Source organism: Kitasatospora sp. NPDC001664, assembly GCF_053596675.1.
Genome location: NZ_JBSFGS010000031.1, coordinates 1 through 91,637 on the forward strand (window position 1 = coordinate 1; position 91,637 = coordinate 91,637).

Sequence of the window (91,637 nt, forward strand, 5' to 3'; positions counted from 1 at the left end):
CTCGAAGCCGGTCCGGGTGGCCTCCAGCACCAGGTCGACGCCCGGGCGGGCGTTGACGTAGGTGGCCTTGCTGCCGGACAGCTTGGGCTTGGGCAGCTTGCCCAGCCAGCCGAGCTCGACCTGCCGGGCGCCGTTGCCGACCTTCACCAGGCCGCGCTCGGCGGGCTGCTCGCCCTTGCCGCGTCCGTCGGCCGGGGCACCTGCGGCCTGGGCCGACTCCGACGGGGCCGCGGCGGCGGCACCGGGCAGCGCGTCGCCGCTCTTCACGGCGGCGTCGCCACCGGCGAACTCCAGGCTCTCCGGGTGCGCCTTGGGCGCGACCTTGCCGTCCGGGCGCTCCACCAGCGTGGTGTCGACCGGGACCCAGGCCCCGCCGGACTTCATCCGGACCGGGCCGCTGGCGATGTCCTGGGTGAGGGTCCCCTCGGGGTTGGCCCACAGGGTGGTGTTGGCGGTGCGGGCGCCGGTCACCTCGATGCGGCGCTTGTTCAGCCGGGCCGCCAGCAGCGCTGACGCCTCGTCAGGAGCCTCGTTCACCGAGGCACTTGGCTGCTCGGCGGGCTTCGCGGTGGGCTTGGCGCTCGGCTTCGGAGCGGCCAGGGCGGCCGGCGCGAGCGCGCCCGCCATACCGATTTCCAGCAGAAGGGCGAGTGCGGCCGCGGCGGCGGTGCGCCGTAGCCGGGGTGGTGCGGATATCCGGCCCGGGAAAACGGGATGCGTACTGGATTTCCTTGACAAGACCTCTCCCCGTTGGAGTCGTCAATGATGATCATCAGCTCGTCAGAGCCGGGACAACCTCTCACGGTGGCGGAGGGGGTTCGGGGGATCACGGTCTCGATCCGGCAACGATCAACGGCTCGGGAGCCGCCGGGCGGGCCGTTCGTTCCCATTGGTGGCGCCATGATCATTTAGCGCCCTAGGTCCGATCAGAACCGATTGCCCGGTATGCCCGACGAGTGGTGACAGAAAAGGGAACTGACGGAGAATCAGATGATTCTCCGTCAGTTCCCTTGCGATCGAACCTGGTTGTGTTAGTGATCTGCCGCTTCCGACGGGGGGCGGAATGCGGCCATGATCCGGTCGGCGGCGGTGGTGGCGGTGAGCGTTCCGTCCCGCACCCGCTGCTCCAGCCCGGGGGTGAGCGCGCGCACCGCCGGGTGGTCGTGCAGCTGGGCCAGCAGCTGGTCGTGGACCATCGACCAGGTCCAGGCGACCTGCTGGTCCCGTCGGCGGGCGGCCAGCGCGCCGACCGCGTCCAGGGTGGTCCGGTGCTGCTCGATCCGCTCCCAGAGCACGTCCAGCCCGGTGCCGTCGCGCCCGCTGCAGGTCAGCACCGGCGGGTTCCAGACCGCGTCCGGTGCCTGCAACAGCCGCAGGGCGCCCGCGAGTTCACGGGCGGCGGCCTTGGCGTCGACCTCGTGCGGGCCGTCCGCCTTGTTCACCGCGACCAGGTCGGCCAGCTCCAGCACGCCCTTCTTGATGCCCTGGAGCTGGTCCCCGGTGCGGGCCAGGGTGAGCAGCAGGAAGGTGTCCACCATGCTGGCCACCGTGGTCTCGGACTGGCCGACGCCCACCGTCTCCACCAGCACCACGTCGTACCCGGCGGCCTCCATCACCACCATGCTCTCCCGGGTGGCCTTGGCCACCCCGCCGAGCGTGCCGGAGGTGGGGGAGGGGCGGACGAAGGCGTTCGGGTCGACCGCCAGGCGCTCCATCCGGGTCTTGTCCCCGAGCACCGAGCCGCCGGTGCGGCTGGAGGTCGGGTCGACCGCGAGCACCGCGACCCGGTGCCCGCGGCCGGTGAGCATGGTGCCCAGCGCCTCGATGAAGGTGGACTTGCCGACGCCCGGCACGCCGGTGATGCCGATCCGCACCGCCTTGCCGCTCGACGGGAGCAGCTCGGCGAGCAACTGCTGGGCCAGCACCCGGTGGTCGGGCCGGATGGACTCCACCAGGGTGATGGCCCGCGCGATGAAGGCGCGCGAGCCGTCACGGACCCCGGCGGCGTACTGCTCGATGTCGATCGTCCGGGCCATCGGGTCAGGCTCCTCCGACCGCCCCGCGAGCGGTCACAGTTCGAGCCCGAGCTCGTCGGCCAGCTTGGTCAGCAGGTCGTACGCGGCCTCCGGGATCACCGTGCCGGGCGGGAAGACCGCGGCGGCACCCGCCTCGTACAGCGCCTCGAAGTCCTGCGGCGGGATGACGCCGCCGACCACGATGGTGATGTCCTCCCGCCCCGCCTCGGCCAGTTCGGCCTTCAGCGCGGGCACCAGGGTGAGGTGACCGGCCGCCAGCGAGGAGACGCCGACGATGTGCACGTCCGCCTCCACCGCCTGCCGGGCCACCTCGGCCGGGGTCTGGAAGAGCGGGCCGACGTCCACCGTGAAGCCCAGGTCGGCGAAGGCGGTCGCGATCACCTTCTGGCCGCGGTCGTGGCCGTCCTGGCCCATCTTGGCGACCAGGATGCGCGGCCGCCGCCCCTCCGCCGCCTCGAACCGCTCCACCAGCTCGCGGGTGCGGTCCACGGAGCCCGACTGTCCTGCCTCGTCCCGGTACACACCGGAGATGGTACGGATCTGGCCCGAGTGGCGCCCGTACACCGCCTCCAGGGCGTCCGAGATCTCGCCGACCGTGGCCATCGCCCGGGCCGCGTCCACCGCCAGGGCGAGCAGGTTCCCCTCCAACCCGCCGCCCGCGCGGGCGCCTTCGCGCGCCGAGGCGGTCAGCGCGGCCAGCGCGGCTTGGCAGGCCGCCTCGTCCCGCTCGGCCCGCAGCCGGCGCAGCTTCTCGATCTGCTGGGCCCGTACCGCCGAGTTGTCGACCTTGAGCACCTCGATCTGCTCGTCCGCCGCGACCCGGTACTTGTTGACCCCGATCACTGGCTGGCGGCCGGAGTCGATCCGCGCCTGGGTGCGGGCGGCGGCCTCCTCCACCCGGAGCTTGGGGATGCCCGCGTCGATCGCCTTCGCCATCCCGCCGGCCGCCTCCACCTCCTGGATGTGCTGCCAGGCGCGCGCGGCCAGGTCGTGGGTCAGCCGCTCGACGTACGCGCTGCCGCCCCAGGGGTCGATCACCCGGGTGGTGCCGGACTCCTGCTGGAGCATCAGCTGGGTGTTGCGGGCGATCCGGGCCGAGAAGTCGGTCGGCAGCGCCAGCGCCTCGTCCAGGGCGTTGGTGTGCAGCGACTGGGTGTGCCCCTGGGTCGCCGCCATCGCCTCCACGCAGGTGCGGGTCACGTTGTTGAACACGTCCTGGGCGGTCAGCGACCAGCCCGAGGTCTGCGAATGGGTGCGCAGCGAGAGGGACTTGGGGTTCTTCGGGTCGAACTGCTTCACCAGCTTGGCCCAGAGCAGCCGGGCCGCGCGCAGCTTGGCGACCTCCATGAAGAAGTTCATCCCGATCGCCCAGAAGAACGACAGGCGCGGCGCGAAGGCGTCCACGTCCAGCCCCGCCTCCAGCCCGGCGCGCAGGTACTCCACGCCGTCGGCCAGGGTGTACGCCAGCTCCAGGTCGGCCGTGGCCCCGGCCTCCTGGATGTGGTAGCCCGAGATGGAGATCGAGTTGTACCGGGGCATCTTCTGCGAGGTGTACGCGAAGATGTCCGAGATGATCCGCATCGAGGGCTGCGGCGGGTAGATGTAGGTGTTGCGGACCATGAACTCCTTGAGGATGTCGTTCTGGATGGTCCCCGCCAGCTTCTCGGGCGGCACCCCCTGCTCCTCGGCCGCCACGATGTACAGCGCCAGCACGGGCAGCACCGCGCCGTTCATCGTCATCGACACCGACATCCTGTCCAGCGGGATGCCGTCGAACAGCTGGCGCATGTCGTAGATGGAGTCGATGGCCACGCCCGCCATGCCGACGTCACCGGTCACCCGGGGGTGGTCGCTGTCGTAGCCGCGGTGGGTCGGCAGGTCGAAGGCGACCGACAGGCCCTTCTGACCCGCCGCCAGGTTCCGCCGGTAGAAGGCGTTGGACTCCTCGGCGGTGGAGAACCCGGCGTACTGGCGCACCGTCCACGGCTGGTTCACGTACATCGTCGGGTACGGGCCGCGCAGGTACGGGGCCGCGCCCGGGTAGGTGCCCAGGAAGTCCAGGCCCTCCAGGTCGGCGGCGGTGTAGAGCGGCTTGACGCCGATGCCCTCCGGGGTCTCCCAGAGCTGCTCCTCGACGTCCTTGCCGGTCGCCTCCCGCCAGGCCTCCCGCCACTGGGCGTCGGTCGGGGCCGCCGGGGCCGCCTCCTGGTCGAGGCCGATCTCCGTGAAGTCAGGGATCACCGGTCCGCTCCGTTCTCTTCCTCGGACCCGCCGATGAGGTCGTCCAGCAGCGAGGTCAGCAGGGCGACGGCGTCGCCGCCCGCGTACACGAACTCGTCCACCCCGGCCGCCCGCAGGGCCTCGCCCAGCTCGCCGGGACGGCCGGCCAGCAGCACCCGCCGGGCCCCGGCCGCCTTCAGCGCGCCGGCCACCTCGACGGCCCGCTCCGCGTACACCTTGTCGCTGGAGCAGAGGCAGACCACCTCCGCGCCCGCGACGTCGTCACCCGTCACGGTCACCGTCTCGATGCCGCCGGCCTGGAACAGGTTGGCCGCGAAGGTCAGCCGCGCGGTGTGCGCAGCGGCCGGGCCGAGCGCGGCCAGCGCCAGCCGGGGCCGGGCCCCGGTCGCCGCCAGGTGGGCATCCGAACGGGCCCGCAGCGCCTCGAAGGCACCCGCCAGCCGGACCCGGGGAAGGCCCCCGCCGGCGGGGGCCGGCAGCGGCTCGCGCACCAGCGGCTGCTCCCCGAGGTTGGGGAACTCGCTGACGCCGGTGACCGGTTGCCGCCGCTTGGCCAGCGCCACCTGACGTTCCGCCCAGGTCGCGGCGATCCGCCCGCCGACGGTGCCGTCGGCCAGCGCGGCCCGCAGGCCGCCGGCCCGCTCGATCTCCTGGAACCACGCCCAGGCGCTGCGCGCCAGCTCCTCCGTCAACTGCTCCACGTACCAGGAGCCGCCGGCCGGGTCGATCACCCGGGCCAGGTGGGACTCCTCCAGCAGCACCGACTGGGTGTTGCGGGCGATCCGCCGCGCGAACGCGTCCGGGCGGCCCACCGCGCTGTCGAACGGCAGCACGCTGACCGCGTCCGCGCCGCCGACCCCGGCGGCCAGGCAGGCCACGGTGGTGCGCAGCATGTTCACCCACGGGTCCCGCTCGGTCATCATCACGGCCGAGGTCACGGCGTGCTGGCGCTGCGCGGTGTGCGCGGCCGCGCCGGAGACCTCGGTGACGCGGGACCAGAGACGGCGCGCGGCGCGGAACTTGGCGATGGACAGGAACTGGTCCGCGTCCGCCGCGTAGCGGAACTCCAGCTGCCCGCAGGCGGCGTCGACGTCGAGGCCGGCCTCGGTGAGCGCCCGCAGGTAGGCGACACCGGTCGCCAGCGAACAGCCCAGCTCCTGGGCGGGGGAGGCCCCGGCCTCGTGGTACGGCAGGGCGTCCACCACCAGGGCGCGCAGCCCGGGGTACTCCGCCTCGCAGCGGGCCGCCAGCGCGGCGGCCTCCGCGAGCTGCGCGTCGGTGTCGACGTCCCGGCCGGTGCGGGCCAGCAGGCCCAGCGGGTCCGCCCCGAGGTTGCCGGTGGCGGCCGCGGCCGGGACGCCGCGTTCCTGGAGGACGCGGAGGAACTGCTCGGCCGCCGCGCCGAATTCGGCTCCGGCGTCCAGGGCCACTCCGGCCAGGTCGAGGTACACGCCGTCCAGGGCCCGCGCCAGCCCCTCCACCGGCAGCCCGGTGGCACCCAGCTCCAGCCAGAGCGAGGTCACCCCGTTCTCCAGGTCGGCGAGCACCGCCTCGTTGGCCTTGGCGGGGTCGGGCTCGGCGTGCCGCTGGCGCACGTCCCAGCCGGACACCGCCGTACCCTGCGGCCGTCCGGCCCGGACGAACGGGGCGAAGCCCGGATGGCCGGCGGCCTCGGCGGCAGCCGCGCCGTCCTCGGCGGTGTACAGCGGACGGACTCGGAGTCCGTCCTGAAGCTCGGTGGAGAGCGCCTCCTCCGCCTGTGCTCCGGAGACGTCCGCGCCGGACTTGCGCAGGACGCCTTCGACCAGGTGTTGCCACCGCTCGCGGGAAGTCTCCGGGAACTCGGCGGCCAGAGGGAGCCCTTGGGGCAGGACCGTCATAGCCGAAGGTTAATGCCCGTTAGCCGACGATCATCAGATGGCGGGGGTGTGACCTTGACCTCGCTGCACTCCACGCGCCCCCCAGTGCCTCGGAGGCCCTCCCGGGGCGCCCCGAAGGCCCGTCACGCCCGGGGTCACCGCTCGAAGACCACGGCGTCCCCGAAGACGGTCCAGAGCGACGCGGGCGTCAGGGCACCGTAGACCTCGAGGTCGAGGTACCCGCGGGTGCCGGCGCTGGTGCCGACGCCGAGGTGGAGCCGCTGGTTGCCACTGCCCTGGTGGAACGTCAGCTCCCACCTGCCGGTCAGGGAGGCCGGATCGCCCGGCTTCGGGTCCTGCAAGGTTTCGGTGAACGTGCCGTCGGCCCGCACCTCCAGGAGCTCGCCCCGGCTGCCGTGCCACTCCCCGAGCACGGCGGAGGGCGAGGGATCGGAGCGCCGCCAGGGCAGCTCGGCGCCCACGGCGAGGGCGCCCCAGGGCGTGCCGGCGAGCAGCAGCACCGCGCCGCCGAGCGCGACGGCGGTGCGGCGCCGCCCGTCGTACCGCCGCAGGTGGAGCCCCGCCATCAGCCCGGCCTGCAGCGGCCAGAGCACCGCCAGCGGCACCGCCACCACCGTCCAGGCCAGCCGCTGGACCGACCCGCGCTCCAGTGCCGCGTCGTCGATCCCGGCCCACACCAGCCAGAAGACCCAGGGCAGGCTCGCGCACACGTAGGGGTAGAGACCCCAGGTGTCCCGCAGTCCGTACGGGCCGAGGAACTCGATGACGCTCCAGAGTCCGAAGGCCAGCACGTACAGCATGATCTCGAGGTAGAGGACCCCCGTCAGCAGCCCGACCCGGAACCGCCCGGGAGCCCCGCCCGCCCGCACCTCGTCGCCCACCCGTTCCACTGTGCCCCCTCGGCATCGCGTTCGGGAAGGACGGACGCCCAGACCCCCTCCGGGGTTCCGTCGCGGGCCGGTTCACGCCCGGGGGCAGTGCTGGAGGTGGTCGGCGATGGCGTGGGCGATCGAGTCGGTGACCGCATCGGGTTGCCACGCCCACTGTCCGTTGGGGTTGCACTCGAGGAAGTACCAGTCACCAGCGGTCGTGACGGCGAAGTCGAAGGCTCCGTACACGAGCTGACAGGTTGCGAGGTAGGCGAGGACCGAGTGCGCGACCTGTTCGGGGACCTCGACCGGAATGCACTCCATCCGGGACTGGCGCTGCCGCCAGTCGAGGTCGGGGCTGTCGATCCGGACCGCGAACAGCCGGCTGCCGACAGCCGTCAGTCGCACGTCGAATTCCTTCTCCACCTTGGCTTGGAAAAGGTGGGGGCAGGCGGAAACGGCGGCCGTGATCTCGTTCGCACGGACCTCCCGCACCCATACCTGCTGCGGTTTCTCGTCAACTAGGTACGGGGTGTTCCACAACGGCTTGTAGACCGCTCCACCGGCCTGCTCGGCGATGAAGTCCCGCGCTCGAAAAGGGTCATTGGTGATCAGGGTGTCGGGCACCGGGAAGCCGCTGCGCTGTGCGGTGGCGAGTTGGAACGGCTTGTACTCCGCTGCCCGGTTGCTCCACGGGTGATTCACGTAGTGGGCCCCGGGGAGCGAGGCCAGAATGCCGCCGACGCCCCATGAGGACTGCGATCCGGCGAACCTGCGGTCCTGGTCGTTCAGTTCGCCCGGGCCGTCGAACGGAGAGGGGCGGCGGGTCCAGACCGAGCGGACCCCGGTGAGGTCGAGTTCCCTGCTCGGCGTCCGCAAGGTGCCGAGCTGACCGCCCGTGCGGTACGTGGCGGTCAGCGCGGCACCGGTGTGCAGGTCGGCGCCGGGGTCCAGACGGACCACCGGCACCTGACGTTCCGCCAGGATGCGCAGGACGAGGTCCGCAGTCACGTCATGGCGATTGGTCAGCACCAGCGTCGCGCCGAGTGGGCCTGTTGTCACCGGCCGTGGCTGTGGTCGTGGTCCGAGTCGTAGTCCGAGTCGGAGCTGCTGTCGGAGTCGGAGCTGTCCGGACCACTCGTGCTGGTGGAGTCCGTCGTGCTGCTGCTGACGTTGGTGCTGGTGGAGTTCGAGGGACTGTCGGCGGCCAGGTGGCGACCGAGCTCGACCGTGCGGCCGGCTTCGTCGATGATCACGGCGATCTGGGTCTCGGGGTCGATCACCGGGGTGAGCACGCGGATGGTGCTGGTCTCGGCGTACGGCGCCATGCGGGTGGTGCCCCAGGGGGCGTCGTGGTCTCGCGTTTCCATGGTTCGACTCCCATTCTTCCGACTGTTCGTACGGAATTCCCCCCTCCGATCGGAAGGGGAAACAGGCGGATGGCGACGGCGCATTGGTGCGTGCCACGGCACCGTCGGCCACCACAACTGTGGTACCACGCTTTGAAAGGTATGCACAAGATGCTTTTATGGAAAGGGAGTTGATGACGATCAGCGGGTCATGGCGGCCAGGACGGTGCGCCAGTCCTCGCCCGGTTCGGGGTGGAGGAGGTCGGTGAGGGCTTCGGCGCCGTAGTGCCAGGGGCGGAGGAGTTCCGGGTCGGGGGTGTCGGTGAGGGTGACGGTGGAGGAGGAGTCGAGGAGGCGGATCAGTTCGGCGCCGAAGTCGGCCCAGGAGACGTGGCCGGTCACGGCGTTGACGATCCGTCCGGGGGCGGTGCCGGACGCGCAGGCGACCACGGCGCGGGCCAGGGCGGCGGAGTGCACCCAGGAGGCGCCGTGCCAGGCGTGGCCGCCGGTGCCGGGGGCGGGGAGCACCAGGGGGCGGCCGGCCAGGGCGGCCTGGTAGAGCTCGCCGGTGGAGCCCCAGCGGAGCTGGTCGCGCAGGCGCCGCTGCGGCCCCCAGACGATCGGCGGCCGGACCACGGTGCCGGTGCGGCTGCCCGAGGAACGGTCCAACAGCAGCTGCTCGCAGGTGAGTTTGGCCCGCCCGTACGGGGTGACCGGCTCGGTGGCGGGGGCGCCCTCGGGGACCTCGGTGGAGGCGGGGCGGCCGTACGCGTCGGTGCTGCTGACGAAGACGAAGCCGCCGTCGGTCCAGCCGTCCAGCAGGGCCCGCATGGCGGCGAGGTCGGTCTCGTGGTCGGTGAAGGTGCAGGCGGCGTGGATCACCGCGTCCACCCCCTCGACCGCGCGGCGCAGGCTGTCCGGGTCGGTGAGGTCGCCCTCGGCGACCTGGACGCCGTCCAGGGCGACCAGGTGGGCGGACTCCGGCCGGGCCAGGGCGCGCACCGGCCGCCCCTGGGCCAGCAGTTCCTGGAGGACCGCGGCGCCGACGCCCCCGGTGGCGCCGGTGAGCAGGACCGTCCCCGTGCGGGTGGCCGTGGTCCGCGGTCCGGTGGTCCGAGCCGCGAGGGTGCGGCGCTCCTGCTCGCGCTCGGCGAGCAGGGCGCTGAGCGCGAGCGGGGTGCGCCGTTCGAGGATGTCCAGGCCGGTGAGCGGAAGGCCGGTGCGGCCGCGCAGGCGTTCGGCGAGCTGGACGGCCAGGAGGGAGTGGCCGCCGAGCACGAAGAAGTCCGCGTCGGGGTCGGGGCGGCTGCCGAGCAGCTCACCGAAGGCGGTGCGGACCGCGTCCAGCGGCCCGGCCACCGGGGCCGGGGCGGCCGGAGGGGTGAGGTGGGCCTCCGTGCCCGGGAGGCGGGCGAGGTCCGGCGCGCCGTCGGCGGTGCGGGGCAGGGCGTCCACCACCGTGACGGTGGCCGGGGTCTGGGCGGGCGTCAGGCGTCGGCGCCGCCGCATTTCGAGGCGCAGCGCGCCGCCGCTCGGGGCCAGCGGGCCGCGCACGGTGACGTACGCGAGGGTGGGCAGGCCCTCGGCGGTGACCACGGCGGCGTCGGTGATCCAGGGATCGGCCAACAGCACTGCCACCGCTGGATGTTGAGCCGGTGCGGGAGGCGGAGTGGGGGGCGGCGTGGTGAGCGGCCCGCCGGGGAGCGCGCCGAGCCGGCGGGCGGGGTCGGCGGCCACCGCTTCCAGCACCGCCGCGAAGGCGGTGAGCAGCCGCTCGCCGGTGGCCCGGTCCAGGGCGTCGGTGTCGTGCTGGACCAGGCAGCGCGGCTCGGGCCCGTCCTCGACCAGCAGTCCGAGGCCGAACTTGGCCAGACCGAGCTCGACGTGGACGGCCTCGGCGGTGAGCCCCGGCAGCCGCAGCGGGGCGACCGGCTGGACCAGGTCGCAGGTGACGTTGAGCAGGGCGCCGCCGTCCGCGCCGCGGGCCTCGGGGCCCAGCCGCTCCACCACCAGGTCGAAGGGCAGGTCGTGGTGGTGCTGCGCGTCGAGCAGTGCGGTGCGGACCCGGTCGAGCGCCTCGGTGAACTCCGGGTCGCCGCCCAGATCGGTGCGGACGGCCAGGGTGTTGACGCCGAGGCCGACCAGGCGGCGCAGTTCGGGGCGGGCGCGGTGGCCGCTGGCGAGGCCGACGGTGAGGTCCCGCTCGCCGGTGGCGCGGTGCAGGGTGGCCAGCGCGGCGGCGAGCACCACCGTGTAGAGGGTGGCGCCGTGTCCGGTGGCCAGGCGGCGCAGCCCGTCGAGGGTCCCCGGGCCGAGCGGCGCGCTGTGCAGCGCGGCGGTGCCGGCGCGCGGACCGCCGGGCACCGGCCGCAGCAGCGGCAGCGGACGGGCCCCGGCCAGCCGTGCCGCGAGGGTCGCGGCCACGGCGGCGAACTCCGGGTCGCGGGCCCGCTCCCAGCGGGCGAAGTCGGCGTACCGGAGCGGGAGTTCGGGCAGATCGGCGGGGGTGCCGGTGCGTGCGGCGGTGTACAGGGCGGCCAGGTCGGCGGTGAGCAGCGGCAGGCTGGAGCCGTCGACGGCGATGTGGTGCACCGTCAGGAGGAGGGTGTGGTCCTCGGGCCCGTGCCGCAGGACCAGGGCGCGCAGCACCGGGCCGGTCGCGAGGTCGAAGGGGCGGGAGGCTTCGGCCCTCAGGAGCGCGGGCGAGGCCTCGGCCGCGCGGACCTCGACGGGGACGGGCGCGGTCGGCAGCACCTCCTGGTAGGGCTCCGTCTCCCCGTCGCCGGGCGGCTGGACGTAGCGGGTGCGCAGGACGGCGTGCCGTTCGGTGAGGGCGGTCAGCGCGGCGCCCAGTGCCTCGGTGTCGAGCGGGCCGCGCAGCCGGGCCGCCACCGGCACGTGGTACCGGGCGCCGCCCTGCCCGAGACGGTCCATCAGCCACATGCGGTGCTGGGCGTGCGAGAGCGGTGCGGGGCCGTCCGGCCCCGGGCGCAGGTCCGGGCCGGAGGTGGTGCGGCGGGCGGTGCGGCTGCCGCCCGATCGGGCGCGCCGGAGCAGTTCGGCCTGACGGGTGCTCAGGTCGGTGTCGGTCATCGGCCCTCCTCGGTGGGAGCGGTGGGAGCGGCGGAGGTGGCTGGGGTGGCGGGGGCGGTCGCGGCGAGCAGGGCCCGTTCTACCAGGGCGGCCTGACGGCCCACGGTGGGATGGGCGAAGAACTCCGCCAGGGTGAGCTCGACGCCCAGGTCCTCGCGCAGGTCGTCGACCACCCAGAGGGCGAGCAGGGAGTGGCCGCCCTCGGCCAGGAAGTCGGCGGCCGGGTCGGTGACCGGGCGGTCGAGCGCCCGCGACCAGGCCTCGGCCACGGCCTGTTCGATGGGGGTGAGCGTGCGGCCGGAAGGTGCCTGCGCGGTCGCCGCCGGAGCGGCGTCCTCGGCCAGCGCCCGGCGGTCGACCTTGCCGCTGCCGGTCAGCGGCAGCCGGTCGAGCACCGTCCAGGCGGTCGGCACCAGGTGGGCCGGCAGCCGTTCGGCCAGCCGGGCGCGCAGCGCCTCGCCAGCCGGCCGGTGGCCCTCGGCGGGGACCACGTACGCGGTGAGGGCGGCGTCCTCGCGCCCCGCGCCCCGGACCACGACGGCGGCCTCGGCCACCTCGGGGAGCTGGACGAGGGCGTGCTCGGTCTCACCGGGCTCGATCCGGAAGCCGCGCACCTTGACCTGCTGGTCGGCCCGCCCGTGGAAGTCCAGGGCGCCGTCCGGGCGTTGGCTGACCAGGTCGCCGCTGCGGTACGCCCGACCGAGGCCCGGCAGCTCGCGGAAGCGGTCGGCGGTGAGCTCGGCCTGCCCTAGGTAGCCGAGCGCGGCGCGGGCGCCGCCGATCCACAACTCGCCCTGCCCGCCCGGCGGGACGGGCTGCCGGTGGTCGTCCAGCACGGCGACGGTGGCGCCGCCGAAGGGGCGGCCGATCGGGACGGGGCCGGAGCAGTCGGCGGGCGAGACGCGGTGCAGGGTGGTGAAGGTGGTGGCCTCGGTGGGCCCGTAGGCGTTCACCAACTCCAGCCAGGGGAAGGCCTGAAGGACGGATCCGGCGTGCTCGGGGGAGAGCGTCTCGCCGCCGGTGACCAGGGTGCGCAGGACGCCGAAGAGCCGGGACCGGCGGGCGGCCAGGTGGTGGAAGAGCGCGGTGGTGAGGAAGGCGTGGGTGACGCCGAACCGCTCGACGTCCCGGGCGAGTTCCTCCCCCGTGGGCCGGTCGGCGGGGGAGACCGCGACGGCCGCGCCCCGGGTCAGCGGGGCCCAGAGCTCGAAGGTGGAGGCGTCGAAGGTGAGCGGGGAGTGGAACAGCACGCGGTGCCCGGGGCCGAGCGGGATGCCGTCGGCGGCGGTCACCAGGTCGGTGACGGCACGGTGCGGCACCAGGACGCCCTTGGGGCGGCCGGTGGAGCCGGAGGTGTAGAACACCATCGCGACCTCGTCCGGGCCGGTGGCGGCCGGAGGAGTGGCCGGACCCTCGGCGAGGAGACCCTCCTCGGACAGCTCCAGCGCCTGGGCGGCGGTCAGCCGGGCCTCGGCGAGCAGCGCCTTGTCGCCGAGCACCAGGGAGACCCCGGCGTCCGCGATCATCTCGGCGGTGCGCGGGCGCGGGTACGCCGGGTCCAGCGGCACGCTGTGGGCGCCGGCCCACCAGACGGCCAGCTGGGCCACCACCAGCCGGGTGGAGCGGGCCGCGAGCAGGCCGACGGCGCTGCCGGGGCCGATCCCGTGGCGGGTCAGCTCGGCGGCCAACCGGCCTGCGGAGGTGACGAGTTGGCCGTACGTCAGGGCGACGGACCCGTCGGTCACGGCCAGTGCCTGCGGTGAGGCCTCGGCACGGGCGGCGATCAGGGCCGGTACGGAGCGGGGGTTCGGCGCGGAGTCGGTGGACGGCACCGAGCGGGGCGACTGTGCGGAGCCGGTGGGCGGTGCGGAGGCGTCAGGAGTGGGAGCGGACAAGGAAGTTCCCTTCCGGGCGCCCCGGCTGATGGGCCGGGGCGCCCTGGTGCGGCGGCGCGGGCGCGCGGCACGCGGCCTGGTGAGTGCGGCGCTCTGCGTGCGGAGCGCCGCGCGCGGGGTACGGGGGGCGGTCAGGCCCGGGCGGCGGCGGCCGCCGGGCGGCGTTCGTCGACGAGGCGGGCGACCTCCCGCAGGTCCGGGCAGCGCAGCAGCTGCGCGGCGCGCAGCCGCACGCCGTACTCCTGCTCCACGGCGGCGAGCAGCCGGGCGGCGGCCAGCGAGGTGCCGCCGGCGTCCTTGAAGTCGTCCTGCGGGCCGAGTCCGTCCCGGCCCAGCAGCTCCCGGAAGGTCCGGACCACGAACCGCTCGGTGTCGGTGTCACCCGCCGCGCCGTCGCCGACGGGTCGGCCGGCCTGCTCGGCGGCCAGCAGCGCGGCCCGGTCGACCTTGCCGTTGGCGTCCAGCGGGAAGGCGTCCACCAGCCGGACCACCGCCGGGACGGCCTGCTCGGGCAGCCAGGCCCGGGCCTCGGCGAGCAGGTCGGCGACGGGCGGCGTGCCCTCCGGCGCGGGCTGGACGAAGGCCAGCAGCTGGACCCCCGCGGGCCCCGGCCGGGCGGCCACGGCCGCGCGGCGGACCCGGGGGTCACGCTCGAACGCGGCCTCCACCTCGGCCGGTTCGATCCGCACCCCGCTGACCTTCACCTGGTCGTCCAGCCGGCCGTGGAACTCCAACACGCCGTCAGGACGCATCAGCACCCGGTCCCCGGTCCGGTACACCCGGTCCCCGGCGCCCACGCCGTCCGGGGCGGGCACGAAGCGGCGGGCGGTGAGCTCCGCGTCCAGGTAGCCGAGGGCCAGGCCGTGTCCGCCGATCCGCAGCTCGCCGGTGGCGCCGCGCCCGACCGGGCGCCCCTCCGGGTCGGTGACCAGGACGACGGCGCCGGGCACCGGCAGGCCGATCGGCGGCGCCCCGGCGCCGTGGTCCGCGCCCGGGGCCATGGTGTGCACGGTGGTCGCCACCGTGGCCTCGGCCGGTCCGTAGGCGTTGTGGACGGTGGCGGTGACGTCCGGGCCGGGGGTCCGGCGCAGCCGGTCGCCGCCGATCATCAGGTGACGCAGGGTCAGGCCGGCGGGCCAGGGGCGGTCCAGCAGGGGCTCGGCCAGCGGCGTGGGCAGCACGGAGACCGTGATGCCGGCCTCCCGCCACCAGTCGGTGAGCGCGGCGGTGTCCCAGCGCACCGCCTCGGGGGCGACGCAGAGCGCGGCGCCCGAGGTGAGCGTGCCCCAGAGCTCCATCAGGTGCGGGTCGAAGGCGACGCCGATCAGCAGGCTGTGCCGCTCGCCCGGGCCGAGGCCGGTGAGGCCGCGGTACCAGTGCAGCAGCGAGCCGAGCGAGGGCACGCCGACCGCGACGGCCTTCGGGGTGCCGGTGGAGCCGGAGGTGAGCACCGCGTAGAAGCTGCCCTCCGGGGCGCCCGCCGCGCCCTCGGCCGACGGCGCGAAGGCCGCCACCACGGCCGGGGCCGGGACGGACGGGGAGGCCGGTCCCGTACCACCGCCGGCCACGGGCAGGGGAAGGACGAGGTGCTCCCCGTTGCGGTGGGCCGGCGGCAGTACGGAGGTCTCGCCGATCAGGCAGGCGAGCCGGAGGTTCTCCGTGACGGCCTGGAGCCGCCGCTCGCCGGGCCGCGGGCCGAGTGGCAGCGAGACGGCGCCGAGCCGGGCCACCGCGACGGCCGCGGCGGCCAGCGCGGCCGAGTGGTCGAGGCAGAGGCCGACCAGCTCGCCGGGACGTACCCGGTCGCGCAGCGCGGTGGCCAACTCGTCCGCCAGCCGGTCGAGTTCGCCGTAGCTGACGGTGGTGCAGCCGTCGACGAGGGCGGGCGCGTCCGGGGTCCGGCGGGCCCAGTCGGTGAACAGGTCGAGCACCGGTGCGTCCTGGTGCGGAGCGCCGTGCGCGGTGCTGGGGATGGGGGCAGTGGTCATCGTGAGCTCTCCGAGAAGGGGGGAGGGGCGGTCAACTCAGGCCCATGGCCTGGGCGATGATCACCTTCTGGACCTCGGAGGTCCCCTCGATGATCGTCATCATCCGGACGTAGCGGTACAGCTGCTCCAGCGGATGGCCGCGCACCCAGCCGGTGGCGCCGTGCACCTGGAGCGCGCGGTCCACCGCGCGGACGGCGGTCTCGGAGGAGGTCAGCTTGGCGAGCGCGGCGTTCTCCGGCGCCTCGGTGCCCTCGTCCACCAGCCGGGCGCAGGCCAGCGTGAGCAGCTTCGCGGCCTCCACCTCGGCGCGGGTGGTCACCAGGTGCTCCTGGACGTGCTGGTAGGCACCGATCCGGGCGCCGAAGGCCTCCCGCTCACGGGCGTACTCCACCCCCAGCCGCAGCGCGTACTCGGCGATGCCGTCGCACATCGCGGCCACCACCAGCCGGCCGCGGGAGAGGCTGTCCATGGCCAGCGCGGCCGCCGCGCCGATCCCCTCCTCGCCGCCGATCACGGCCTCCTCGGGGGCCAGGACGCCGTCCAGCAGCAGCTCGAACAGCGGCTCGCCGGACATCCCCTCGTAGCGCTGGCCGATCCGCAGGCCGGGGGTGTCCATCGGCAGCACGAAGGCGGTGGCACCGGCCGTCGGGCCGTGGCCAGTGCCGAGGTCGGTGGCGGTGACCACCAGGACGACGTCGGCCCGGTCGGCGTTGGAGACGAAGGTCTTGCGCCCGTCGATCCGCCATCCCCCCTCGGTGCGCACGGCGGTGGTGGTCAGCCGGAACGCGTCCGACCCGGCGTGCGGCTCGGTCAGCGCCAGGCAGCGCGCGGACTCGCCGCGCACCAGCGGGACCAGGTAGCGCTCGATCTGCTCGGGCGTGCCGTGCCGCAGCAGCGGACTCGGCCCGTCCGAACCGGCCAGCGCGTACGGGGCGAGCGGGCAGCCGCTGCGCCCGGCCGCGTGGTGCAGCAGCACCACGGCGGTGAACGGCATCCCGGCGCCGCCGAGCTCCTCCGGCTGGTCGCCGGCGTAGAAGCCGAGCGCGGCGGAGCGGCGCCGCACGTAGGCCCGCAGATCGGCCGGCACCTGGTCGGCGGTCTCCGGCAACTCGGCTGCGAGCGGCACGAGTTCGCGGCGGATGAAGCTCTCGAAGGACTCGACCAGCTCACGGTGGCCGTCGGCCAGCACGGCGGAGGGGGAGAGGGTGCGCGGGGCGGCCGGCGGCGCGGCGGTCATGCGGCACCCCCGGTCAGGACGCGGGCCTGGTCCGCCAGCACCGGGTGCCGGAAGAGGGTGCGCAGCGCGGGCCGGCTGCCGAGCAGCGGCTCCAGCTGCGCGGCGAGCTGCGCCGCCAGCAGCGAGTGGCCGCCGGCTTCGAAGAAGTGCGAGTCGGCGGTGAAGGAGTCGTGGCCGAGCACGGCGCGCCAGGCCTGCGCGACCAGCTCCTGGGCCGGGTCCTCGAAGGTGGCCGCAGGTGCTGACTCCCGTTCGGTGGAGGGGAGTTCGGACGCCATACGGGCCAGCGCGGCGCGGTCCGGCTTGCCGCCCGGCAGCAGTGGCATGGCGGCCAGGGCCGTCCACTGGGCCGGTACCAGCGCGGCGGGAAGCCGCTCGGAGAGCGCGGCGTGCAGGGCGGTCCGGTCGGGCTGCTCGGCGGCCTCCAGGAAGCCGAGCAGCAGCGGGGCGCCCGCCTCGTCCCGGTGGAGGACCACCGCGCAGGACCGGCCGCCGAGTTCGGCCGAGGCGGCGGCCTCGATCTCCTCCAGCTCGATCCGGAAGCCGCGCAGCTTCACCTGGTTGTCCTGGCGGCCGAGGAACCAGAGCCGGCCGGACAGGTCGCGGTAGCCGCGGTCCCCGGTGCGGTAGACCCGCTCGCCGTCCAGCGCGGGGACGTTCACGAAGCGCGCCGCCGTGACCTCGGGCAGGCCGAGGTAGCCCTCGGCCAGCGCCTCGCCCGCCACCACCAACTCGCCCACGGCACCGGCCGGGAGCGGTTGCAGGCCCTCGTCCAGTACGTGCACCCGCACCCCCGGCAGCTCGGTGCCGAGCGGGATCTCGGCGGCCTCCAGGTCGGCGGCCGAGACCTCGTGGGCGGTGGAGGTGACGGTGGCCTCGGTGACGCCGTAGGCGTTGACCACGGTGGCGGCGGTCGCCGCGGTGACCTCGCGCAGCGCGGCGGCCGGCAGCCGCTCGCCGCCCAGCACCAGCAGCCGGGGCGACCAGCGCCCGTCCGCCAGCGCCTCGCGCAGCTCCTCGCGGACGGCCAGGAAGTAACTGGTCGGCAGGTTGGCCACGGTGACGCCGCGGGCCGCCAGCACGGCGACCAGCTCCGTCCCGGTCGGCACCTCGCGCTGGGGCAGCACCAGGGCGGCCCCGGCCGCCAGCGAGGGCAGCACCTCCTCCAGCGCCACGTCGAAGGAGGGCCGGGCGAAGAGCAGCACCCGGTCGGCGGCGGTCAGCCCGTACCGCCGCACGACACCGGCGACGTAGCGGGCCAGCGCCCGGCGTCCGACCAGGACGGGCTTGGGCACCCCGGTGGAGCCGGAGGTGTGGATCACGTAGGCGGCGCCGTCCAGGACGGCGGCCGCAGCGGCCGGCGGGAACGCGGCGGGGCCGTCCAGCAGCGCGGGGGTGACGCCGGTGGCGGGCAGGGCCAGCGCGCTCTGACGGGTGGCCAGCACCAGGGCGGGAGCCAGCCGTTCGATCAGCAGGCCGAGGCGGGCGGCCGGGTCCTCGGCCGAGAGCGGCGCGTACACCGCGCCGAGGCGCAGGCAGGCCAGCAGGGCCACCACGCCGTCGGTGCCGCGCGGCAGCACGGTGGCGACCGGCTGCCCGGGCAGCACCCCGGCGGCGCGCAGCCGCTCGGCCAGGGCGCTGACCCGGCGGTCCAGCTCGCCGTAGCTGAGCCGCTCGGTGCCGGCCAGCAGGGCGAGCGCCCCGGGGTCGTGCGCGGCCACCGGGTCGAGCCCGTCGAATCCGTCGGGCTCCCCGGCCGTCTCCCCGGCCGTCTCCCCGGTCGTCTCCTCGGTCGTCTCCTCGGTGCTCGACTCCGGTGCGAAGACGGCGAGTTCGGCCAGCGGAGCCCCGGGGCGGTCCAGGTAGTCGCGGAGCAGGCCGACCATGCGCTCCGCCAGCAGTTCGGCGACGGCCTCGCCGAACAGGTCCACGTCGTAGTCCCAGATCAGCATCATGCCCGCCGCGCCGTGCTTCTCGCCGACCACCCGGCGGTCGTCCGGCAGCAGCACCACGTCCAGGTCGAAGCGGGTGGTCCCGGTGTTGAAGCCCTCGTAGAGCGAGACCTCCAGGCCGGGTGCCTGGACGTCGGGCAGCGAGGCGTCGTGCGCGCTGAACATCACGTCGAACAGCGGGTTGTCGGCGCCGGTGGTGTGCAGCCCGAGCGCACGGGTCAACTCCTGCACGGGGACGTCCTGGTGGGGCAGCGCCCGCAGCAGCACCTCGGTCACCTCGTCCACCGCCTCGGTGCCCGGCGCGGCCGGGTCCAGCCGCAGCCGCAGCGGCACGGTGTTCACGAACATGCCGACGGTGCCCTCGAAGCCGAGCGGCCGGTTGCCGACGGCGGTGCCGATCACCGTCTCGCGGTGGCCGCCGTGCCGGCGCAGCAGTTCGGCGAAGAGCGCGAGCAGGGTGCTGTAAGGGGTGTGGCCGTCGGCCCGGCTCCGCTCGTGCAGCCGCTCGGCCAGGTCGGCCCCGATGGTCTGGCGCAGCTGACCGCCCCGGTGGCGGCGCACGGCGCCGGGGCGGGCCAGCCCGGGCAGGGTGAGGTCCAGCGGCGCGTCCGCCAGCTCCTGGCGCCAGAACGCCAGACTGCGTGCGCGGGCCTCCGCCCGGGCCTCGGCGGTGGCGGGGTCGGAGCCCTTCCTGGCGTGCTCCTCGTAGGACGGGGCCGCCGGCAACTCGGCCTTCTCGCCCAGTACTTCGGCCCGGTAGACGGTGAAGAGGTCGCGCAGCAGGACCGCGAAGGAGTGCCCGTCGTGGATCAGGTGGTGCTCCACGTGGATCAGCCGGTGGTGGTCCTCCTCCAGCCTGACGAGGTGCCAGCGCAGCAGCGGGGCGCTCTCGGTGTCGAGCGGCTCCTCGGCCTCAGCGGTCAGCAGGGCGCGGAACGCGGCCTCGGGGTCGGCCTCGGCGGAGAGGTCGCTGGTGCGCAGCCGGGGCTCGGTGCGCCCGCCGACGCGCTGACCGGGCAGGCCCTCCGCGCGCGGGACCAGCTCCAGCCGCAGGCCGGGGTGGTGGGCCAGCACGGCGGTCAGCCCGGCGCGCAGGGCCCCGGTGTCGAGCGTGCCCCAGAGGTCCAGGGCCGCGGTGAAGTTGTAGGCGCGGCTGCCGGGGAGCATCTGCTCGTGCAACCAGACGATCTCCTGCGAGGAGGAGAGGTCGAACATGGTGGGTTCCCTTGCTGTGGCTGGTGCGTGTGGTCGGGGCGCGCCCGTGTGCGGGTGCGCGCCCGCGGACGGCGGCCGGGGTGGTGGCCGTCCGTCGGGGGAGCTGTGGGGGGCCGGACGCGGACGTCCGGTGGTCTCTCGGGGCCCGGGTCCGTCAGACCCCGGCGGGGAGCGGCGCGAGGTGGTGGCGCAGGGTCAGGAGCAGGGCCTCGAAGGCCGCTTCGGCGTCCCGGTCGTGACAGCGGGCGCGGTCCCAGACCAGCCGGACCAGCAGCTCCCGCTCCCCGTGCGAGGCGGCGACCGCGAACGGGGCGCCGATCGGCCGCCCGGAGGGGTGGGTCTCCCGCCCGGCCACGCCGTCGAGCACCAGGGGCGGCCGGCGCCGCAGGTCCTCGAAGGTGAGCAGCCCGTCCAGCGCGCCGGACCAGTGGGCGCCGCCCGAGCGGGCCGCGTGCACCACCTCGTCGAACGGGGTCCCGGCGTGCTCCAGGTCGTCCCACCAGGCGTCGGCCAGCCGGTCGAGCTCGGCGGGGCCCGCGGCGCCGGGGTGGACCAGGGTGTTGAGGAAGCATCCGACCACCTCCGCGGCCGGCCCCGGACGCCCGCCCCAGGGGTAGCCGACGGCCAGCGTCCGCCGAGTGTCGAGCAGCCGGTGCCCGGTGGCGCTCACCGCATCCAGCAGTGCCGGGAAGACCGAGCCGCGGGCGGCCCCGGTGACGGCGGGCAGCCGCTCGGCTAGCGCTCCGGTCGGCCGGGTGCCCTCCGGAGCCTGCGCCCCCTCGCCGAGCCGTCCGAGCCGGGCGGCCCAGTGCGCCCGCGCGGCGGGGGAGGCGGCCTCCTGCTCGGCGGCCAACTGGAGCTCCACCGCCTCCCGGTAGGCCGTCAGCCCGTCGTCCTCCCGGCCCCCGGTCCCGTCCAGCGCGTACGCCTCCGACAGGCCCGCCGTGACCAGGCCGAGCGACTGCTCGTCACAGGCGGCGTGGTCGAGCGCGACGGTGAGCAGCTCCTGCTCCGCGCCGGGGGCGGCGGCGACCAGCAGCCTCAGCACCGGCCCCTCGGCGGGCCAGGTGAGCAGCGCCTCGCGGGCGGCCTCCTCGGCGGAGCCACCGGGGGCGACGACCAGTTCGGCGACCTCCGCGGCGGGCTCGCCGAGCCGCAGCACCGGGGTGCCGCGCACGGTGGTGAACCGGCCGCGCAGGGCGGGGTGACGCGCCGTCAGGCGGAGCGCGGCGCGCCGCAGCCGGGCCGGGTCGACGGTGCCGCGCGGGAAGAGGAAGAACAGCGGCACGGTGTCCGGCCGGGCCAGCGGGCGCATCCGCCGGGCGAGCAGGAAGCGGCGCTGCGCGCCGGTGAGCGGGAGCGGTCCGTCCGGGGCGGCGGAGCCGGCGAGCGTCCGGTACCGGGCGAGGTAGGCGGCGGTGATGCTGGTGTGCACGGTCGTCTGCTTTCGGGTCGGGTGCCCTCGGGCGCACCGGGCGGGTTCAGCGGGCGGTCGCGGTCGCGCGGGGCTCGGCCCCGTCGGCGGGCAGGTCGCGCAGCCGACGCAGCGGCGACAGGAGCAGGGGGAGGGGGACGGCGAGGAAGCCGAGGGCGCAGACCCAGAGGGCGGTGCGCGGCCCGGCCGCGTCGGCGACGGCGCCGCCCAGCAGCGCGCCCAGCGGGAGCGTTCCCCAGACCAGGAAGCGCATGGTGGCGTTCATCCGGCCCAGCAGCTCCGGCGGGCAGAGCGCCTGACGCAGGCTCACCTGGGCGACGTTGTAGACCACGGCGCCGAACAGCACCACCGCCGAGCCCACGGCGAACAGCACCGGTGCCGCCGGACCGGCCGAGAGCGGCCAGAGCAGCGCGAACGGCGCGGCCAGCAGCGCGGACAGCCAGATCACCCGGGCCTGGCCGAAGCGCGCGGCCAGTCGGCCGGCACAGAGCGCGCCGGCCAGCCCGCCGAGCGCCGAGACCGACAGCAGGACGCCGATCGCACCCGGCGACAGCTCCAACTCCCGGACCCAGAACACGGTCTGCACGGCCATCAGGACCGCGGCGAAGAGGTTGGACAGCCCGGTCGCGGCCGCGATGGTGCGCAGCAGCGGGTGACCGAGCACGAACCGCAGGCCCTCGGCGACCTGGGCCCGCAGCGAGCCTCCGGTCGCGGGCCGCGGCTCCTCCTCCACGGCGCGGATCCGGCCCAGCAGCAGCGCCGAGGCCAGGTACCCGACGGCGTCGGCGACGATCGCCAGTGGCGCGCCGAGGAGTTGGACCAGCCCGCCGCCCAGGCCCGGGCCGACGATCTGCGCACTGGAGCGCACGGTCTCCAGCGCGCCGTTGCCGGCCACCAGCCGTTCGCGCGGCAGCAGGGAGGGCAGGTACGACTGGTGGGCCACGTCGAAGAAGACCGTCGCCACGCCGGTGACCAGCGCGACGGCGTAGAGCTGGGCCATCGTCAGCACGCCCGCCAGCGCGGCCGGTGGGATCGAGCCGACGGCGAGCAGGCGCACCAGGTCGGCCCGGACCAGCACCGGCAGCTTCCGCATCCGGTCCAGCCAGGCCCCGGCGGGCAGGCCCACCAGGACGAAGGCGGCGGTCTCGGCCGCGGTCAGCAGGCCGACCTGGAAGGCCGAGGCGTGCAGCTCCAGCACCGCCGCCAACGGCAGTGCGACCAGGGTGACCTGACTGCCGGCCTGACTGGTGGCGGCGCCGAGCAGCAGGTGCCGGAAGTCGCGGTGGGCTAGCAGGCGGTCCTGGGACGGACGGGGTTCTTCGTTCACCCGAGTGACTCTCGGTCACGGATTCGAAGCGGAGCAAGCACCTCGATCATTTCCGGCCCCGGGGTACCGACCGGTACCGGACACCCTGCGGCGGCCCTCCGGCCGTTCCCCTGGTGACCACCTCCGTCTCACCATCCGGACGCGTCCCGCAGGGGACCAGCGGCGATCCCCGGCGTCAGCCGCCCAGGCGCGCCGCCCACCGGCTCGTCCGATATCCGGGCCTTCATCTTCCGGTCACCGGACGGTCTCCCGGAACATGGCCGGATCACGGTGCCTGACCGTTCCCGGCCGTCGGCACAGAGTGACGGAAGACTGCCCGTTCGGGCAGCTCAGGCGTGGACGGAGGGGTCCGACGGGGCTGCCGCGCAGGGCCGTTCGGCCTGCGGTCGGGTCGTGGTGGGCGGAGAGTGGGGGGTATGGCTCTTCCGAACTACGGGGTCGCCATCGGAAGCCTGCACGACTTCTCCCGCGACCCGACCCACGACTTCGGCCAGTGGTACCACGGGCACCTCTTCCTCCAGACGCCCGTCGGCGTCTACCAGGCCGCCCTCGACGTGGACGCCCCCGGCAGCGTCGGCGTCAGCTACCGCGTGGTCGACGACCTGACCGGGGCGGACATCGCCGGCCTGCGCAACCGCCCCGACGGCTTCCACCACCTGGTCTCCTCGGCCACCTCCGGCGCCCTCGACTACGTCCGCAGCCCGCTGCTGCGCAACCGCCTCTGGTTCGAGTGGCTCACCGCCGCCTCCGCCCGCCTCCACCACACCCTCGCTCCGCACCCGCCCGGCAGCCCGATGTTCGGCCCGGACCTCTCGGACTCGCTGGCCACCTCGGTGACCAAGCTGCGCCGTCGCATCCTCGGCCTCGGCGGCCTCGACCACTTCCGCCCCTACCTCCGCTTCTTCCCCTGGATCGCCAGCAACGGCGACAACGCGCTCGACGTCCTGCTGCCGCACCTGGAGGCCGCCGCCCGCATCTACGTCTTCGGCCAGGCCTTCACCACCGGCCTCGGCGTCCACGACGTCCACCTCAACCAGGGCGACCCGGTGGGCAGTCAGTGGTACCCGAGCAACGGGCCCTGGCAGGACGGCGCCGTAGTGTGCGAGCGGCCCGGCGGCCAGGTGGTCGTCTGGCAGATCAAGTTCAACACCCAGTCCCTGCACACCGACGCCTCCGGCCACCCGGTCTGAGACCGCCCCGAGGCAGGCCCCGAACCGGCCGCCGCGCCGAAATTCCCAGCGGGGCGGCCGGCCTCCGTGTCAGAGTCCACGGATGGACGCGCGCTTCCTCGCCATCGAAGACCTGACCGGAGTCCCGCCCGTGGCCGTGGTGGTGGACGTCATGCGGGCCTTCACCACCGCCGCCTGGGCCCTGGGCCGCGGAGCCGAGCGGATCGTCCTGGCCGCCACCCTGGACGAGGCCCTGGAGCTGAAGGCCCGTCACCCCGACTGGCTCGCCCTCAAGGACGGCCCGGCCGCCCCCGGCTTCGACGCCGTCAACTCGCCCGGCCTGCTGCGCACGGCCGACCTCGGCGGGCGCACCGTCGTCCAGAAGACCACCGCCGGAACGGTCGGCGCCCTCGCCGTGCGCGACGCGCCGCTGGTGCTCTGCGCGAGCTTCGCGGTGGCCGGGGCCACGGCCGCCGTGCTGCGGGAGCACCGCGCCGAGCAGGTCACCTTCGTGGTCACGGGGGAGCGGGGGCGGGCGGAGGAGGACCTGGCCTGCGCCCAGTACGTCGCCGCGCTGGCCGACGGCCCCGCCGACGCCGAACCGTACCTGCTGCGCGCGGCCGGCTCACTGGCCGCCGCCGAGCTGGCGCAGGGCGTCCGGGAGGGCGTCCACCCCGACGACGTGGCGCTCTGCCTGGAGCTGGACCGCTTCCCGTTCGCGCTGGTGGCCCGCCGGGAGGGTGCCTCGACGGTGCTGCGGGCGCACCCGGTCGGGGCCTGAGGAAAACCACTTGCGTCCGCGGGCGGGCCCGCTGTTATGGTGATCGCGCTGTTGTGAGTCCGGAAGTTCCGAGGAGGTGTGTACGCATGGTCGCCGCCGTGTCGCGGCGCGCTTCTTCGTGCGCGCCATACGCCTACTTCCGTTCCCAGCCCACCGGCTGACGACGCGTCACACCCTTCGACGCACCCCGGTGGGCCGACTCCTCAGGAGCCCCCGCAGTGCGCGAGCGTTTCGCCGACAGTGATTCCTTCTCCCGTATCCGCCCCAAGGGCGGCGCCCGGCGCGGCCGCCGGAACGAGCGGTTCGACGACGTCGAGCCCGAGTACTTCTTCCCCGAGTTCCCCGTCGACTCCTTCGACGAGGACGCCGAACCCACCACCCCTCCCGCCGGTGACGGCCCGCCGGAGGGCGACCGCTGGTCCACCTGGGACCAGTCCACCCCGACCGAGAAGGGCCCCGAGCCCCGCCCGGACTGGGTGGTGACCGAGCTCGCCGCCGTCGACACCGAGCTCGGCATCGTCAAGACCGGCAAGGAGGCCGACGTCTTCCTGCTGGAGCGCGCCGTCCCCGGCACCGGCCGCCGCACCCTGATGGCGGCCAAGCGCTACCGCGACGCCCAGCACCGGATGTTCCACCGGGACTCCGGCTACCTGGAGGGCCGCCAGCACAAGGAGTCCCGGATCAGCCGGGCCATGGCCAAGCGGACCTCCTTCGGCAAGGAGGCCATCGCCGGGCAGTGGGCGGCGGCCGAGTTCACCGCCCTGTGCCGCCTCTGGGAGGCCGGGGTCGCGGTGCCGTACCCGGTGCAGATCACCGGCACCGAGATCCTGATGGAGTTCGTCGGCGACGAACACGGCGTGGCCGCCCGGCGGCTCGCCCAGTACGCCGCCGAGGAGGTGGACGTCCAGGACCTCTGGGACCAGCTCGGCCGCAGCCTCTCCGTGCTGGCCCGACAGGGGTACGCGCACGGCGACCTCTCGGCCTACAACACCCTGGTGCACGAGGGCCGGCTGGTGATCATCGACGTCCCGCAGATCGTGGACGTCATCGCCAACCCGCGCGGACGCTCCTTCCTGGAGCGCGACGTGCGCAACATCGGCGCCTGGTTCGTCTCCCGAGGCCTCCCCGAAGCCTCGGTCGACGCCCTGGTGGAGGTGCTGGCCTTCGACGCCCGGCTTGACTGAGCGGGGCGCACGCGCCGAGGGCGGCCGGGGATTCCCCGGCCGCCCTCGGCGTCGTGTGCGTGCTCGGTCACCTGGTGAAGGCGGCGGTGGCGCTCTGCGCGTCCGCGCCGCCGGCCGGCTCGGCCCAGCTGTTCATGGTGCCGGCGGCGAGGTCGATGTCCAGCTCCTTGAGCCGGCCGCCGCTGGTGGCGAAGAGGTGCTCGACGCCGTTCGCGGTGGCGCTGGTGACCCGGGTGATGCCGCTGCCGGGCATCTGGGCCCAGCCGCTCCAGTGCCCGGCGGCGAAGTCGCCGTCGGTCCTGACCAAGGTGCCGTTGGCCGTGACGGCGCTCAGGTGGACGGTGCGGCCGGAGGCGGAGGCGGCCACGTCCTGCGCGGTGACGACGCTCGGCCCGGAGGCGGTCCAGCCGTTCCACCGGCCCGCGCAGTAGTCGCCGTCCTTCTCCATCACCTGGTTGGTGGTGGCGTCGACGGCGAAGAGGTGGTTGACGCCGTCGGTGGTGGTGGCGCTGGTGACGCGCTTGAAGTTGCCGCCGTGGTCGGTCCAGCCGGTCCAGCGGCCGGCCTCGTAGTCCGCGTCGGCGTTGTAGAGGTGGCCGTCCTCGCCGATCACGACCAGGTGGAGCGCGTGGTTGAGCGCGGAGGCGGAGACCGCGACGGCCTTGCGGGGGAGGGCGTCGGCGAAGGAGGGCTCGAACCAGTTGGACCACCGGCCGGTGGCGTAGTCGCCGTCCTTCTCGAAGACCTTGCCGTCGCGGACCGCGAAGATCCGGTTCACCGAGAAGGTGGCGGCGCTGGTGACCTCGGTGACCCCGTCGGCGCCCATGTCGTTCCAGGAGCTCCACTGCCCGGCCGCGAAATCGCCCTCGGCGTTGCGCAGGCGGCCGTCCTTGAGGCCGACCAGGCGCACCGCGTCCGACGGGCGGGCGAGCTGGGTGGCGCTGCCGGTGAACCAGCGGGCGGAGTACGTCTGGTCGAGCAGGGTGGCGAAGCCCTGGGCGAAGACGGCGTAGCCGGCGTCGTTCGGGTGCAGGCCGTCGTTCATCTGAGCCGGGGTCAGGGTGGGGGCCTTGGCGAAGCGGAAGTGCCGGCCGGCCTGCTGCTGGACGGACTCCTCCTGCTGGAGGCGGGTGTTGAAGGCGTCCATGTTGGCGGACAGGTTGACCGGCATCGGGTTGTTCATGCCGGTGCTGGCGCCGATCAGGCCCTGCATGATCACGGTGACGCCCGGCTGCGCGGCGAAGATCTTGTTGACCAGGGCGACCGCCCTGGCCGCGGTGTCCGTGCCGTTGGCGCCCTGGTTGAGGTCGTTGATGCCGATGTGCAGCAGCACCACGTCCGGGCGGGCGGCGAGCCAGCCCTGGTCGACGCCCTGGCCGATCTGATCGACCGTGAAGCCGGGGTGGCCCTCGTTGGCGTAGTCGTCCATCACGCCGTTGCGGTTGGAGCCGACGAAGTCGAGAGCGTACCGGCCGCCGGCGGTGGCCAGGCCCTGGAGCGGTCCCCGGTAGCCGTTGCCGGTGCAGCTGGTGCGGCCGAAGGTGATCGAGTCGCCCAGCGGCAGCACCCGCACCACCGGCGCGTTCGCCGCGGCCGGGGCGACGGTGGCCGCGCTGCTCACGGTGGGCGCGACGGCGGTGCCCCCGACGGCCGCCAGCAGGGCGGTGGTGGCGGCGAGGGCGGTCAGGCGGGGCATGTCATCTCCAAGTGCGGCACGGCGGGCGCCGCGCGGTCGACGGGGGTCGGTGCGGAAGCCTATGGGGTGTATACGGATCACTTGTCACCGGCCCCCGGGCAGCGGGCCCGGAGGCCGAGGTCCGGAGACCGGGAGCCAACCGACGGTGCGTCAGCTGGTGAAGGCGGCGGTGGCGCTCAGCGAGTCGGCGCCACCGGCGGCGGGGGCCCAGGAGCTCCAGGTGCCGGTGTTGTAGTCGCCGTCGATCTCCAGCAGGCGGTTGCCGGTGTCGGTGGCGAAGACGTGGTTGACGTTGTTGGCGGTGGCGCTGGTGATCCGCTTGAGGTTGCCGCCGGGCATCTTGAACCAGCCGTTCCACTGGCCGGTGGCGAAGTTGCCGTCGGTGTTGGACCAGCTGCCGTCGGGCGCGACGGCGCTCAGGTGCACGGTCCGGCCGGAGGCGGAGGCGGCCACGTCCTGCGCGGTGAACGCGGTGGAGCCCGCGTTGGTCCAGGAGCTCCAGCTGGCGTTCGCGTAGTCGGCGTCCTTCTCGACCACCTGGTCGCTGCTGTTGATGGCGAAGATGTGGTTGACGTTGTCGCTGGTGGCCGCGCTGGTGACGCGCTTGAAGCCGCCGCCGTGGTCGGTCCAGCCGTTCCAGCCGCCGGTGTTGTAGTCGGCGTCGGTGTTGTAGAGGTGTCCGTCGGTGCCGACCACCACCAGGTGGACGGTGTTGCCGAAGGCGGAGGCCGAGAGGGCGGCGGCGTTGACCGGCAGCGCGCCGGTGGCGGGCTGGAACCAGCCGGACCACTGGCCGGTGGCGTAGTTGCCGTCCTTCTCGAAGACCTTGCCGCCCTGGATCGCGAAGATCCGGTTCACCGACCCGGTCGCGGCGCTGGTCACCTCGGTGATCCCGGTGGCACCCAGGTCGCTCCAGCCGGACCACCGGCCGGTGGAGAAGTTCCCCTCGGCGTTCTGCAGCGTGCCGCCGGGCTTGAGGTCCACCAGGCGCACCGTGTTGGCCGGCGCCGGGAACGGGTCCGCGCGGTCGGTGTCCAGACCGGTGCCGGGCCAGCAGCTCCACGCGCGGTAGCCCTGGTCGGCGAGGATCTTCTCGGCTATCAGGATCTGCTGCGTCTTGGTGGCCTGGTCGGGGCGGGCCGCGTACTGGGTCCCGCCGTAGTACTGCCAGTTGTGCAGGTTGATCTGCAGACCGCCGTAGTAGCCGGCGGGGTTGACGGCGCTCCAGTTGTCGGTGCTCTCGCAGTGGGCCACCTTGTCCCAGGTGGCGACCGAGGCGGCCGAGGCCGTCCCCTGGCCGCCGGCCGTCACCACGGCCGCCAGCACGGAGGTGGCCGCGAGGGCGGCGGTGCGGCGGATCGGACGACGTGCGGACATGGGGGTACCCCGTTCTGGGAGAGCTGGAGGCGCCGGAGCGGCGGGTGTTCCGGCGAGCGTCGCTCGGCCGGTGATCACCATCCTGGTGGCCCGGCGTCCCCGGCAGAAGGCCCTCTGGCTGGCCGGAACGGGCCCCGGACGCATCCGTCCTCCGAGCCCTGACGGGACGTCACCGCGTACTCCTTGCAGCGGAACGGGGTGCCCACCGCGTCAGAGGGGTGGGGGACGGAACCCCCGGACGGATCGAGGGGGCGCGGGGATGGGTGCGGGCAGCGGTGAGGCCGGATTCGAGGAGTTCGTGGCGGCGCGGTATCCGGCGTTGCGGCGGACGGCTTACCTGCTGTGCGGGGACTGGCACGCGGCGGAGGACCTGGTGCAGGGCGCACTGGTGAAGCTGTACGCGCGCTGGCGACGCCTGCGGGAGCCGGACAAGGCCGGAGCGTACGCGCGCACCGTGATGGTGCGCGACCACATCGACGGGCTGCGGCGCCGGTCCAGCACGGAGCTGAGCCTCCCCGAACCGCCCGAGACCCAGGCCGCCCGAGTGCCGGACAGCGACCGGCAGTTGGCGCTGCGCGCGGCGCTGGCCGAGCTGCGCCCGCAGTACCGCGCGGTGCTGGTGCTCCGCTACTGGGAGGACCAGACCGTGGCCGAGACCGCCCGGGTGCTCGGACTGGCCGAGGGCACCGTGCGCTCGGACGCGCACCGCGCGCTGGGCAAGCTGCGCGAGGTGCTGGGCGATTCGGTCCTCGACCTGGTCGCGGACTGATCCGCCGACCGGGCCGCCGGGCGGGGCCGTCGGGCCGGGCCCAGGGGCGCCGCACCACCACGACCATGACGACCAGTGAGGAGAAGGACGATGACCGCAGCTGACCCCGGGCCGGAGCAGGAGGGCCGGCTGGCCACCGCCGTGTTCGGCGCCGTGCTGGACCACGAGGAGCCGCCGCTGCCCGCGGTGCTGGCCCCCGTGCGCGAGCGCGGCCGGCGGCTGCGCCGGGCCCGGCGGGCCCGGGCCGGGCTGCTCGGCGCGGCGTTCACGGCCGCCGCCGTGCTGCTGGTGGTGAACGTGACCGCGGCGGGGGGCGGCCCCGCCGGCCTCGGGCCGGGCACCGTCACGCCGGAGACGGCCACGGCCTCGCCGTCGCCCAGTGCCTCGCCGACCGGCCCCGGCCGGGCGATGACCATGGAGGAGGGCTTCCAGCGGCTCAGGGAGGCGGTGCGGGAAGCCGCGCCGCAGCGGCTCTCGGTGCTGCACCTGAGCCCGTCCGGCTTCACGGAGTTCATGCTGACCGAGCCCGGGAGCCCCTCCCCGCGACCGGGGTCGACCGCGGAGGCGGTCCGGCTGGGCATCCGGGGAGGGCAGCCGGTCGCCCCCGGCCAGTCCCCGGAGTCGCCGTGCACCCGGACGGGGCCGCAGAAGGCCGCCACCTGCGTGCACCGGGTGCTGGGTGACGGCTCGACCGGCTGGATCTCCTCCTACGGCGGGGCCGACCCGCGCCTGGAGGCCACCTTCGCCTCGCCGGGCGGCACGGTCTTCGGGCTCTCCGTCATCAACCCGGCGGCGGCGGACCGGGCGGCGCTGAGCCTGGACGAGCTGGTGGACCTGGTCGGCCGCGCCCCCGTGTACACCGCGCTGCTCGCCACTCAGGAGACCTCCCCGGGCGGCCCGTCCCCCCAGCCCTCCGCCTTCCGCACCTCCACCCCGTCCTCGGGACGGCCGTCCTCCCCGTCCTCGGCGCCGGGCCCGGGTTCCGCTTCGCCCTCGGGTTCCGCTTCGCCCTCGGGCCTCGGGTGACGCGGAAGGGCCCCGCCGGACGGTGTCCGACGGGGCCCTGACGGGAGGTCAGCCGCGGTTGGCGGCCGGCTTGGTGGTGACCGAGACGTAGTCGACCCGCATCGGGTGGCCGGGCTCGGTGGCCGGGCCGACGGTGCCTCCGTACGCGGCGGGCAGGTTGCCGCCGACGGCCACGTTGAGGATCAGGAACAGCCCCTTGCCGACGGCCCTGTCCCAGCTGGCGCGGTCCATCCGGGAGGCCTCCACGCGGTGGAACTCGCGGCCGTCCAGGTACCAGCGGATCTGCTCCGCCCCGGCGGTCAGGTCGACCTCCACGGCGTAGGCGTGGAAGTCCGACCGGCAGCCGTCGCACGGGACCTCACCCGAACCGAGGCCCTTGGGCTCCTGGCAGGGGCCGCCGTCCAGGACGCCGCAGTGCATGGTGCCGAAGACCGCGTCCCGGCCGTTGACGTTCTCCATCACGTCCAGCTCGCCGATCGCGGGCCAGCCGGTGTAGCCGTTGCGCAGCTCGCCGCCGAGGGTCCAGAAGGCCGGCCAGTACCCGGCTGCGGCCGGGCCGGTGACGTCCGGCAGCGCGATCGAGGCCTCGATCCGCATCACCCCGCCGGGCTGGGGCTTGAGGTCGGCCCGGCGGGACTCGATCCGGCCCGAGGACCAGCTGCCGTCCGTCGCGCGGGTGGGGACGATCTCCAGGGCGCCCCTGCCGTCCAGGCGGACGTTGGCGGTGGAGTCGGTCATGGTCTCGACCTCGCCGGTGCCCCACTGCGGGGCCGGGCAGCCGGGGTAGCAGGTACCGAGGTCGTACTGCCAGTTGGCGGCCGAGGGGCGGCTCCCGGACGGCCCGTCGAAGTCGTCCCGCAGCAGCTGCGTCCAGCCGCCCGCCTGCGGGGTCCCGGCGGTGCCGCCGCGGGCGGGTACCAGCCCGGCCTCGGTGAGCAGCCGCTCCAGGCGCGGGGTGAGCACCACCGCCGCCACGTTGGTGATGTGCGCGTCGTCGCGGTAGAGCAGGATGCGCTCCAGCACCGCCGGGCAGGCCTTCCCGGTGCCGGGGCAGAGCACGGAGTTCACCGAGACGCTGTGCACCCCGGGCATCCGGCCCGCCGCGACGGCCTCGGCCAGCGGGTCCGGCCACTGGGCCTTGGCGCGGTCGAAGGCGCAGGCCGCCGGGTCCGCGGTGTGGCCCGAGACGCAGGCCGGCACGTCGGTGCCGGGGACGGGGGTGTCCTGGAGGTAGACCACCGGGACGCCGAGGGCGCGCAGCGGGGCGAGGGTCTTCTCCCAGCCCCGGAGCAGCAGTCCGGGGTCGTCGGTGTAGCGGTTGAGGGTGGAGACGGCGATCAGCCGGGGCTTGGGGCCCTTCGCGATGCGTTCGAGTGCTGCCGTCCGCCAGGTGTCGCACTCGTGGTAGGTGCGGCCCAACTGGGGGTTGACCACGGTGAGTTCGGGCAGCGGGCAGCCCTGCTTGACCAACTCCTCCAGCGCCCAGCCGCGTTCGGCGGCGATCGCCAGCATCGCGGAGAACCACTGCCCGGCGTGCGAGTCGCCCAGCAGCACCACCCGGTCGGGGCTGGTGGTGTTGCCGAACAGGCAGGCGGGGCTGCTGACCGCGGTCGGGGCCACCTCGCACTCGCCGTCCGGGGGGAAGTCCTGCCGGGCCTGCACCGGATCGGGCACCACCGGACCGCCCTTGGGGGCGCCGGCGGTCTGCACCAGCAGCGAGGTGCCGTCGGGGGCGCCCGGCGGCAGGCCGAGCAGGTCGACGGGCTTGGAGGGGCCGAGCAGGCGCAGCGTCCCGGTGCCGACCACCAGCGCCAGCACCACCGGGACGATGACCGCGGCCAGGCCCAGGGAGAGGCCGCGGCGCGGGAGTTCGGAGAGCGTGCGGTTGTGCCGCAGCGGCGTCTCGATCCAGCGCATGGCGGCCATCGCGGGCAGTGCGGCGGCGGCGGTGAGCGCCACCTTCACCGGCCAGGAGAGCGCGCCGAACTGCGCCTCCGCGAGGATCAGCACCGGCCAGTGCCAGAGGTAGAGGTTGTAGGAGAGCCGGCCGACGGCCCGGGGCGCACGGGTGCCCAGCAGGCGGTTGACGCCCTGGTCGGTGCCCGCGCCGGTCCGGTCGGGGGTGCCGGCCAGGATCACGGCGGCGGTGCCGAGGGTCGGCAGCAGGGCGGCGTAGCCGGGGTAGGGGGTCTTGGAGTCGAAGACCAGCACGGCCGCGACGACGGCGAACAGGCCTGCCCAGCCGCACAGTTGACGCAGCGTCCGGGTGGAGGGCAGCAGGTGCCACGGCAGCAGCGCGAGCAGTGCGCCCACGCCGAACTGCCAGGCCCGGGACGGGGTCGCGAGGTACGCCAGCGAGGCGGAGCCCTGGGTCCAGTACAGCGCGAGGAGGAAGGAGGCGGCGGTCAGCCCGGTGGCGATCACGGTGGTCACCGAGCGCACCGAGCGGCCGCGGCGGGCGGCCCGCCCGGCGAAGAACACCACGGCGGCCAGCAGCGGACCCCAGAACAGGTAGAACTGCTCCTCGACCGCCAGCGACCAGAAGTGCAGCAGCGGGCTCTCGTCCCGCCCGGCCGCCAGGTAGTCGGTCTGCTGGGCGATGAAGCGCCAGTTCCCGATCGACAGCGCCGCCGCCAGGACGTCGTACTCGAGGTCGGTGCGGCGCAGCGGCACGGTGAGCCAGGCACCGGCCAGCGCGACCACGCCGAGCACCAGCGCGGCCGAGGGCAGCAGGCGGCGGGCCCGGCGGGCGAAGAACTCGCCGAGCCGGATCCGGCCGGTGGTGACGGCCTCGCGGACCAGCAGATGGGTGATCAGGTAGCCGGAGACGACGAAGAAGACGTCCACCCCGACGAAACCGCCGGCCAGGCCGGGCACCGAGGCGTGGAAGGCCAGCACGGCCAGCACGGCGAGCGCGCGCAGGCCCTCGATGTCGGCCCGGAAGCCGCTCGGCCGGCCGGGGGCGGTGGTGCGCACGGGCGCGGGGCGCTGCGCGGGTATGACGTAGGAGGTGGGACGGAGGTCCGAATCGACGGACGAGGACATCGGTGTGACGACCTTTCAGCCCAGCCAGGGCAGCATGGGGCGGACCCAGCCGGAGGCGAGCAGAGCGACGAGGACGAGGGCGGCGGTGGCGGCGAGCGCCTCCGGCCAGCGGCGGGGCAGCATCGCCCGGCGGGCCCGGGTGGCGTTGCGGGACTCGACCGTCTCCGAGGCGCCCGGCACCAGTTCGATCAGCAGGTCGCGGATCAGCGGCAGGCTGATCTGGAACTGCACCAGCAGGTAGAGCCCGAGGCCCCAGGTGGGCGCGATGCCGTGCTCGGCCGCAGCGAGCACCAGGCCCACGGCGGCGGCGCCGACCGAGCCGACCAGCCAGATCAGCGAGACCACGGTGACCTGCTGCGCCAGCTTGCCCGACTTGCTCTTGCCGGGGCCGGCCGTGCCGGTCGGCACCCAGGCGGCGCTGCGGCCGCGCAGGGTGTGCCAGAACGCGGCACCGGCGGCGACGCTCATCAGCACGTTGGCGCGGATCACCTCGACCCGCCAGCGGGTGCGGCTGATCCGGGGCAGCAGCACGTGCCAGAGCCAGAGCGGTGCGAGCAGCGGCAGCACGTGCCAGGGCCGGATCTCGTCCGGGTACCAGAACATCATCACCAGCGGCGGCAGCGGCGCGGCGAAGATGTTCACCACGGTGGTCAGGTAGCCGACCACGCCCTCGTAGAAGCACAGCCGCATCCGCCAGGGCGCGCCGATCCGCTTCAGCTCGGGGGTGGCGAGCAGGTGCAGGTTGCCCATCGCCCAGCGGTACTGCTGGTTGACGAAGGAGGCCAGGTTGTCCGGCGAGGTGCCCTTGGCGACCAGCACCGGGACGTAGAGGGTCTTGAAGCCCTGGGCGTACAGCGCCAGGCCGGTGAACAGGTCCTCGCTGTGGTCCAGCTTGGCGAAGCCGCCGGCGGCGTCGATCGCGGTGCGCCGGTAGACCGCGTTGCTGCCGCAGCAGATGGCCGCGTCACTGGCGTCCCGGGAGGGCTGGATCCACCGGAAGAACCACTCCTGGGCGGAGCCGGCGGCGCGCTGGATCCAGCCCATGGTCTCGTCGGTGTCGAAGCACTGCGGGCTCTGCACGATGCCGATGCCGGGATCGGCGAAGTACGGCACCAGGTGGCGCAGGAAGTCCGGCCGGGGCGCGAAGTCGGCGTCCAGGATGGCGACGAACTCGGCCGTGCTGAGCGTCAGCGCGTGGTTGAGGTTGCCCGCCTTCTTGAAGGCGCCGCGGTCCGGGCGGACCACGTACTCGTACCCGTGCGCGGCGGCCAGCTCGGCCACCTCGGGCCGGTCGGCGTCGTCCAGCACCCAGACGGTGAGCGCCTCCGGCCACTCGACCCGGGCGACCGCGCGGTAGGCGTTGGCCAGCACGTCCAGCGGCTCACCGCAGGTCGGCAGGTAGAGGTCGACGGTGGGCAGCTCGGCCGGGTGCCAGGCGTTCACCAGCACCTCGTGCGACTGCCGGGTGAGGCGGCGCGAGCGCAGGCTGTTGAGCGAGGAGAGCGCCAGCGCGACCAGGTTCACCGCCAGCACCGCGAGGAAGGCCCAGAGGGCGGGGGTGCGCAGCGAGAAGGTCAGCATCGTCACGGCGGTGAAGCTGAACGCCAGCGAGGTGCAGATCAGCACCCAGCGGCGCTGTGGTCCGAAGTACCAGTAGAGCTCCTGGTCGGAAGGTGGTTGAGGAAGGTGATGCACAGTCATGAGGCCCCCACAGCCGCGTGTTTCGACAGCGTCCTGGGCAGCACCGTACCGCAATTGGTATAGACCAATGGACGGGTGACTGGAGGGCGAGACGACCATCGGGTGAACCCTTGCCCCGGAGATCATTCCGGGCTCCGCACGGTGCGGTGGGGCGATCAGTGGGCCACGAACAGGCCAACACTGGCGCAATTCCCGCGTCTTGGGACGGGCGGGCGCGCTCGCCGGGCCGCGAGGGGTGCCCGGGCGGGAAGGTGATCTTGCCCGAAAGGGTCATTGACGAACCTTCAGGCGGCATCCGGGCGTGACGGACTCTTCATCCGCTGTTCACGGCCGGTGCGGCGGCGTTCGGACCAGGCCCCGGGGAACCGCCCACCCCCGTGAGGCGGTTCCCCGGGGCGGGGCCTCGGCGTCCACCACGCTACGGCGCCCGAGGCCGCTCCCCGAGGGACCCGGCACGCCAGGCGGGGGACCGTTCGTGCCAAGGGGGCCTATGCTGCCTCCTCGTGATCGAGAACGCGCCCCGGGGGACGACCTCCTCCGCCCTGGCCCGGCTGAACGTCGACGGCGCGCGCCGCCTCGGCGTCCCGGTCGAGGGGTACGCGCGGCTGGTGGGCCTGGACCCGGAGCACCTGCACGACGACCTCTGCCGGCCGCCGACCACCACCAGCATCCGGATCGCCGAGCTGATGACCGTCCGGGCCCCCTGGACCGAGGTCGCCCGGGTGCTGGCCCGGGAGTCCGAGGTCGGGAGCCTCGGCGTCTGGGACTACCTGATCACCTCGGCCCCGACCCCCTTGGAAGGCCTGCGGGACGCGGTCCGCTACCTGGGCGCCGTCCTCGACACCGGCACGGACGGCGTCGAGGTGACCGAGAACGGCAGCCAGGTCACCCTCACCCACGTGAACCGCGCCGACATGTCCCACGAGGGGGCCGCCGCCGTCCGGGCCGGCGCGCTCGCCCTCTTCCAACAGCGGCTGAGCGCGGCCGCCCGCCGCGCGCTGGTGCCGGTGCACGTCACGCTGAGCACCACCGCCCCGGGCCGGCACCGGGAGCTGGCAGAGCTCTACGGGACCCGCTCGATCGAGTTCGAGGCACCGGTCGGCTCGATGACCTTCCTCGCCGCGGACCTGAACTCCCCGACCCCGCACGCCCAGCCCGGACTCTCGGCGGTGCTGCGCCGGCACGCCGAACAGAACCTCGCGGGCGCGGTGGCCGTGCACGGCTGGCTGGACCTCTTCCACGCCGCCCTCGGAGCCGTCGCCGCCGACACCGAGGCCGCCCCCACGCTGGCGCTGGTCGCACGCCGGCTCAACCTCAGCCCCCGCACCCTGCAACGCCGGCTGGACGACCACGGCACCACCTGGACCGCCGAGGTGGAGGACCTGCGCCGGGCCGACGTCGTCCGGCTGCTCCGGCGCACCGACCTCGGCATCGACGCGGTGGCCGCCCGGAGCGGCTACGCCGACGCCCGGGCCCTGAGGCGGGCGGTCCGCCGCTGGTACGGCACGACACCCGCCGCGCTCCGGGCGGCCCCACCCGGTCGGCCCCTCGGGCGGGCACGCTGAGTTGCACCCGGCCGCGCGGGTGCGAAGCATGGGCATGACCGGGCACGCAGCGCCGGCACCGCACCAGGGAGGTGTCTGATGGCGGACTGGGACGATCAGGACCTCCCGGCCGAGGACGACGGAGTGCTCGAACCGGCGGACAGCCTGCTCACCGACCGCCTCGACGACGACCCGCTCGACACCGGCGTCATCCCCGCCGACGGCTACCAGGGCGCCACCGCCTACGGCACCACGGCCGCCGAGGCCCAGGCCGGCGAGTCCCTCGACCAGCACCTCGCCGAGGAGGAGCCGGACGTCGTCCCGGAGGTGGTCGACGACCGCTGGACCGACGGACCGTCCCCCCGGGCGGGCCGCCTGCTCGGCGGCGAGGACGACGTCACCGGCTTCGACGTCGGCCCGGACGCCGGGGCCGCCGGCGCCGAGGAGGCCGCCGTCCACCTGGTCGACGCCGACCAGGACCGCGACGCCGAGTTCGCGGACGGCAGCCGCGACGAGTCGCTGGACGAGGCGATCGCCTTCACCATCGCCGACGACCTGGCCCGGGCCCGGGACGAGTACCGCTGAACCCCCGCCGCGCAACAGGTGACCACCCGTCAGCGGCCGGGCCGCACCCGGCGGGCGGCCTGACGGCCGAAGCCGCCCGGCGCCGCTGGAAGGCGCTCGGCGTCTGCCTGCTGGTCGGCTTCATGAGCCTGCTGGACGTCTCGATCGTCAACGTCGCCCTGCCCTCGATCGACCGCGGCCTGGACGCCGGCCCGGCCGAGCTCTCGTGGGTGCTCTCCGGCTACGCGCTCACCTTCGGACTGACCCTGATCCCGGCCGGCGTGCTCGGCGACATGTGGGGGCGCAGGACGGCCTTCCTGACCGGCCTCGCCGCGTTCACCGCCGCCTCGGCCGCCTGCGGCCTGGCCCCGACCGCCCTCGCCCTGGTGGTGTTCCGGCTGCTCCAGGGAGTGGCCTCGGGCTTGGTGGGGCCTCAGATCTCGGGACTCATCCAGGAGATGTTCACCGGCCCCGAACGCAGCCGCGCCTTCGGCTACTTCGGCACCACCGTCGGCCTGGCCACCGCCGTCGGCCCGCTGGCCGGAGGCCTGCTGATCGAGGCGGCCGGCCCGTCCGACGGCTGGCGCTGGGTGTTCTTCGTCAACGTGCCGATCGGGATCGTGGCCTTTCTGCTGGCCCTGCGGCTGATCCCGGGCCGGGCCGGCTGCGGCTCCTCGCAGGGCAGCCTGGGGCGGCGGATCGACGGGGTCGGGGTGCTGCTGCTCGGCACCGGCCTGGTCGCCGTACTGCTGCCGCTGATCCAGGAGCAGCAGTGGAAGGGAGCCGCGAAGTGGTGGCTGATCCCGCTCGGCCTGGCCCTGCTGGCCCTCTTCGCCCTCTGGGAGCGGCGCACCGCCCGGGCCGGGGGCGTGCCGCTGGTGGACCTGGCGCTGTTCCGCACCGGCTCGTACGTCTGGGGCGCGGTGCTCGGGATGCTCTACTTCGCGGGCTTCACCACGATCTTCTTCATCTTCACCCTCTACCTCCAGAACGGGCTCGGCTACAGCGCCCTGGCGGCCGGCCTCGCCGTCACCCCGTTCGCGGCCGGCTCGGCCGTCTCGGCGGCCGTGGGCGGACGGCTGGTGACCCGGCACGGGCGGTCCCTGATCGTGGCCGGCCTGGTCCTGGTGCTCGCCGGCACGGCACTGGCCGCCCTCGCCGTTCACCTGGTGCCGGGGCGCAGCGCCGGCTGGGCGACGGCCGGGCCGCTGCTGCTGGCCGGCGTCGGCTCGGGGCTGGTGATCGCCCCCAACCTGGCGCTGGCCCTGGCCGACGTCCCGGTGGTGCGGGCCGGTACGGCGGGCGGCGTGCTGCAGACCGCGCAGCGGCTCGGCACCGCGATCGGCGTCGCCTGCGTCGGGGCCGCCTTCTTCGCCCACCTGGCGGGCGGCCACTCCTGGGCCTCGGCCTTCCAGGTGGGCATCCTGGTGGCGCTCGGCTTCGAGGCGGCGGCGATGGCCAGTGCCCTGGCGGACCTCCGCCGTCGCCGTCGTGCCTCCTCCGGCCGTGCCTCCGCACCGAACTGACTGCCCTTCGTGCGGAGGGAGACCGAACTCCACGGACCGCGAACGCCGTGGTCCCGTCGAGCGGGTCCGGCGTGATCCCCGTGCCGTGGGCGGTGTCCCCGGGACGGTGGAGCGGGCCCGGCGGGCGTGAGCGCCGTGGCGGGGAATCTCGGCTGCGGTGGGGGGAGGGCGAGGCTAGCGTGGTGCCTCTGTGAGGGAGAGGGGATCGCGGTGCTGGTCATGCCCGGGCGGCGGACGTCGACGATGGAGCTGCTGGCCGCGGAGGCGGCGGGCCGTGGGATGGCGGTCAGGGCCGCCGAGGAGCCCGGACTGGTGGGCCCCGCGTACTGGTACGGCGGGCCGATCGCGGGTGCCGGACTGGCGGGCCGGCTCGGGTTCGCGCTCCTGGAGCCCGGGGACGACTGGCTCGCCGAACTGTCGGAGGAGTTCACCGGCCGGTCGGTCCGGACCGCGACCGTGGCGGATGTGTGGGCGCTCGACCGGCCGACGTTCGTCAAGCCGCCACGTGACAAGTCCTTTCCCCCCGGCATCCACGCCGACGGCTCGCGGCTGCCCTCCGACCTGGACCCGGCGACGCCGGTCCTGCTGTCCGAGGTGGTGACCTTCGCCGCGGAGTACCGGCTCTTCCTACTGGACGGTCAGATCGCTGCGGCGAGCCGGTACGCGGTGTTCGGCCGGCTCGATCCCCGCCCGCTCGCCACGGGCCTCGCGGAGCGGGCGATCGCGGCGGAGATCACGGAGTTCGCCGACCGGCTGGTCGCCGAGGCCGGGCACACCTTGCCGAGCGCCGTCGTCGTGGACGTCGGGCAGCTGCTCGACCCGTACCGCCCGGGCCACCGCTGGGCCGTGGTGGAGGCCAACATGGCGTGGTTCTCGCACGCCTACGCCGCCGATCCGGCACGGGTGCTGGACGTGGTCCTGCGGGCGGCGGGCCCGCGCGAGCACGTGCGGCCCCGGGACCTGGCGTTCGATCGGCACTGACCCGCACCACTCGACCCGGGCGCTTCTCCGAGAGCTCGCACCGGCGAACGGGGACTGCTCAGACCAACGGGACGGCGGCCTCGGGGGAGTACAGGCTGAAGGTGAGCGCCTGCTGGAGGTAGAGCTCCACCGTGTCGGCGTCGTGCCGCAGGTACCCGATCGAGAGGTCCTGGCCCAGGTGCAGCTCGAAGTCGCCGCCCCGGGTGGAGAGCAGCACCCCGCCGGTCAGCGCCGGGGCCCAGATCAGCGGGCAGTCCAAGGCGCGGGCGATGTGCTGACGGATCGGGTAGCCGTGGTCGGAGGTCTCGTTGACGGCGGTGTACGCGTCCGCGCCCAGCAGCAGTGCGTACGGGCCGCCGACGCCCGCCAGCCGCAGGGTGGAGAGTGCGTGGCTGACGGTGTCGGGGTAGGCGGTGACGTCCTGCGGCAGCGCCACCGGCGGATTGTCGGCGGCGGCCCGCAGCCCGGAGATCCCGGCCTCCGGCCAGCCGTCGAAGACCGCCCGGTCCTCGGCCATCGCCATGGTCCGGGCCGCGTCCTTGACCGGCTGCCAGTCGCTGTCCTTCGACCCGCGCTCCACGTCGTCCACCGCGTCCCGGCTCAGAGTGAAGCGCGTCCTCAACTCCACCACCGGGCGCACCTGGTGGGCCCGGGCCCGCAGGCCCTCGGCGGGCGGCGGCAGCGGGGTCAGGTGTCCGGTGCCGACCGCGGCCAGCGCCGGGCCGGCCGGGCCGGAGAGGTCCACCACCCGGCGACCGGCCAGGTGCAGGACGAAGGTCCGGCGGGCCTCCTCCTCGATCTCGGCCCAGGCGGCCTCGCTGATCGGGGCCAGTGCGCGGTGCAGGTTGTCCACGGGTTCACGGTGCTTTCACTGGGGGACGGTTCAATCGGCCCGGACGGGAGCGGGCTTGAGGCTGCCGATCCCCAACGAGCCGTCCTTCTCCGGCTGTTGACGCTCGCTGGTGGACGCGTCCGCGTCGGCGGCCGGCCCGTCCTCCAGGAAGTCGGCGGTCGGGACGTGGAAGAGGCTTCCGGTGACGGCGGTGGAGAAGTCCAGGATCCGGTCGTGGGAGGCCTCGTCGGTGCCGAGGAACATGTTCCGCAGCATCTGCTCGGTGACCTCCGGCGTGCGGCAGTACCCGGCGAAGTAGGTCCCGTACTCACCCCGCCCGGGCGAGCCGAACGGCATGTTGGCGCGGTAGATCTGGCGCTCCTCGCCGTCCTCGTCCAGCACCTGGTTGACCGCCACGTGCGAGTCCGGCGCCTGCACGCCGTCGGGGAGTTCGATGTCGGAGAGCTTGGTCCGGCCGATCACCCGTTCCTGCTCGTCCGAGCCGATCCGGTCCCAACCGTCCAGGTCGTGCAGGTACTTCTGCACGATCAGGTAGCTCCCGCCGGCGAAGTCCGGGTCCTCGTCCCCGACGTGGACCGCCTCCACGGCCGGGTTCCCCTCCGGGTTCTCGGTGCCGTCGACGAAGCCCAGCAGGTCGCGCTGGTCGAAGTAGGTGAAGCCCTGCACCTCGTCCACCACCCGCACCGCACCCGCCATCCGACGGGTGATCAGGGTGCCCAGCTCGAAACAGAGGTCGGCCTGCTGCGCCCGGACGTGGAAGACCACATCGCCCGGGGTCGAGGGGGCGGTGTGCCGCGCGCCGCGCAGCGGCACGAAGGGGTGCAGTCCGGCCGGCCGCGGCCCGCCGAACAGCCGGTCCCAGGCCTGCGAGCCGATCCCCGCCACACAGGTCAGCCGGTCCTCCGGCCGGCGGAACCCCACCGACCGCACCAGCCCCGCCAGATCCCCCAACAACTCCCGCACCACCGGCTCACCACCGGCCTCCACGGTCATCACCAGGAACAACGCGGCCCGGCTCGGTGCCGCCAGCACCGCCTGCACGTTCGGCGACTTCCCACCCACGTCCGACTCCCCTCCGCGACCGCCCCCTACGGGCGGCCCCACCCAGCTTGACCGCGCCCGTGCCCGATCCCACGACGGCAGGCGGACAGGTACCCCGAACGGCCCAGTCCCCGCCCCACCCTGACGAATTCTCAGCCGCCCCTCCCGGCACCTCCGACCCCCGACGGCGCTCCGTCAACTGCCCCGCCCGCACTCCGTGGGGTGTTCGGGCCCGAAAGGCTCGTGCAGGAGTGCGGATTGCGCCAGGATGATCCACGTCGGGCCGCATCGGCCCGGAGTTCGCAGCGGAAGCACGGGGGCGGTACGCATGACGGCGGGTCAGAAGGTCGCGGTGTTCGGCGGATACGGACACACCGGTCGGTTCGTGGTCGCGGAGCTGCTCCGGCGCGGCTACCTCCCGGTGCCGTCCGGCCGCAACGCCGAGGCGCTGGAGGAGCTGGCCGGTGCGCACGGGCTGGAGGCCCGGGTCGCCTCCGCCGACGATCCGGCCTCGCTGGACCGGGCGCTGGCCGGAACAGTGGCCGTCGTCAACTGCGCCGGCCCGTTCGCCACCACCACGGGCCCCGTCATCGAGGCGGCGCTGCGCGCCGGGATCCCCTACCTGGACGTGGCCGCCGAACTGGAGGCCAACCTCGACACCTTCGCACACTTCTCCGACCGGGCCCGTGAGGCGGGCACGCTCGTCGTCCCGGCCATGGCCTTCTTCGGAGGCCTCGGCGACCTGCTGGTCACCGCCGCCATGGGCGACTGGACCGAGGCCGACGAGGCGCACATCGCCTACGGGCTGAACCACTGGCACCCCACCGCCGGCACCCGCCGGGCGGGCGCGGTCTCCCGGGAACGGCGCGGTGCCGTCCGGCTGCGCTTCAGCGGCGGCCGGTGGGAGCGCCGCACCGACGCGCCGCCCACCCTGGACTGGGACTTCCCCCAGCCGTTCGGACCCCGATCCGTGATCGGTGAGTTCACCATGGCGGACGTCGTCACCGTCCCCCAGCACCTGGCCATCCCCGAGGTGACCACCTACATGACCGCCAACGCGGTCGCCGACATCTCGTCCCCCGACACCCCCGCCCCGACCGCCACCGACGGAGCCGGCCGCTCCGACCAGACCTTCGTGGTCGACGTCCTGGTCCGCCTGAACGGCGCCGAACGCCGCCTCGCAGCCCACGGCCGGGACATCTACGCCGTCACCGCCCCGCTCGTCGTCGAAGCCCTCTCCCGCGTCCTCGACGGCCGCACCAAGTCCGTCGGCGTCGCCTCCGCCGGGGCGGCCTTCGACGCCCTCGACTTCCTGCGCGCCCTCGCCCCGCACGTCATCCTCGACCCCGCCCCGGACCCCGCCTGACCTCCCGTCAGGCGGCGTGTCCGGGCAGGGAGTCGGCGGACGGCGTGGTGGAGTGGGCCTGCCGGTCGTCCGTCCGGCCCGTCCGCAAGGAGCACGCGATGACCGAGCCCGGGACCTCCTACGCCGACCTGCGCGCGATCGTGCTCAACTGCACGCTCAAGCGCTCCCCGGAGCGCAGCCACACCCAGGGGCTGATCGACATCAGCACCGGCATCATGCAGCGCCAGGGCGTGGCCGTCGACGTGCTGCGGCCGGTGGACCTGGACATCGCCACCGGGGTCTGGCCGGACATGACCGAGCACGGCTGGGAGACCGACGAGTGGCCGGTGGTCTACAGCCAGGTGATGTCCGCCGACATCCTGATCCTGGCGGGGCCGGTCTGGCTCGGGGACAACTCCTCGGTGATGAAGCGGACCATCGAGCGGCTCTACGCCTGCTCCTCGATCCTCAACTCCCAGGGCCAGTACGCCTACTACGGCCGCGTCGGCGGCTGTCTGATCACCGGCAACGAGGACGGCGCCAAGCACTGCGCGATGAACGTCCTCTACAGCCTCCAGCACCTCGGCTACACCATCCCGCCCCAGGCCGACGCCGGCTGGGTCGGCCCCGCCGGCCCCGGCCCCTCCTACCTCGACGAGGAATCGGGTGGGCCGGAGAACGACTTCACCAACCGCAACACCACCTTCATGACCTGGAATCTCCTGCACATGGCCCGCCTCCTGAAGGACGCCGGAGGCATCCCCGCCCACGGCAACCAGCGCTCCGGCTGGGACGCGGGCTGCCGCTACGACTTCGAGAACCCGGAACACCGCTGAGACTCGTCCGGGAGGCCATCCCGGCACCGAAAACGCAACTTCGACATGATCGGGGAAGGCGACTAGCCTCACCCGCTCGTGGGTGACCGCCCACGCGTGCAAGGGGGTCCCGTACCCGGACCCCCGGAACCGGGGAGGGACGCATGCCGCAGCTGGCGCTGTACACGTTCGGAGTTCTGAAGTTGCCGTTGGCCGATCCGGGGACACTCACCCGTGAGCTGTACGAGAGCGGGCAGTCGGTCTACCGCGAGATCACCCGGCAGCCCGGGTACCTGGGGCACGCCGAACCGGTGGCCGGGGGACCGGGAGAGCTCTTCGGGGCGGACTGGGGGGTGTGGGGGGAGTTCGCGGTGCCGGGCTGGTACCGGAAGGGGCGGACGGCGGAGAGTACGGCGCTGGCTGCGACGCTGTCGCTCTGGACGGATGAGGACGCGGCCTTCGAGGCGGTGTACGGCGGGCTGCACCGCGAGGCGCTGAGCCGGCGTCACGACTGGTTCGAGAGGTCGGCGTACCCGACCCACGTCATGTGGTGGGTCACCGACGGTGCGGTGCCCACCTGGGGCGACGGGGCATCGAGGATGGAACGCCTCCACGAGCACGGCGTCACGGCGGACGGCTTCACCTTCCGGCACCCGTTCGCTCCCGAGGGTAAGCGGCCCGGGAGCTAGAGGGAGAGTTCGACCACCAGGGGGCGGTGGTCGGAGATCGGCGGCCGAGCCATCCGTACCGGCTGGCGGGGGCCGGGGCCGGTGGTGAGGATGTGGTCGAGCTGGAGGCGCGGGTGGTGGGCGGGGAAGGTCCGGGCCCGGGCGGTGGGGTGCCAGCCGCGGCCCAGGACGGTCGTCGGGACGGTGCCCGGGAGGTTCAAGTCGCCGAGCAGGACCTGTGGTTGGGGTAGGTCGGCGATCCACTTCCGGACGGCGAGGAGCTGGCGGACGTTCCAGCCCGGGACGAAGGACAGGTGGAGCGCCACCGCCGTGAACGGTCCTCGCCGGCCTTCCAGGACCGCCGCCAACGCCACCCGGGGATGGTCCCGCACCACCCGGAGGCCGCGCGGGGAGGGGGACGGGAGCAGCGCCGCGACCGGCGGCTCCGCGAACCGCCTTGCCCGCCAGTGGTGGACGGGCAGCCGCGACAGCAGCGCGATGCCGTGCGAGGGAGCGGTGCCGTCGTGTCCGGTCCCGGGCGGGCCGTACACCCGCAGGCCCGGCTCGGAACGCTCCCGTACCCAGCTGCGCCCCTCCCTGGCCCGGGCGTGGAAGGCGGAAGCGTACCGCCACTCCACCGGCCCGAGCGCCTCCGCGACGGCGCGGGCCTGGTCGACCCGGCCGGAGCGTTCCTGGAAGCGGTCCAGCTCCTGAAGCACCGTCACCTCGGCGTCGAGGGCGGCCACGGCCTCCACCAGCGCCCCGACGGCCACCGGGCCGCGGTCGCCGCGGTCGCCGACCGTCCGCCCGTGCAGGACGTTGAAGGTGGCGAGCCGTACGGGAGTCGAGGCGGTCATTCCCTGACGCTACCTCAGGGCGGTGTGGCCGTTCGCCGGACAGGCGTGACCGTGGACGGGCAAGCTGTTCGCCGACGGAACGGGGGAGACGAGGGTGATCGAGACGATCGTCGCCGTGGTGGGGGCGTTCAGCACCCTGGCGGGCGTCGGGATCGGTGTGGCCGGATACCGGAGCCAGGCGGCGCTGGTGAAGCTGCAGGGCGAGCAGCTCCGGCGCCAGATCGAGGACTCCGAGCGGGCCCGGCGGTCGGCGGAGGCGGCCGAGCGGCGTGCCGAGGAGGCCGAGCGCCGCGCCGAGCTGGCCGGCAGGCAGCGGGCCGAGCAGGAGGAGCAGGCCGAGCGGCGGCGGGAGCGGCAACAACTCCTGATGTCCGCAAGGGACTTCACCGTCGAGCCGGTCGGGAACGCGGTGCGGGCCGCTTACCGGGGCCGGCATCCCGTGACGGAGGTACGGCTGTACTGGCGGGACACGGAGATCACCCCGGGGGGCCGGGCTCTGGACCTGTACCTGTCCTCTGACACCCCCTCGACGGGGGAGGCCGTCGTGCCCGTGCCGGGGATGCCGGAAGGTACGCGGGCGCAGTTGGCGGAGATCCACGCGGAGTACACCGACGTCCAGGGGCGGCGCTGGCGCCGGCGAGGGGACGGGGGCCTCCTGCTGCGCGGCGCGGACGGCCGGTGGAGCGCCGAGCCCACCGTCTGGCTGGACCTCGTCCTGGAGGAGCCGTTCCCGGTGGTGACGGGGCAGGGGTCGCAGACCAACCCGTGGGGCCGGCCGCAACCGCAGGGCTTCCCGCCGCGGCAGCCGCCGTTCGGGTACCCGGCGGTGGGGGACTGGGGGACGGCCGAGCCGAGCTCCATGAGGGTGGCGTCACACGTCGTCCACGGTGCGTCGGTCCCTTCGGTCGGTCCCAAGGGCGTTGAGGGAGGGGCACGGTGGCCGCTCGTCCTCGCTCTTACGGGCATCGGGGCCGGCGTCGCCGCCCTCTCCTTCCTTGCTCTGTGGAAATGAGCGGGCCGACCGGTCAGCCGTCCGCCGCCGGTTGTCCCAGTTGGCGCCTATGGTTCCGGTCATGAGCGTTCCCGAGGTCATCCCGATCAGGCACGAACCCGACTACCGCACGAGCACCATCGGACGATGCCGGGGCGGCCAGTTCTTCGCCTCGGTCACCGCGACCCTGCCCGAGGACTGGAGCGACGGCGACTGGCAGTCCCGGAAGCGCTGGTACAGCGTGCTGCACCGGTTCGACGAGGCCGGCCGTCACCTGGATTCGCGCATCCAGTTCACTGGCACCACGGCGGACGGCGAGCGGAAGGCGGTCGACGCGGCAGGGCTGCTGCTCGCCGAGTGGCTGGACGCCCTTCCGGATCGGCAGTACCAGGACATCGCGATCGCGCCCTTCGAAGTCCGGTTCGAGGAAGCCGTGTTCGGCCTGGTCGTGGAGGAGGACGAGGACGGAGAGCCGGGCGAGGAGGGGGAGGAGGAGGGCGAGGGCCGCGGCGTGTGGGTCGAGCTCTACCCCGACGGCCTGGGTTTCACCGCGCCCTGGGACGGTTGCTACGACACCTGAGCCGAGTCGCTGACCTGCCGTGGTGGGGCCGGGTGCCGTGCTCGGGCGCGTGCCGCATAGGGTCGGTCCATGCACGAAAAGCAAGACCACGGGCAGGCCGACGCCGAGGTGAACGGCTCGAACACCACCGCGTCCGCCGAGGCCGACACGGCGGTGTTCGTCTGCGCGACGTGCGGCGTCCCGCTGACGGGGCCGCTCACGCGGCTGCCGGAGGTTCCCGAGGCGCCGTACTACGAGTGGTGGGAGGCCGACCAGCCCGGTCCGTCGCCGCCGACCGTGCCGTCGGGCCACTACGCGATCGAGACGGAGCCGTACGGCGGGCCGCAGGGCCCGAGGGGCAACATCGTCATCAACCCGGACGACGCCCGCGGCCTGGAACTGCGGCACGCGTCCTCCGCCTGCTGCGGGGCCACGCCCAACGGCGGCATGAACCAACTGTGCGTCTGCGGAACCCTCGTGGCGACCCTCAGCTCCGACTGCTGCTACCCGTACGAACTCCACCTCTCGGCCGACCATGTCCGAGCCGTTCCCGCTTGAGCCCGACGCACGCGGCCGTGCCAGGGACCGGGCGGAGTCAGTAGCCGGGGTACTGGCCCAGGAAGGCGCCGACCGCGATGGTGATGACGGCGGCTTCGACGGCGAGCCCGAACAGGAGCAGGGCCACGGTCAGGGCGTTGTCCCCGACCGTGCTGGACCGCTTCTCGCGGACCACCGCGACGTGCGGCTTGTCCGGGTGGTAGGCGACCTGGACGGTCGGGGAGTCGCTGCGGTGGTTCACGCCGCGGGAGGTGCCGTGCAGGTCCGTGTAGGCGTAGGTGCCGAAACTGCCGCCCAGGACGCGGGCGTTGCCGACCCTCACCGCCTCCACGGTGATGCCGTTCCGGGGCAGGTACCACTGGCGGTAGGCGATGTCCGCTCCCATGGCGCCGAACGCGAGGCTTCCCGCCCCCGCGATGGGGCCGACCACCAGGATCGTGAGCGCGAGGGTCCACTCACCGTGGATCCCGACGGCGAGTGCGAGGGCGAAGTGGGCGAGGCCGACGGCGATCATCCAGATCCGGTCCCGGCGCTTCCTCCGTTCCTCGCCGGACCGGGTCAGGGCGGTGACGGTGACCAAGGCGGCGCCGTCGACCGCCGCTGCCTCCTCGGGCAGCAGGGCGAGGGCCGCGTTGACGGATGCGGCGAACAGGGCCACCGCCGCCTCGCTCACGTCGTCGAGGCGGTGTACGGCGGGCACCGCCCCGGTGGGGGCGGCGAGCTCGACGGCGACGGCGCGCCCCTCCGGGCGGATCCGCCGGATCGCCCGGAGGGGGATCCGCAGCTCCTCGTCCGTCCTGTGCAGGACCAGCGCGTCGTCGTCGAACCGGAGCGCGGATCCACTGGAACTGGACAGGACCGGTATCGGAGAAGCGATCGACATGGGGGTGATCGTATGGGCTGGACACGGATGACCGGGAGGGTCCGTCCGCCGATTGATCGTCAGAACGGTTGTGGGGCGCTCGTCACGGCTGGTGGAAGGTGACCTCCGGGAAGGTCGGGGACGGGGTGTCGAGGAGGGGGGTGGTGGCTCCGCGCAGGTGGTGGTCGAAGAAGGCGCCGACGTAGCTGCGCACGATGCGGGTGGAGCGTGCGCCCGGGAGCGGGGTCTCGGGGTGGGGGTAGCCGGAGGCGTCGCCGAGGACGGGCCAGTCGGTGAAGCCGGGGTGGCCGAGGCCGGTGACGACGAGCCAGCGCTTCCAGCCGTCGAGGTGGGCCCAGGTCTCGTTCCAGGACGGGTCGTCGAAGTCCGGCGGGAGGAGGGTCGGGTCGCCGGAGAGCATCAGGAAGGGCCGGCCGCCGAGGCCGGTCTCGGGGACGGGGGTGAAGAAGGTGCCGTCGAGGTTGGCTCCGGCGTCGACACGGGGGTCGGTGGCCATGACGGCGGAGGCGGCGTTGCCGCCGATGGAGTGGCCGGCGGCGCCGATCCGGGTGCTGTCGATCAGCCAGGAGTACCGCCAGGCGGGGTGCGGGCCGGTGATGCGGTCCAGGACGAAGGAGAGGTCGCGGGCGCGGCCGTCCGAGACGCGCTTCAACTCGCCGCTGGGGAAGACCTGTTCGCAGGCCTTGCAGGTGAGCAGACGGTCACCGGGGAAGAGCGTGCCGTCCGATTCGTAGGCGTGGTCGACGGCGGCGACCACGTAGCCGCGGCTGGCGAGGTCCTCGGCGAGGCCGGTGAGGGAGGCCCGGGGGAGGGAGAAGCCGGGGGAGAGGACGATCAGCGGGTAGCGGCGGGGGGTGGGGCGGGGGAGGGCGTCGGTGCGGGCGTGGGTGCGGGTGGCCGCGACGCGTTCCGGGGTGGTGTGGTCGGCGAGTTGGCCGCGGTCGGTGAGCAGGGCCTTGGCTTCGGCGGTGGTGAGGTAGGGGGCCGGGGTGCCGGTGCGCGGCAGTGCCGGGTAGTAGAGCGAGAGCAGCAACTCCCGGTCCTCGGCGGGCACCCAAGGGTCCTTGCGGCTGTGGTCGACCAGGGAGAGGGTGTCCTGTCCGACGGCGAAGTCACCGGTGAGTGGCGGGAGTTCGATGCCGCGCAGGGTTCCGGTGGTGGCGGAGGCGGGGCCGGCGAGCACGGCCGTGACGGCGAGGGCGGCGGTGACCGCGACCGTTGCCACGGCGTGGATGATCTTCTGCATGGCCGCATGATAGGCGGATAAGGTTAGGCTTGCCTAATATCGCTGATGGGAGGTGCTGCCGGACCTGGACGAGGACTTGACGGTGGGTCAGGCGTGCGAAAACGAGTGGAAGTGCGGACGCTCCCGCTGGGACGATCACCGGATGGGTGCATTGGACGCGGTGGCGGCCCGGGTGGCCGCCGGGGCCGTGGTGGAGTTCCGGCCGAGCGGCGACTCGATGGTCCCGCTGATCCGCAGCAGGCAACTGGTGACCGTGGCGCCGGTCGACCCGGCCAAGGTCGAGGTGGGCGACATCGTGCTGGCCCGGGTCGCGGGGACGGTCTACGTGCACCTGGTCTCGGCCCTCGACCGGACCAGGAGGCGCGTCCAGATCAGCAACAACCGCGGCCGGGTGAACGGCTGGACCGGCCACGACCGCGTCTTCGGCATCTGTACGGCGGTCGAAGGGATCCCGCGGGCCGGGGCTGCGGCGAAGGTCAGGGGCCTTCCGTCCGACGCCACGCGTTGAGCGGGGACGGCTGGAGGACGAGTGCGTTCGCGAGGTTGAGCACGCGGATGGAGCCGGTGGGGAAGCGGACGGTGATGCCGTCGGCGAAGTCCTCGGCGCCGTACTGGTGACGGACCCTGCGGACGGAGCGGATGGGCTCGCCGACGAACGGGGTCATGGGGAAGCCGGGCGGGTCGTCCTGCACCGGTGTGTGGACGGGGTCGGGCGGGGTGAGGTCCAGGGTCAGGCCTCCGTCCTGGGCGGCGAAGCGGACGGGGCCGAGGTCCTCCAGGTGCCACCACATGTGGAGGAGGGACGGTTCGGCTGCCTCGGGTTGCTGCCAGGCGGCGGTCACGCGCACCAGGCGGCGTCCGACGAGGTCCTCGGTGGAGATCATCCGGTGATGCTCTCATGGTGTTCGGCCACCCGGTCCGCCCGGGCGCGGCGGGAGGTGTGCCAGAAGGAGTACAGGCTGCCGGCGCAGAGGAGGGCGACGGCGGAGGCGGAGACGAGGAAGGCGGGGGAGGTGGGGTCGGAGGCGCTGGCGCCGGCGGTGACGTAGGCGGCGGTGCCCGGGATGACGCCGAGCGCGGTGGCGGCGGTGAAGGGGAGCGCGCGGACGCCGGAGAAGGCGGCGGCGTAGTTGGCGCCCTGGAAGGGGATGCCGGGGATCAGGCGCAGCAGCAGGACGGAGCGGAAGCCCCGGTCGCTGAGGTGGCGGTCCAGGGCGGTGAGGACGCGGCCGCGCAGCAGGGGCCGGACGGCGTCGCGGCCGAGGGTGCGGCCGAGGGCGAAGGCCAGCAGCGCGCCTAGGGTGGTGGCGGCGACCGCGACGGGGATGCCCTGGGCGGCGCCGAGGAAGAGGCCGGCGGCGGCGTTGAGGGCGGGCTTGGGGACGAAGGCGACGGTCGCCGCGGCGTAGACCAGCAGGAAGAGCGGGGCCGGGACCCCGCCCTCCAGCAGCTCGGTCGGGCTCCAGAGCAGCAGGGAGCCGGCCGCGGCCGCGAGCACGCAGAGCAGCGCCCCGAGCCGGAGCCAGGGCGAGCGGGCACACCGTGCGAGGACTGTCACCCGGTGAGCGTAACCCGGAGGGGAGGCGGGGGAGGTCAGGCCTTGGGCCGGGGGAGGGCGTCGAGCAGGCGGGAGAGTTCGTCCTCGGTGTTGTAGTAGTGGACGGAGGCCCGGACCACCGTCGGCAGGCCGCGGGCGCCGAGGTCCCACTGGGCGCTGGTGGCCCAGGAGACGGAGACGTTGACGTCGCGGGAGCGGAGCAGTGCGGCGACGTCCGGGGAGTCGTGGCCGTCGACGGTGAAGCTGACGATGGCCGAGCGGCGCAGCCCCTGGTCGTGGACGTGGACGCCGGGCAGTGCGGCCAGGCCCTCGCGGAGGCGGGCGGCGAGTGCGGTGACGCGGCGTTCGATGGCGTCCAGGCCGAGCTCCAGGGCGGCGTCCACGGCGACGCCGAGGCCGATCTTGCCGGCGTAGAAGGTCTCCCAGGTCTCGAAGCGGCGGGCGTCCGGGCGGACCTCGTACGACTCGGGGCCGGTCCAGGTGGCCGCGTGCAGGTCCAGGAAGGGCGGCTCCAGACGCTCCGTCAGGCGGCGGGAGGAGTAGAGGAAACCGGTGCCGCGCGGGCCGCGCAGGAACTTGCGGCCGGTCGCGGTGAGCAGGTCGCAGCCGATCTCGGCGACGTCCACCGGGAGCTGGCCGACCGACTGGCAGGCGTCGAGGAGGTAGGTGACGTCGAACTCGCGGGCCACCTTCCCGATCTCGGCGGCCGGGTTGACCAGGCCGCCCTGGGTGGGCACGTGGGTGACGGCGATCAGGCGCACCCGCTCGTCCATCATCGAGCGCAGCGCCTCGACCGAGAGCTGCCCGTGCTCGTCGTCCGGGACGGTCTCGACGCTGACCCCGTACCGGCGGGCGGTCTGCAGGAAGGCGATCGCGTTGGAGGCGTACTCGGCCCGGGCGGTGAGGATGCGGTCGCCGGGGGCGAAGCGCAGGGCGTAGAAGGCCATGTCCCAGGCGCGGGTGGCGTTCTCCGTGACGGCGATCTCGTCGCGGTCGGCGCCGAGCAGGCGGGCCAGCGCGTCGTAGGTGTGCTCGATCCGGTCCTGGGCGGCGGCCGCGGCCTCGTAGCCGCCGATGGTGGCCTCCAGCTCCAGGTGGGAGGTGACGGCGTCCAGGGTCCGCCGGGACATCAGGGCGGCACCGGCGTTGTTGAGGTGCGCCTTGTGGGCGCAGCCCGGGGTGTCCCGGCGGAGCGACTCGATGTCCATGTCCGTGCTGCCTCTTCCGGTAGGGGACGTGCGTGCCGCACACCACCATCCCAGACCGGGGGCGCGGGAGGGAGGGGAGGCCGAACGGTGGCAGGACGGCGGGCGGACGGGTGAAAGGGGCCAGTGGGCCGAGCCGGTGACCTATGGTCAGCTCTTTCGCGGACCGGCTGCTCCGTTGGGACGGGGGGCGTTGCCCTGGGTGGCCGGAGCGCGGGGTGGCGAAGGAGCGGGGTCCGGCGAGGTCACGGGCGGGGCGGTCATCTCTTTGGGTGGCGGGCGATTTGTGCCGAATTCTCCCGGGGCGGAGAGTGGGCGGCCGTCCCCATCCCAGGCCGCCGCCTGGGGCCCTTCCCGAGAGCGAGGCGATCCGCATGTCCGTGCCACCCGTCCCCTTCGCACCGGGGAGACTCCCCGGACTCGGCCACGCACCGGCCCTGCTCCGCGACCCGCTCGGCTTCCTCGGCTCGCTCTCCCGCACCGGGGAGGTGGTCCGGATCGGCCTCGGCCCGCGCACCGTCCACGTGGTCACCAGCCCCGCCCTGGTGCACGCCCTGCTCACCCCGCTGGCCCGCACCTGCCCGCGCGGCGCCGTGCAGCAGACCCTGCGGGACGCCTTCGGCGACGGCCTGCTGATGAGCGAGGGAACCGCCCACCGCGACCGCCGGCGCTCGCTCCAACCCGCCTTCACCGCCGAGCGGGTGGCCGGGTACGTCCCGCTGGTGGAACGCCTGGCCCGGGAGCGGATCGGCGCCTGGCAGCCCGGCCGCACCGTGGACGTGGCCCGGGAGATGAACCACCTCGCGCTGGAGATCGTCACCGGTGCCCTCTTCGGTGCCCGGCTGCGCCCCGCCCACACCGGCGCCTTCCACCGGGCCCTGCCCGAACTGGTGAAGGGTCAGATCATCCAGTCGCTCTGGCCGCACCCGGCGCTGGCCCGCCTCCCGCTGCCGGTCAACCGCCGCTTCGCCGCCGCCGTCCGGGTGCTCAACCGGGTGGTCGACCAGGCCGTCCGCACCCCGTCCGACGACGAGGCCGGACCGCTGCTCGCCCTCCTGCGCACCGTCACCGACCCGACCACCGGCCGCCCGCTCGACGAGCACGCCGTCCGCTCCGAGGCCATCGCCATGTTCGGCGCCGGCACCGAGACGGTCTCCACCACCCTCAGCTGGCTCTGCCAGGAGCTGCTCGACCATCCCGAGGTGCATCGCGAGCTGCTCGCCGAGCTCGACCAACAGCTGCGACCCGGGGAGGAGTTGAGCATCGAGACGATCGAACGGCTGCCCTACCTGCGCCGGGTGCTGCGCGAGGTGCTCCGGCTGCACGCCCCCAACGCCTTCCTGATGCGCACCGCCGCCGAACAGGTCCGGCTCGGCCCGTACACCGTCCCGGCCGGGGCCGAACTCCTGTACAGCCTCACCGCCCTGCACCGCGACCCCTCCCGCCACACCGACCCGCTGCTCTTCGACCCGGACCGCCCGCTCTCCACCGAACGGCACGCCTTCCTGCCCTTCGGCGCCGGCAAGCACCGCTGCATCGGCGAGGCCTTCGCCTGGATGGAGCTGGCGGTGGTCGCGGTCACCCTGCTGCGGACCTGGCGGCTGCGGCCGGTGGCCGGGGCCAGGGCCCGCGAGGTGGTGTGGACGACGGTGCAGGCCCAGGGGGTCCGGCTCAAGCCCGAACGGCTGACGGCCCGTCTGCTGCCCGCACCCGCGAGCGCTCCCGCCGCCGAGGGGCCCGCCGCCGAGGCGCCCGCCTTCGAGAGACCGGCCCGGCGCGGCGCCCCGGCGGGACGCCGGTGAACTCCGCGCTGGAGGCCCGCAGTCAGGAGGAGCTCCGGCACCAGGACTGGCTGCTCCGGCACGGACTGATCCGCCGGCACGGGCTGGAGCGCTACCGGGCCTACGGCCTACCGGAGTTGATCGACCTCAGCTACCCCGGAGCCCCCGCGCGGGAGTGCCGGCTGCTGCTGGACGTGCTCGGCTGGTTCACCCTGCTGGACGACCACTTCGACGGACCGATCGGCCACCACCCGCCCAGCGCGGGCGAGTTCACCGGCCGCCTGATCGCCGTCACCAGGGCCGCGGGCCGACCGAGGGTGCCGCTGCTGCCCCCGGCCGACCGGGGCGACGCCCTGCTCGGGGCGTGGACGGAGCTCTGGTACCGCCAGTGCCTGGGGCGCAGCCGCCGCTGGCGCAGGCGCGCGGCCCGGGACTGGGCCGACTGTCTGCGCACCTTCGTCACGGAGACCGAGCACCGCAGCCGGGGCACCCTGCCCGGCGGGCTGCCGGCCGTGCTGATGCGCCGGCACGCCAGCTGCCTCTACCCGTTCATGAACCTGCTGGAGCGGGTGGCCGACCGCGAACTGCCCCGCGGGCTCTGCCTGCGGGCGGACTGGAGACGGCTGCGCGCGCAGACCGCCGACGCGGCCACGCTGATCAACGACCTGTTCTCGCTGGAGCGGGAGGAGAGGCAGGGCAACGGGTTCAACACCGTCACGCTGCTGCGCCGGGAGTTCGGGCTGAGCCGGGAGACGGCCCGGCGGGTGGTGGCGGACCGGACGGCGGGGCTGCGGGCCGAGAGCGAGCTGCTGCGCAGCGGGCTGGTGCTGCGTCACCCGGGTGCCCGCTGGTACCTGGAGGGGACCAGGCAGCTGGTGGACGGGGTGTACGCCTGGACGAGTGCGAGCCAGCGCTACCGCTCGTCCTGAGACGGGTGCGGTTCCGGCGGCCGCGCCGTGGTGGTGGTGCCCCCCGCTCCACCACCACGGCGCGGCGGGGCGTCAGCGCAGCGGGCCGAACAGCCAGTTCCCCGGGGTGTCCGCCTCCTCGCTGGTGTAGTACTCCTCGACGGCGTGGCAGACCTGGTTGAGGCTGATCGCGCCGTCCCCGTCGGTGTCGAGCATGGTGAAGGCGACCTCGAGCTTCTCCTGCTTCAGGCCCAGCGTGCGGCCGTACATGGTGATGAACTGCTCGCGGCTGAGCCACCCGTCGTCGTCGGTGTCGCACAGCTCCAGCCAGGCCCGGAGCATGGTGTTCATCCGCCCGAGGAAGCCGGCCCGGTCGGTGGCGACGGCCTTGCGGACCCCGGCCCGCCACTCCTCGCGGTCGATGGAGCCCTTGTGGGCGGTGTCCATCGGGATCAGGTCGATGTCCCAGAGGGCGGCGAAGGCGCCCTCCAGGCGGGCCACCACGCTGAGCGAGTGGCTGTCGAAGGCCGAACTCAGGCGCGAGGCCAGCGAGATCAGGTCCTCTTCGCGGATGTGCCCGTCCCGGTCGGTGTCCAACATGTCGAAGGAACGGTCGAGCTTCTGGTCGAGCACGGTGCGCGTGGTCATTCGGGTTCCCCTCCCCGGCCCCTCCGGGCCGTCGGTCGCCCGGGACCTACCCCGGCGGCGGGGGCCGAGTCTCACTCGTTGGAGTGGTTTGACTGATCGTCAGACTGCTTCTCTCCGAGGGGATTTGTGTTCCGCAGGGATTTGAGCAGAGCGATGTCGGCGGCATGCCGAACGCCCTCCACCCGGTCCGGGTCGTGGCGTCCGTCCGGGGTCTCGATCACGAACGGGACGCCCTCGGTCGCGGGGTGGGCGAGCAGCGCCGCGAAGGCGGCCGCGCCGATGTGTCCGGCGCCGATGTTCTGGTGGCGGTCCTTGCGGGCTCCGACCACGTCCATCGAGTCGTTGGCGTGCACCAGCCGCAGGCGGCCGGGGCCGGCTGCGGCGGTGAGCGCGTCCAGCGTCTTGGCCACGCCCTCGGGGTCCGCCAGGTCGTGCCCGGCGGCGAAGGCGTGGCAGGTGTCGAGGCACACCCCCACCTTGGGGTGGTGGTCCAGCGCCTCGACGTAGGCGGCCAGGTCCTCCATCCGGGAGCAGAGCGAGCTGCCCTGCCCGGCGGTGGGCTCCAGCAGCAGCCAGGGTGCGTCCTCGCCGAGCGCGTCGAGCTCGTCCAGCAGGGGACGGACGTCCTCGCGCACCTGGCGCATCGCGGCCGCGTACCGGGAGCCGCCGCCCGGTTCCTGCCCGACGGCGGAGCCGGTGTGCACCACCACGCCGAGGGCACCGATCCGGTGACCCCGGCTCAGCGAGTGGCGCAGGGAGTCGGCCGAGCGCTCCCGGGTCGCGGTGCTGTCCGAGCCGAAGTTGATCAGGTAGGGCGCGTGCACGTAGGCCGGGATGCCGGACTCCGCGCACGCCGCCCTGAACTCCTCGTCGCGGGCCGGGTCGCCGGACGGCGTGGCCCAGCCGCGCGGGTTGGCGACGAAGACCTGCACGGCCTCGGCGCCGACCCGCTCCGCGTACGCCAGCCCGGTGCCGACCAGTCCGCGGCCGGCCACCGGTACGTGGGCGCCGACGGGGTTGCGGAGGACGGGTGGGGCGGGCGGAGCTGCGTGGTTCATGGCCCCGAGGGTAGCCGGGCCGTCGTCCGGATCGACGGCCAGGACCCGGGGGCGGGTCGGTGTGGGGGGTGGGGCTCAGGCCTGGACCGGACCTCGAAGGGCCTCGATCAGACCCCGGAGGGCCTGGATCAGACCTCGAAGCCCGCGGCCCAGGTGGCGAACGCGGCCCAAGCTGCGGTGCCGAACTCCAGGTGCGGGCCCTGCGGGTCCTTGGAGTCGCGGACCGGGACGACGCCGTGTGCGGCGGAGAGGTTGAGGGCCGGCTGCACGCAGTTGCCGCCGGACGCCCCGCTGTAGCTCGACGACTGCCAGTCAGCTCGGTTCAGCTCGCTGTTCGTCAGCATGGTTCTGGTGCTCCTTAGCTACCTTTTCAACGAGGTTCAGCGACGCTTCGGGTGAGAGTGCGTCGGCCCGAGCCAGGTCGTAGGAGAGTCTCAACTCCCTTACCCGGTCGGGGTTTTCGACCAGCACACCGGTATGCGGCGCCTCGACGTACCCCGTGTCCGGGGTGCCGTCGGTGAAGGACATTAGCGTCATCGAACCCTCCAGCAACGCATGCGCCCCACGGGACGTCTCCAGTACCTGGATCACCACCATTCTTGACCGGACCAGGCCAAGCAGCTTCGTCAACTGATCAGCCATCGTGTCAAAACCGCCCACCGGTCGACGAATGGCATTTTCCGAAAGAAGCCACCACAACAGCGGACGTGTTGGACCGGTGAGCAGTTGTTGTCGTCCCAGGCGCGCTGCGACCTTCTCCTCGATCAGTTCCGGTCGGGCCAGGGGCAATCCGGCTTCGAATACTGCACGCATGTACCCCTCGGTCTGACCGAGCCCGGGGATCAGGTCCCCGCCGTACTCCAGCATCTGGCAGGCCCGGGGCTCGAGTTCGGCGTACGACTTGAAGAAGCTGGGGAACTGGCCGCGGGTCACGTGCGGCCAGAGCTTCGAGAAGATCCCGGCCGCGTCGAGGGTGGCGTCGACCCGTTCGGCGAACTCCCGGGTCGGCGTGCGCCGGCCGGTCTCGATCTGGCCGATCAACGACCCGGTGTAGCCGAGGAGATCACCGAGGCCCTCCTGGCTGAGCCGGGCCTTGGTGCGGTGGTCGCGCAGCTCCGAACCGAAGAGCGCCAGCATGGATTCGGACGGGTCGAGCTCACGCGGACTGGGCATCGGTGCAGGGTCCCCCGGTCTGTCGGATCGGTTGTTGGATCGTCACCTCTGGCCTTGGTAGCTCTCCGTGTCGATCCTGTTACCAAGCTAGTCGATCGACTTCCCGGTCGGCAGGACAACGAGGCAGTGCGCGACAACGGAGGTCGGCGATGGGTGAGTTGACGGAGCGGGTGGCCGAGCGGATGCAGGTCCGGGGTGAGTACGGCAGCCGCCGGGACTTCGACCGGGCCGAGTACGTCTCCGGCGCCGCACTGTCCTTCGGCGAGTGCGGGTGTCCGATGCCGGACTGCCCGATCCGGGCGGGCGACGGCGAGCGCCTGCGCCTGGACCGTCGGATGCCCTAGGGGCGGTCTCCTTGATGGGGCCGGGTCCGCGCCGCCGGGGCACGCACCTCGCCGGCTTCTCGTCGGTCGCCGATGCTCCGCATGGACTCCCTCCTCGGCGCCGCCGAGGCACGCACCCCGACGACGCGGCCTGATCCGACCCCACCAAGGAGACAGCCCCTGGGTACGTCGCCGCGGTGGGCTCGGAAACTGCTTGTGCCGGCCGTGGTGGAGCGGTGATCATCGCCCGATGGATGACGAACCGACAGAACTGCCCGTGTCCCTGGCCGCGTTGCGGGAGGCCGCCCACCGAGCCGGGTTCACCATGTCGAGCGAGGCACGGACCGGGGCGCTGCTCGCGACGCTGGCCGCCGCCCGCCCGGGTGGGCGCCTGCTGGAGCTCGGCACCGGGGTCGGAGAAGGCACCGCCTGGCTGCTGGACGGGATGGACGAGAAGGCGTCACTGGTGACGGTGGAGCTGGACGAGGAGCTGCAGGCGGTGGCGCGCGAGCAGTTCGCGGCGGACAGCCGGGTCTCCTTCGTCCGGGCCGACGGCGGCGCCTGGCTGACGGAGTACCAGGGGCCGCTCTTCGACCTGGTCTTCGCGGACACCTGGCCGGGGAAGTTCACCCACCTCGACCGGGCCCTGGAACTGGTCGCCCCCGGCGGCTGCTACCTGATCGACGACCTGCTGCCGCAGCCCGGCTGGCCGGCCGGACACCAGGAGGCCGTGGACGCGCTGCTCGCGGAGCTCGCGGCGCGCCCCGACTTCCGCAGCGTCCGGCTCGACTGGGCCGGCGGACTGCTGCTCGCCGTCCGCCGCTGACCCGCCGTCAGCCGGACGCAGGACCGGCGCCCGCTCCCCGGAGCGCGGCCCAGAAGCCGTCGGCCCCTCCTGGCTGCATCCGGGAGGGGCCGACTCGTGTCCGCGCACGGGCAGGGGGTCAGCGAGTGGTGACGCTGTCGTTCGGGACGGTGCCGGCCACCTTGTCGGACGGGCGGTTCTGGCGCAGCGCCCCCGCGCCGAGCACCATCGCGGCGGTGAGTGCGGTGACCACGGTGAAGGAGACGGTCAGCGAGCTGGCCTGGGCGATGCCGCCGACGATCGCCGGGGCGACCAGGCCGGAGGTGTAGGTGATGGTGGCGACGCCCGCGATGGAGCGGCTCGGGTCACCGCCGGCGCGGCCGGCCGCGGCGAAGGCGAGCGGGACCACGACCGCGATGCCGATGCCGATCAGCGCGAAGCCCGGGATGGCGGCCCACGCCGAGTCGGTGGCGATCACCAGCAGCCCGCCGGCCGTGGCCAGCGAACCGCCGACGCGGACCGAGCGCACCGCGCCGAGGCGCTGCACCAGCAGGTCCCCGAGCAGCCGCGCCACCGTCATGGTCGCCGCGAAGGCGGTGTAGCAGGCGGCCGCCACGCTGGGGGAGGCGCCGGTGACGTCCCGCAGGTAGACGCCGCTCCAGTCCATCGAGGCGCCCTCGGCGAACACCGCGCAGAAGCCGACCAGCCCGATCGCGAGGGCCGAACGCGGCGGCAGCGCGAAGCGCGGCGGCTCCTCGGCGCCGGGAGCGGGACGGACGTCGAGCAGTCCGCCGCAGACCGCGTACCCGGCGGCCGCCAGTACCAGTGCGGTGAGCGCCAGCTGGATCCGGGCGTCGAACTGCTGGTGCGCCGCGAGCACGCCGAAGCCGGAGGCCAGCAGGCCGCCGGCGCTCCACATGCCGTGCAGGCCGGACATGATGGAGCGTCCGTAGCGCTGCTCCACCTCGACGCCCTGGGCGTTCATCGCCACGTCCGACATGCCGGAGGTGCCGCCGTAGACCAGCAGGGCCAGGAAGAGCGTCGGCAGGTTGACGGCCGTCGCGGGCAGCGCCAGCGACAGGCACCAGAGCACCAGCAGCCAGCGGACGGCCGCGAGGGCCCCGTACCGGTGCACGATCCGGCCGGCCAGCGGCATGGCGAGCGAGGCGCCGACCGCCGGGGCGACCAGGGCCAGACCGAGCTGACCGGGGCTCAGGTCGAGGTGGTCCTGGAGCCACGGGATGCGGCTGACGAAGCTGCCGGTGACGGCACCGTGCACGGCGAAGACCAGGGCGATCCGCACCCTGGCGCGGCGGACCTGCTGACCGGACTCCATGGTCTCCATGGTGAGGCGTCCCCCTTAGGACTGACGGAACGAGCGGGTGGTGGCAGGGCGATAAGCTATCAGGAAGGGAACCTGATAGATAGCTCTGGAAGGATGCGGTCCCATGACCATCGCGCGCACGGCCACGCCGAGCACCGCCCGCGCCATCAACGACCGCCTGGCGCTCGACCTGCTGCTGGCCCAGGGGCCGCTCACCGCCACCGAGCTGCGCGGTCTGACCGGCCTCTCCCGGCCGACCGTCGCCGACCTGCTGGAGCGGCTCCAGCGCGGCGGCCTGGTCACGGTGGCGGGGGAGAGCGGCGAGCAGCGCCGCGGGCCGAACGCCCGGCTCTACGCCCTGGTCGCCGACCGGGCCCACCTGGCCGGGATCGACGTCCGGGCCACCGGGGTCACCCTGGTGGTGGCCGACCTGACGGGCCGTACGGTGGCCACCGCCGAGGTGTCGGCCGGGCCGGAGCACGGGGCGGACCTGACGGGCCGTACGTTGAAGGCGCTGGCGGAGGCCTGCGCCGGGGCCGGGGTGCGGCGGCTGCACACCGTCGCGGTCGGTGCCCCCGGGGTGGTGGACCCGGCCACCGGGGAGCTGCACAACTCCGGCCAACTGCCGCGCTGGCACGCCGAACTGCTGGCCGGCCTGCGGGCCCAGCCGGAGACCGAGGTGCTGCTGGAGAACGAGGTCAACCTGGCCGGGATCGCCGAGCACCGGATCGGCGCCGCCCAGGGGCGCGAGGACTTCGTGCTGTTCTGGCTAGGCCACGGCACCGGCGCCTCGGTGGTGCTCGGCGGCCGGCTGCGCCGGGGTGCCTCCGGCGGCACCGGGGAGATCGGCTTCCTGCCGGTGCCCGGCACCGGCGGGCTGCCCACCGCCGACGGCTGCGACAACGGCTTCGACTCCACGGTCAGCAGCCGCGCGGTCTGCGAACTGGCCCGGGAGCACGGGCTGACCGTGCCGCCGGGCGGCCCGGTGGAGCAGGCCGAGGGCGTGCTGCGGTCCGCCGTGGAGGCGGGTGGGGCCGCGGGGGCCGGCGGGTCCGCGGAGTCGGCCTTCCTGACGGAGCTGGCCGAACGGATCGCGATCGGGGTGGCGGCGGTCTGCGTGGTGCTCGACCCGGGCTGCGTGGTGCTCGGCGGGGAGCTCGGCCGGGCCGGCGGGGCCGAGCTGGCGGCGCTGGTGGAACGTCGGCTGGCGGGCCTGTGCCCGTTCACCACCGAGGTGCGGCCCGGTGCGGCCGGGGGCGGCGCCGTCCTCGCGGGCGCGGTGCTCACCGCCGGCGACGCGGTCCGCCGCGACTTCTTCGGCGAGCCCTGACCGCAACCCGGGTCTGACGCGGGTTCAGGGGACGAGGCTGCGGGGCCGGGCCGGGGGTCAGGCGGCGGGGGAGCGCAGGGCCGGCATGCCCAGGGCGACGGCGGCGAGCAGGCCCGCGACCACCACGACCGTCACCAGCAGCCCGCCCAGCACCCGGCGGACCGAGCGCGGCTCGGGCTCCGGCGGGGTGACGTTGCTCTGGTAGCGCTCCGCCTCGGCTATGAAGGCGAACGGGACGGGCTCGGGTGCCATGCTCTGCTGCTCCTGGATCGCTCGGGTTCCACTGACCGTTCTGTCCAGTTTAAGCCCGGTAAAACCCTGACTGGCCGTTACCTGACGCCGCCCCGGATGCGGCAGGATGATCCCGGTACTGCCCACCCTCGTGTCAGGAGCCCCGCATGGCCGACCGGCCGGTCCACCCCTACCGCATCGGCGAGGCCGCCGCGCTGCTCGGCGTCAGCACCGACACGGTGCGCCGCTGGGTCGATGCCGGGCGGGTGGCGGCGGAGCGGGACGAGCACGGTCACCGGATCATCGGCGGCGCCGAACTGGCGGCCTTCGCCCGCGAGTTGGCCAAGCCGGAGAACGCCGAGGCGGAGGGCCGCCCGTCCTCCGCGCGCAACCGCTTCCCCGGCATCGTGACCGAGGTGCTGCTCGGCGACGTGGCCGCCCAGGTGGAGATCCAGGCCGGGCCGTTCCGGGTGGTCTCGCTGATCAGCCGGGAGTCCGCCGAGGAACTGCGGCTGGTGCCCGGGGCTCGGGCCACCGCGGTGATCAAGTCCACCAACGTCGTGGTGGAGCGCGGTTGATGGCCGTCGCCCGTGCCCTCGCCGTCGCCCACCGGGGCGACCCGTACCGCTTCCGCGAGAACACCCTGCCCTCCGTCGAGTCGGCCTTCGCCGCCGGGGCCGACGCGGTGGAGGTCGACGTCCAGCTCACCCGCGACGGCGTCCCGGTGCTGCTGCACGACCTGACGCTGCGCCGGCTCTGGGAGGACCAGCGCCCGATCGGCTCCGTCACCCTCGCCCAGCTGGAGGAGATCGGTGCGCCGGGGATGCGGGTCCCGACCCTGGCCGAGGCACTGAAGGCCGCCGCCGCGTACCCCGGCGCCCGGATGCTGCTCGATCTGGACGGCCCGGGCCCGGCCGCCGCCGCGCACGAGGTGGTGCGCGGGCTGGGAGCCGAGCGCTCCACCGGCTGGTGCGGGCCGGCGTCCGCGATGCTGGCCGTCCGTGCGCTCGACCCGGCGGCCGAGCTGGCGCTGACCTGGAAGCTCCCGCAGCAGCCCGCCGCCACCCTGCTGGCCGACCTGCGCCCGCGCTACCTCAACCCGCCGTTCGGCCTGCTGGACGCGGACTACGTCCGGGCCGCCGCGGACAGCGGACTGGCCGTCAGCACCTGGACCGCCGACCGCCGCCGCACCATGGTCCGGCTGCTGGCCCTCGGGGTGGCCTCCGTGACCAGCAACCGCATCGGGCTGTTGCGCAGGGTGGTGGACGGCGCGCGGTAGCCGGCCGCCGATCCGGACATTCCGTCAGATCCTGTGATCAGATGGACGGATCAGGCACGGGTGGCGGGAGGCGGCGGCATGGCAGTGGAGCCCGGTACCGAGGCGGAGCGGCCGCCCGAGGACTTCCGGCCGCCCTACCTGATGCTCCCGCCGACCGTCCGGGCGGCCGCCGCCTGGTCGGTGGCGGTGGTCCTGTTCATCACCGTGGCCGCCCTGGTCGTCTACGCCCTGGTGGCCCTGCGCGCCGCCACCATCCCGGTGATCCTCTCGCTGCTGGCCACCGCGCTGCTCTACCCCGTGATGCCCTGGCTGGTCCGACGCGGCGTCAAGCGCGGCCTGGCCGCCGCCCTGACCTGCGCGGTGCTGGTGCTGGCGGTCGCCGCCGTGCTCACCCTGCTCACCAACTCCCTGGTGCACAGCGCCCCGCAGATCGCCGCCTCGCTGCGCGAGACGGGCGAGCGGATCGCCGACTGGCTGGGCCCGGCCGGGGAGAAGATCCAGTCCGGCCTCTCCTCGGCGGCCGGCACCGGCAGCACGGTGGTGGGACAGCTGGCCAACGGGGTGCTCTCCGGCATCGGCGTGCTCACCCAACTGGTCACCGGCGGGGTGCTGGCGCTCGCCCTGGTCTTCTTCTTCCTCCGGGACGGTCACCGCACCGGGGACGCGGTGCGCGGCGTGCTGCCGGAGCGTCAGGCCGAGCTGGTGATCGCCTGCGGTCAGCAGGCCTTCAGCGCGATGGCCGGCTTCATGCGCGGCACCACCCTGATCGCCCTGATCGACGCCACCTTCATCACCATCGGCCTGCTGATCCTCGACGTCCCCGGTGCCCCCGGCCTCGGCGCGCTGGTCTTCATGGGCGCCTACATCCCCTTCGTCGGCGCCTTCCTGTCCGGCACCGTGGCCGTCCTGGTCGCCCTGGCCGACGGCGGGCTGGGCACCGCGATCTGGACCCTCGGCGTGGTGCTCGCGGTCCAGATGATCGAGGGCAACGTCCTCCAGCCGATCATCCAGAGCCGCACCGTCGAGCTGCACCCCGCCACCATCATGATCGCAGTGGTGGCCGGCTCCGGGATCGCCGGCATCCTCGGCGCCCTGCTCGCCGTCCCGGTCTGCGCCGCCGGCCTCGGCATCGTGTCGGTCCTCCGGGGCACCGTCGGCCGGCGCCACCGGAAGCCCGGGGCCGAGGGAACCCCTTCCTGAGGCGCTGTCGGCGATGGTCAGCCGGTCTCGTCGAGCCACGCCCGGAGCGAGCGGGGCGTCAGCCCGTAGCGGCGTTTGAAGTCCGGATTGCGCCGGCCGAGCTCGATCCACGGGCGGCCGGAGGCGAAGCCGCCCTGCATGACGTGGGCGAAAGCGACGTAGAACGGGCTGAACTCCTCCAGCGGAACGAACCCGCAGACCCACCAGTGGTACCGGGTGTCGTCGGTCAGGACGAGGGCCGAGCCGACCAGGCGGTCCCCGATCCGCAGCTCGATCGCGTGCACGTCCTCGCCGAGCGCCCGGACGAAGTCCTGGAAGAGGCCGGGGCGGTAGTAGTCGGAGTTCCCGAACTTGGCGGCGGTGGCCCGGGCCAGGCGGACGAAGCCGTCCAGGTCGGCCCCGGCCGTCGCGGTGGTGGTGACGGCCAGCCCCGCCCGGTCGGCGGCCCGCAGCGCGCGGGCGAGGTTGCGCCGCGGCATGCTCCGCAGGCCGGTGAGGTAGCCGGGGTACCCGCCGGTGGTGGAGGTGTCCAGGCCCCAGCCGACGTCGATGTCGACCGCGTGCATCCCACGGGCCGTCAGGAGGGCGGCGAGCGGGGTGGCCGCGTCCACGTTGGCCAGGCCCCAGAGCTGCGCGCCCCACTCGGCGGCGAGCCGCCGCAGCGCGTCCAGGGCGGCGCGGGTGGGGGCGTCGTCGGAGCCCGGGCGCTGCGGGAGCACGGTGTCGAAGCAGTGCCAGACGTGGCTGAGCAGGGCCGTCCGTCCGACGTTAGCGGGGAAGTGGTCGGCGATCACCCGCATCGGGTCCACCCCGCGTTGCAGGTAGGCGGGCAGCCCCGCCGCCGGCGTGCCGGTGTCGTCCAGCACCAGCAGGTAGGCGGTCCGCTCGACCGGGTGCAGCGGATGGCGCTCGAAGGCCCGCAGGAACGGCCGCCGGTAGAAGACCGGGGCGCCGGCCGCCGCCATCAGCCCGTCCCACTCGGGGCCCACCTCCTCGATCGCGGTGTGCACCCGGACCTCGAAGGCCGGGCGGTTCACGACGGCCCGCCGGAGCGGGTGAGCAGGTCGAGCGGCACCTCGATCCGCTGGTCGTTCTTGTCGACCAGCCACTGTTCGGTGTCCAGCAGCCACCACTGGCGGACCGTCAGGAGGTAGAAGCGGCGCGGCCCGTCCCCGGTGAACTCGGCGAGCGGGAGGTCGAACAGGGCCCGGGACTCCGGGTCGGGGAAGTTCCGTTCGTAGTACCAGGTGCTGAGCTCCTCGAGCCGGTCCGGGCCGACCGCCTCGGCGGTGCCGGTGAACTGCGCCCCGTCCAGGGTGAGCGCGCTCTCCAGCCCGGTGAGGAAGAGCGAGCCGGCCACCTGCGGGCGGGCTTCGATGTTGCGGGAGTGGCGGGCGCGGCGCAGCGAGTACCAGAGCAGGCGCAGCGGGTCGCGCAGCGGCACGTAGTTGACGGTGGAGGCCCAGGCGGTGCCGTCGGGGCCGGTGGTGGCGAGGGTGGTGAAGCGGGCGTGCTCGATCAGGAAGTCGCTGCGCTCGCGCAGCTGCTGACGGGTGGTCATCGGTGCGCGGCCTCCTTGACGGTCTCGATCACCGCGGCGTGCGGGACGTCGAGGTAGGGCTGGTAGAACGGGTCCCCGGCGGCCTGCCGGGAGGTGCGGTGGGGGTGCCAGCGGTGCCCGCCGAACCCGGCTCCGGTCAGGGCCCGCTCCAGGGTCGGCGCGCTCCAGTACCGGGCCGTCAGATGGGCGTCGTGGGACCCGAACCGCAGGTCGAGGCCGACCGGGGCGCCGTCCTCGCGCGGGCCCTCGGCGTACATCCGGAACCCGTAGCGGGCGTAGTGCTCCGGATCGGGGTGGAAGCCGGGGTTGACGGGCAGGGTGACGTACCGACCGCCGGGCCGAAGGGCGTCGGCCGCGGTGCGGCAGAGCGCCAGCAGCTCCGGGTAGGTGCTCGCGTACGGGAGGACGTAGACGGACAGCACCAGGTCGAAGGTGCCCTCCAGCTCCGGCGGGAGGCCGCCCAGCAGGTAGCGGATGCCGTGGCGTTCGTGCTCCTCGCGGCGCCGGGCGTGGTCGATCATGCCGGCGGACCGGTCGAGACCGGTGACGGCGTCGGCGCCGTGGGCGGCCAGGTGGCGGCAGTGGACCCCGCTGCCGCAGCCGAGGTCCAGGATGCGCAGGCCCCTCGGCGGGCCGATCAGACCGGTGACGGTGGGGAATTCCAAGTGGCGGCGGAAGGGGAGCTCCGAGAACTCCTCGTACATCGCGGCCAGGCTGTCGAACGGACTCTCCGGCATGTGGGTACTCCTCGGTCCACGTGCCCCCTCGGCTCCCATTCTCGTGACGACGCACGCCGTGCGACAGGCTTGTACGGCAGCGCGCGCCCCAGGGGCCCGGCGCGCGGCGAGGGCCGCACCACCGGGCCGGACGGTGGCGCTAAGGTCGGAGCGTAGAACCGACGGCCGATCAGGAGCGGGTACGACGTGGAGTTCCGGACCGACACCTTGCTGGGTGCCCCGTACGAGGCGGCCGAGCTGCCGCTGGCCGCCGACGAGGAGGGCGCCGTCAGCGCCACCCTGGTCCGCCGGCTGCTGCCCGGATCGCGGCGCGCGGTGCTGTACGTGCACGGCTACGTGGACTACTTCTTCCAGACCCACCTGGCCGACCACTTCGCCGAGCTCGGGTACTCCTTCTACGCACTCGACCTGCGCAAGTACGGCCGCTCCCTGAGGCCCCATCAGTCGCCGAACTTCATCACCGACCTGGCGGCCTACGACGAGGAGCTGGACGAAGCGGTCCGGATCGTCCGGGAGCAGGACGGCCACACGCGGCTGCTGGTCAACGGCCACTCCACCGGCGGCCTGATCACCGCCCTCTGGGCCTCCCGGCGGGCCGGGCGCGGAGTCGTGGACGGGCTCTTCCTCAACAGCCCCTTCCTCTCCATGCCCGCCGCCCCCGCCGTGCGCACCCTCGGCGCCCCCCTGATCGACGCCGTCGGCCGGGCCTCCGCCACCCGCAAGCTCCCCAGCTCGCTCAACCCGCACTACGTGCACAGCCTGCACCGCGACCACCGCGGCAGCTGGGACTTCGACCTCACCCTCAAGCCCGCCGAGGGCTTCCCGCTCTACGCCGGCTGGCTGGCCGCGATCCAGCGCGGCCACCGCGCCGTCCGGGCCGGGCTCCGGGTCGACTGCCCGGTGCTGCTGATGGCCTCCACCGCCTCAATCAGCACCACCCGCTGGGACCCGGCGCTGCACCGCAGCGACGCCGTGCTGCGCGCCGACGACATCTCCGCGCTCGCCCCCCGCCTCGGACGGCACGTCACCACCGTGCGGATCCCGGACGGCATGCACGACCTGGTGCTCTCCGGCGAGGCCGCCCGGGGGCGGGTCTTCGCCGAGCTGGACCGCTGGCTGGCCGCGTACCTCCCGGCCGACGACGCGGTGCAGGCGTGAGCCTGGTGACCGGGGAGGAGCGGCTGCCGGTCGAGCGGGTCACCGACCTCGGCCGGGCCAAGCTGATGCCCGACCTGGACCACGAGCAGGGCTGGCTGCTCACCCTGGACGGCACCCCGCAGTCGTACGTCGACCTGGCCGACCCGGGCCACCTCGAGTTCGAGTACACCCAGCGGATCGCCCACCTGCTGGACGCCCTCGCCCCCGCCGGTGAGCCCCTCACCGCCCTGCACCTGGGCGGCGGAGCCCTCACCCTGCCCCGCTACCTGGACGCCACCCGGCCCGGCTCGACGCAGCGGGTGGTGGAGGTGGACGGCCCGCTGGTGGAGCTGATCGGCAGTCAGCTGCCCTGGCCCGCCTCGATCGAGGTGACCGTCGGCGACGCCCGCGAGGCGCTCGCCGCAGCCGCCCCGGGCGCCGCCGACGTGGTGGTGGCGGACGTCTTCCACGGCTCCCGCACCCCCGCCCGGCTCACCTCGGTCGAGTTCGTCCGGCTGGCCGCCGCCGCCCTGGCCCCCGGCGGCTGCTACGCCGCCAACCTCGCCGACGGCCCGCCGCTGGCCTTCGCCAGGGCCCAGGCGGCCACCCTGCGCGCGGTCTTCCCGCACGTCTGCCTGGCCGCCGAGCCCTCCGTGCTGCGTGGACGCCGCTACGGCAACGTCCTGCTGATCGGCTCCGACCGGCCGCTGCCCGAGGCCGAACTGACCCGGCGGCTGGCCGCCGACGTCTTCCCGGCCCGGCTCTGCCCCCAGGACGAACTGACTCGCCTGGTCGGCCGCACCGCCCCGGTCACGGACGCGGACGCCACCGACTCGCCGCCCCCGCCCGAGGGGGCCTTCAGCATCGGCTGACGGGGCGGCCGGTCGGCTCGCTCGGCTCGTCCTGACGGACCGTCGGGCGGCCGGGTCGGAGGTGGCGGCCGGGGCCGGCGCAGCCGCGTGACGTCGGCGGGGCGGCTCGCTCGGGGGCGCGCCGGCGGGCGGTCGGAAGGACGGGCCCGAAGGAGGCGGCTTCCTCCGGCGGAGCCGTGCCGGGTCGGCTGACCGGCCGTCAGCCGCCCGTGGTGTCGGCCCGTCGGTGCGGGCCGGATGCGGCACCCTGAGGAGATGGAACAGCTCTCCGCGATCCCGGAGACCGCGCTGTGGACCCTCCACCACCGCGCGGTGGCGGCCCGTCAGCCCGGCACCGCCTTCCACGACCCCAAGGCCGTGGAACTCACCGAGCGGTTGGACTTCCCCTTCGCCGAGCGCTTCGGCAGCGGCCAGGGCCTGGGCAGCCGGATGCAGCGGCGCCGGGTCGAGCTGGTCGACGGCGAGGTCGCCGACTTCCTGCGGCGCAGTCCGCGCGGCACCGTGGTCTGCCTCGGCGACGGCCTGGAGACCCAGTACTGGCGGGTCGACAACGGCCGGGCCCGCTGGCTCTCGGTCGACCTGCCGGAGGCGGTCGAACTGCGCGCCCGGCTGCTCCCGCCCGGGCCCCGGCAGCGGCTGCTGCCCTGCTCGGCCACCGACCCGGCCTGGCTGGACGAGGTGGACCCCGAACACGGCGTGATGGTCGTCGCCCAGGGCCTGCTGATGTACCTGCGTCCCGGCGAGGTGGGCGAGCTCTTCGACCGCTGCGCCGAGCATTTCCCGGGCGGGACGCTGGTCTTCGACTCGATCCCGCACTGGTTCAGCCGGGCCACCCTGCGGGGCGTCTCCCGGCGGGCCGGGTACCGGGTGCCGCCGATGCCCTGGTCGGTCGGCGGCCGTGAGCTGCTGCGCGATCCGCGGACGGTGCCGCTGGCCGCCCGGCACGCCTGGCTGTTCCGGGTGCTGGCGCTGGACCTGCCGGACCGGCGGGCCCGGATCGTCGGCTCGGTCGGCCTGCCGGAGCTGCTCGGCCGGGGCTGACGGAGCTGCTGGGCCGGAGCTGCTGGGTCGGGGCTGCTGGGTCGGGGCTGACGGACCGTCCGGGCGGAGGGTCGGCGGGGGCGGGAACCGCCGGGGGCTCCCGTACGTGGGAGTACCCGGGGGACGGGCCGGGTTAGGCTGCCCACGACTTTCTTCGGCACCGCCCACCGGGTGCTGCCCGCCCACGGAGGGATACCGACCTTGCACCTTGACGTATGGCTGGAGAGCGTGCCGCCCAACGCGGTCTACGCCCTGGTCGGAGTGATCATCCTGTTGGAGAGCCTGGGCATCCCGCTGCCCGGCGAGATCGCCCTGGTGACCGCCTCGGTGCTGGCCGCCAGTGGTGTGGTCAATCCCTGGGGCGTGGCGATCTGCGCGATCGTCGGCGCGATCGTCGGCGACTCGATCGGGTACTCGATCGGGCGCAAGGGCGGCAAGCCGCTGTTCGAGAAGGTCGGGAGGAGGTTCCCCAAGCACTTCGGGCCCGACCACCTGGCCACCGCCGAGCGCTCGTTCCAGAAGTGGGGCATGTGGGCGGTCTTCTTCGGCCGCTTCATCGCCCTGCTGCGGATCTTCGCCGGCCCGCTGGCCGGCGCCCTGAAGATGCCGTACTGGAGGTTCCTGATCGCCAACGTGCTCGGCGGCATCGTCTGGGCCGGCGGCACCACCTGGCTGATCTACACGGTCGGCAAGGTCGCCGAGCACTGGCTGAAGTCCTTCTCCTGGGTCGGCCTGATCGTGGCCGCCCTGTTCGGGGCCGGCTCGGCACTGGTCCTGAAGCGCCGCGCCGCCAAGAACCGCGCCGCCCACCCCGAGACCAGCGGCGGCACCCCCGCCCCGGAGCCGGTGGCCAGCGCCGACTGACCGTCAGCCCCCTCCCCGACCGCCGGGTCCCGTTCGTCGGGCCCGGCGGTCGGCGTTCCGGCGGTCGGCGTTCCCGGCGGTACTAGGCTGACGATCAGTCGACGACCTAGGAGGACCCGGTGGGCCAGGACCAGTGGACCAGGGTGGACGAGTACTTCAGCGAGACCCTGATCGGTGACGACCCGGAGCTGACGGCGGCCCAGGCGGCCGCCGACGCGGCCGGGCTGCCGCAGATCGCGGTGGCGCCGAACCAGGGGCGGATGCTGCAGCTGTTCGCCCGCTCGATCGGGGCGAAGCGGATCCTGGAGGTCGGCACCCTCGGCGGTTACAGCGCCATCTGGCTGGGCCGGGCGCTGCCCGAGGACGGGCGGATGCTCACCCTGGAGCTCGACCCCGCGCACGCCGAGGTGGCCCGGGGCAACCTCGAACGGGCCGGGCTGGCGAAGCGGGTGGAGGTCCGGCTCGGCCGGGCCGCCGACACCCTGGCCGAGCTGGCGGCGGAGGGCGTCGAGCCCTTCGACTTCTTCTTCATCGACGCCGACAAGGTGAGCAACCCCGACTACGTCGCCTGGGCCGTCGACCACTCCCGCCCCGGCACCCTGATCGTGGTCGACAACGTGGTGCGCGGCGGCGCCGTCGCCGACGCGGACTCCACCGACCCGGCCGTGCTCGGCACCCGCCGCCTGCACGAGCAGCTGGCCGCCGAACCCCGGGTCACCGCCACCTCCGTGCAGACCGTCGGCGTCAAGGGCTACGACGGCTTCACCCTGATCCGGGTCGAGCGGTGACCGCCGTGCGGATAGGACTGCTGGGCACCGGCCCCTGGGCGCAGCGGGTGCACGCCCCGGCCCTGGCCGGGCACCCCGAGGTGGAGTTCGCCGGTGTCTGGGGCCGGCGCCCCGCCGCGGCGGCCGAGCTGGCGCAGCCGTACGGCGTGCCGGTCTTCGAGGACGTCGACGAGCTGCTCGCCTCGGTGGACGCGGTCTCCATCGCGCTGCCGCCGGCCGTCCAGGCCGAGTACGCCGTGCGGGCCGCCGAGGCCGGCAAGCACCTGCTGCTCGACAAGCCCGTCGCCCTGACGGTCGACCAGGCGCGGGCGGTGGTCGGGGCCGCCGAGCGCGCCAAGGTCGCCTCCGTGGTCTTCTTCACCCTGCGCTACCACCCCGACATCGCCGACTGGCTCGGCGAACAGGGCGCCCGCGACGGCTGGTTCACCGCCCGCGCGGAGTGGTTCGGCTCGGTCTTCGCCCCCGGCAGCGGCAGCCCGTACGCGGACTCGCCCTGGCGGCGGGAGAAGGGCGCCCTCTGGGACGTCGGCCCGCACGCCCTCTCGGTGCTCCTCCCGGTCCTCGGCGACGGCGAGGTGGTCTCGGCGTCCACCGGCCCCCTGGACACCGTCCACCTGGTGATCCGTCACGCCGCCGGTGCCCTGAGCAACCTGACGCTCAGTCTGACCATGCCGGTCGCGGGTGCGGTGGAGGGCGTGGTCCTGGAGCTGCGCGGCGAGGCCGGCCGCTTCCTGATGCCCGAGCGCCACGAGAGCCCGCAGGAGGCCTACGCCCGCTCGGTCTCGGCGCTGCTGCGCTCGGCGGCGGACGGCACCGCGCACCCCTGCGACGCGGCCTTCGGCCTGCGGGTGGTCGAACTGCTCTCGGACGCCGAGCGGTTGATGCGCTGAGCACCACCGGGGGCCGGCGGCTCGCCGCGCGCCCGCGCCGCGAGCCGCCGACCCCCGCCGACCCCCGCCGGGCTCTGTCCGGTGCCTCAGATGCCGAAGGCCGCCGGGTAGTGGACCAGGCCGGAGGGCAGTGGGTCACCCGGGGTGAGGGCGAGGGCCATCAGGGCCTCGTCGGGGACCTCGATGGAGAGCTTGATGCCGTGCTGGGAGGCGCGCTCGAAGCCGAAGCGCGGGTAGTAGGTGGGGTGGCCGAGGACCACGACGTGGCGCTCGCCCAGGGCGGCGGCCGCGCGGAGGGCGGCGCGGATCGCGGCGGCTCCGGCGCCGGTGCGCTGGTGGGAGGGGAGCACCGCGCAGGGGGCCAGGGCGAGGGCCGGGGTCCCGTCGATGTGACAGCGGGTCAGCAGGGCGTGCCCGACCGGGCGGTCCTCCTCGTCGACGGCGACCAGGGAGAGACCGTCGATCCAGGCGGTGGGGTCGGCGCGCAGGGCGTCGACCAGGTCGGCCTCGCCCGGGGTGTCGAAGGCGGCCAGGTTGATCGCGCGGACGGCGTCGGCGTCGGCCGCGGTCTCGGCGCGGGTGGTCCAGATGGTGGTGCTCATGGTGTCCGAACCTAACCGACCGGGCCCGGAACGGGCGAGGCGCCGCGCCCGGGGTGGGGGTCCCGGACGCGGCGCTGGGTGCGGGCTCAGCCCCAGGGGGACGGAGCCGGCGGGGTGACCACCGGCGGGCGGTCGTCGCAGGTGATCGTGTTCGGCAGCTCCCAGGGGGCGAGCCAGGGGCCGGTGGTGCCGCCGCCGTCGTTGCCGCCGAGGTCGGTGAGGGCGAACTCGGAGCCGGCCGGGGTGAAGTGGAAGGTGCCGCAGTTGTTGACGCCGACCGCCCCGACGTTGCGGGCGTCCACGTTCTCGAAGGTGGCCGAGCCGGCGGCCCGGGCGCTGAGCACGGAGGTGCCGGTGCCGTCGATCCGCAGGTCCTTGAACTTCAGGCCGTCGATGGAGACCTGGTCCTTGACCGGCCAGTCGGAGACCAGCATCAGGGCGTTGTAGGTGGAGTCCAGCAGGTGGTCACCGGTGACCCGGACGTCGGCGGAGATCGAGCGGTCCAGGGCGTAGAACCAGATCGCGCCCAGCCCGATCTTCCAGTTCAGCTCGTACGTGCCGCCGCGCACCGTGGTGTTGTCGGTGATCAGCAGCTGCCCGGCGAAGGGCTCGGCGCCGAACCGCGAGCCCGCGTGGATGGCGCTGCCCTCGCGGACCGGGTCGGCGACCAGGTTGTTCGAGAGGGTGGTGTCCGTGCCGCCGTAGATCGCGATGCCGTTGGCGAGGACGGGGGACTGCACCGTGTTGTGGTCGAAGACGTTGCGCGCGTTCGCGGTCTTCTCCGACCACATCGCCAGGCCGTCGTCGCCGGTGTTGCGGACGAAGTTGTCGGCGACCACGGAGTCCGTCACGGCGGTGTGGAAGTTGAGGCCGTCGGCGATCTGGTCGGCGATGACGTTCCCGGTCACCTTCAGCCGGGCCATCGGGCCGTCCAGCCAGAGTCCGACCTTGGTGTGGTGCAGGTAGAGGCCGGAGACGGTGGAGTCGCTGAGCGCGCCGCCGATCGCGTTGACCTGGTCGGTGTCGATCCGCTCGCGGACGTCGCCCTCGATCGCGAAGCCGGACAGGTGCACGTTGCGGCTGCCGCCCTCGGCGGCGCTCTTGCCGTACAGGCCGACACCGGTGTGCACCGAGCCGTCCGGGGCGGGCTGCGGGAGGGTGGTCTGACGCCCCTTCAGCACGGTGTACCAGCTGCCGGCGCCGACGATGGTGACGTCGTCCACGGTGATGTGCCGGTTGACCTGGTAGGTGCCCGGCGGCAGGTAGACCTTGAGGCGGCTGCGCTGGGCGAAGGCGATGGCGCGCTCGATCGCGGGCGCCGAGTCGCGGCGGCCGGTCGGGTCGGCGCCGAAGGCCAGCACGTTGGCGGCGAAGGCTTCGACGTGCGGGGCGCCGACCAGTTGGGAGTCCAGCAGGTCGACGACGGTCCACTCGGCGGCGTTCGCGGTGCGGGGGACGGTCAGGCGGACCACGTCGCCGGCCTTGTACCGCTTGCCGAGCAGCAGTCGCTGCTCGTCGTAGAAGTGGCTGGGCCGGAACGGCTTGTCGACCACCGGAGCCGGGGTGGTGGCGGCCGGGACGCAGCCGCACTCGGTGATCCACCAGTCGGGGTGCAGGAGTTCGGCCTGCGGGTCGTTGGAGAACGGGTACTGGTTGTAGAGCCAGGAGTACTCGGAGGTCAGCGTCATGGTGCGGCGGTCCTTGCCGTTGACGGTGACGTCCAGCGGGCTGGTGATGCCGCCGCCCCGGGGCGCGTCCGGGATGCTGTAGCGGACGGTGATCGCGTCGGCCGCCGCAGGGAGGGTGAACTCCACGTACTGACCCGGGGTCAGCTTCACCGCCTGCCGGCCGCTGGCCTCGGAGGGCAGCGTGTAGGCGGTGCGGTCGGGCCCGATCCGGGTGCCGGTGGTGACGGCCGACTCGGCCTCCTGCTCGGCGAAGGGGACCCGGGCGCCGCGCCCCTCGGTGAGTGCGGGGGCCAGCCCGGCGCGGGTGAGCACGGGGGACGGGGCGGTCGCCGGGGCGGCGTCGGCGGTGCCGCCGAGCAGCGGGCTGAACAGGAGCAGCGTCGCGGAGAGCGGTGTGACCGCCCTGCGGAGGTTCCGGGCCATCAGGTGCCTGTCTCTGGAGGGGGATTGGCACGTGACAGTAGGGCCTCCACAGGGGAGTCCACAAGATTCTTGCGTTGGATTGTTTCAGTTATGCGCTTCTGTCGTCACAATCTTGCGTACCGGGTCGGCTTCCAGGCCGGGGAAGAGGTCCCGCCAGCGGTAGCGGGGGGAGTGCAGGTGCCAGTACGCGAAGCCGGTCAGGTAGCGGTCGAGGTGCGGGCGCTGGGCCTCGGTGGCGAGGTCGAGGATCCGGTGGCGGGCGGCCTCGCCGCTCTCGGAGGCGCGGCGGTGGACGGTGAGGTAGGGGACGCCCTCGCGCACGGCCTGGCGGTGGAGGCGGCCGGCCAGGAAGTCCGGCGTGTCCAGCGCCTCCTTGTAGCAGGAGAGCACGTCGTTGACGTCGTTGAGGAAGTCCACGCCGGAGCTCAAGGCGGCGGCCCAGAACGCGCGGTGGCGGTCGGCGTCCAGGCAGGGATCGGTGAACTGCAGCATGGCGAACCAGAACTGGGAGAAGCCGTTGTAGGCACGGACGAAGTCGCTGTCCAGTCCGTCGGTGGCGTCCGGGCGGAACTCGGCCTCCATCAGGAGGCCGGTGAGCGCGTTGTGGAAGAAGCTCTTGAGGACGGCCAGCACGGTCGGTTCGCAGTGCGGCGCCAGCTGCTCGAACATGTGGCGGACGTAGCGGGTCTCGGGGGTGGTGGCGGGCTCTCCCGGCAGCAGGCCGGCCCGCAGCAGGGCCGCCGCCGCGGCTGGCTCGCGGCAGCAGACGTCGTCGGTGTTGGTGGTGAACACCCAGACGCGGTCCACCGCGAGGGCCAGTGCGGCGTCGGCCAGGGGCACCATCAGCGCGCGCATGTGCGTGATGTGGCGGACGGTGGCGGCGGGCAGCGCGACGCCGAAGGCCGCCAGCTCGGCGGTCAGCGTCCGCGCGTCGGCGTCGGCCTGGGCGAGGTCCGGGGGCGGGTCGAAGGCGTACGCGTCGGTGCGGGCGATCTCCCGCTCGATCGCCCCGGAGTCCAGCACGCTCGCGATCATCGCGCGGTGGGCCGGGTCGGGGATGGCGGCCAGGCCGCGGTGCGGTGTGCGGCGGAGGGTGTCCAGGCCGGGCGGGTGCGGGTGCCTGGGGGTCTGCGCGGGGGCGGTCGGCTGCACGGGAACTGCCTCCTCTGGGTCCGCCCCTGACTACCCGTGGGGCCCGCTCGAACAAACCGCGGGCAAGGGTGATGTCCGGAAGGGCAGACGGCGGTGGGGGTGACCCCCGGCGGAAGAGTGCGGACAGCGGGAGGGCGGTGGCACGCGACCCCGGGACAAGATCGTTCAAGCGGTCCCGAGGGGCGGGGCCGACGGCTGGAGGGTGTGCGGCATGACGGAGCGTGGGATGCGGCTCGGGCGGAGGCAGTTGCTGGTCGCGGCCGGTGCGGGGGCGGGGGCGCTGGCGGTGGGGACCCCGGCCTCGGCGGCGGCCTCGGCGCCGGCGGGCGTGGAGGATGGGTGGTTGGTCCGGGCACTGGAACGCGGGGCCCAGCCGCTGACCACGACCGAGCCGGGCGGACGGACGGGAGACCTGCGGGCGCTCGGGGCGATGATCGGCGGCGCCAAGGTGGTCGGGCTCGGTGAGGCGACGCACGGGTCGCACGAGTTCTTCGCGATGAAGGAGCGGGTGTTCCGCCACCTGGTGGAGGAGAAGGGCTTCACCACCTTCGCCCTGGAGATGAGCTGGACCTCCGGCCTGCGGATCGACTCCTACGTACGGGGCGAGACGGGCGGCGGCCGCGACGACGACGCGGTGCGGCTGGTCCACGAGGAGTTCGGCGGATCGCCGTGGGAGCGGGCCGAGTTCGCGAGCCTGATCGGCTGGATGCGGGCGTACAACCTCCGGCGGCCCGGGCGGCCGCTGCGCTTCGTGGGCGACGACATCGGCGCTCCCCGCCTGGGCGACGACGTCTTCCGGCGGGTGCTCGACCACGTGCGGGGTACCGCGCCCTCGGCGGCCGCGAGGGTGGAGGCGCTGTACGCCGTGCTGCGCCCGCTGGACGACGCCTTCTCCTACCTCGGGCGGCCGGTCGCCGAACGGCGGGCGGACGCGGCCCGGGCCGCGGAGGCGCTGGCCCTCGTCGCCCGCTCCGGCGGCGACGAGGCCGGCGCCTGGGCCGAGCAGCACGCCCGGGTGATCGCCCGGACCTTCGAGTTCCTCTCCCTGGACGTCACCGACCCGGCCGCCGTCACCGCCGCCGAACTGCTCCGCGACCGCACCATGGCGGAGAACACCGCCTGGTGGCAGCGGACGGTCGGCGGCCGGGTCCTCGTCTCCGCGCACAACGGCCACGTCGGCTACCTGGCCACCGACCCCGCCATGTACCCGAAGACCCAGGGCGCCTTCCTCCGCGACACCCTCGGCCGCGACTACTGCGCGATCGGCTTCACCTTCGCCGGCGGCTCCTTCCTCACCAAGGACTCCTCCCTCGGCAGCCACGACTGGAAGACCGTCACCGTCCCCGCCGCCGCCCCCGGCAGCAACGAACACCTCCTCGACCTGGTCCGCCACCGCGACTACTACCTCGACCTCCGCCCCCTCCCCACCCCGGCCCGCCAATGGCTCGACACCGCCCGCCCCACCTACGACGCCGGCTCCGAGTACCACCCCGACCCGGCCCCGACCCTCGCCCTCGGCCGCGCCTACGACCTCCTGATCCACCTCCACCGCGTCCGCACCGCCGACCGCCTCCCGGCCCGGACGGCCTGATCCCCCGTCAGGCCCGCGCGGCGGCGACCGCTCCGCCACGACCAGGGCATCGGTGGCTCACACTTGATCACGTCGGTTCGGCGCGTTGTGGAGGTGGAGGGCATGGGAAGCTGGGGCCCCGGTCCGTTCGAGGACGATTCCGCTCTGGACTTCGTGGACGACCTGCGGGAGCTGCCCGCCGAGGAGGTCGCGGCGGAGATCGAGCGCGCCGTTCGTTCGGTTGCCGAGGAGACGGAGTACGTCGAGTACGCGGAGGGCGTGTCGGCAGTGGCGGCGGCGGCCCTGCTCTCCGGCAGGTACCGCGAGGAGTTGGGAGAGTATCCGGCGGGGGTACCCGTACCGACCCCTGAACTTGCCGAACTCGCACTGCGAGCCGTCGAGCGGGCACATTCGGGCGGCAGTCACCTGTGGGAGCTGCGCGTTGAGAGCGGGACGTACCGCGAGGACTGGAAGGCCCTCGCTCCCGTGCGGGCGGCGCTCCTCCAAGTGGTCACACCGACTCAGTCCGACTCGCTGTTCTGAACGGTGCTCGGGGCCCGGGACCAGGGCCGTCATCTCACCATCGGTAGTACTCGGGTCGGATCACGGGCAGTCCCCATGGTTCCAGCGCGCCGCTGATCAGGTCGGCGAGGAACTGCACCAGCCCGCCGGTGTAGTGCCACCAGTCACCGTTGCGTGAGGCGACCGTGACCGTCCACTCGTGCGGGCCTGCCGCGTTGGTGCTCCACAGGAAGAAGTCGCCCTGGTTCGAGCTGCCCCAGGGGAGCAGGCCGCCCGGGGCGGGGTACGGGGTCAGTGGGATGACGGGGTCGTCGTCCTCGCACCACTCCATGACGATCTCCAAGTCCTCCTGGAGCGCCTGCGGCCAGTCCTGCTCGCGACCGGCCGCGGGGTAGTGGACGGACAGGAAGTCGCCGAGCACGAAGGTGGGGTAGAGCTCACAGAGCCGCTTGTAGTCGGCGGGGAGTGAAGCTCCGAGTGTGCCTTCGAGTGCTGGCCAGTCGAAGGTCTGAGGCACCGTGAGGCGAAGTGCGCTGAAGCCGGGCACGGCACGCTCGAGTTCCGCGATCGCCTCGTCGGGGTCGGTCATACGGCGGTGCGGTGCCTGGATACCGATGCGATCGTCCACCGGCTCAGCTTGTCGTTCAACTCTGAGCCGCTGGTGGGCTGGGTCAGCTGGAGGTTCGGGGCTCGACACTTTCATCGTTCAACAGCTCGGTGACGCGTGCAACGAAGCGGCTCAGGACTGCAAGTGGGAGCTGGTGGTCCGTGTCGAAGTGGACGAGGGGCGGAATCTCCTCGTCCTTCTGGTGGGTGGTGACGGTGACAAGGGCTGGGCCGGGGATGCGGACGGCTTCGGTGGGTGTGGTCGTCCATTGGGCCGGAGTCGGACGAGCTTCACTGAGCTCGAAGTACCTCGTCCCATCTGCTACGTGGGTCGTCTGTAGGCAGAAGTGCTCGCCGTCATGCTCCCAAGTTTCCAAGGCCATTCCGGGATCTTGTCACACGGGTGCCTCGGCAGTCCGCCTTGGCTTCGTCCTGTGCTTGTGGTGGGCGGGCCGGGCGTACGCCTCGCCGATGGCGAGGACTCTGCCCGCTTCGTAGCGGGCAGCGGGCTGCTTGTTCTTCACAGGCCCGTCGGGGCGGCCCAAAACTGGGCTGAGCCCCGGTCGACCGTGCCCGGCCCGGCTCGAAGCACCACGCCCTCACCGACGCCGGTGGCACCCCGCTCGCCATCACCCTGACCGGCGGCAACACGCACGACGTCACCCAACTGCTGCCCCTGCTCGACGCCATACCCCACATCCGGGGCGCCACCGGCCGTCCCCGGCAACTGTTCGCCGACCGGGGCTACGACTACGACAAGTACCGCCGACTGCTGTGGAAGCACGGCATCAAACCGGTCATTGCCCGCCGTGGGATCCCGCACGGCTCCGTCCCGGGCACGGTCCGCTGGGTCGTCGAGTGCACCAATGCCTGGATCCATGGCTTCCGACGCCTACGCATCCGTTGGGACATTCGCGACGACATCCACGAGGCATTCCTCAAACTCGCCTGCTGCATTATCACCTACAGGCGAGTCCAAGCATTGTGTTAGCTCCTCTCACCAGCTCCGTGTAGGCGGTTGCGGCGCCTACCGCGTTCGCCGCCTCTCCCTGCCATCGGGCGAGGTCGTGCCCTGGTCGACCACCTCTCCGGCAGCCAGTGGAGCGCCACGGTCGAGCCCTTTGGCAAGACCGTCCACGCCGACCTGTGCACCCGCCCGCCCGGCCTGACCCGCACCACTGGCGACGGGAGCATGACAACAGCAGGCATCCATTCGTTACATCACTGTTATGTGACGCTCCGAAGTAGCTGCATCCGGAACGTGCTGGAAACCTGATGCCAAGGGCAGGTGAGCAGTTACTTTAGGTGATGGCCAAGTAGGGGATTCCCGGCAGAAGCGGGACGAGGGGGGCCAACTGATTTCGCTTGCTCGGGTGGAGTGCATACGGAAGGCTCAAGGCGTGCCGGGCCGCGCAAGCTGTCAGGCCTCAATCTGTGGGCTGGGGGGTCCGCGCTGCAACGCGGAGCCCCCCTCCTCGCCATCTTGATGCGCTTTGGGAGGACATCATGACGAAGACCGCTGCCCCGATGGGCGGGGTGCGTACGACGATGGTACGGCTCGGTATCGCCGCTGTGCTGGCGGCTGCTCCGGTCGCGACCGCCGTCGACGCCCAGGCCGCCCCGGCTCAGAAGGGCAACCACCAGCTGAACCTGCCCTCGACGGGTGGTGCGGCTGCCCAGATCAACGACGGCACCGCCACCTCCGCCGCCACGGGCGGCGTCCAGCCCCTGGTCAGCACCTCGCTGAGCAGCGGCACCCTCTACTTCTGGTCCGAGAACGGTGCGAAGCACGGCCAGTCCTACTACTCGGCGCTCACGGCCATCCAGTACCAGAAGAAGTCGGGTGGCCAGATCATCGCCCGGTTCGCGTACGAGGAGGGTGGCAACACCCACTGGGACCAGGGCGCGTTCACCCAGAACGCCGGTGAGACCAAGAGCTTCAACTGGGGCTTCGCCCCGCTGCCGGCGAACTGCAGCGCGATCGGCAAGATGTGGGTCTCCGGGCAGCAGACCTTCCAGACCCCGCCGGACCACCCCTGCTGAGCCTGACACGCTGACCTTGCCCCGGGGTGGCTGCGAGCTCGGCCCGCAGTCACCCCGGGGCACTACCCGACCGCGTCCCGGAAGACCGATGATCGAAGCGATTTTCTCCTCAGCTCCCGCGCTCGTCCCTGTCTTCGCCGTCCTTGGCCTCATCTTCGGGACGGTGGCTCTGCGGCAGGCCCGGGCCAGACAGTGGCCGCAGGCCGCCGCAGTCCTGTGGGGGCTGTCGCTGGCCGGCGTGGTCGCTGCGACCCTGACACCGACGACCACCGGGTCGTCGGGGCGGACCTGTGCGATCGGGAGCGGGGTGTGGGATACCGCCACCACCCAGCAGGGGCTGATGAACATCGCCCTGTTCGTGCCTCTCGCCTTCTTCGCCGCAGTGGTGCTGCGTCGGCCGTTGACCGTGCTCGCGGCGTGCACGGTTCTCTCCGCTGTCACCGAGCTGTGCCAGACCATGCTGGGCACCGGCCGCTCCTGTGACGGTGCGGACTTCATCGACAACGCGCTCGGCGCGCTCGTCGGCACTGTCGCCGCGGTCGTCTGGTCGTGGCTCCGCTCCCGCAGGGCAGGATTCGGGCGCCGAGACGTCCTTCGCGGTCTCACGGTCGCCGGCGTCGGCCTGGCCGCGGTCACGACCGTGGTCTGGCTGTGGGTACCGCTTCACCGCGACGCGGCCGGCTTCGGCGCGACCTCTTCGTCCGACGAGATCGAAGTCCCCCAGCGCGTCGCCGAGCGGCTCTTCGGCCCCGGTACCCTGCTGCAGACCACCCGCCTGACCGCCACCCCCGAGGATCCCCCGCAGCAGGTCCTCGAGGCCACCACCGACCGCGGCCAGTTCCGCATCGACTGGCCCACCGGGCGTCTGCTCATCAGCGCTTCGGCCAACAGCCAGATCGACCCCGGTCCGCTCACCAAGGACCAGGTCCTCAAGGTCGGCACGGACTTCGCGGCGACCTGGTTCCCCGAGCTCACCCAGGCATCGACCTCCACCCTGACCTCAACCGACAGCGCGGGTGGCGCCTACATGCTCACCTACCGCCGGTACAACGCCGACAACGTCCTGATGCCGATGCGCCTGGACATCACCGTCTCCACCTCCGGCAGGGTCATGGCGTCATCCGCACGCTGGGACGCCGACCCCCAACTGCCGCACTCCACGGTCAACGCCGACACCGCCAAGCGTCAGGCTGTATCAGCCCACCCCGGCTCCCGCGCCGACACCACGTTCCTCCTGGCCAAGAAGATCGATGGCCAGTGGCGACCGTGCTGGGCGGTCAACATCGTCAAGCCCGGGGACACACAGGCCACAGGAACTGTTGAATTCGTGGACGCCGTTACCGGCAGAGTGGTGGCGACGCGAGGCTGACCGCCGGCACGGTGCCGATCGGCCGACGCGCTCCAGGTAGCTGCCACCGATCATCGCCCGTCGCGGGGTCCCGCACGGCTCCGGCCCGGGCACGGTCCGCTGGGTCGTCGAGTGCACCAACGCAGTGTTGCACCGTCAGACGGTCTCGCAGAGCACCTCGTTGTACAAGCTCGGTGCGGATTCGCGGTCGGGCCACGTGATCGGAGGCCCCGGTGGCGGCGTGCTCAGGGGTACGCTCGGGGTCGCCTGTCCTGGCACGAACTGCCCCGCGGTGAGCGGGCCGCCGTCAGCGACCGGGCGACCCACGTCGGGCGAGTCAGCCGTCGCAGCACAACGGAGCGCAGATGAAGCTACCGATCGTCGTACACCGGGCCCGCTCGGGAGCCGACGAGTTCAGGGTCATCCGGCCCGCTCTGCCGCTGACCCGTGCGGTCCTCGTCGACCACGACCGGTACCTGGACGCCTATCTGGACCAGGGCGCCGCCCGCAGCATCGCCGGACTGTGGATGCTCGCGGCCCGTTCGCCGCGTTCGCTGATCCACCTCCCCCTACGGGCCAACCACCCGCCGGCCCGGGAGGTGCAGGAGGACGCCGGCCGCCGGCTCGACCTCGTCCTCCTGCACCACTCGCTTCAGTTCGCCCCTTCGCGCTGGAAGGAGCTCCGAGGCCGTCTCGGCCCCGGTCGGCCGCAGACCGCGAGCCTGCCCGAGGAGGAGCACGCCGACGGTGCGGCGATCGACTACGCGGCCCGTCACCACCGGGAGAACCGCGACCTGTTCCACCAGCACCTCCATGCCGAGACGCTGTTCATGACCGGCAGCGCGAAGGTGTTCCGTGAGACTGCGCGGCACTTCCTCGATGTGGCACGCGAGGGACCGGGCCACGTCCCGGTCCATCCCGGCCACTCTCACTTCTGCACCGAGCTGCACTCCAACGACGGCGTCCTCGGCGACGCCCGCGAGATCCACATCGAGTACTGCGACCAGTGGGGCTCATGAGCCGTGCTGGTGAGTAGGGGTGGTCGGCCCTCAGTGCTCGACGGCGGTGCGGATGTTGGCGAACAGGCGGGCGGCCTCCGGCGGAGTGGTGGCGGGGAGGAGGGCGACACCGGCGGTGGTGGTGTCGGACCAGCCGCAGATGACGTCGGTGGGGCCGGTACGGGCCGGGAGGCTCAGGCATTCGAGGGAGCCGCCGAGCGGGCCGGGCGCGTACGGTTCGGCGGTGGTGGGGTCGCCGGTGGAGCCGGTCCCGAGGGCGTAGTCGATCAGGCCGCGCCAGAGGTGCTCGCGGCGCTTGTTCGGGTCCTCGGGGACGTTGTCCACGGCGAGGACGAGGATCCGGCGGGCGGAGGGCTTGCCGGGGCGGTCGTACTCGGCCTGGACGAACTGCATGCCGTCGACCATCTCCCCGGGGTCGACCGGTACGTCGGTCAGGGTGCCCGGGCCGGTGGCGAGGGTGAGGCCGCCGGCGGTGGGGGCCTCGGTGACCTTACGGGGCCCGGCCGGTGAGGGCTTGGCGGTGGTCGGGGAGGGGGACGGCGGGGGAGCGACAGGGGCAGTGGCGGTGGAGGAGGGTGCGGGGGCGGGTTCGGGGACGCAGGCGGTGAGGGGGAAGGCGAGGGCGGCGGTGGCGAGGAGGAAGACGGTTCTGCGGTACACGGTGCGGTGAACTCCCCGGTGCGGTGGGTGTGTCCGGGCTGCTGACCCGGTGCCCAGAGGGTACGGGCGACGGGTCCGCGCCGGGGAGTCGATCGCGGATACGGGACACCGTCCGGACCTGACGGTGACACAGGTGCCCGGGGTCGGTGCCGCCGAGGCCCCGGGCACCTGAGGGGCCGTCAGACGGACGCCGGGATGCGGACCACCGCCGTGGCGCCCTCGGTGCGGTTGTGGCGGTCCTCCCAGGTCTCCAGCGCCGTGCGGCAGGCGTGGTCGAGGTGCCGCAGGGCGGTGAGGTCCAGGTGGACGGGGCGGTCGGTGGGGAGGCGTTCGAGGACTTCGAGGAGCCGGGGGAGGCGGAGGAAGGTGGCGTTGCCGGAGAGGGCGACGTGTATCGGGCCGTCCGCTCCGCGGTCCGCGACCTCGACCTGGAGGTGGGAGGTGTCCCAGGCGGACTTGAGGACGGAGAGCAGCAGGCCGAGCAGGACGCCCTCGAAGAGGTTGGTGGCCACGATCGCGACGGCGGTGACGACCAGGATGAGCGCCTCGTGCCGGTGCGAACGCCACAGCGGCACCAGGGACTTGACCGGGATGAGCTTGGCTCCGGCATGCACCAGGACCCCGGCCAGGGCGGCCAGCGGGATGACGGTGAGGGCGGCGGGGATCAGGGCGGCGAAGAGCAGCAGCCAGAGGCCGTGCAGGACGCGGGAGGCCTTGGTGCGGGCGCCGGCCTGGACGTTGGCGGCGCTGCGGACGATGACGGCGGTCATCGGGAGGGCGCCGAGCAGGCCGCAGACGGTGTTGCCCGCGCCCTGGGCGAGCAGCTCCTTGTCGTACTGGGTGCGGGGGCCGTCGTGCAGCCGGTCCACGGCGGCGGCGCTGAACAGGCTCTCGGCGGAGGCGATCAGCGCGAAGGCCAGCACCGTCCCGAGGGCGGCGACGCTGCCGAGGGCGGCCAAGGAGGACGAGTCCGGCAGGCTGATCACCCCGGCCAGCCCGGCGACGTCCACCTTGGCGACGGGCAGGGAGAGCAGCGCCGTGACGGCGGTGGCCCCGGCGACGGCGGCGAGCGGGGCGGGGAGGGTGCGGAAGGGGCCGGGCAGCTTGGGCCACAGGACCAGCACCGCCACCGTGCCCGCGCCGATCGCGGCGGCGGTGAGCGAGGCGCGGGAGGAGAGCGCGTCGGTGGCCAGGCCCGGGAGCCCGGCCAGCTTGGAGAGGCCGTCGGCGGGGGCCTTGAGGTCGGCCATCGCGTAGAGCTGACCGGCGATCAGGACCAGGCCGATCCCGGCCAGCATGCCCTGGACCACCGAGACCGAGATGGCCCGGAAGAGGCGGCCGAGGCGGGCGGCGCCCATGGCGAGTTGGAGCAGCCCGGCGGCGGCGGTGATCACGCCGAGGGTGCCGAGGCCGTGCTCCTGCACCGCGCCGTACACCAGCACGGTGAGGCCGGCGGCGGGGCCGGAGACCTGGAGGCTGCTGCCGGGGAGCAGGCCGGTCAGCAGACCGCCCACGATGCCGGTGACCAGGCCGAGTTCGGCGGGGACGCCGGAGGCCACGGCCACGCCGACGCAGAGCGGCAGCGCGACCAGGAAGACGACCAGGGAGGCGGGTAAGTCCGCCTTGAGGGAGGCGAGTCGGGAGGTGCGCACGGGCGGCGCGGTTTCGTGATGACGGGGCATCGGGTCCTCGGGTCCTCGTGAGGGTGTACGGACGGGGCGGGAGGGCCTGGGTGGGGCGGTGGAACAGTGGAGCGGTGGAGCGGTGGAGCGGTGGAACGGGGTTTCTCGGCGGGTCTAGAGCGGCAGGAAGAGGCCGCTCTCGGGGCGGTGCGAGAGCACCAGGCCGGTGTGGATCTCGTAGAACCAGCCGTGCAGTCTGATCCGGCCCTCCGTCAGGCGGCGGGTGATGGACGGGTAGGCGCGCAGGCGGTCGAGCTGGGCCAGGACGTGGCGTTGGACGGGGCCGGCCACGGTCGGGTCGAAGACTTCGGCCTCGTCGCCGGAGCGCAGGACCTGGTGGTCGGCGGTGCGCAGCCAGGCGTCCACGGCCGGGACCACGCTGAGGTCGTCGCCGCGCACCACGGCGCCGACGGCGCCGCAGTGCGAGTGGCCGCAGACCACGACGTCGCGCACGCCGAGCACTTCGACGGCGTACTCGATGGTGGCGGTCTCGCCGGAGGTGGCGTCGGGGTGGTGGGCCGGGACGATGTTGCCCGCGGTGCGCAGTTCGAACAGGTCGCCGGGGTCGGCGCCGGTGATCAGGCTGGGCACCACCCGGGAGTCGGAGCAGGTGATGAAGAGCGCCTGCGGAGCCTGGCCGGCGGCGAGGCCGGTGAGCTCGCGGCCGGCGTCACCGGCTCGCTGGGGGAAGGCCCGGGCGCGGTCGATGAGCGGTTCCAAGAGGGATGCCTCCTTCGGCTGGAACGGGCATGGCGGAGGAACGCCGGTCTCACCAACGGTGGAGCCGTGGTGACTCGACGTTACGTCAAGACTCAGTAAAGCACGAGTATGTACCGGTCAAAGTCACGGGAAGCGGAGGAGGTGTGCCCGTGTGGTTAACATCTTGTTGCCGGGCATGGCGGGAGCCGTGCGCAGGACGGAAAAAGCCGGTCCGCACGGGGAGTTGACGCCCCGTCGGACCGGCTCCGATGGCCGGGGCGTCAGCGCCGGACCATCCGGTCCAGCGCGTCGGCGAGTGCCGCCTTCACGGCCTCGGGGTGCGTGAGGGCGCGCGGCGGTGCCTCGCTCCGGGCGCGTACGCCCCTGTCCGCCAGCACGTAGAGCAGGCGCAGGGTGCGCAGGCAGTTGGAGAACTCCGCGGGGACGGGCGTGGCGAGGGTGTCCGACCCGAAGTGCTCGGCCAGCGGGGCCAGCCAGCCGATCGCCTGGGACTCCGTCAGATCGGGGCGGGTGAGCACCCGGCCGACCGCGCGGGCGAGGCGGTCGTCCTCCAGCTGGTCCCAGACGTGTGCGGTCGGCGCCGTCAGCCGGGCGGCCGCCAGGGCGAGCATCCGCTCCGGCGCCACCTCCGGGTGCAGGCCGAAGGTGGCGAGCAGGTCGGCGCCGTGCGCGACGGCGTGCAGCCAGCCCAACTCGGCGTCGTGGCCGCGCAGGTCGTGCTCGGCCGGGTACCAGTGCTCGAAGGCCGCCACCCACTCGGGTGCGAAGTCCCCCGCCTCCACCAGCATGTCCAGCACCAGCGGGGCGAAGGTGCGGGCCTGCACCCGGGGGTCCTCGAAGCGGGAGGCCATCCGGGCGCCGAGCGCGCGCCGCAGCGGTGCCGGGATGACGCTCCGGGAGATCCAGGCGGACAGCACGGCGTACGGCGCGCCGTCCCGGACGGCGGGGTCGGGGTCGGCCAGTGCGGCCGCGAGCAGGGGCACCAGCTCGTCCATGGTGCGGTCGGTGGGAACGGCGGAGTCGGCCGCCTCGGTCAGGCTCCAGTCGATCATGGCGGGGAGGGTATGCGGGCCGCGCCCGACGAGGCCCGCGAATTACGGCACCGGGCCGCCGGGGTGACGGAGGGTCAAGGTGCTGAACGTCACGCCTTGATCTGCTCTTTACTTTTCGTTGACCCTTACGGAGGCGGCCGCTCGCCTGAAAGACTGTGGGACCACCCCTTGACCTGCGCATCAGCGCCCTGCCGGAGGGATGCCCCCGTGCCCGTGCCCCGACTGCAATCGACCCCGCTGCCCGGAATCGGCGTGCAGTACGACCTGACCACCCGAGAACATCAGCACCTCTCGGTGATCGCGCACCGGGACGGCACCCGCACCCTCAACACCTACCGCCGGGACGACCCGGACGCCTGCTCGCTCTCCGTCCACCTGACGGAGGGTGAGTCCGCCGCCCTGATCGACGCCCTGACGCCCGCTCACCACAGCCCAAACGTGCTGCACACCCTGGGCCTGGGCCTGGTCGCCGAGCGGATCGAGCTCTCCGGCGCCTCGCACTGGAACGGGCGCGAGCTCGGCGACACCCGGATGCGCACCGAGACCGGCGTCTCCATCGTCGCCGTGCTGCGCCGCACCGGCGCCGTGCCCTCCCCGACGCCGGACTTCCGCCTCGCCGGAGGCGACACCCTCATCGTGATCGGCACCCGCGAGGGCGTCGACGCCGCCGCAGTGATCCTCGGACGGGAGTGAACGCTTGCACACCGCCACCATCTTCATCGAGCTCGGCGCGATCATCCTGACCCTCGGACTGCTCGGCCGAATAGCCGGCCGGTACGGCCTCTCGCCGATCCCGCTCTACCTGCTCGGCGGCCTGGCCTTCGGCCACGGCGGACTGCTGCCGCTCAGCAGCAGCGTGGAGTTCGTCGCCACCGGCGCCGAGATCGGCGTCATCCTGCTCCTGCTGATGCTCGGTCTGGAGTACACCGCCACCGATCTGGTCACCAACCTCAAGAGCCAGTACCCCGCCGGGATCGTGGACTTCGCGTTCAACGCCCTGCCCGGCGCGGTGATGGCACTGCTGCTCGGCTGGGGCCCGGTGGCCGCCACCGTGCTGGCCGGCGTCACCTGGATCTCCTCCTCCGGGGTGATCGCCAAGGTGCTCGGCGACCTCGGCCGGCTCGGCAACCGGGAGACCCCGGTCATCCTCAGCATCCTGGTGCTGGAGGACCTGGCGATGGCGGTCTACCTGCCCATCCTCACCGCCCTGTTGGCCGGTGCCGGGCTGGTCGCGGGCAGCATCACGCTCGCCATCGCGCTGGCCACCGCGGGGGCGGTGCTCTTCGTCGCCCTCCGGTACGGGCGGCTGATCTCGCGCTTCGTCTCGCACGACGACCCGGAGAAGCTGCTGCTGGTGGTGCTCGGCCTCACCCTGCTGGTGGCCGGGGTCGCCCAGCAGCTCCAGGTCTCGGCGGCGGTGGGGGCGTTCCTGGTCGGCATCGCGCTCTCCGGGGAGGCGGCCGAGGGTGCCCACACCCTGCTGAGCCCGCTGCGCGACCTGTTCGCGGCCGTCTTCTTCGTCTTCTTCGGCCTGAACACCGATCCGGCCAGCATCCCGCCGGTCCTGCTCCCGGCACTCGCGCTGGCCGTGGTCACCGCACTGACGAAGATCGCCACCGGCTGGTGGGCCGCCCGCCGGGCCGGCATCGCCTCGCGGGGCCGCTGGCGGGCCGGGGGCGCACTGGTCGCCCGGGGTGAATTCTCCATCGTCATCGCGGGGTTGGCGGTGGCGGCCGGAATCGAGCCCGCGCTCGGACCACTGGCCACCGCGTACGTCCTGCTGCTCGTGATCATCGGCCCGCTGGCCGCGCGCTGGACCGAGCCGATCGCCTCGGCACTCGGCGCGCGCCGCCGCAGGGCCGCCGCCGAGGTGGCCGAGGCCGAGCCGCTCCGCGGCGAGCCGGAGACCGTCGCCTGAGGGGCCGTCACCGGACCGGCGGAGCCGCCCGGCCCGGCGCGCACTCGCACCGGGCCGGGCGGTTCCGCCTGAAGGCCGTCAGGACGAGCTCGTTCAACGGCGGGCCGTACCGCCCAGCCAGGGACCGAAGATCGTGCGCCAGTCGGCCAGGGCCATAGCCGGGGCAGGGGTCGGGGCCAGGGCCAGGTGGCCGGGGAATCGCGGGGTCGTGGTGGTGGATCGCATCATTGCTCCTCGGGGTCGACGGCGGGTCGGAGCCGGTGCGTACGGAGCACACCGGTCAGCAAGGGGAGGGTGAACGCGCCCGCGGCGGTCTCCGGGGTCGCGGCCAGGTGCCCGCGGATGCGGGCGAGCGTGGCGGCGCGCTCCGGCTCCGGCATGACGATCACGCCCGCGCGGGTGGCGAGCGCGGCCACCAGGGAGTCGGCGGTGCGGAGTTGACCGTGCGGGAAGGTCCGCTGCTCCGGGCCGCCGAAGCGGGCGGCGCTCCCGTCCTTCGGGAGGTGCAGGCCGGCGGTCGCGGTGCGCCAGGCGGCGGGGGTGTCGCGCGGGCCGATCACCGCGCTACCGCTCGCCCCGGCGAGACCGGCCACCCAGGGGACCTGGTCGTCCATCAGGTTCCACAGCCCCGCCAGCACCCCGCCTGGTGCCAGCACCCGGGCGATCTCCGGCCCGGCGACGGCCAGGTCGAACCAGTGCAGCGCGTTCCCCGCCAGCACGGCGTCGACGGAGCCGTCCGGCAGCGGGATCGCCTCGGCGCTGCCGGCCAGCGCGCGTGCCCGGGGAAGGCCACGGCGCAGCTCGGCCAGCATCGCCGGATCGGGCTCCACGGCCACCACCTCGACGCCCGCCGCCAGCAGCGTGCCGGTCAGCTTTCCCGTCCCCGCACCGAGATCGAGCACCCGTCGGCCGGGCGCGGCCTCCAGCGCCCACCGCACGGCGGCCGGCGCGTAGTCGGGGCGGTGCTCGGCGTAGGCGACGGCGGCGAGGCCGAAGGACGAGGCGTGCCCCGGGTGTTCGTCGGAGTCCATGGGGGCACGCTAGCCGCACCCGGTGGGCGTCGTCCTCAGACCTGAGGGTGATCCCCGGTCACGGTGCGGGCCGGGCGGGTCAGGGGGCTCCGGCATCGGGTTCGTACGGCGCGTCGAGGAGTTCGAGCAGCCGGGGGTGGATCAGGGCTCCGGGCAGGCGGGGGTGGTCGGTGAGGAGGCCGGCGGTGCGCAGGCGGTCGAGGGGTGGTCGGGGGTCGTACGGGAGGACGTCCCGGAGGGAGTCCGCCGAGACGGCGGGAGCGGCACGCAGGTGGGTGAGGGCCACCATGGCGGCGGGGTCGTCGGCGACCCGGGCGATGGCCGTGTCCAGCACCGCGCCGTAGGCGTTCACGGTGGCCGTCCGGTGGAGGGCCGTCTCGGTGACGGCGCGCGCGAACAGCGAGCCCCAGCCGGTGAGTTCGCCGTCGGCGGCGGCGACCAGGGCGCTGTCGTGCTCGACGTGGTGCCGCTCGGCCCAGGCCTCCAGGTCGAGCAGCAGGCCGGGGAGCAGGCGCGCGCCCACGAGGTCGCACTGGGCGAGCAGGCGGGCCGTGCGGCCGTTGCCGTCCGGGAACGGATGGATCGTCAGCAGGCCCGCCATGGCCAGGGCGGCGGCGTCCAGCGGGTGGGCGGTGGTGTGGGTGCCCCAGTGGTGCCAGTACGCGATGCGGTCCCGGAGCTCTGCGCCGGGGCCGGTGGCGATGGTGAACCTCTCGCCGTCGCGCCAGGTGACGGTGGAGACCCCCCGGCGGAACCCGCCGGGCTGGGTGATGTTGGGGTCTCCCGCGACGAGCATGCGGTGCAGTTCGGCGAGCGCCTCGGGGGTGAAGCAGAGGCGGTGGCCGGGGTGTTCGAGGAGTTCGGCGCGGACGGAGTGGACGGCGAGCAGGCCGACGGCGGTGCGGTTCTCGGCAGCGGCGGCGAGCAGACGCGGCAGGTGTTCCGAGGCGATGCCGGCGGTGCGCCCGGGGTGGATCTGGCGCCGCCAGCGGGGGCGGTGGAAGAGGTCCGGGTTGGCCAGGTGGGTGCCGACGGCCGTGGTGAGCCGGGCCAGTGCGTCGAGGGCGGTCGCGCGCTCGGCGGGCGGGACGGCGACGGCGTCGAGCGGCGGTGGTTGGCGATGCCCATGCCCTCCGCGATGGCGCCGGTGTCCTGGCCCTCGGCGATCCGCAGCAGCACCTGGACCTCACGG

The 91,637-nt window shown here is 73.8% G+C and carries 84 protein-coding genes and 1 pseudogene; 39 read left to right on the forward strand and 46 right to left on the reverse strand.

The window, feature by feature from the left end; genetic code table 11:
- The 14 genes from ACWCYY_RS32855 to ACWCYY_RS32920 form a co-directional block, all read right to left on the reverse strand.
- Window positions 1-627 (reverse strand): hypothetical protein (locus tag ACWCYY_RS32855; RefSeq protein ID WP_449798092.1); only part of this gene is annotated, 627 nt, incomplete at its 3' end.
- A gap of 404 nt (window positions 628-1,031) precedes the next feature.
- Window positions 1,032-2,036 (reverse strand): methylmalonyl Co-A mutase-associated GTPase MeaB, encoded by a 1,005-nt coding sequence (gene meaB, locus ACWCYY_RS32860; RefSeq protein ID WP_345287951.1) that lies wholly within the window; start codon window positions 2,034-2,036, stop codon window positions 1,032-1,034.
- Between the two features lie 33 nt (window positions 2,037-2,069).
- Window positions 2,070-4,274 carry a methylmalonyl-CoA mutase gene (gene scpA / locus ACWCYY_RS32865; protein ID WP_449798140.1) on the reverse strand — a complete coding sequence of 735 codons (2,205 nt, stop codon included), beginning with the start codon at window positions 4,272-4,274 and terminating at the stop codon, window positions 2,070-2,072.
- Window positions 4,274-6,157 carry a methylmalonyl-CoA mutase family protein gene (locus ACWCYY_RS32870; protein ID WP_449798093.1) on the reverse strand — a complete coding sequence of 628 codons (1,884 nt, stop codon included), beginning with the start codon at window positions 6,155-6,157 and terminating at the stop codon, window positions 4,274-4,276. Before ACWCYY_RS32870 ends, scpA begins: the two co-directional genes overlap by 1 nt.
- Before the next feature lie 134 nt (window positions 6,158-6,291).
- Window positions 6,292-7,038: a hypothetical protein gene (locus ACWCYY_RS32875; protein WP_345287954.1), complete on the reverse strand. Its 747-nt coding sequence runs from the start codon at window positions 7,036-7,038 to the stop codon at window positions 6,292-6,294.
- Window positions 7,039-7,119: 81 nt separating this feature from the next.
- Window positions 7,120-8,061 carry an ATP-grasp ribosomal peptide maturase gene (tgmB, locus tag ACWCYY_RS32880; protein ID WP_345287976.1) on the reverse strand — a complete coding sequence of 314 codons (942 nt, stop codon included), beginning with the start codon at window positions 8,059-8,061 and terminating at the stop codon, window positions 7,120-7,122.
- A 23-nt stretch (window positions 8,062-8,084) separates the two neighbouring features.
- Window positions 8,085-8,396, reverse strand: a complete 312-nt coding sequence (tgmA, locus tag ACWCYY_RS32885) for a putative ATP-grasp-modified RiPP (protein ID WP_345287956.1) — start codon at window positions 8,394-8,396, stop codon at window positions 8,085-8,087.
- A gap of 180 nt (window positions 8,397-8,576) precedes the next feature.
- The gene (locus ACWCYY_RS32890) at window positions 8,577-11,468 is read right to left on the reverse strand and encodes a condensation domain-containing protein (protein ID WP_449798094.1); all 2,892 of its coding nucleotides are present in this window, start codon (window positions 11,466-11,468) and stop codon (window positions 8,577-8,579) included.
- Window positions 11,465-13,363, reverse strand: a complete 1,899-nt coding sequence (locus ACWCYY_RS32895; protein ID WP_380150063.1) for an amino acid adenylation domain-containing protein — start codon at window positions 13,361-13,363, stop codon at window positions 11,465-11,467. The genes ACWCYY_RS32890 and ACWCYY_RS32895 overlap by 4 nt, the downstream gene beginning before the upstream one ends.
- A gap of 131 nt (window positions 13,364-13,494) precedes the next feature.
- Window positions 13,495-15,351: a non-ribosomal peptide synthetase gene (locus ACWCYY_RS32900; RefSeq protein WP_380150062.1), complete on the reverse strand. Its 1,857-nt coding sequence runs from the start codon at window positions 15,349-15,351 to the stop codon at window positions 13,495-13,497.
- 31 nt (window positions 15,352-15,382) lie between these two features.
- Complete coding sequence (locus ACWCYY_RS32905) at window positions 15,383-16,588, reverse strand: acyl-CoA dehydrogenase family protein (protein ID WP_380150061.1); 1,206 nt, start codon at window positions 16,586-16,588, stop codon at window positions 15,383-15,385.
- Window positions 16,585-19,755: a non-ribosomal peptide synthetase gene (locus ACWCYY_RS32910; RefSeq protein WP_449798095.1), complete on the reverse strand. Its 3,171-nt coding sequence runs from the start codon at window positions 19,753-19,755 to the stop codon at window positions 16,585-16,587. Before ACWCYY_RS32910 ends, ACWCYY_RS32905 begins: the two co-directional genes overlap by 4 nt.
- A 154-nt stretch (window positions 19,756-19,909) precedes the next feature.
- Entirely contained in the window at window positions 19,910-21,190 is a 1,281-nt protein-coding gene (locus ACWCYY_RS32915; protein ID WP_380150059.1) for a condensation domain-containing protein, read from the reverse strand.
- A 46-nt stretch (window positions 21,191-21,236) separates the two neighbouring features.
- Window positions 21,237-22,517 (reverse strand): MFS transporter, encoded by a 1,281-nt coding sequence (locus ACWCYY_RS32920; RefSeq protein WP_380150058.1) that lies wholly within the window; start codon window positions 22,515-22,517, stop codon window positions 21,237-21,239.
- Between the two features lie 416 nt (window positions 22,518-22,933).
- On the opposite strand from ACWCYY_RS32920, the gene ACWCYY_RS32925 reads away from it, so the two are divergent.
- From ACWCYY_RS32925 to ACWCYY_RS32935, 3 genes are all read left to right on the forward strand, one after another.
- Window positions 22,934-23,707: a DUF2278 family protein gene (locus tag ACWCYY_RS32925; RefSeq protein WP_380150057.1), complete on the forward strand. Its 774-nt coding sequence runs from the start codon at window positions 22,934-22,936 to the stop codon at window positions 23,705-23,707.
- 82 nt (window positions 23,708-23,789) lie between these two features.
- Window positions 23,790-24,467 carry a 2-phosphosulfolactate phosphatase gene (locus tag ACWCYY_RS32930; RefSeq protein ID WP_380150056.1) on the forward strand — a complete coding sequence of 226 codons (678 nt, stop codon included), beginning with the start codon at window positions 23,790-23,792 and terminating at the stop codon, window positions 24,465-24,467.
- A 218-nt stretch (window positions 24,468-24,685) separates the two neighbouring features.
- On the forward strand, window positions 24,686-25,651 hold the full coding sequence (locus ACWCYY_RS32935; RefSeq protein WP_345285356.1) for a serine protein kinase RIO: 966 nt from the start codon (window positions 24,686-24,688) through the stop codon (window positions 25,649-25,651).
- A gap of 67 nt (window positions 25,652-25,718) precedes the next feature.
- Here the strand turns inward: ACWCYY_RS32935 and ACWCYY_RS32940 are convergent, their stop codons facing one another.
- Together ACWCYY_RS32940 and ACWCYY_RS32945 are read right to left on the reverse strand one after the other, a co-directional pair.
- Window positions 25,719-27,347, reverse strand: a complete 1,629-nt coding sequence (locus tag ACWCYY_RS32940; protein ID WP_449798096.1) for a GDSL-type esterase/lipase family protein — start codon at window positions 27,345-27,347, stop codon at window positions 25,719-25,721.
- A 150-nt stretch (window positions 27,348-27,497) separates the two neighbouring features.
- Entirely contained in the window at window positions 27,498-28,724 is a 1,227-nt protein-coding gene (locus ACWCYY_RS32945; RefSeq protein ID WP_449798097.1) for a transglycosylase family protein, read from the reverse strand.
- A 259-nt stretch (window positions 28,725-28,983) separates the two neighbouring features.
- Between ACWCYY_RS32945 and ACWCYY_RS32950 the strand changes: the two genes are divergently transcribed.
- Window positions 28,984-29,493 (forward strand): SigE family RNA polymerase sigma factor, encoded by a 510-nt coding sequence (locus ACWCYY_RS32950; protein ID WP_345285362.1) that lies wholly within the window; start codon window positions 28,984-28,986, stop codon window positions 29,491-29,493.
- Window positions 29,494-29,583: 90 nt separating this feature from the next.
- Window positions 29,584-30,519: a hypothetical protein gene (locus ACWCYY_RS32955; protein ID WP_449798098.1), complete on the forward strand. Its 936-nt coding sequence runs from the start codon at window positions 29,584-29,586 to the stop codon at window positions 30,517-30,519.
- A 48-nt stretch (window positions 30,520-30,567) separates the two neighbouring features.
- Here the strand turns inward: ACWCYY_RS32955 and ACWCYY_RS32960 are convergent, their stop codons facing one another.
- Both ACWCYY_RS32960 and ACWCYY_RS32965 read right to left on the reverse strand, forming a co-directional pair.
- Window positions 30,568-33,564, reverse strand: coding sequence for an acyltransferase family protein (locus ACWCYY_RS32960; protein WP_345285366.1), 2,997 nt, complete (start codon window positions 33,562-33,564; stop codon window positions 30,568-30,570).
- A gap of 15 nt (window positions 33,565-33,579) precedes the next feature.
- Window positions 33,580-35,265 carry a glycosyltransferase family 2 protein gene (locus ACWCYY_RS32965; protein WP_449798099.1) on the reverse strand — a complete coding sequence of 562 codons (1,686 nt, stop codon included), beginning with the start codon at window positions 35,263-35,265 and terminating at the stop codon, window positions 33,580-33,582.
- 503 nt (window positions 35,266-35,768) lie between these two features.
- Between ACWCYY_RS32965 and ACWCYY_RS32970 the strand changes: the two genes are divergently transcribed.
- The 4 genes from ACWCYY_RS32970 (at window position 35,769) to ACWCYY_RS32985 (ending at window position 39,880) form a co-directional block, all read left to right on the forward strand.
- Window positions 35,769-36,830 carry a helix-turn-helix domain-containing protein gene (locus tag ACWCYY_RS32970; RefSeq protein WP_449798100.1) on the forward strand — a complete coding sequence of 354 codons (1,062 nt, stop codon included), beginning with the start codon at window positions 35,769-35,771 and terminating at the stop codon, window positions 36,828-36,830.
- Window positions 36,831-36,908: 78 nt separating this feature from the next.
- Window positions 36,909-37,394: a DUF5709 domain-containing protein gene (locus ACWCYY_RS32975; protein ID WP_380150067.1), complete on the forward strand. Its 486-nt coding sequence runs from the start codon at window positions 36,909-36,911 to the stop codon at window positions 37,392-37,394.
- A 59-nt stretch (window positions 37,395-37,453) separates the two neighbouring features.
- Window positions 37,454-38,899: an MFS transporter gene (locus ACWCYY_RS32980; RefSeq protein WP_449798141.1), complete on the forward strand. Its 1,446-nt coding sequence runs from the start codon at window positions 37,454-37,456 to the stop codon at window positions 38,897-38,899.
- A gap of 243 nt (window positions 38,900-39,142) precedes the next feature.
- A complete protein-coding gene (locus ACWCYY_RS32985; protein ID WP_345285466.1) occupies window positions 39,143-39,880 on the forward strand; it encodes an ATP-grasp domain-containing protein in 738 nt (245 codons plus the stop codon).
- Between the two features lie 58 nt (window positions 39,881-39,938).
- Here the strand turns inward: ACWCYY_RS32985 and ACWCYY_RS32990 are convergent, their stop codons facing one another.
- Both ACWCYY_RS32990 and ACWCYY_RS32995 read right to left on the reverse strand, forming a co-directional pair.
- Complete coding sequence (locus ACWCYY_RS32990) at window positions 39,939-40,733, reverse strand: family 1 encapsulin nanocompartment shell protein (protein WP_345285372.1); 795 nt, start codon at window positions 40,731-40,733, stop codon at window positions 39,939-39,941.
- A gap of 30 nt (window positions 40,734-40,763) precedes the next feature.
- Window positions 40,764-41,795, reverse strand: coding sequence for a Dyp-type peroxidase (locus ACWCYY_RS32995; protein WP_449798101.1), 1,032 nt, complete (start codon window positions 41,793-41,795; stop codon window positions 40,764-40,766).
- A gap of 307 nt (window positions 41,796-42,102) precedes the next feature.
- On the opposite strand from ACWCYY_RS32995, the gene ACWCYY_RS33000 reads away from it, so the two are divergent.
- From ACWCYY_RS33000 to ACWCYY_RS33010, 3 genes are all read left to right on the forward strand, one after another.
- Window positions 42,103-43,140 (forward strand): saccharopine dehydrogenase family protein, encoded by a 1,038-nt coding sequence (locus ACWCYY_RS33000; RefSeq protein ID WP_380150055.1) that lies wholly within the window; start codon window positions 42,103-42,105, stop codon window positions 43,138-43,140.
- A 98-nt stretch (window positions 43,141-43,238) separates the two neighbouring features.
- On the forward strand, window positions 43,239-43,955 hold the full coding sequence (locus ACWCYY_RS33005; protein WP_449798102.1) for a flavodoxin family protein: 717 nt from the start codon (window positions 43,239-43,241) through the stop codon (window positions 43,953-43,955).
- Window positions 43,956-44,098: 143 nt separating this feature from the next.
- Window positions 44,099-44,623: a DUF3291 domain-containing protein gene (locus ACWCYY_RS33010; protein WP_449798103.1), complete on the forward strand. Its 525-nt coding sequence runs from the start codon at window positions 44,099-44,101 to the stop codon at window positions 44,621-44,623.
- On the opposite strand, the gene ACWCYY_RS33015 is transcribed toward ACWCYY_RS33010, so the two are convergent.
- The gene (locus ACWCYY_RS33015; protein WP_449798104.1) at window positions 44,620-45,459 is read right to left on the reverse strand and encodes an endonuclease/exonuclease/phosphatase family protein; all 840 of its coding nucleotides are present in this window, start codon (window positions 45,457-45,459) and stop codon (window positions 44,620-44,622) included. The two genes, ACWCYY_RS33010 and ACWCYY_RS33015, sit on opposite strands and share 4 nt — an antisense overlap.
- Window positions 45,460-45,553: 94 nt before the next feature.
- Here ACWCYY_RS33015 and ACWCYY_RS33020 point away from each other — a divergent pair, with 94 nt between their 5' ends.
- The 3 genes from ACWCYY_RS33020 to ACWCYY_RS33030 all read left to right on the forward strand — a co-directional run bounded on the left by ACWCYY_RS33020 (window position 45,554) and on the right by ACWCYY_RS33030 (window position 47,567).
- Window positions 45,554-46,471: a hypothetical protein gene (locus tag ACWCYY_RS33020; RefSeq protein ID WP_449798105.1), complete on the forward strand. Its 918-nt coding sequence runs from the start codon at window positions 45,554-45,556 to the stop codon at window positions 46,469-46,471.
- A 61-nt stretch (window positions 46,472-46,532) separates the two neighbouring features.
- Window positions 46,533-47,030: a hypothetical protein gene (locus tag ACWCYY_RS33025; protein ID WP_449798106.1), complete on the forward strand. Its 498-nt coding sequence runs from the start codon at window positions 46,533-46,535 to the stop codon at window positions 47,028-47,030.
- A 69-nt stretch (window positions 47,031-47,099) separates the two neighbouring features.
- On the forward strand, window positions 47,100-47,567 hold the full coding sequence (locus tag ACWCYY_RS33030) for a hypothetical protein (RefSeq protein WP_449798107.1): 468 nt from the start codon (window positions 47,100-47,102) through the stop codon (window positions 47,565-47,567).
- A 37-nt stretch (window positions 47,568-47,604) separates the two neighbouring features.
- Here the strand turns inward: ACWCYY_RS33030 and ACWCYY_RS33035 are convergent, their stop codons facing one another.
- Window positions 47,605-48,450, reverse strand: a complete 846-nt coding sequence (locus ACWCYY_RS33035; protein WP_449798108.1) for a hypothetical protein — start codon at window positions 48,448-48,450, stop codon at window positions 47,605-47,607.
- Window positions 48,451-48,532: 82 nt separating this feature from the next.
- On the reverse strand, window positions 48,533-49,696 hold the full coding sequence (locus ACWCYY_RS33040; RefSeq protein WP_449798109.1) for an alpha/beta hydrolase family protein: 1,164 nt from the start codon (window positions 49,694-49,696) through the stop codon (window positions 48,533-48,535).
- A 142-nt stretch (window positions 49,697-49,838) separates the two neighbouring features.
- On the opposite strand from ACWCYY_RS33040, the gene ACWCYY_RS33045 reads away from it, so the two are divergent.
- The gene (locus ACWCYY_RS33045) at window positions 49,839-50,204 is read left to right on the forward strand and encodes a S24 family peptidase (protein ID WP_345285393.1); all 366 of its coding nucleotides are present in this window, start codon (window positions 49,839-49,841) and stop codon (window positions 50,202-50,204) included.
- Here ACWCYY_RS33045 and ACWCYY_RS33050 read toward each other — a convergent pair.
- Genes ACWCYY_RS33050 through ACWCYY_RS33060 form a run of 3 tightly spaced genes read right to left on the reverse strand, consistent with a single transcriptional unit; the run spans window position 50,173 to window position 52,462 of the window.
- Window positions 50,173-50,580 carry a hypothetical protein gene (locus ACWCYY_RS33050; protein WP_345285395.1) on the reverse strand — a complete coding sequence of 136 codons (408 nt, stop codon included), beginning with the start codon at window positions 50,578-50,580 and terminating at the stop codon, window positions 50,173-50,175. The genes ACWCYY_RS33045 and ACWCYY_RS33050 overlap by 32 nt on opposite strands.
- Complete coding sequence (locus tag ACWCYY_RS33055) at window positions 50,577-51,254, reverse strand: TVP38/TMEM64 family protein (protein ID WP_345285397.1); 678 nt, start codon at window positions 51,252-51,254, stop codon at window positions 50,577-50,579. The genes ACWCYY_RS33050 and ACWCYY_RS33055 overlap by 4 nt, the downstream gene beginning before the upstream one ends.
- 35 nt (window positions 51,255-51,289) lie before the next feature.
- Complete coding sequence (locus ACWCYY_RS33060; RefSeq protein ID WP_449798110.1) at window positions 51,290-52,462, reverse strand: aminotransferase class V-fold PLP-dependent enzyme; 1,173 nt, start codon at window positions 52,460-52,462, stop codon at window positions 51,290-51,292.
- Between the two features lie 371 nt (window positions 52,463-52,833).
- Between ACWCYY_RS33060 and ACWCYY_RS33065 the strand changes: the two genes are divergently transcribed.
- Window positions 52,834-54,261: a cytochrome P450 gene (locus ACWCYY_RS33065; RefSeq protein ID WP_449798111.1), complete on the forward strand. Its 1,428-nt coding sequence runs from the start codon at window positions 52,834-52,836 to the stop codon at window positions 54,259-54,261.
- Window positions 54,258-55,169 carry a terpene synthase family protein gene (locus tag ACWCYY_RS33070; protein WP_449798112.1) on the forward strand — a complete coding sequence of 304 codons (912 nt, stop codon included), beginning with the start codon at window positions 54,258-54,260 and terminating at the stop codon, window positions 55,167-55,169. Before ACWCYY_RS33065 ends, ACWCYY_RS33070 begins: the two co-directional genes overlap by 4 nt.
- A gap of 72 nt (window positions 55,170-55,241) precedes the next feature.
- Here the strand turns inward: ACWCYY_RS33070 and ACWCYY_RS33075 are convergent, their stop codons facing one another.
- The 4 genes from ACWCYY_RS33075 to ACWCYY_RS33090 all read right to left on the reverse strand — a co-directional run bounded on the left by ACWCYY_RS33075 (window position 55,242) and on the right by ACWCYY_RS33090 (window position 58,027).
- Complete coding sequence (locus tag ACWCYY_RS33075) at window positions 55,242-55,796, reverse strand: EF-hand domain-containing protein (RefSeq protein ID WP_345285405.1); 555 nt, start codon at window positions 55,794-55,796, stop codon at window positions 55,242-55,244.
- A gap of 71 nt (window positions 55,797-55,867) precedes the next feature.
- Window positions 55,868-56,854, reverse strand: a complete 987-nt coding sequence (locus ACWCYY_RS33080) for a deoxyribonuclease IV (protein WP_449798113.1) — start codon at window positions 56,852-56,854, stop codon at window positions 55,868-55,870.
- Window positions 56,855-56,982: 128 nt separating this feature from the next.
- A complete protein-coding gene (locus ACWCYY_RS33085) occupies window positions 56,983-57,198 on the reverse strand; it encodes a DUF397 domain-containing protein (RefSeq protein ID WP_345285409.1) in 216 nt (71 codons plus the stop codon).
- Complete coding sequence (locus ACWCYY_RS33090) at window positions 57,167-58,027, reverse strand: helix-turn-helix domain-containing protein (protein ID WP_345285411.1); 861 nt, start codon at window positions 58,025-58,027, stop codon at window positions 57,167-57,169. The genes ACWCYY_RS33085 and ACWCYY_RS33090 overlap by 32 nt, the downstream gene beginning before the upstream one ends.
- A gap of 149 nt (window positions 58,028-58,176) precedes the next feature.
- On the opposite strand from ACWCYY_RS33090, the gene ACWCYY_RS33095 reads away from it, so the two are divergent.
- Window positions 58,177-58,371 (forward strand): hypothetical protein, encoded by a 195-nt coding sequence (locus ACWCYY_RS33095; protein ID WP_345285413.1) that lies wholly within the window; start codon window positions 58,177-58,179, stop codon window positions 58,369-58,371.
- Window positions 58,372-58,600: 229 nt separating this feature from the next.
- On the forward strand, window positions 58,601-59,176 hold the full coding sequence (locus ACWCYY_RS33100; RefSeq protein WP_449798114.1) for an O-methyltransferase: 576 nt from the start codon (window positions 58,601-58,603) through the stop codon (window positions 59,174-59,176).
- A 118-nt stretch (window positions 59,177-59,294) separates the two neighbouring features.
- Here the strand turns inward: ACWCYY_RS33100 and ACWCYY_RS33105 are convergent, their stop codons facing one another.
- Entirely contained in the window at window positions 59,295-60,500 is a 1,206-nt protein-coding gene (locus tag ACWCYY_RS33105; protein ID WP_449798115.1) for an MFS transporter, read from the reverse strand.
- Window positions 60,501-60,603: 103 nt separating this feature from the next.
- Between ACWCYY_RS33105 and ACWCYY_RS33110 the strand changes: the two genes are divergently transcribed.
- Complete coding sequence (locus ACWCYY_RS33110; protein ID WP_449798116.1) at window positions 60,604-61,809, forward strand: ROK family transcriptional regulator; 1,206 nt, start codon at window positions 60,604-60,606, stop codon at window positions 61,807-61,809.
- A gap of 57 nt (window positions 61,810-61,866) precedes the next feature.
- Here ACWCYY_RS33110 and ACWCYY_RS33115 read toward each other — a convergent pair whose 3' ends face one another.
- A complete protein-coding gene (locus tag ACWCYY_RS33115; protein ID WP_345285418.1) occupies window positions 61,867-62,061 on the reverse strand; it encodes a hypothetical protein in 195 nt (64 codons plus the stop codon).
- Window positions 62,062-62,207: 146 nt separating this feature from the next.
- Between ACWCYY_RS33115 and ACWCYY_RS33120 the strand changes: the two genes are divergently transcribed.
- The 3 genes from ACWCYY_RS33120 to ACWCYY_RS33130 all read left to right on the forward strand — a co-directional run bounded on the left by ACWCYY_RS33120 (window position 62,208) and on the right by ACWCYY_RS33130 (window position 64,519).
- Window positions 62,208-62,618, forward strand: coding sequence for a TOBE domain-containing protein (locus ACWCYY_RS33120; protein ID WP_345285420.1), 411 nt, complete (start codon window positions 62,208-62,210; stop codon window positions 62,616-62,618).
- A complete protein-coding gene (locus ACWCYY_RS33125; protein ID WP_345285422.1) occupies window positions 62,618-63,319 on the forward strand; it encodes a glycerophosphodiester phosphodiesterase in 702 nt (233 codons plus the stop codon). Before ACWCYY_RS33120 ends, ACWCYY_RS33125 begins: the two co-directional genes overlap by 1 nt.
- 78 nt (window positions 63,320-63,397) lie before the next feature.
- The gene (locus tag ACWCYY_RS33130; protein ID WP_449798117.1) at window positions 63,398-64,519 is read left to right on the forward strand and encodes an AI-2E family transporter; all 1,122 of its coding nucleotides are present in this window, start codon (window positions 63,398-63,400) and stop codon (window positions 64,517-64,519) included.
- A gap of 17 nt (window positions 64,520-64,536) precedes the next feature.
- On the opposite strand, the gene ACWCYY_RS33135 is transcribed toward ACWCYY_RS33130, so the two are convergent.
- The 3 genes from ACWCYY_RS33135 to ACWCYY_RS33145 are packed head-to-tail and all read right to left on the reverse strand — an operon-like array spanning window position 64,537 to window position 66,817.
- Window positions 64,537-65,556, reverse strand: coding sequence for a GNAT family N-acetyltransferase (locus tag ACWCYY_RS33135; RefSeq protein ID WP_449798118.1), 1,020 nt, complete (start codon window positions 65,554-65,556; stop codon window positions 64,537-64,539).
- On the reverse strand, window positions 65,553-66,080 hold the full coding sequence (locus ACWCYY_RS33140) for a pyridoxamine 5'-phosphate oxidase family protein (RefSeq protein WP_449798119.1): 528 nt from the start codon (window positions 66,078-66,080) through the stop codon (window positions 65,553-65,555). The genes ACWCYY_RS33135 and ACWCYY_RS33140 overlap by 4 nt, the downstream gene beginning before the upstream one ends.
- Window positions 66,077-66,817, reverse strand: a complete 741-nt coding sequence (locus ACWCYY_RS33145; protein ID WP_449798120.1) for a class I SAM-dependent methyltransferase — start codon at window positions 66,815-66,817, stop codon at window positions 66,077-66,079. Before ACWCYY_RS33145 ends, ACWCYY_RS33140 begins: the two co-directional genes overlap by 4 nt.
- 186 nt (window positions 66,818-67,003) lie before the next feature.
- Here ACWCYY_RS33145 and ACWCYY_RS33150 point away from each other — a divergent pair, with 186 nt between their 5' ends.
- The 6 genes from ACWCYY_RS33150 (at window position 67,004) to ACWCYY_RS33175 (ending at window position 72,409) form a co-directional block, all read left to right on the forward strand.
- Window positions 67,004-67,975 (forward strand): alpha/beta hydrolase, encoded by a 972-nt coding sequence (locus ACWCYY_RS33150; protein WP_345285426.1) that lies wholly within the window; start codon window positions 67,004-67,006, stop codon window positions 67,973-67,975.
- 65 nt (window positions 67,976-68,040) lie between these two features.
- A complete protein-coding gene (locus tag ACWCYY_RS33155; protein WP_449798142.1) occupies window positions 68,041-68,826 on the forward strand; it encodes a spermidine synthase in 786 nt (261 codons plus the stop codon).
- Between the two features lie 255 nt (window positions 68,827-69,081).
- Window positions 69,082-69,867: a class I SAM-dependent methyltransferase gene (locus ACWCYY_RS33160; protein WP_449798121.1), complete on the forward strand. Its 786-nt coding sequence runs from the start codon at window positions 69,082-69,084 to the stop codon at window positions 69,865-69,867.
- Window positions 69,868-70,068: 201 nt separating this feature from the next.
- Complete coding sequence (locus ACWCYY_RS33165; RefSeq protein WP_449798122.1) at window positions 70,069-70,731, forward strand: DedA family protein; 663 nt, start codon at window positions 70,069-70,071, stop codon at window positions 70,729-70,731.
- A gap of 119 nt (window positions 70,732-70,850) precedes the next feature.
- Window positions 70,851-71,519 carry an O-methyltransferase gene (locus ACWCYY_RS33170; protein ID WP_345285430.1) on the forward strand — a complete coding sequence of 223 codons (669 nt, stop codon included), beginning with the start codon at window positions 70,851-70,853 and terminating at the stop codon, window positions 71,517-71,519.
- 5 nt (window positions 71,520-71,524) lie between these two features.
- Window positions 71,525-72,409 (forward strand): Gfo/Idh/MocA family protein, encoded by an 885-nt coding sequence (locus ACWCYY_RS33175; RefSeq protein WP_449798123.1) that lies wholly within the window; start codon window positions 71,525-71,527, stop codon window positions 72,407-72,409.
- A gap of 86 nt (window positions 72,410-72,495) precedes the next feature.
- Here ACWCYY_RS33175 and ACWCYY_RS33180 read toward each other — a convergent pair whose 3' ends face one another.
- The 3 genes from ACWCYY_RS33180 to ACWCYY_RS33190 all read right to left on the reverse strand — a co-directional run bounded on the left by ACWCYY_RS33180 (window position 72,496) and on the right by ACWCYY_RS33190 (window position 76,274).
- On the reverse strand, window positions 72,496-73,011 hold the full coding sequence (locus ACWCYY_RS33180; protein ID WP_345285433.1) for a GNAT family N-acetyltransferase: 516 nt from the start codon (window positions 73,009-73,011) through the stop codon (window positions 72,496-72,498).
- 86 nt (window positions 73,012-73,097) lie between these two features.
- Window positions 73,098-75,122 carry a glycosyl hydrolase family 28-related protein gene (locus ACWCYY_RS33185; RefSeq protein ID WP_449798124.1) on the reverse strand — a complete coding sequence of 675 codons (2,025 nt, stop codon included), beginning with the start codon at window positions 75,120-75,122 and terminating at the stop codon, window positions 73,098-73,100.
- A gap of 84 nt (window positions 75,123-75,206) precedes the next feature.
- Window positions 75,207-76,274: a hypothetical protein gene (locus ACWCYY_RS33190; protein ID WP_449798125.1), complete on the reverse strand. Its 1,068-nt coding sequence runs from the start codon at window positions 76,272-76,274 to the stop codon at window positions 75,207-75,209.
- 211 nt (window positions 76,275-76,485) lie between these two features.
- On the opposite strand from ACWCYY_RS33190, the gene ACWCYY_RS33195 reads away from it, so the two are divergent.
- Together ACWCYY_RS33195 and ACWCYY_RS33200 are read left to right on the forward strand one after the other, a co-directional pair.
- Window positions 76,486-77,865, forward strand: a complete 1,380-nt coding sequence (locus tag ACWCYY_RS33195; RefSeq protein WP_449798126.1) for an erythromycin esterase family protein — start codon at window positions 76,486-76,488, stop codon at window positions 77,863-77,865.
- A 102-nt stretch (window positions 77,866-77,967) separates the two neighbouring features.
- Entirely contained in the window at window positions 77,968-78,387 is a 420-nt protein-coding gene (locus tag ACWCYY_RS33200; protein ID WP_449798127.1) for a DUF4259 domain-containing protein, read from the forward strand.
- Window positions 78,388-78,421: 34 nt separating this feature from the next.
- Here ACWCYY_RS33200 and ACWCYY_RS33205 read toward each other — a convergent pair whose 3' ends face one another.
- Window positions 78,422-78,955 (reverse strand): SMI1/KNR4 family protein, encoded by a 534-nt coding sequence (locus ACWCYY_RS33205; RefSeq protein ID WP_449798128.1) that lies wholly within the window; start codon window positions 78,953-78,955, stop codon window positions 78,422-78,424.
- Between the two features lie 576 nt (window positions 78,956-79,531).
- Here ACWCYY_RS33205 and ACWCYY_RS33210 point away from each other — a divergent pair.
- From ACWCYY_RS33210 to ACWCYY_RS33225, 4 genes and pseudogenes are all read left to right on the forward strand, one after another.
- Window positions 79,532-79,963 (forward strand): annotated as a pseudogene (locus tag ACWCYY_RS33210) (IS5 family transposase); the annotation flags it as partial.
- 515 nt (window positions 79,964-80,478) lie between these two features.
- On the forward strand, window positions 80,479-81,015 hold the full coding sequence (locus ACWCYY_RS33215) for a hypothetical protein (protein ID WP_449798129.1): 537 nt from the start codon (window positions 80,479-80,481) through the stop codon (window positions 81,013-81,015).
- Window positions 81,016-81,103: 88 nt separating this feature from the next.
- Entirely contained in the window at window positions 81,104-82,384 is a 1,281-nt protein-coding gene (locus tag ACWCYY_RS33220; protein WP_449798130.1) for a VanZ family protein, read from the forward strand.
- A 344-nt stretch (window positions 82,385-82,728) separates the two neighbouring features.
- Window positions 82,729-83,382, forward strand: a complete 654-nt coding sequence (locus ACWCYY_RS33225; RefSeq protein ID WP_449798131.1) for a hypothetical protein — start codon at window positions 82,729-82,731, stop codon at window positions 83,380-83,382.
- Window positions 83,383-83,412: 30 nt separating this feature from the next.
- On the opposite strand, the gene ACWCYY_RS33230 is transcribed toward ACWCYY_RS33225, so the two are convergent.
- The 4 genes from ACWCYY_RS33230 to ACWCYY_RS33245 all read right to left on the reverse strand — a co-directional run bounded on the left by ACWCYY_RS33230 (window position 83,413) and on the right by ACWCYY_RS33245 (window position 87,496).
- Entirely contained in the window at window positions 83,413-84,042 is a 630-nt protein-coding gene (locus ACWCYY_RS33230; RefSeq protein ID WP_449798132.1) for a hypothetical protein, read from the reverse strand.
- Window positions 84,043-84,221: 179 nt separating this feature from the next.
- Window positions 84,222-85,724: a SulP family inorganic anion transporter gene (locus ACWCYY_RS33235; RefSeq protein WP_449798133.1), complete on the reverse strand. Its 1,503-nt coding sequence runs from the start codon at window positions 85,722-85,724 to the stop codon at window positions 84,222-84,224.
- Between the two features lie 114 nt (window positions 85,725-85,838).
- On the reverse strand, window positions 85,839-86,444 hold the full coding sequence (locus ACWCYY_RS33240) for a carbonic anhydrase (RefSeq protein WP_345285457.1): 606 nt from the start codon (window positions 86,442-86,444) through the stop codon (window positions 85,839-85,841).
- Window positions 86,445-86,704: 260 nt separating this feature from the next.
- Window positions 86,705-87,496, reverse strand: coding sequence for a DUF2785 domain-containing protein (locus ACWCYY_RS33245; RefSeq protein WP_449798134.1), 792 nt, complete (start codon window positions 87,494-87,496; stop codon window positions 86,705-86,707).
- A 207-nt stretch (window positions 87,497-87,703) separates the two neighbouring features.
- Here ACWCYY_RS33245 and ACWCYY_RS33250 point away from each other — a divergent pair, with 207 nt between their 5' ends.
- Together ACWCYY_RS33250 and ACWCYY_RS33255 are read left to right on the forward strand one after the other, a co-directional pair.
- Complete coding sequence (locus tag ACWCYY_RS33250; RefSeq protein ID WP_380150049.1) at window positions 87,704-88,189, forward strand: cation:proton antiporter regulatory subunit; 486 nt, start codon at window positions 87,704-87,706, stop codon at window positions 88,187-88,189.
- 4 nt (window positions 88,190-88,193) lie between these two features.
- On the forward strand, window positions 88,194-89,414 hold the full coding sequence (locus tag ACWCYY_RS33255) for a cation:proton antiporter (RefSeq protein ID WP_449798135.1): 1,221 nt from the start codon (window positions 88,194-88,196) through the stop codon (window positions 89,412-89,414).
- Between the two features lie 93 nt (window positions 89,415-89,507).
- Here the strand turns inward: ACWCYY_RS33255 and ACWCYY_RS33260 are convergent, their stop codons facing one another.
- The 3 genes from ACWCYY_RS33260 to ACWCYY_RS33270 all read right to left on the reverse strand — a co-directional run bounded on the left by ACWCYY_RS33260 (window position 89,508) and on the right by ACWCYY_RS33270 (window position 91,241).
- Complete coding sequence (locus ACWCYY_RS33260) at window positions 89,508-89,642, reverse strand: hypothetical protein (protein ID WP_449798136.1); 135 nt, start codon at window positions 89,640-89,642, stop codon at window positions 89,508-89,510.
- Window positions 89,639-90,445 carry a class I SAM-dependent methyltransferase gene (locus ACWCYY_RS33265; RefSeq protein WP_449798137.1) on the reverse strand — a complete coding sequence of 269 codons (807 nt, stop codon included), beginning with the start codon at window positions 90,443-90,445 and terminating at the stop codon, window positions 89,639-89,641. The genes ACWCYY_RS33260 and ACWCYY_RS33265 overlap by 4 nt, the downstream gene beginning before the upstream one ends.
- A 79-nt stretch (window positions 90,446-90,524) precedes the next feature.
- Window positions 90,525-91,241, reverse strand: coding sequence for a Fic family protein (locus tag ACWCYY_RS33270; protein ID WP_449798138.1), 717 nt, complete (start codon window positions 91,239-91,241; stop codon window positions 90,525-90,527).
- 3 nt (window positions 91,242-91,244) lie between these two features.
- Between ACWCYY_RS33270 and ACWCYY_RS33275 the strand changes: the two genes are divergently transcribed.
- Window positions 91,245-91,637: hypothetical protein (locus tag ACWCYY_RS33275; protein WP_449798139.1), on the forward strand; the 393-nt coding region annotated here is incomplete at its 3' end.

Excerpts from the sequence above, each read along its gene's own strand:
- ACWCYY_RS33090 (WP_345285411.1), bottom strand. The coding sequence starts at position 58,027 with ATGCCCAGTCCGCGTGAGCTCGACCCGTCCGAATCCATGCTGGCGCTC.
- ACWCYY_RS33030 (WP_449798107.1), top strand. The coding sequence starts at position 47,100 with ATGCACGAAAAGCAAGACCACGGGCAGGCCGACGCCGAGGTGAACGGC.
- ACWCYY_RS33185 (WP_449798124.1), bottom strand. The coding sequence starts at position 75,122 with ATGGCCCGGAACCTCCGCAGGGCGGTCACACCGCTCTCCGCGACGCTG.
- ACWCYY_RS33115 (WP_345285418.1), bottom strand. The coding sequence starts at position 62,061 with ATGGCACCCGAGCCCGTCCCGTTCGCCTTCATAGCCGAGGCGGAGCGC.
- ACWCYY_RS32975 (WP_380150067.1), top strand. The coding sequence starts at position 36,909 with ATGGCGGACTGGGACGATCAGGACCTCCCGGCCGAGGACGACGGAGTG.
- ACWCYY_RS32950 (WP_345285362.1), top strand. The coding sequence starts at position 28,984 with ATGGGTGCGGGCAGCGGTGAGGCCGGATTCGAGGAGTTCGTGGCGGCG.
- ACWCYY_RS33025 (WP_449798106.1), top strand. The coding sequence starts at position 46,533 with ATGAGCGTTCCCGAGGTCATCCCGATCAGGCACGAACCCGACTACCGC.
- ACWCYY_RS33085 (WP_345285409.1), bottom strand. The coding sequence starts at position 57,198 with ATGCTGACGAACAGCGAGCTGAACCGAGCTGACTGGCAGTCGTCGAGC.
- tgmA (WP_345287956.1), bottom strand. The coding sequence starts at position 8,396 with ATGGAAACGCGAGACCACGACGCCCCCTGGGGCACCACCCGCATGGCG.
- ACWCYY_RS33270 (WP_449798138.1), bottom strand. The coding sequence starts at position 91,241 with ATGCTCGTCGCGGGAGACCCCAACATCACCCAGCCCGGCGGGTTCCGC.
- ACWCYY_RS33065 (WP_449798111.1), top strand. The coding sequence starts at position 52,834 with ATGTCCGTGCCACCCGTCCCCTTCGCACCGGGGAGACTCCCCGGACTC.
- ACWCYY_RS32890 (WP_449798094.1), bottom strand. The coding sequence starts at position 11,468 with ATGACCGACACCGACCTGAGCACCCGTCAGGCCGAACTGCTCCGGCGC.
- ACWCYY_RS33005 (WP_449798102.1), top strand. The coding sequence starts at position 43,239 with ATGACCGAGCCCGGGACCTCCTACGCCGACCTGCGCGCGATCGTGCTC.
- ACWCYY_RS33180 (WP_345285433.1), bottom strand. The coding sequence starts at position 73,011 with ATGAGCACCACCATCTGGACCACCCGCGCCGAGACCGCGGCCGACGCC.
- ACWCYY_RS33155 (WP_449798142.1), top strand. The coding sequence starts at position 68,041 with ATGCCCGACCTGGACCACGAGCAGGGCTGGCTGCTCACCCTGGACGGC.
- ACWCYY_RS32985 (WP_345285466.1), top strand. The coding sequence starts at position 39,143 with ATGGAGCTGCTGGCCGCGGAGGCGGCGGGCCGTGGGATGGCGGTCAGG.
- ACWCYY_RS32940 (WP_449798096.1), bottom strand. The coding sequence starts at position 27,347 with ATGCCCCGCCTGACCGCCCTCGCCGCCACCACCGCCCTGCTGGCGGCC.
- ACWCYY_RS33100 (WP_449798114.1), top strand. The coding sequence starts at position 58,601 with ATGGATGACGAACCGACAGAACTGCCCGTGTCCCTGGCCGCGTTGCGG.
- ACWCYY_RS32900 (WP_380150062.1), bottom strand. The coding sequence starts at position 15,351 with ATGACCACTGCCCCCATCCCCAGCACCGCGCACGGCGCTCCGCACCAG.
- ACWCYY_RS32965 (WP_449798099.1), bottom strand. The coding sequence starts at position 35,265 with ATGACTGTGCATCACCTTCCTCAACCACCTTCCGACCAGGAGCTCTAC.
- ACWCYY_RS33145 (WP_449798120.1), bottom strand. The coding sequence starts at position 66,817 with ATGCCGGAGAGTCCGTTCGACAGCCTGGCCGCGATGTACGAGGAGTTC.
- ACWCYY_RS33235 (WP_449798133.1), bottom strand. The coding sequence starts at position 85,724 with ATGCCCCGTCATCACGAAACCGCGCCGCCCGTGCGCACCTCCCGACTC.
- ACWCYY_RS33050 (WP_345285395.1), bottom strand. The coding sequence starts at position 50,580 with ATGATCTCCACCGAGGACCTCGTCGGACGCCGCCTGGTGCGCGTGACC.
- ACWCYY_RS33160 (WP_449798121.1), top strand. The coding sequence starts at position 69,082 with ATGGAACAGCTCTCCGCGATCCCGGAGACCGCGCTGTGGACCCTCCAC.
- ACWCYY_RS33265 (WP_449798137.1), bottom strand. The coding sequence starts at position 90,445 with ATGGACTCCGACGAACACCCGGGGCACGCCTCGTCCTTCGGCCTCGCC.
- meaB (WP_345287951.1), bottom strand. The coding sequence starts at position 2,036 with ATGGCCCGGACGATCGACATCGAGCAGTACGCCGCCGGGGTCCGTGAC.
- ACWCYY_RS32945 (WP_449798097.1), bottom strand. The coding sequence starts at position 28,724 with ATGTCCGCACGTCGTCCGATCCGCCGCACCGCCGCCCTCGCGGCCACC.
- ACWCYY_RS33000 (WP_380150055.1), top strand. The coding sequence starts at position 42,103 with ATGACGGCGGGTCAGAAGGTCGCGGTGTTCGGCGGATACGGACACACC.
- ACWCYY_RS33105 (WP_449798115.1), bottom strand. The coding sequence starts at position 60,500 with ATGGAGACCATGGAGTCCGGTCAGCAGGTCCGCCGCGCCAGGGTGCGG.
- ACWCYY_RS33075 (WP_345285405.1), bottom strand. The coding sequence starts at position 55,796 with ATGACCACGCGCACCGTGCTCGACCAGAAGCTCGACCGTTCCTTCGAC.
- ACWCYY_RS33205 (WP_449798128.1), bottom strand. The coding sequence starts at position 78,955 with ATGACCGACCCCGACGAGGCGATCGCGGAACTCGAGCGTGCCGTGCCC.
- ACWCYY_RS33200 (WP_449798127.1), top strand. The coding sequence starts at position 77,968 with ATGGGAAGCTGGGGCCCCGGTCCGTTCGAGGACGATTCCGCTCTGGAC.
- ACWCYY_RS33260 (WP_449798136.1), bottom strand. The coding sequence starts at position 89,642 with ATGATGCGATCCACCACCACGACCCCGCGATTCCCCGGCCACCTGGCC.
- ACWCYY_RS33080 (WP_449798113.1), bottom strand. The coding sequence starts at position 56,854 with ATGAACCACGCAGCTCCGCCCGCCCCACCCGTCCTCCGCAACCCCGTC.
- ACWCYY_RS32925 (WP_380150057.1), top strand. The coding sequence starts at position 22,934 with ATGGCTCTTCCGAACTACGGGGTCGCCATCGGAAGCCTGCACGACTTC.
- ACWCYY_RS32905 (WP_380150061.1), bottom strand. The coding sequence starts at position 16,588 with ATGACCGCCGCGCCGCCGGCCGCCCCGCGCACCCTCTCCCCCTCCGCC.
- ACWCYY_RS33060 (WP_449798110.1), bottom strand. The coding sequence starts at position 52,462 with ATGGACATCGAGTCGCTCCGCCGGGACACCCCGGGCTGCGCCCACAAG.
- ACWCYY_RS32955 (WP_449798098.1), top strand. The coding sequence starts at position 29,584 with ATGACCGCAGCTGACCCCGGGCCGGAGCAGGAGGGCCGGCTGGCCACC.
- ACWCYY_RS33040 (WP_449798109.1), bottom strand. The coding sequence starts at position 49,696 with ATGCAGAAGATCATCCACGCCGTGGCAACGGTCGCGGTCACCGCCGCC.
- ACWCYY_RS32930 (WP_380150056.1), top strand. The coding sequence starts at position 23,790 with ATGGACGCGCGCTTCCTCGCCATCGAAGACCTGACCGGAGTCCCGCCC.
- ACWCYY_RS33140 (WP_449798119.1), bottom strand. The coding sequence starts at position 66,080 with ATGACCACCCGTCAGCAGCTGCGCGAGCGCAGCGACTTCCTGATCGAG.
- ACWCYY_RS33245 (WP_449798134.1), bottom strand. The coding sequence starts at position 87,496 with ATGATCGACTGGAGCCTGACCGAGGCGGCCGACTCCGCCGTTCCCACC.
- ACWCYY_RS33220 (WP_449798130.1), top strand. The coding sequence starts at position 81,104 with ATGATCGAAGCGATTTTCTCCTCAGCTCCCGCGCTCGTCCCTGTCTTC.
- ACWCYY_RS32870 (WP_449798093.1), bottom strand. The coding sequence starts at position 6,157 with ATGACGGTCCTGCCCCAAGGGCTCCCTCTGGCCGCCGAGTTCCCGGAG.
- ACWCYY_RS33015 (WP_449798104.1), bottom strand. The coding sequence starts at position 45,459 with ATGACCGCCTCGACTCCCGTACGGCTCGCCACCTTCAACGTCCTGCAC.
- ACWCYY_RS33095 (WP_345285413.1), top strand. The coding sequence starts at position 58,177 with ATGGGTGAGTTGACGGAGCGGGTGGCCGAGCGGATGCAGGTCCGGGGT.
- ACWCYY_RS33010 (WP_449798103.1), top strand. The coding sequence starts at position 44,099 with ATGCCGCAGCTGGCGCTGTACACGTTCGGAGTTCTGAAGTTGCCGTTG.
- ACWCYY_RS32910 (WP_449798095.1), bottom strand. The coding sequence starts at position 19,755 with ATGTTCGACCTCTCCTCCTCGCAGGAGATCGTCTGGTTGCACGAGCAG.
- ACWCYY_RS33120 (WP_345285420.1), top strand. The coding sequence starts at position 62,208 with ATGGCCGACCGGCCGGTCCACCCCTACCGCATCGGCGAGGCCGCCGCG.
- ACWCYY_RS33035 (WP_449798108.1), bottom strand. The coding sequence starts at position 48,450 with ATGTCGATCGCTTCTCCGATACCGGTCCTGTCCAGTTCCAGTGGATCC.
- ACWCYY_RS33125 (WP_345285422.1), top strand. The coding sequence starts at position 62,618 with ATGGCCGTCGCCCGTGCCCTCGCCGTCGCCCACCGGGGCGACCCGTAC.
- ACWCYY_RS33225 (WP_449798131.1), top strand. The coding sequence starts at position 82,729 with ATGAAGCTACCGATCGTCGTACACCGGGCCCGCTCGGGAGCCGACGAG.
- ACWCYY_RS33110 (WP_449798116.1), top strand. The coding sequence starts at position 60,604 with ATGACCATCGCGCGCACGGCCACGCCGAGCACCGCCCGCGCCATCAAC.
- ACWCYY_RS33215 (WP_449798129.1), top strand. The coding sequence starts at position 80,479 with ATGACGAAGACCGCTGCCCCGATGGGCGGGGTGCGTACGACGATGGTA.
- ACWCYY_RS32960 (WP_345285366.1), bottom strand. The coding sequence starts at position 33,564 with ATGTCCTCGTCCGTCGATTCGGACCTCCGTCCCACCTCCTACGTCATA.
- ACWCYY_RS33195 (WP_449798126.1), top strand. The coding sequence starts at position 76,486 with ATGACGGAGCGTGGGATGCGGCTCGGGCGGAGGCAGTTGCTGGTCGCG.
- ACWCYY_RS33045 (WP_345285393.1), top strand. The coding sequence starts at position 49,839 with ATGGGTGCATTGGACGCGGTGGCGGCCCGGGTGGCCGCCGGGGCCGTG.
- ACWCYY_RS33130 (WP_449798117.1), top strand. The coding sequence starts at position 63,398 with ATGGCAGTGGAGCCCGGTACCGAGGCGGAGCGGCCGCCCGAGGACTTC.